The 115,343-nt window shown below is 45.7% G+C and carries 81 protein-coding genes and 3 rRNA genes (1 of these 84 running past the window's edge); 46 read left to right on the forward strand and 38 right to left on the reverse strand.

The genetic code is table 11. The features are described 5' to 3' along the window. The 4 genes from F3J22_RS30420 to rrf (F3J22_RS25335) all read left to right on the forward strand — a co-directional run. Positions 1-182, forward strand: a 182-nt coding sequence (locus F3J22_RS30420; RefSeq protein ID WP_205195667.1) for a hypothetical protein, incomplete at its 5' end; no start/stop codon positions are given. Positions 183-230: 48 nt separating this feature from the next. Continuing rightward, positions 231-342: ribosomal RNA gene (gene rrf / locus F3J22_RS25325) — 5S ribosomal RNA — on the forward strand. Positions 343-496: 154 nt separating this feature from the next. Beyond that, positions 497-608, forward strand: a 5S ribosomal RNA gene (gene rrf / locus F3J22_RS25330). Positions 609-763: 155 nt separating this feature from the next. Next, a 5S ribosomal RNA gene (gene rrf / locus F3J22_RS25335) occupies positions 764-875 on the forward strand. A gap of 524 nt (positions 876-1,399) precedes the next feature. Here rrf (F3J22_RS25335) and F3J22_RS25340 read toward each other — a convergent pair. From F3J22_RS25340 to F3J22_RS25355, 4 genes are all read right to left on the reverse strand, one after another. Then, on the reverse strand, positions 1,400-1,609 hold the full coding sequence (locus tag F3J22_RS25340; protein ID WP_167020803.1) for a hypothetical protein: 210 nt from the start codon (positions 1,607-1,609) through the stop codon (positions 1,400-1,402). A 187-nt stretch (positions 1,610-1,796) separates the two neighbouring features. Further along, complete coding sequence (locus tag F3J22_RS25345; protein WP_167020804.1) at positions 1,797-2,606, reverse strand: hypothetical protein; 810 nt, start codon at positions 2,604-2,606, stop codon at positions 1,797-1,799. Positions 2,607-2,658: 52 nt separating this feature from the next. After that, positions 2,659-3,681, reverse strand: coding sequence for a LacI family DNA-binding transcriptional regulator (locus tag F3J22_RS25350; protein WP_167020805.1), 1,023 nt, complete (start codon positions 3,679-3,681; stop codon positions 2,659-2,661). Positions 3,682-3,814: 133 nt separating this feature from the next. After that, on the reverse strand, positions 3,815-6,358 hold the full coding sequence (locus tag F3J22_RS25355) for a zinc-dependent metalloprotease (protein ID WP_167020806.1): 2,544 nt from the start codon (positions 6,356-6,358) through the stop codon (positions 3,815-3,817). A gap of 761 nt (positions 6,359-7,119) precedes the next feature. On the opposite strand from F3J22_RS25355, the gene F3J22_RS25360 reads away from it, so the two are divergent. The 7 genes from F3J22_RS25360 (at position 7,120) to F3J22_RS25390 (ending at position 14,652) form a co-directional block, all read left to right on the forward strand. After that, positions 7,120-7,974: a MotA/TolQ/ExbB proton channel family protein gene (locus tag F3J22_RS25360; RefSeq protein WP_167020807.1), complete on the forward strand. Its 855-nt coding sequence runs from the start codon at positions 7,120-7,122 to the stop codon at positions 7,972-7,974. Positions 7,975-8,043: 69 nt separating this feature from the next. Beyond that, entirely contained in the window at positions 8,044-8,700 is a 657-nt protein-coding gene (locus tag F3J22_RS25365) for a biopolymer transporter ExbD (protein ID WP_167020808.1), read from the forward strand. Between the two features lie 102 nt (positions 8,701-8,802). Next, positions 8,803-9,390 carry a biopolymer transporter ExbD gene (locus F3J22_RS25370; RefSeq protein ID WP_167020809.1) on the forward strand — a complete coding sequence of 196 codons (588 nt, stop codon included), beginning with the start codon at positions 8,803-8,805 and terminating at the stop codon, positions 9,388-9,390. Between the two features lie 46 nt (positions 9,391-9,436). Further along, positions 9,437-10,273 (forward strand): energy transducer TonB, encoded by an 837-nt coding sequence (locus tag F3J22_RS25375; protein ID WP_167020810.1) that lies wholly within the window; start codon positions 9,437-9,439, stop codon positions 10,271-10,273. Positions 10,274-10,379: 106 nt separating this feature from the next. Continuing rightward, positions 10,380-11,762, forward strand: a complete 1,383-nt coding sequence (mnmE, locus tag F3J22_RS25380; RefSeq protein WP_167020811.1) for a tRNA uridine-5-carboxymethylaminomethyl(34) synthesis GTPase MnmE — start codon at positions 10,380-10,382, stop codon at positions 11,760-11,762. Positions 11,763-12,610: 848 nt separating this feature from the next. Beyond that, positions 12,611-13,819, forward strand: coding sequence for a PD-(D/E)XK nuclease family protein (locus F3J22_RS25385; RefSeq protein WP_167020812.1), 1,209 nt, complete (start codon positions 12,611-12,613; stop codon positions 13,817-13,819). 542 nt (positions 13,820-14,361) lie between these two features. Next, complete coding sequence (locus F3J22_RS25390) at positions 14,362-14,652, forward strand: hypothetical protein (protein WP_167020813.1); 291 nt, start codon at positions 14,362-14,364, stop codon at positions 14,650-14,652. Positions 14,653-14,979: 327 nt separating this feature from the next. On the opposite strand, the gene F3J22_RS25395 is transcribed toward F3J22_RS25390, so the two are convergent. After that, entirely contained in the window at positions 14,980-17,562 is a 2,583-nt protein-coding gene (locus tag F3J22_RS25395; RefSeq protein ID WP_167020814.1) for an alkaline phosphatase family protein, read from the reverse strand. Between the two features lie 238 nt (positions 17,563-17,800). Then, positions 17,801-18,223 (reverse strand): hypothetical protein, encoded by a 423-nt coding sequence (locus F3J22_RS25400; RefSeq protein WP_167020815.1) that lies wholly within the window; start codon positions 18,221-18,223, stop codon positions 17,801-17,803. Between the two features lie 162 nt (positions 18,224-18,385). Between F3J22_RS25400 and F3J22_RS25405 the strand changes: the two genes are divergently transcribed. The 10 genes from F3J22_RS25405 to F3J22_RS25450 all read left to right on the forward strand — a co-directional run bounded on the left by F3J22_RS25405 (position 18,386) and on the right by F3J22_RS25450 (position 37,689). Further along, complete coding sequence (locus F3J22_RS25405) at positions 18,386-18,934, forward strand: type II toxin-antitoxin system death-on-curing family toxin (RefSeq protein ID WP_167020816.1); 549 nt, start codon at positions 18,386-18,388, stop codon at positions 18,932-18,934. A gap of 483 nt (positions 18,935-19,417) precedes the next feature. Continuing rightward, the gene (locus F3J22_RS25410; protein ID WP_167020817.1) at positions 19,418-22,588 is read left to right on the forward strand and encodes a TonB-dependent receptor; all 3,171 of its coding nucleotides are present in this window, start codon (positions 19,418-19,420) and stop codon (positions 22,586-22,588) included. 30 nt (positions 22,589-22,618) lie between these two features. Next, complete coding sequence (locus F3J22_RS25415; RefSeq protein ID WP_167020818.1) at positions 22,619-24,508, forward strand: RagB/SusD family nutrient uptake outer membrane protein; 1,890 nt, start codon at positions 22,619-22,621, stop codon at positions 24,506-24,508. After that, positions 24,477-26,465 carry an NPCBM/NEW2 domain-containing protein gene (locus tag F3J22_RS25420; protein ID WP_167020819.1) on the forward strand — a complete coding sequence of 663 codons (1,989 nt, stop codon included), beginning with the start codon at positions 24,477-24,479 and terminating at the stop codon, positions 26,463-26,465. Before F3J22_RS25415 ends, F3J22_RS25420 begins: the two co-directional genes overlap by 32 nt. Position 26,466: 1 nt before the next feature. Further along, positions 26,467-27,288 (forward strand): alpha/beta hydrolase, encoded by an 822-nt coding sequence (locus tag F3J22_RS25425; RefSeq protein ID WP_167020820.1) that lies wholly within the window; start codon positions 26,467-26,469, stop codon positions 27,286-27,288. A gap of 31 nt (positions 27,289-27,319) precedes the next feature. Continuing rightward, positions 27,320-29,131 (forward strand): glycoside hydrolase family 105 protein, encoded by a 1,812-nt coding sequence (locus F3J22_RS25430; protein WP_205195675.1) that lies wholly within the window; start codon positions 27,320-27,322, stop codon positions 29,129-29,131. Positions 29,132-29,135: 4 nt separating this feature from the next. After that, positions 29,136-30,953, forward strand: a complete 1,818-nt coding sequence (locus F3J22_RS25435) for a hypothetical protein (protein ID WP_167020821.1) — start codon at positions 29,136-29,138, stop codon at positions 30,951-30,953. A 21-nt stretch (positions 30,954-30,974) separates the two neighbouring features. Further along, positions 30,975-34,610, forward strand: coding sequence for a hypothetical protein (locus F3J22_RS25440; RefSeq protein WP_167020822.1), 3,636 nt, complete (start codon positions 30,975-30,977; stop codon positions 34,608-34,610). An 8-nt stretch (positions 34,611-34,618) separates the two neighbouring features. After that, entirely contained in the window at positions 34,619-36,895 is a 2,277-nt protein-coding gene (locus tag F3J22_RS25445; RefSeq protein WP_167020823.1) for a GH92 family glycosyl hydrolase, read from the forward strand. Next, complete coding sequence (locus F3J22_RS25450; protein ID WP_167020824.1) at positions 36,895-37,689, forward strand: GDSL-type esterase/lipase family protein; 795 nt, start codon at positions 36,895-36,897, stop codon at positions 37,687-37,689. Before F3J22_RS25445 ends, F3J22_RS25450 begins: the two co-directional genes overlap by 1 nt. Here F3J22_RS25450 and F3J22_RS25455 read toward each other — a convergent pair. Beyond that, positions 37,640-39,001 (reverse strand): hypothetical protein, encoded by a 1,362-nt coding sequence (locus F3J22_RS25455; protein ID WP_205195677.1) that lies wholly within the window; start codon positions 38,999-39,001, stop codon positions 37,640-37,642. The two genes, F3J22_RS25450 and F3J22_RS25455, sit on opposite strands and share 50 nt — an antisense overlap. A 332-nt stretch (positions 39,002-39,333) precedes the next feature. On the opposite strand from F3J22_RS25455, the gene rhuM reads away from it, so the two are divergent. Next, positions 39,334-40,311: a RhuM family protein gene (rhuM, locus tag F3J22_RS25460; RefSeq protein ID WP_167020825.1), complete on the forward strand. Its 978-nt coding sequence runs from the start codon at positions 39,334-39,336 to the stop codon at positions 40,309-40,311. A 129-nt stretch (positions 40,312-40,440) separates the two neighbouring features. Here the strand turns inward: rhuM and F3J22_RS25465 are convergent, their stop codons facing one another. Together F3J22_RS25465 and F3J22_RS25470 are read right to left on the reverse strand one after the other, a co-directional pair. Next, entirely contained in the window at positions 40,441-41,967 is a 1,527-nt protein-coding gene (locus F3J22_RS25465; protein WP_167020826.1) for a RagB/SusD family nutrient uptake outer membrane protein, read from the reverse strand. Between the two features lie 22 nt (positions 41,968-41,989). Beyond that, positions 41,990-45,223 carry a TonB-dependent receptor gene (locus F3J22_RS25470; protein WP_167020827.1) on the reverse strand — a complete coding sequence of 1,078 codons (3,234 nt, stop codon included), beginning with the start codon at positions 45,221-45,223 and terminating at the stop codon, positions 41,990-41,992. Positions 45,224-45,453: 230 nt separating this feature from the next. On the opposite strand from F3J22_RS25470, the gene bla reads away from it, so the two are divergent. Beyond that, entirely contained in the window at positions 45,454-46,338 is an 885-nt protein-coding gene (bla, locus tag F3J22_RS25475; RefSeq protein ID WP_167020828.1) for a subclass B3 metallo-beta-lactamase, read from the forward strand. A gap of 74 nt (positions 46,339-46,412) precedes the next feature. On the opposite strand, the gene F3J22_RS25480 is transcribed toward bla, so the two are convergent. The 7 genes from F3J22_RS25480 to F3J22_RS25510 all read right to left on the reverse strand — a co-directional run bounded on the left by F3J22_RS25480 (position 46,413) and on the right by F3J22_RS25510 (position 60,917). Next, positions 46,413-49,715 carry a glycoside hydrolase family 38 C-terminal domain-containing protein gene (locus F3J22_RS25480; protein ID WP_167020829.1) on the reverse strand — a complete coding sequence of 1,101 codons (3,303 nt, stop codon included), beginning with the start codon at positions 49,713-49,715 and terminating at the stop codon, positions 46,413-46,415. A gap of 39 nt (positions 49,716-49,754) precedes the next feature. Then, positions 49,755-50,495: a GntR family transcriptional regulator gene (locus F3J22_RS25485; protein WP_167020830.1), complete on the reverse strand. Its 741-nt coding sequence runs from the start codon at positions 50,493-50,495 to the stop codon at positions 49,755-49,757. A gap of 144 nt (positions 50,496-50,639) precedes the next feature. Next, positions 50,640-52,160, reverse strand: coding sequence for a DUF5689 domain-containing protein (locus tag F3J22_RS25490; RefSeq protein WP_205195681.1), 1,521 nt, complete (start codon positions 52,158-52,160; stop codon positions 50,640-50,642). 41 nt (positions 52,161-52,201) lie between these two features. Next, positions 52,202-53,725, reverse strand: a complete 1,524-nt coding sequence (locus F3J22_RS25495) for a SusD/RagB family nutrient-binding outer membrane lipoprotein (RefSeq protein WP_167020832.1) — start codon at positions 53,723-53,725, stop codon at positions 52,202-52,204. Between the two features lie 9 nt (positions 53,726-53,734). Then, entirely contained in the window at positions 53,735-56,902 is a 3,168-nt protein-coding gene (locus tag F3J22_RS25500) for a SusC/RagA family TonB-linked outer membrane protein (protein ID WP_167020833.1), read from the reverse strand. A gap of 344 nt (positions 56,903-57,246) precedes the next feature. Beyond that, the gene (locus tag F3J22_RS25505; RefSeq protein WP_167020834.1) at positions 57,247-58,056 is read right to left on the reverse strand and encodes a tyrosine-protein phosphatase; all 810 of its coding nucleotides are present in this window, start codon (positions 58,054-58,056) and stop codon (positions 57,247-57,249) included. Between the two features lie 20 nt (positions 58,057-58,076). Then, positions 58,077-60,917 carry a TonB-dependent receptor gene (locus tag F3J22_RS25510; RefSeq protein ID WP_167020835.1) on the reverse strand — a complete coding sequence of 947 codons (2,841 nt, stop codon included), beginning with the start codon at positions 60,915-60,917 and terminating at the stop codon, positions 58,077-58,079. Between the two features lie 231 nt (positions 60,918-61,148). Here F3J22_RS25510 and F3J22_RS25515 point away from each other — a divergent pair, with 231 nt between their 5' ends. From F3J22_RS25515 to F3J22_RS25525, 3 genes are all read left to right on the forward strand, one after another. Beyond that, a complete protein-coding gene (locus F3J22_RS25515; protein ID WP_167020836.1) occupies positions 61,149-62,297 on the forward strand; it encodes an AraC family transcriptional regulator in 1,149 nt (382 codons plus the stop codon). A 97-nt stretch (positions 62,298-62,394) separates the two neighbouring features. After that, complete coding sequence (locus tag F3J22_RS25520; protein ID WP_167020837.1) at positions 62,395-62,790, forward strand: response regulator; 396 nt, start codon at positions 62,395-62,397, stop codon at positions 62,788-62,790. Between the two features lie 102 nt (positions 62,791-62,892). Beyond that, complete coding sequence (locus F3J22_RS25525) at positions 62,893-63,918, forward strand: endonuclease/exonuclease/phosphatase family protein (protein ID WP_167020838.1); 1,026 nt, start codon at positions 62,893-62,895, stop codon at positions 63,916-63,918. Positions 63,919-63,921: 3 nt separating this feature from the next. Here F3J22_RS25525 and F3J22_RS25530 read toward each other — a convergent pair whose 3' ends face one another. The 3 genes from F3J22_RS25530 to F3J22_RS25540 form a co-directional block, all read right to left on the reverse strand. Then, on the reverse strand, positions 63,922-64,548 hold the full coding sequence (locus F3J22_RS25530) for a TraR/DksA family transcriptional regulator (RefSeq protein ID WP_167020839.1): 627 nt from the start codon (positions 64,546-64,548) through the stop codon (positions 63,922-63,924). A gap of 110 nt (positions 64,549-64,658) precedes the next feature. After that, a complete protein-coding gene (locus F3J22_RS25535) occupies positions 64,659-65,123 on the reverse strand; it encodes a VOC family protein (protein ID WP_167020840.1) in 465 nt (154 codons plus the stop codon). A gap of 45 nt (positions 65,124-65,168) precedes the next feature. Next, positions 65,169-66,254 carry a hypothetical protein gene (locus tag F3J22_RS25540; protein WP_167020841.1) on the reverse strand — a complete coding sequence of 362 codons (1,086 nt, stop codon included), beginning with the start codon at positions 66,252-66,254 and terminating at the stop codon, positions 65,169-65,171. Between the two features lie 224 nt (positions 66,255-66,478). Between F3J22_RS25540 and F3J22_RS25545 the strand changes: the two genes are divergently transcribed. Next, positions 66,479-68,095, forward strand: coding sequence for a YgcG family protein (locus tag F3J22_RS25545; protein ID WP_167020842.1), 1,617 nt, complete (start codon positions 66,479-66,481; stop codon positions 68,093-68,095). A gap of 53 nt (positions 68,096-68,148) precedes the next feature. Here F3J22_RS25545 and F3J22_RS25550 read toward each other — a convergent pair whose 3' ends face one another. Beyond that, positions 68,149-69,051 carry a DUF6515 family protein gene (locus tag F3J22_RS25550; protein ID WP_167020802.1) on the reverse strand — a complete coding sequence of 301 codons (903 nt, stop codon included), beginning with the start codon at positions 69,049-69,051 and terminating at the stop codon, positions 68,149-68,151. A gap of 60 nt (positions 69,052-69,111) precedes the next feature. After that, positions 69,112-70,062, reverse strand: coding sequence for an ADP-ribosylglycohydrolase family protein (locus F3J22_RS25555; protein ID WP_167020843.1), 951 nt, complete (start codon positions 70,060-70,062; stop codon positions 69,112-69,114). 1,613 nt (positions 70,063-71,675) lie between these two features. On the opposite strand from F3J22_RS25555, the gene F3J22_RS25560 reads away from it, so the two are divergent. The 4 genes from F3J22_RS25560 to F3J22_RS25575 all read left to right on the forward strand — a co-directional run bounded on the left by F3J22_RS25560 (position 71,676) and on the right by F3J22_RS25575 (position 75,028). Beyond that, positions 71,676-72,575, forward strand: coding sequence for an aldo/keto reductase (locus tag F3J22_RS25560; RefSeq protein WP_167020844.1), 900 nt, complete (start codon positions 71,676-71,678; stop codon positions 72,573-72,575). A gap of 52 nt (positions 72,576-72,627) precedes the next feature. Next, positions 72,628-73,323 carry a DJ-1/PfpI family protein gene (locus tag F3J22_RS25565; RefSeq protein ID WP_167020845.1) on the forward strand — a complete coding sequence of 232 codons (696 nt, stop codon included), beginning with the start codon at positions 72,628-72,630 and terminating at the stop codon, positions 73,321-73,323. A gap of 178 nt (positions 73,324-73,501) precedes the next feature. Then, on the forward strand, positions 73,502-74,341 hold the full coding sequence (locus F3J22_RS25570; RefSeq protein WP_240155210.1) for an N-acetylmuramoyl-L-alanine amidase: 840 nt from the start codon (positions 73,502-73,504) through the stop codon (positions 74,339-74,341). A gap of 297 nt (positions 74,342-74,638) precedes the next feature. Continuing rightward, a complete protein-coding gene (locus F3J22_RS25575; RefSeq protein ID WP_167020846.1) occupies positions 74,639-75,028 on the forward strand; it encodes a hypothetical protein in 390 nt (129 codons plus the stop codon). 129 nt (positions 75,029-75,157) lie between these two features. Here the strand turns inward: F3J22_RS25575 and F3J22_RS25580 are convergent, their stop codons facing one another. Continuing rightward, a complete protein-coding gene (locus tag F3J22_RS25580; protein WP_167020847.1) occupies positions 75,158-76,399 on the reverse strand; it encodes a glycoside hydrolase family 105 protein in 1,242 nt (413 codons plus the stop codon). Positions 76,400-76,605: 206 nt separating this feature from the next. Between F3J22_RS25580 and F3J22_RS25585 the strand changes: the two genes are divergently transcribed. Then, positions 76,606-77,223: a hypothetical protein gene (locus tag F3J22_RS25585; RefSeq protein ID WP_167020848.1), complete on the forward strand. Its 618-nt coding sequence runs from the start codon at positions 76,606-76,608 to the stop codon at positions 77,221-77,223. 21 nt (positions 77,224-77,244) lie between these two features. On the opposite strand, the gene F3J22_RS25590 is transcribed toward F3J22_RS25585, so the two are convergent. The 5 genes from F3J22_RS25590 to F3J22_RS25610 form a co-directional block, all read right to left on the reverse strand. Further along, positions 77,245-77,832: an LUD domain-containing protein gene (locus tag F3J22_RS25590; protein ID WP_167020849.1), complete on the reverse strand. Its 588-nt coding sequence runs from the start codon at positions 77,830-77,832 to the stop codon at positions 77,245-77,247. A gap of 31 nt (positions 77,833-77,863) precedes the next feature. Then, complete coding sequence (locus F3J22_RS25595) at positions 77,864-79,276, reverse strand: lactate utilization protein B (RefSeq protein WP_167020850.1); 1,413 nt, start codon at positions 79,274-79,276, stop codon at positions 77,864-77,866. 9 nt (positions 79,277-79,285) lie between these two features. Further along, a complete protein-coding gene (locus F3J22_RS25600; protein WP_167020851.1) occupies positions 79,286-80,029 on the reverse strand; it encodes a (Fe-S)-binding protein in 744 nt (247 codons plus the stop codon). Positions 80,030-80,165: 136 nt separating this feature from the next. Continuing rightward, complete coding sequence (locus tag F3J22_RS25605) at positions 80,166-80,951, reverse strand: SDR family oxidoreductase (RefSeq protein WP_167020852.1); 786 nt, start codon at positions 80,949-80,951, stop codon at positions 80,166-80,168. Positions 80,952-80,987: 36 nt separating this feature from the next. Continuing rightward, positions 80,988-82,109, reverse strand: coding sequence for an acyltransferase family protein (locus tag F3J22_RS25610; RefSeq protein ID WP_167020853.1), 1,122 nt, complete (start codon positions 82,107-82,109; stop codon positions 80,988-80,990). A gap of 182 nt (positions 82,110-82,291) precedes the next feature. On the opposite strand from F3J22_RS25610, the gene F3J22_RS25615 reads away from it, so the two are divergent. Then, the gene (locus F3J22_RS25615) at positions 82,292-83,362 is read left to right on the forward strand and encodes a glycoside hydrolase family 2 TIM barrel-domain containing protein (protein ID WP_167020854.1); all 1,071 of its coding nucleotides are present in this window, start codon (positions 82,292-82,294) and stop codon (positions 83,360-83,362) included. A 75-nt stretch (positions 83,363-83,437) separates the two neighbouring features. Here F3J22_RS25615 and F3J22_RS25620 read toward each other — a convergent pair whose 3' ends face one another. Further along, positions 83,438-84,268: a YitT family protein gene (locus F3J22_RS25620; protein ID WP_167020855.1), complete on the reverse strand. Its 831-nt coding sequence runs from the start codon at positions 84,266-84,268 to the stop codon at positions 83,438-83,440. Positions 84,269-85,551: 1,283 nt separating this feature from the next. Between F3J22_RS25620 and F3J22_RS25625 the strand changes: the two genes are divergently transcribed. From F3J22_RS25625 to F3J22_RS25660, 8 genes are all read left to right on the forward strand, one after another. Next, positions 85,552-86,391, forward strand: coding sequence for an energy transducer TonB (locus F3J22_RS25625; protein WP_167020856.1), 840 nt, complete (start codon positions 85,552-85,554; stop codon positions 86,389-86,391). Between the two features lie 404 nt (positions 86,392-86,795). Beyond that, entirely contained in the window at positions 86,796-89,375 is a 2,580-nt protein-coding gene (locus tag F3J22_RS25630; RefSeq protein ID WP_167020857.1) for a phosphoenolpyruvate carboxylase, read from the forward strand. A 419-nt stretch (positions 89,376-89,794) separates the two neighbouring features. Continuing rightward, positions 89,795-91,216, forward strand: coding sequence for an NADP-dependent phosphogluconate dehydrogenase (gndA, locus tag F3J22_RS25635; protein WP_167020858.1), 1,422 nt, complete (start codon positions 89,795-89,797; stop codon positions 91,214-91,216). Between the two features lie 25 nt (positions 91,217-91,241). After that, the gene (gene zwf / locus F3J22_RS25640; RefSeq protein WP_167020859.1) at positions 91,242-92,747 is read left to right on the forward strand and encodes a glucose-6-phosphate dehydrogenase; all 1,506 of its coding nucleotides are present in this window, start codon (positions 91,242-91,244) and stop codon (positions 92,745-92,747) included. A 59-nt stretch (positions 92,748-92,806) separates the two neighbouring features. After that, positions 92,807-93,529 (forward strand): 6-phosphogluconolactonase, encoded by a 723-nt coding sequence (pgl, locus tag F3J22_RS25645; RefSeq protein ID WP_167020860.1) that lies wholly within the window; start codon positions 92,807-92,809, stop codon positions 93,527-93,529. Positions 93,530-93,708: 179 nt separating this feature from the next. After that, complete coding sequence (locus F3J22_RS25650) at positions 93,709-94,488, forward strand: amidohydrolase family protein (protein ID WP_167020861.1); 780 nt, start codon at positions 93,709-93,711, stop codon at positions 94,486-94,488. 200 nt (positions 94,489-94,688) lie between these two features. After that, a complete protein-coding gene (locus F3J22_RS25655) occupies positions 94,689-95,111 on the forward strand; it encodes a VOC family protein (protein ID WP_167020862.1) in 423 nt (140 codons plus the stop codon). 2 nt (positions 95,112-95,113) lie between these two features. Continuing rightward, positions 95,114-95,485, forward strand: a complete 372-nt coding sequence (locus F3J22_RS25660; protein WP_167020863.1) for a YdeI family protein — start codon at positions 95,114-95,116, stop codon at positions 95,483-95,485. Positions 95,486-95,548: 63 nt separating this feature from the next. Here the strand turns inward: F3J22_RS25660 and F3J22_RS25665 are convergent, their stop codons facing one another. Then, the gene (locus tag F3J22_RS25665; RefSeq protein WP_167020864.1) at positions 95,549-97,132 is read right to left on the reverse strand and encodes an FMN-binding glutamate synthase family protein; all 1,584 of its coding nucleotides are present in this window, start codon (positions 97,130-97,132) and stop codon (positions 95,549-95,551) included. Between the two features lie 478 nt (positions 97,133-97,610). On the opposite strand from F3J22_RS25665, the gene F3J22_RS25670 reads away from it, so the two are divergent. The 4 genes from F3J22_RS25670 to F3J22_RS25685 all read left to right on the forward strand — a co-directional run bounded on the left by F3J22_RS25670 (position 97,611) and on the right by F3J22_RS25685 (position 104,747). Next, positions 97,611-100,217 (forward strand): family 20 glycosylhydrolase, encoded by a 2,607-nt coding sequence (locus tag F3J22_RS25670; RefSeq protein WP_167020865.1) that lies wholly within the window; start codon positions 97,611-97,613, stop codon positions 100,215-100,217. A 92-nt stretch (positions 100,218-100,309) separates the two neighbouring features. Then, the gene (locus F3J22_RS25675) at positions 100,310-102,508 is read left to right on the forward strand and encodes a carbohydrate binding family 9 domain-containing protein (protein WP_205195683.1); all 2,199 of its coding nucleotides are present in this window, start codon (positions 100,310-100,312) and stop codon (positions 102,506-102,508) included. A 452-nt stretch (positions 102,509-102,960) separates the two neighbouring features. Beyond that, positions 102,961-104,268: a redoxin domain-containing protein gene (locus tag F3J22_RS25680; RefSeq protein WP_167020866.1), complete on the forward strand. Its 1,308-nt coding sequence runs from the start codon at positions 102,961-102,963 to the stop codon at positions 104,266-104,268. Between the two features lie 233 nt (positions 104,269-104,501). Beyond that, complete coding sequence (locus tag F3J22_RS25685; RefSeq protein WP_167020867.1) at positions 104,502-104,747, forward strand: HTH domain-containing protein; 246 nt, start codon at positions 104,502-104,504, stop codon at positions 104,745-104,747. Positions 104,748-104,829: 82 nt separating this feature from the next. Here the strand turns inward: F3J22_RS25685 and F3J22_RS25690 are convergent, their stop codons facing one another. Continuing rightward, the gene (locus F3J22_RS25690) at positions 104,830-104,973 is read right to left on the reverse strand and encodes a hypothetical protein (RefSeq protein ID WP_167020868.1); all 144 of its coding nucleotides are present in this window, start codon (positions 104,971-104,973) and stop codon (positions 104,830-104,832) included. 266 nt (positions 104,974-105,239) lie between these two features. Here F3J22_RS25690 and F3J22_RS25695 point away from each other — a divergent pair, with 266 nt between their 5' ends. Beyond that, on the forward strand, positions 105,240-105,926 hold the full coding sequence (locus F3J22_RS25695; RefSeq protein WP_167020869.1) for a LytTR family DNA-binding domain-containing protein: 687 nt from the start codon (positions 105,240-105,242) through the stop codon (positions 105,924-105,926). A 3-nt stretch (positions 105,927-105,929) separates the two neighbouring features. On the opposite strand, the gene F3J22_RS25700 is transcribed toward F3J22_RS25695, so the two are convergent. The 8 genes from F3J22_RS25700 to F3J22_RS25735 form a co-directional block, all read right to left on the reverse strand. Then, complete coding sequence (locus F3J22_RS25700) at positions 105,930-106,913, reverse strand: DUF4421 family protein (RefSeq protein WP_167020870.1); 984 nt, start codon at positions 106,911-106,913, stop codon at positions 105,930-105,932. An 8-nt stretch (positions 106,914-106,921) separates the two neighbouring features. After that, the gene (locus F3J22_RS25705; RefSeq protein ID WP_167020871.1) at positions 106,922-107,629 is read right to left on the reverse strand and encodes an AcvB/VirJ family lysyl-phosphatidylglycerol hydrolase; all 708 of its coding nucleotides are present in this window, start codon (positions 107,627-107,629) and stop codon (positions 106,922-106,924) included. Between the two features lie 55 nt (positions 107,630-107,684). Further along, positions 107,685-110,210, reverse strand: a complete 2,526-nt coding sequence (locus F3J22_RS25710; RefSeq protein WP_240155211.1) for a phosphatidylglycerol lysyltransferase domain-containing protein — start codon at positions 110,208-110,210, stop codon at positions 107,685-107,687. 160 nt (positions 110,211-110,370) lie between these two features. Continuing rightward, positions 110,371-111,981, reverse strand: a complete 1,611-nt coding sequence (locus F3J22_RS25715) for a T9SS type A sorting domain-containing protein (protein ID WP_167020873.1) — start codon at positions 111,979-111,981, stop codon at positions 110,371-110,373. A gap of 40 nt (positions 111,982-112,021) precedes the next feature. Beyond that, positions 112,022-112,657 (reverse strand): hypothetical protein, encoded by a 636-nt coding sequence (locus F3J22_RS25720; protein WP_167020874.1) that lies wholly within the window; start codon positions 112,655-112,657, stop codon positions 112,022-112,024. A 41-nt stretch (positions 112,658-112,698) separates the two neighbouring features. Continuing rightward, the gene (locus F3J22_RS25725; protein WP_167020875.1) at positions 112,699-114,363 is read right to left on the reverse strand and encodes a hypothetical protein; all 1,665 of its coding nucleotides are present in this window, start codon (positions 114,361-114,363) and stop codon (positions 112,699-112,701) included. Between the two features lie 253 nt (positions 114,364-114,616). Further along, positions 114,617-115,042, reverse strand: a complete 426-nt coding sequence (locus tag F3J22_RS25730; RefSeq protein WP_167020876.1) for a universal stress protein — start codon at positions 115,040-115,042, stop codon at positions 114,617-114,619. A gap of 61 nt (positions 115,043-115,103) precedes the next feature. Next, a protein-coding gene (locus tag F3J22_RS25735; protein ID WP_167020877.1) for a TetR/AcrR family transcriptional regulator crosses the window boundary here: on the reverse strand, positions 115,104-115,343 show its end. It continues 333 nt past the right edge of the window; only the last 240 of its 573 coding nucleotides appear in the window; its start codon lies beyond the right edge, outside the window; it ends in the stop codon at positions 115,104-115,106.

Raw genomic sequence — 115,343 nt, forward strand, 5'->3', positions numbered from 1 at the left:
TTCCGAACAGAGAAGTTAAGCCCCTTATGGCCGATGGTACTGCACAACAATGCGGGAGAGTAGGTAGCTGCCATATTTATTTTAAGAAAGCCTTAGTGAAATTCACTGAGGCTTTTTTAATTTTAAGTGTCTTTAACGCTGTCTGCCATTTAACAGGCCGCATACCACGCAGTAACAACTAATACGATATAAACTTATTAACATAATCTGTTGCAAAGCAGAAAAGATCTTATGGTGGTTTTGCCAAGGGTGTTCACCTCTTCCCATTCCGAACAGAGAAGTTAAGCCCCTTATGGCCGATGGTACTGCACAACAATGCGGGAGAGTAGGTAGCTGCCATATTTATTTTAAGAAAGCCTTAGTGAAATTCACTGAGGCTTTTTTAATTTTAAGCGTCTTTAACGCTGTCTGCCATTTAACAGACCGCATACCACTCAGTAACAGCTAATACGATATAAACTTATTAACATAATCTGCTGCAAAGCAGAAAAGATCTTATGGTGGTTTTGCCAAGGGTGTTCACCTCTTCCCATTCCGAACAGAGAAGTTAAGCCCCTTATGGCCGATGGTACTGCACAACAATGTGGGAGAGTAGGTAGCTGCCATATTTATTTTAAAAAAAGCCTTAGTGAAACTCACTGAGGCTTTTTTAATTTTAAGTGTCTTTAAGGCTGTCTGCCATTTAACAGACCGCATACCACTCAGTAACAGCTAATACGATATAAACTTATTAACATAATCTGCTGCAAAGCAGAAAAGATCTTATGGTGGTTTTGCCAAGGGTGTTCACCTCTTCCCATTCCGAACAGAGAAGTTAAGCCCCTTATGGCTGATGGTACTGCACAACAATGCGGGAGAGTAGGTAGCTGCCATATTTATTTTAAAAAAGCCTTAGTGAAACTCACTAAGGCTTTTTTAATTTTCAACCTCCAGTTGAATTCCACCCAAAATCAGCCGATAAAATTTAATCACTTTAGTCTAATCATCTACCTATACAAATAGCAAAAGGAGATCTATCTACTATAATATCTACTACAAATTATCCCGGCTAATCATCTACCTACTAAGAAAATCCCAGGTGATCCATCTACTTAAATATCAACTATAGATTATCCCAGCTAATTATCTTACCAGATTATTTTTCTTAGAACCCGGCGCCACTACCTATACCCAGTCTCTTTTTTATATTCTTCGGATATCTTACCTGGTGCCACTTTGCTATATCTAAAGTTGCTCCCAGATAAAGCCCTGTTTGCTTGAAATACGGAAAGAAAGGTGAGGTATGAAAACGTTGGTTTATAGGGAGATTGAATCTGAATGAATGCTTTGATATATCTATATCCGACTCTTGCGATATAGGCAGGCTGAATAAAACTCACCAGGTCATGCTGTTGCAGAACTAAAAATGCGTCTCTGCATACGGGGATATCAGTAGCAGCCTTGCAGGGAGATCATTACTTTCTGTTTTATAGTTAGCTACAATCGTTCGGCCACTTCCATATCCGCCACTGGCATAGCTTTCATAGCGGAATTGCTTACGCCCGCCAAAAGCACCGAAATAACCCGCACCCAGTTCAAAAGAACCTTCCTGCACGTCATCATCAAACATATGGACAGAATCCCTCGTATTAATGTGATTGCATAGATACTGACCTGCTGCAAGCATGGCAAAATGGTGGGTGACAGCGTAAGCTAAATTAGCTGATGAGAATATAAATAGCAGTATATAGGGCTGTGGTTTGTATCTGGAGAAAGATCGTATATCCTATAACGTTATAGGATATACGATAATATTATTAATGGCGGGTTCTGCCTACTGATTTATACCATTTTGCAATATCAATGGCTACACCCATATCGATTGCTACCGGCTGGAAGAACACCCCATGAGATTGATCATTATAGCCGTTGACAGCAATAGAGTGCATAAACTGGAACTGGTATTTCACTGCACGGTACCCGACTCTTACTGTAAAGGCAGGCTCCACAAAGAATTTAGGGTGATACCCGATAGGGAAAAACTTAGTCCGTGTATCGTTATCATTCTGGATAGCGCCAGCTCCGGCCTGCAGGTTATAGAAATTAACCATTGAAACGCGGGTAGAGAAGGATGCCTCCACAATGTGGTGTGCGAAACCAATGCCTGGCTGGATAAAGGTTTTCGTGAAATTGCTACTCAGGCGATAGTCATCTTTGGTAGCATCTGAGGTGGTGTTGTAGCTGTCAGCCAATGTATTGAAGCCTCCGGTACCAAATCCGCCGAATACTTCGAATATCATTTTCTTTTTTGGATCGAGGGGCTGAAAATAGCCTACAGCACCTTCTACCACGCCGCCGCGTACGTAACTATCCCCAAAGGAGTTATCAGCTTTGTTGCCGTTCGTTAGTATTCCGCCACGGTAAACGTACTGACCGTTGGCCATAACAGCGAAATGGTCGGTAACGGCATAAGCTGTCTGAATGTTATTCAGGGAGAGGCTTGCTTTGAATTCGTGCTTTTCCTTCAGTAAGGGCGTATTGGCAGTATTAGGCACATAAACATTCCGGTTGCAGGACGTTGCAGCTATGAGCAGCAGCGAGACTACAGATAGTATAGGTAATTTCATACAAGTTGCAGGTGTTTTTATACACAGTTAAACGTACCAATAAATGATAATGTTACTGCGATGATTCTCTTTGAATCAGCTCTACCGGAAAAACATAGTTTTTAGTCACTTTAATGGACTCATCCTGGTTAATGAGCTGTATAATCGTGCTGGCTGCTTTCTGCCCCATATTGTACCCGGATTGCTCAATAGTGGACAATGAAGGCGTTATGATACGGGAAGAGAGGTCATTGGAATAGCCCACTACCTTAATTTGTTCTGGAATGGCGATATGTTGTTTGCGTGCTTCCTGGATAAATGCAACAGCAGATGCATCGTTGGCAGAGAAGAGTCCATCCGGGAGGTTTTCCTGGCTCAGGATCTGCTGAGCTGCAGCAGCAGCGGATTGTGTGGTCAGATCGTGTACATGTACCAGTGATTCATCATATGGTATATCATACTTGGCCAATGCGGCTTTATAGCCTGCAAGTCGCTGCTGGTAAAGGTTACAGGTAAGTATTCCGGAGAAATGAGCTATTTTTTTACAACCTTGTCTGATAAGATGTTCCGTCGCCAGCATACCGCCGGTGAAGTCGTCGCCGGTAATTGTATAACCGTTGAAGCCAGTGGGAACACGGTCATAAAAAACGATCGGAATATTATTTTTTATAAATGGGTTGAAGTGATCGGTATTGGTGGTAAACATGGACGATACCGCCAGGAGGCCATCTACACGGAGGGAGTAGAAAGTGTGTACCAGTTCTTTTTCCATGGCTACGGATTCATCTGACTGTCCGATCATGATGGAGAAGCCATATTTATGTGCTTCATGCTGAATACCGCTGATGGCAGTGCTCTGGAAGTACATGGAAGTACGGGGAACGATGAGGCCCAGGATGTTGGACCTTTTTTTCCGCAGACTGGAGGCGATCCAGTTAGGAACGTAGCCCATTTCGGCAGCGGCATCCTGTACTTTTTGCCTGGTTTCCTCATTGATCAGCGGATTATTCTGTAATGCGCGTGAAACCGTGGAAGCGGAGAGGTTCAGCTTCTGGGCGATATCATATATAGTTATTTTATTCGTGCGATCTTTCACTTTTGAGGCTTGGTGGTTTAAAATTCGCGCTATATTAAGCAAATTATCTGTAAATAAAGGAATTATGGTCTGTAACTAAAAACGCCCTTCTGTATTACAACAGAAGGGCGTTTCAGCTTCGAAAAGAAGATTATTATTTGTTATCCAGCGTTTTAGAGATCTGAGCGATCAGGTCCTGGTAATGACCACGGGTAGTAGCATCACCAGCAGCGGCTGCAGCACGCAGTTCAGTTCTGAGTGAAGTCAGCTGATTGCGGCAGATAGCAGTCGCATCAGACAGGGAGGCCGCAATGTCGGTACCTGCCTGGTTGGTAGCCACCAGTTGTTTCGTCAGTTTTTCCACGAAGGAACGCTGCAGGTTTCTGCGGTACACATCTACCGGTTGATGGGTAGTGAGTTCAGAGAAGATAGATTTCTTCAGATCACCCACCATATCAGCTGCTTTATAGGCATTTGCACCGAGGGCACCTTCCGCACCAACCATTTTCGCAATAGTATTGGAAGAGATCAGTCGGGTGAGGATACCATCCTGTACGCCATTGATTACAGCAGGACCGTAATCGCCGGTGAGGCTGTAGATCTGCTGATTGATCAGCCAGTTAGGTGTGGTAAAGAGTTGTTGATTGAGGAAGTTGATCGCATCTTTCTGCATATCCTTACCAACAAATTCTACAACAGCACCTTCCTGTTCAACGGTTTTAGGCGTTGTATAGATACCACCAACGTTTTTAGCCACGTGGCCCATGTAGCGGTTAAACTGACCTACGAGTTCCTTGTAGAGCTCTTTCAGGTCGCCATAGCCTTCGTTAGGTGTTTTGGTCCAGGCCTGGAGATTAGGCATGATGCGCTGCAGGTTTTTGATACCGTACATGCTTGCTTTCATGGCGTTATCACCGAGATCTTCGTTCTGGCAGCGAGGGTCGTTAGGGTCAGACTCAGTACCGAACCAGAATTTTTTATCTTTTAATTTATCAACAGTGAGCGCATTGAGTTTTGATTTCTCTGCATCTTCGTTGTTGTTCAGTTCAGGGAACAGTTTATAACCCCATTGGATCGCCCATTTATCGTAATAGTTAATACGTGGGTAGAGGTCAGCGCCGGAGATACCATCGCCAGGCTGTGCTACATAGTTGAAGCGGGCGTAATCCATGATAGAGGCAGCGTGTCCGTTTTTCTTCACCCATTCTTTATCGCGTAATTTTTCAACAGGATAAGCAGAGCTGGATCCGAAGTTGTGGCGCAGACCGAGGGTATGACCTACTTCGTGAGAAGAAACGAATCTGATGAGTTCACCCATGAGCTCATCGCTGAACTGCATTTTACGTGCGCGTTCGTCGTTAGGTGAAGCCTGGATGAAGTACCAGTTGCGGAGGAGGCGCATTACGTTATGGTACCAGTTGATATGGCTTTCCAGGATTTCGCCGGAGCGTGGATCGTGGATATGCGGGCCGCTGGCGTTAGGGATAGCCGATGGTTTATAAACGATAGCAGAGAATCTGGCGTCGTCGATAGACCAGGTAGAATCTTCTTCTTTGGTAGGCGCCATTTTAGCTATGATAGCGTTTTTGAAGCCAGCCTCTTCGAAAGCTTTCTGCCAGTCATTTACACCAGCGATCAGGTATGGTACCCATTTTTTAGGGGTAGCAGGATCGATGTAGAAGATGATTGGTTTTTGTGGTTCAACGAGTTCGCCGCGTTTATATTTTTCCAGATCTTCCGGTTTAGGTTCGAGTCTCCAGCGGGTGATCATGGAGAGACGTTTAACACCTTGAGGATCTGCATCAAAGTCGGTGATAGAGGTGGTGAAGTAACCAACGCGAGGGTCGAAGTAACGAGGTTGCATTGGTACTTTAGGCAGTAATACGATGGAGCTGTTGAGTTCAACAGTTACGTTTACAGGAGGAGCTGGAGGCATTCCCGGGAAGGAAGGGCCGCCGGCTTTGCTATAGGTTTTAACGGTTCTGATTTCCGTATTGAGTGGGAAAGACTGGATATCAGAAACGTATGATTTATCAGGTTGATAGCCGCTTAACTTCAGGTTTTGTTTCATACCCGGATCGAAGAAAAGGATATCATTATCACCATTGAGATACTCGGTGAGGTCAATGATGGTACCATGGCCTTCTTTGGAGAAAGCTTTGATATCGAAAGCCGCTACGATAGGTTGCAGGTTGGAGTTCATTACAGAGTTGAACATTGGCTGCGTAGAATCTTTGGAACGCTCTGAGTAGGAGATGTTCTTGAGGAAGATTCTGTTATTGGGACCTTTTTCGAATCGGATAACGTTTTCGTTGATGAGGTCACCGCCGAATCCGTCCATGCCGGAGCGGAGTCCTGCGGCGGATTTGGAGAGGCGGTTAACAACCAGGATATCTCTGTTGAGGAGGGAGTCTGCTAATTCGAAGAAGAATCTGTCATCTTGTTTATAGATATTGATTAATCCTGAATCGGCTTTAGCCTGGGCGTTGATAATTTCGGCAAAAGGTTTAGGACCAGGTTTAGGGCCTGGTTTGATCATTGGCTGGCCTGGTTTGCTGGTATCTTTAGCAGGGGCCGAAGCTGTGTGGGAATCAGGTGTGGATTTTTTCCTGTCCTGAGCGATGGCAGAGGTTACGGAGCTGATGGAAACGGCAGCTGCGATGGCCAACACAATGTTGTGTTGTTTTGGTTTGCTCATTTTAAACGGTTGGTTTAATAATTAGTTAGGCATACATTTTTTTGGATGCGCGTTGCAAGTAAGTATATAAAGTGTTAATTTGATAGGAAATTCCACGAGTGCCATAAAAGTAATTAGGAGTGGTGTAAAAATGGGGGTTAGAATTTGTTAAATATGTTAATGACAGTGAATAAGGTAGAGCGGAAATTATGTAATTATAAATCCATATAGTATAGAATTAGCTAATATGGCAATTCTCCGTTAGGAGTGTAAAATGACCGCGACAGTATTGCATTTGCGGGGTAGGTTTTGGGAGATATTAGATAAATAGATGAAGAAATGGGGAAATATATGGCTTGTAATGCGTGCTGGTGGGGGAAAAAATTAAAAATTTGAATTGTAAGAATTATGTTGGAACATTTGAAAATTTTCTTAAATTGTGCGTCCAACTTTGAAAAAAATCAATCTATTTCAAATTTAGGGACAGTGATGGTCGAAAGACTGACCGCGACATTAAAAAATATTGGTTTATTTGCTGGATGTAAGTGTTTGCTCAAAACAAAATGAAGGATGAAATGTGCGCTGGTCGTGCGTTTCGGTGCAGTTGTTAATTTTTGTGGGATTTTTTGGGCTGCACTTGTTTTTTTGAGCCAACCTTATAACTTTGCGAATCACTGAATAAAAGAGTAAATTGAGTGCTACAAAGCATTACAGACAAAGACAGTAATTCATAACTTCTAACAAACAATAGTTTAATTTTTAACACTAAAATTTCAATCAACATGGCTGAGACTAAAACAACTGTGACTGCAGCTACTGCTAAGGCGTCTTCCCATCAACCTAAGAAGTCATCCAACTTATTTGCAACGTTGGCTGTACCTATCTGCCTGGTAATTGGTTTTGTTATTTATTACGGTGTACTGGGTAACCCAGCTAACTTCGAAGGTAACAATACTAATGGTCATCCTATTCCTGATGGTGTTGGTCACTGGTTTGCAACAGTTTACAAAGGTGGTTTTATCGTACCAATTCTGATTTCTGTATTGCTGGTGTGTCTGACTTTCGTAATTGAGCGTTTCCTGTACCTGTCTAAGGCTAAAGGTAAATTCTCTGGTTCTGAGCTGGTTCGCAAAGTACAGTTTCATTTGGCTAACAAAAATGTAGATGCTGCTCTGCAAGAGTGCGACAAACAGAAAGGTTCTGTTGGTAACGTTCTGAAAGCGGGTCTGAAAAAATACAAAGAAATGATTTCCAACACTGAGTTGGATACTGATCAGAAGATCCTGACTATCAAAAATGAAATCGAAGAAACTACTGCACTGGAACTGCCAATGATGGAAAAGAACCTGGTGTTCCTGTCTACCATTGCATCAGTAGCAACCCTCCTGGGTCTGTTCGGTACAGTATTGGGTATGATCAAGGCGTTCTCCGCGATGTCAAACGCAGGTGCTCCTGATTCTTCTCAGCTGGCGTTAGGTATCTCTGAGGCGTTGATCAACACCGCACTGGGTATCGGTACTTCTGCGATTGCGATCATCATGTACAACTTCTTTACTACCAACATCGATAGCATCACTTACGCTATTGACGAATCAGGCTTTACTTTAACTCAGAGCTTTGCTGCTAACCACAAATAATCGTCAGATTATTTTATGGAATATCAGCGGTTTTGAATCTTATTAAAGTAAACCATAAAAAAAGTAAAGATGCCTAAAGTTAAAATGCCAAGGAAAAGCACGTCTGTAGATATGACAGCGATGTGTGATGTGGCTTTTCTGCTCTTAACTTTCTTTATGCTGGCAACTAAGTTCAAACCGGACGAGCCGGTAACCGTAGTTACACCGTCTTCAATTAACACGACCCTTTTACCTGATTCTGACGTATTGTTATTTACGGTAGATAAGGATGGCAGAGTGTTCTTCAGCATGGACGGCCAGCCTAAAAGAAGAAAACTGATCGAGGATCTGAACACTCAGTTCAAACTTGGTCTGGATGATAAAGAAATTCAGAGCTTCGTGGTTGGTGCCAGCGTTGGTACTCCAATCAAGAACCTGAAACAGTATTTATCAGAGACTCCTGATCAGCGTAAAAAATCAAACCTGGATACAGGTATTCCGACTGACTCTGCAAACAATGAGTTGTCTACCTGGATTGAGTATGGTAATGCAGCTCAAGGTAATAACTTCGCTAAGCTGAAGTATTGCATTAAAGCGGACAACCAGACTCCTTATCCAAAAATCAAGGAGATCCTGGATACCTTCAAGAAGAAGCATATCCAGAAACTGAACCTGGTTACTAATCTGGAAGCACCTCCTCCAGGCACTGCTGCCTACGAGGAAATGCAAGCTCCAGCCAAGAAATAATCGGGAGTAGTTTCCAATGTAAATGACAGCAGGCGACCGCTGGACGGCGCTACTCCCTGACCTGGGAGGCTGTTGATTTCAAAACCAAAAAAGCTTACTACTATGGCAGAAATGGATACTAGTGGTGGTGGAAAAGGTAAGAAACACGGTGGAACGAAATCCAAAAAACATTCTACCCGTGTGGATATGACGCCGATGGTGGATTTGGGATTTCTCCTGATTACCTTCTTCATGCTTACCACTACCATGGCCAAGCCCAAAACAATGGACTTGATCATGCCAAAAGATACTCAGGATGAGAAAGAGCAGAACAAAGTAAAAGAAAGTACTGCACTGACCATCTTACTGGGTAAAGATAACAGAGTATATTACTACGAAGGTTTAGCACAAGATCCTAATGCATCTGCTAATCCTGACTTCTTCAAAGCAACTTCGTTTGCTAACAAAGACGGAATCAGGGATGAGATCATTAAGAAAAGAGATGAAGTTGCTAAGTCGAGGAATGCAAAAGGTGAACCAGAAGACGTTGTAATCATTATCAAAGCTGATGATGATGCCACTTACAAAAACTTCGTGGACATCCTGGACGAAATGGCGATCAACCGTATTCAGCGTTATGCTACAGTTGATATCTCCGATCAGGATAAGACATGGATTAAGCAGACAGAAGCTGCTAATGGCGTGAAATAGTCTTATGGAATAATTAATTTTTTGCATCCATCATAAAACATTAACAATGGATTCTGCTAAAGTCTTAAAGTCCGATTTTCTCGACATCCTGTTTGACGGCAGGAATAAGGATTATGGGGCTTACGAACTGAGAAGACAATATAACAAGCGTCTGAGGAACTCCATCCTGGGTACCTCCTCACTCTTTGTATTGCTGCTCGGTGGCTACCTGGCCGCGAATTGGGTAAAGGCTTCTGAGGGAGATCTCGCTAAGAAGCCAGTAATACAAGAAATAAAGATGGAAGATGTGAAGATTCCGGATGATCCGAAAACTCCACCTCCTCCACCTCCTCCTCCGGCACCACCACCGCCGGTTAAACCGTCAGTACAGTTTACTCCTCCTGTTATCAAAAAAGATGCAGAGGTACCACCAGATGAGGAGCCTCCTAAACACGAGGATATCAAAGACAAATCTATCAGCACCAAAACTGTAGAAGGTGACCCGAACGGTATCGATGCGGGCCTGCTGGAAGACAGTAAAGGTACTGGTGTAGTTGAAGCGCCTCCTGCTCCTGCGAAAGAAGAAATCTTCACCTTCGTAGAACAGCCACCTTCCTTCCCAGGCGGTGAAGAAGCGCTGAATAAATACCTCAGCAAAAACATCCGTTACCCACGCGTTGCGCAGGAAAACGGTATCTCCGGTACTGTATTTGTACAGTTCGTAGTTGATTCTGAAGGTAATATCAAAGACGTTAAAACAGTCGGCGCTGCAAAAGGCGGTGGCTTGGAAGAAGAAGCAATTCGCGTGGTGAAAACCATGCCTAAATGGAAACCTGGTAAACAAAATGGTCGTCAGGTATCCGTACAGTTCAACCTGCCTATCCGCTTTACTTTGCAAGAGTAGTACTGCGAAATATTTGATATACAATCCCCGTCTCTACTCAGTAGAGACGGGGATTTTTGCATTATACACTTATTAGTACCTTTGCAGCTTCTAAAACATTCAGGTTATGCTGGGAAAACTTACAGGATTTGATGATACAATCGTTGCAGTAGCCACCGCACCGGGACTAGGGGCCATTGCCGTTATGCGACTGAGCGGAGACAAAGCATTCGATATTACTAACCAGCTGTTCCCGGCTAAAAACCTACTGCTGCAGGCAAGTCATACCCTCCATTTCGGTAGTATCGTGGCCGACAGCCACATCATCGACGAAGTAGTGGTTAGCCTCTATAAAGGCCCCAGGTCCTATACGGGAGAAGATGTTATCGAGATATCCTGCCACGGATCTCCCTATATCCAGCAACAAATCATTGATGCCACCACCAGACTTGGTGCCCGACTGGCAAAACCAGGGGAATTTACCCAACGTGCATTCCTCAATGGCAAGCTAGACCTTACGCAGGCAGAGTCTGTAGCAGACCTGATCGCCAGTAATTCAGCTGCCAGTCACCAGACAGCCATGCAGCAAATGCGCGGTGGATTCTCCAAAGAATTACATACCCTTCGCGACCAACTGATTACCTTTTCTGCATTGATAGAGCTGGAGCTTGACTTCAGCCAGGAAGATGTTGAATTCGCTGATAGAACAAGATTATATGAGCTGGTGTCTTCCTCAACGGCAACCATCAGGCACCTGATAGACTCCTTCCGGATGGGAAATGTTATCAAGAATGGTGTAAATACAGCCATTGTAGGAAAGCCTAACGCGGGTAAATCTACCTTACTTAATACCCTTCTGAATGAAAACAGGGCCATTGTGAGCGATATTGCCGGTACCACCAGGGATACCATCGAAGAAGTGCTCAATATTGATGGAATTCTGTTCAGGCTCATCGATACCGCCGGCATCCGGGAAAGTAATGACACCATTGAAAGTATTGGTGTGCAGAAAACCATGGAGAAAATTAAAGAGGCCGGCGTGGTTGTTTATCTCTTTGATGTAAATGAAATCTCACCGGCAGAGCTTCAACAACAGGTAGATTTATTTAAAGCAGATAAAATCAATTATCTCCTGGTTGGTAACAAAACAGATATCGCGGGAGAGACTGCTATTCGCTCCAAATTTGTCGATTTTCCTGAGATTTTGCTGATTTCTGCAAAAAATCACGGTCATATTGAAGAGCTGAAGCAGACGCTGGTAAATAAAGTTATATCGGGAGATATCAACACAGAAGATACTATAATCACAAATGCACGTCATCATAGTGCGCTGGAAGAAGTTTTGAAATCCCTTTACGACGTGAAAGGCGGAATGGATAATGGCTTGCCCGGTGATTTGCTGGCGCTCGATATCCGCCGTGCATTACATTTTCTCGGAGAAATCACTGGAGAAGTGACCAATGAAGATAGATTGGATTATATATTTAGTAAGTTTTGTATTGGAAAATAAAGTGGCATAAACAACGTAAAGCATTCATAGTGAAATATGATGAAAGCCCCGTCAATGGGGCTTTTTCTATGTCCGGTGTTTTTAATTGTTTTTGGTTGTTTCGCGATGTTTTGAGCATTTTTGGACCTTATTTGTACCTCAAAGCATAGAAATGTTTTCGTAAATTGAAAAGGCGAGATAATGCACCACTCAGCACCATACAGCCCTATGTTGTACCATTACTGAACTGTTTCTGTAAGACATTGATATATAATTAGTTAAATATCAGAGTAAACCAAGTATTGTCAATACTCTTGCCGTGATTTCGTGGTGAAGAAAACCACTTCCCGGACATGCAGTGACTCCTGCGCGAAAATGTTCTATAAGGCGAGACAGAAAGCCGCCAAGGTAGAGCAGAGCGACAATGAGACGCCGGCCATCAAAGCAAAACCCATTGAGGAAGTAAAGATCAAAGAGTTTCTAAACACACATTAACGAACAAAAAAACCAAAGAGAGTTCTTGTATCTGGAAGAGTTGCTGACACTCGCCGCAGCAGCACCACCACAAGAGAACAAGCATACACTTACTATTGATGCGATAGTACATGAACTAAATGCTATTGCAGTCATAACGGAATTGACGATTGTAAAATTACAACCTACGTGCTAGGAGATGCAAGATTTGTGATGTGTTATATAATACTGCCGACACATTGGTTGACTAGTCTAAAGGCCTTTTAACAATCTTATAAACTCGTATCGCGAAGAATTTTAGACTAGTTGGTTGTCTTTAATAATTACTTGGGATAATTCTATCCCAGAATAAATATTTAAATATAAATATATTAGTAAAAAGACTCAATAACATAATGAAGAAACTATTGCTACAAAGTATGCTCCGGCATATTCATCTCATAGATAGCAAATACCAAGAGATTGCAAGGATCACCGGGGAGAATTTCAATATTTTCAAGATACTGAGACTAGAAACAAAAGAAGTACGATTACATTCATCATTACTTGCCGAATTGTTGAATCCAAAGGGAAGTCATGGTAAAGGGGATGTATTTTTAAAATTACTTTTATCATCTTTAAATGTTCGCAATTTTGACACGGAGGGAGCCGAAGTATTTGTTGAGGACTTTGCGGGTCATATTAATAGTGACTATACGGAAGGAGGTAGAATAGATATTTTAATCAAACCCAAAAAAGGGCCGGAAATCATAATAGAGAACAAAATCCACGCAGAAGATGCCAAAAATCAATTAGTTCGATATAAGGCACATTATAGGAATGCAAGAATTTACTACCTGACTTTGAATGGTGACCATCCTTCAAAAGATAGTGTTGGAAATTTAGAATTAGAAAAAGACTTCTTTCTCCTATCATATAGATCAAATATCTTAGAATGGTTAGAATTATGTCAAAAGGAAGCAACTGCATTGCCCTCAATTCGCGAGGTTATATCACAATACGTTTTTTTACTTAAATTTTTAACAGGACAATCCCCTACAACAACCATGGAAAATGAAATCTTATCAATAATTGGTAGTAATGAAGAAAATATAATGTCATCCTTTGACATTGTTAATTCAATGTCAGGATTAAAGGCGCAATTAATGAAAAAGCTCAAGGAAGACATTATAGGTTCCATGGCCGATTTAATTAAGGAATATCCGGATTTGGAATTTTTCATTTCGGAGAATCTAGGGATGAAAGATTCAGAAATAGCTTTCTGGGAAAAAAAATGGGGTAACAATCATAGAGAAAAATATTCTATATCCTTTTACTTTGATGGAGTATATAAATCTTTTTTCATCGGCGTTTACTGGAATCCCGAACTAGGGTCATTAGAATTAAAAAATCAACTCTTTAATGCACTTAATACTTTCAAAACCGGGAAAGGTGCTCTATCAAACTGGGCATGGCTTCACTACTATTCTGGGGCTTATGGATCATGGGACAATCAGTCAGAACCATGGATTCATATTTTTAACGGGAAAATGCGACAGGTAATAATTGAAGAGTTAAAGCAAGTATTGGTATTAGTCAAGAATGTATTAGCAAAACATAGCTAAAATCGAAATTCAGTCTAATTTCAATTACGGAAATAGCACAAAAATACGGCAATAAGGAAGATTAAATCTTCACATTCCCTAATGATTTAGGTTTCTACAAAAATGTATCATGGCAAAATCAGGTAATTATCCAACAAGGTTTGAAGAAAGGAAGGCTATATCAACGTCTGATCTGCGAAAATGGAAGTATTTAGAGCCTGAAACATGGCGCAGCGGTACCGCTCAGCTGGAGCCGGAGCGGTATAGTACACAGCCAAATAAGCATCAGTGTCAATATGGTTGCATTTCAACCATACCTACAATTAGATTATCATTGGTAAGTACTGCTGAGCGCAACGGGATTATTCGAGATTAGCACATACCCCTACCCGTTATATCGGAGATGAAGGACCAGGAAAGGTAAAAGCATTCCTTTCAAGAATGGCCTTAGTTCAAATGGCCCGATTATTACAAAGAATATGAATCTGCTATAACGGCTTTATTACAATATCACAAAATTGGCAATTCTCCACCAGTAAACCTTTAAGATTAGAATATACCTGATGCTGATTTTTGTGCTTGGCTTTACTGCATTATACGGGCAAGCAAACCAGCAGAAGGAACGAAATATCACTGCATTCGCAAAGGTTTTTGGTTATGTGAGATATTTTTATCCTTCGGATGAAGCGGCGAACGCTGATTGGGAGCGCTTCTCAATCTATGATGTCCGCCGTATTGGCATTCAGCCGGATGATAAGGCGCTGGTAAAAGAATTGAATAACCTGTTATGGCCTTCTTTTCCTGCATTGGAAATTTATTCTGGGGATGAACGCCCAACAGCTGCCCGTGAATAGCTGCAGAATACTGCAGGCGTCCGATTGGTTTACTGGCAACATCTGGGCCTTGGTACGCCCTTCAGCAAAAATAATTATCCGTCTATCTATAAATCGGTACTGGTAAACGCAATTGCAGGCAAACAGGATTTATCTCTGGTGGATACTGCATCGAAAGCAATAGAAGGAAGGGAAGGACGTCAATGAGCTCGGAACGCCCTACGGTATAGCAGGATTTATATTTATAAATAGTGTTTATAAATAGATCGATTTACCTTAAAAGACGTTGGCCTCATAATCGCTTTCCCATGCCAGTAATACTTTAACATGGGAAAGCTGTATATTCCTTTAATCATCATCTTCCTCAGACTTCGGATCAACCTTCAATCCCAGTGCTTTCAATCCTTTCTGATGAGCACCGAAAAACGCTTTAGGGAAAGGTTTATCACCATGAATGGTAGACCATACATATTCACTGAATATCAAAGCATCTTTATCAATTAAGTCTGGCTTCGAAAAATCCATTTTCTGTGTCAGTGGCGCTAATTTGGCGGTGGTTTTACTTTTGATCTGATCCTTGCGGGGATTCAGTTCATTGATTGCGACTGTTGGCGTAAGGCTGGTATAGCCGGTGTAGTCAGGTTCCTGATTGAAGCATTCCGTCATTAGTGGCGCTACTGCGACCAGCTGGTTCATAGGTTGTACACCGAATATCTGGCAGATGGTATGGAGTACTGACGACTGATTGTAGAAATGGCTGATGACAGTATCACGCTTTATATGCGGGCCTGCTACCAGGCAGAAGGAACGGTGTCCATCTACGTGGTCGGTGCCACTTTGCGGATCATCTTCATTGATAAATATCGCCATATCTTTCCAGAAAGAACTTTTTGATAGTGCTTCCACGACCCGGCCGGTAGCCCAGTCGTTGTCGGTCACATAGGCGCGTGGCGTAGGTAATTCTTCACTATAACCGCTGGTATGGTCGTTAGGAAGATAGACGATCATAAATTCAGGCAGATTGCCTGCCGCTTCATATTCCTTCAGTGCCTGGATAAATACATCTGCTCTTACCTGATCGGTAATATTCATGTTCCAACCCGGATAGCGCAGGTCGCTGTATTTTTCCAGACTTTTCATTGCATAGGAGCATTGGTACTGAGCTGAATCATTTTTATTTTTCCAGGAGTTATATACATCGCTCCAGGTTTTGCCTTTAGTTATTTCGGCAAGATCTGTTTCTCCAAAGTTTCTGAAAGAAATGCCTTTACGCAATAAGTGATTCCAGATGAAACCGCAGCCGGCATACGACAAAGGATCTGTTCCGAAGTCATAGGCACAGTGTCCATTGGAGAAATCTTTTTCGTGGTAAGGAGTTGTTATCCCCTGAATAGCCCATTGGTGGCCATCGCTGGAATTTACACCGTTACAATAATAGTTGTCGAGTAGAACGAACTGTTTGGCAAGTGCATGCGTATTCGGCGTGATCTCTCTGCCAAATTCGACCAGTTTCGGATCACAGTTACCTTTACCGAAGTCGCCAAGTACCTGGTCAAATTTCTTATTCTCTTTAATAATATATACTACATGTTTAATGGAAGAAGGTTCTCCGACCTTATCGGGTACTGGTTTGGGCCTGGTGTTCGCATTGCTTACTGCCTGGGCTCTCAGTAATTCTATAAAGTGAAAACCTTTGCGGGCATTCGCAGTATAGATATCCAGTTCTGCCTGATTGGCGGGGAGCGGTACTTTCTGAATTTCTCCTTTTACGGCCGTTACGTTTCCGATGAACAGATTATTTCCTGCGATACCTATAGTTCCGGGAAAGCCACCTGCTGCGATGAAGCCATAGGGCTCTTTTTGCGGGTGTTTGGGATCTATAAGGGCAATGGAATTATTTCCGGCATTGGCTGCAAAGAGCGTTTTCCCATCGGCGCTGAATGCCAATGCGGTTGTCAGACTGCCATAGGGCAGAGCAGGATCCGGTTTGGTGCTGATGGTATGTACTACTTTAAAGGTCTTTGTATCTATCACACTGATACCATCGCCGCTATCATCAGTGACATAGAGTAATTTACCATCAGGGGCCAGTGTCATTGATTCCGGGTGGATACGGGTGGTGATGTCCCTGATTTTCTTTCCGGCTTCGAGGTCTATAACGGTAACGGATCCACGTAGTGCGACAGAACGATCATCAACCGCTACGTCTGTGCCGGCAGATTTTTCTGTTCTGTCATTTTTCCCGGGATGTGGCCCACCGAAGTTACTCACGAAGGCAAGTTGTTTGTCTTTACTGATGGTGATCGCATAAGGGCAAACACCTACGGGAATTCTTTTTAATACCTTGCCTTTAGCGATGTCTACTACAGCAATTTCATTCGTGATGGCAAGGGCAACATAGGCGATATTATTTTTGCCGATCGCGATTCCCAGCGGGTTTACTTTTTTATTATTTGGAGAGAGGTCGATTTTCTTTGTCAGCGTAAATGCGCCTGACTGGCTGATATTGCCTATGTACAGGTTTTTCTCCAGTCCGGTGAAATATATGGTAGAATCGTTGGCATCAACGGTAAGGCCGTTCATGGAGCTGGATTCCTTATCCGGACTTATAAAGTTGTCAAGTGTCTTAAAATCTTTTGCATCAATAAAAGTCAGTTGCCTGTTGGTTTTGGCGATAAGGATTTGTTGATGCTGTGCAAATTCCAGGTTTAATACGCGGGTCCCTTTTGCCAGGTTGAGGCTTTGTCCGGCAGGATTGAGTAGCTGGGCATTTGCCAGGAGTTTATCACCGGCCAGCGAATGGCTCCAGGCGGTATCCACAGGTTTACGGATATCCTGATGTGGTTCCGGGACCTGTGCCTGAAGGTGCTGTGTAGTCAGCAGCAAGCCGGCAAAGAGGATTTTTGAAAAAGAAGATAGTTCTGTTTTCATAATTTTTAATTGTTGAAATCGGGTGTTGTCAAGGCATGCCGCATGAAACGAGGCAAGCCTGAATCCCTGATGATTGTTCACTGATGTATAATAATACTAAACTAAGGAAAGATGCCGGCAGAAAGATACAGGAGCGGTTAATTTGAGGTTATGGTTTTGCAGGAGAATGGTTTCATAATATACTAGTGCCACATTCCGCTTTTGCTACGGAATGTGGCGGTTATTAGTATCCATATGATCAGAATGCTGAATAATCTGCATTGAAATCAGACCAGCCTTTATAGAGACTATCTGCCGATGGTTGATGTGGATAGTCTGCTTCTGCTCCAAATTGTGGGTTGAAAATGAACAGATCTAAGTCATTCATCAACTTAATCACAATTGGAAAAGCTTCTTTGCCATGGGTATCTGGCAATTTATAATTAAGATGGAATTGAAAATGAGTGTTCTCAAACTCTTCAAATTCAAATTCATCTTCATCTCCTGCCAATGGTTCGTCATACTCAAAGTAAAAACAGGTTCCTGTCTCATTATTCTCATACCACCAGCTATTTGAGTTATGCTCATTGGGTATGGACAAATTAACTGTCAGATATTTATTTATATCTTCTTTAGATATTAATGTATTTCTCCTTTTGAAGAGGAAAAGATCGTAACTCATGGTATAAGGATTATATTAATACTAATTAGAATTGATTAAGGTAATAGAATTTTTCTACATCTTCCATTTACCTATTCCTATGCTCGCCCGGAATTTTCCGGGTGGCCTTTTTAAAAAATTTATTAAAATTAGAAGAATACTCAAATTGAAAATCTAATCCAGATGAACAAACAGCATTTAAACACAGACGAAGCGATCACCTTACTGAAAGTTATTAATGACTATACTTACGCATTGGATGTACTGGATCAATATGACCACCAGACGCTGCAGGTAGATGACGTTACCACAGATAACCTTTTTATTATTACTTATCAATCGGCGATGGATGCTATATATGGCCTTCGAGATAAATTCGGAGGAAGTAGTTTGTTTGGAAATGAGAAAGATGAGTCATTTAAGGGATCACTCGGCGCTATTTATCAGACTTTTGACGGGAAATACCTCTATCCAAGTGTAGAAGAGAAAGCGGCTAACCTGCTCTATTTTGTCATCAAGAACCATTCTTTCTCAGATGGGAATAAGCGTATAGCTGCATTTTTGTTTGTCTGGTTCCTGGAAAAAAACCGGATCCTTTATCATGCCGACGGGAGCAAAAAAATTGCCGATAATGCCCTGGTGGCGATGGCCTTGATGATCGCTGAATCTAAACCTGAAGAAAAGGAAATCATGATTAAGGTGGTGGTAAATCTTATCAATTTAAGGAATTAGCCCTGTATAGATTTATAAATGTCCTCACGTATCCTATAATTTGATTGTTATTTTATTGTTTATTATTAATGTGTTAATTGTTGATTTTTAGTTATTTATAACTTTGTTCGCACTTTGTTCTTCTTTTGTTTTCCCTTTTTGCCCGCTTTAATTTGCATGGAGCCTATTCCCGGTGATAACTTGGAGGCATGATTGAGTAACCTATCAACTCAAGTTCTACGTGTATGAAAAAGCTAAATATTTTGTGTGCCGGCATGCGGGTACACTCACCAACTATTCTTGCGCATAAGCAACCATTCCTTTCACCTGCAGTATACAGGTCCGACACTGCTGAAGGGAAAATCATCCAACTTTCATAACCGGACGAATGAATTAAAGCAACCAAAACCCGGCATATCCGGATAATCAATGGCCATCCATGATGGGCCACATCTATTCCTATACATGGTTTTTTAAACAAAATTTATTGCAAAGCATATGAAAATGCACCAATTCTTAAGCATTGTACTGCTCCTGCTGACATTTCAGGCAATGGCACAGGAACCTGCTACGCAAGGCACCGTGGTAAAGGGCACTGTTGTTACTGAGCAACATGAAGCGGTACCGGGTGTTACCATCCTGGAGGAAGGAACCTCCAATGGCGCTGCTACCGATGCCAGCGGACATTTCTCTCTAAGAGTACAGAAGCTGCCTACCACACTCGCTGTTCGCAGTGTGGGTTTCGACAGTCGTATTGTTACTGTCAGCAGCCCTACAGGTAACCTAGAAATTGTACTGACATCATCATCAAAACAACTGAAAGACATCGTAGTAATAGGTTACAGCGAACAGAAGAAAGCTAATCTGATCGGTGCTGTTTCTTCGATTGATACTAAAGATCTTTCCAAAATGGCGGTTACCGGTGTGGCTACCATGCTGCAAGGCCGTGCTGCCGGCGTATCTGTTACCAATGCCAGTGGTGATCCGCGTTCTACCGGAACGGTGGTAATCAGAGGGGTGGGGAACATCAGGGGCATGGCGCCATTATATGTAGTGGATGGGGTGCCAGCCATCGGAAACACCGGATTTAACATGAACTCAAAGGATATCGAGAATATCCAGGTACTCAGAGATGCATCTTCTGCCGCCATCTATGGTGCGCGCGCTGCCGGTGGTGTAATCCTGATTACTACCAAAAAGGGTTCCCGCAAGGAAAGGACCAATGTGGATATCTCTGTTAACCAGGGTTATAGTCAGGGTACTTTCATGCCTAAATTATTAAATACACAGGATTATAAGAAAGCCTGGTCTGCGATCATTCCAACGGCGAACAACTGGGATGAGTCTGTAAATACGGATTGGGTAAATTATTTATACCGCACCGGTAAAGAGCAGGACTACAACGCTTCTGTAAGTGGAGGTAGCGAAAAGAACAACTATTATGTATCTGCCGGCTACAAACGTATGGACGGTATCGTTATCAACTCCTGGTCTGAAAGATACAGTCTGCGTGTAAACAGCGATTTTGACCTGGGCAAAAGGGTGAAGGTGGGCGAGCGCCTGAACTTATATTCCTATTCAGATAATCCGCCGGTGATTACTGGTAATGCGGTGAATGCCTATGCATTGCCATACCGTTCTTCACCTATGATGCGCACTAAAAATGCTGACGGTACCTGGGGTGGATTGCCATCTTCAGGAAACTACAACGGTGGAAACTGGGCTGCATATGTAAATACTGTTGACAGAAGGTACCAGGCCCTGGAAACAGAAGGTAACCTCTATTTAGATGTAGAACCGGTAAATGGTCTGCACGTACGTGCCACTGGTGGTGCAGACGTAACCAGTAGCATGGCCCGTCAGTTTGAGGCTAAATGGTATGTTTCCGGTCAGTCTAATCAGCCGCAGGATAACCTGCGTAAGCAAAGCAATATGTCGATGGCTTATGTAGGTAATATCGTGGCTTCTTACGGAAAGAAAATCGGTGACCATGATTTTAAAGTACTGGCAGGTATGGAAGGAAGGAAATCTTCTTCCGATGACCTGAGCGGGTCTATCTATGCGGTTAACTCCGCCTATTCTGTTCCGGTGATTTCAGATGCCTTCCCGGTAGGTTTTTCTGAATCTTCTGCACTCAGCAATGTTCCTGCAAATACCAGCGGACGTTCTTCCGATATGAACTACGGCGTTACGCGTATGATGAGTTATTTCGGTAAACTGAACTATGCCTATAAAGATAAATATCTGCTGGAAGCCAACCTCCGTCAGGATATCAGCGATCGTTTCGCGCCTGCTTACAGGAAAGGTAACTTCCCTTCCGCAGCTGCTGGCTGGAGAATTTCTGAAGAGAGTTTCCTGAAAGATAAGCTCAATGCCTTATCTGATCTGAAACTGAGAGTTTCTTACGGAAGCCTGGGTAATGATGGCGTGGGCAGCTATGTATATATTCCTTCTCTTGCCAACTACGATAAAACACAATTCAATGAACTGCCTGGAACCGGTGCTGTCAGCGGTTGGGGAATAGGTCGTGTGGCTAACCAGAACATTCACTGGGAAACGGTGACCACTTCCAACGTGGGTGTAGATGTAGGCTTATTCAGAAATAAACTGAACGTAACACTGGATTATTATATCCGTGATACAAAAGATATGCTGTATCAACGTAGTCTGCCGCCAAGTGCCGGTATGACCAATGGGCATAACGCTTCCGACAGCTATGTACTGGATATGAACCTCGGACAGATGCGGAATAAGGGGCTGGAAGTAACTGTCAGCTACCACGATAACTTCGGTAAAGTGGGTGTAAACGTAGGATTCAATGCTGCATTCAACCGCAACAGAATTCTGTCGTTCGGTGGGGAGTCGCTGCCAATCGATGCTGGTTCTGCGGGTGAATACTGGTCTGGCATCGTAGCCCGTACAAAGTTGAATTCTCCGATATCTCAGTTCTATGGATTTAAAACCAAAGGCCTGATCCCTGATCAGAAAACTATTGACGACCTGAATGCCAAAGCACAGGCTAAAGGCAATGCCTACTGGTATGCACCAGGTTCCGGCCCGGGCGATATCTGGTACGAGGACCTGAACGGCGATGGCGTTATCAACGACCAGGACAGAACCTTTATCGGTAACCCATTACCTAAAATGACCTATGGTTTCAACATTGGTTTGTCTTACGAGGGCTTCGACCTGAATGCTTTCTTCAACGGTGTGTATGGCAATGATGTGTATAACGGTCTGGATGGCTACTATCAGAGTATTTACAACGATTTCAATACTACATCACAGGTATTCAACAGTTCCTTCATGTACGGTAATGGCCTGACAAATCAGCCAAGATTTGGTTACTACAGTGGTAACTCCTTCCAGTATGATCCAAATGGTAACTACAAAAGGATTTCTGATTACCATGTACAGAAAGGCTCCTTCCTGCGTCTGCAGAACCTGCAGATCGGTTACAACCTGCCTCAGAAGGTGCTGAACCGCATGAAAGTAAGATCAGTAAGAGTGTACTACAGCGGACAGAATTTATTCGTGATATCAAAAGTTAAGAATGCGGATCCTGAAGTGGGTTTCTCCGGTGCCAACTCAAGTGCACTGGCACAGGGTATTCTCTCTCCGGAAGTATATCCTAAAACAAGGCTTCACTCATTTGGAATTGAATTCGGGTTTTAATCCTATCTCTTAACAGAAAAAATATTATTAATGAAACGTAATATCATAAGGCTTTCCTTCCTCATCTGCTTAAGCGTAGGGTTTTTCGGATGTAAGAAGTTTGTGGATGAATCCAAGCCATACAACGTACTGAATCCTGATATCTTCCCGGAAAATATGGCGCAGGTAGATTACTTCCTGAATTCGCCCTATGCCAATATTCATAGTGTTGAATTGTTTGGTTTTCAGGGTTTAGGTAGATTCTTTTATAATATAGACCATACCGGAGATGTGGCATGGCTGGGCACCAGCGAGTGGAATGAGCTGCAACTGCTGTATGTACACGCTGCCAACAGCTATGCAGGCGCACAGTGGAGAGGATTGTACAGAGGTGTACAGCAATCCAGAACGTTCATCGATCAGATCGTTCCCAACTACAAACAAAAAGTAGGTAACAAAATAACGCCGGCGGATACACTGGCGCTGAGATACAAGCTGGGAGAGGCTTATTACCTCCGTGCATGGCATTATTATTTCCTGATGAACCTCTACGGACAGGAAGTAGTGGTACCTAATAATGGCGATAATACCAAGCCTGGTGTAATCCTCTTTACCTCCGATGTTAAAATTGGCGACCGCGCAGATGAAATGCGTCCGCGTAGTACGGTAAAACAGTGCTGGGATTATATTATCGCGGACCTGAAAAATGCCATGGACCATCTGACAGATCCTTCCGGTGGTGCAAAGAAAACCTGGGCCGGTGCTGACAAAGGTCGCATCGATTACTATGCTGCTGAAGCATTGTATGCCCGTGCGCTGATGTATGAAGAACGCTGGAGCGAAGCCCGTGACGCGTTTCTGGATATCGTACAGAATTCCGGTAAGTCGTTGATGAGCTTCCAGGATTATTATAACATGTGGAACGGTAATCCACAGTATGCCGCCACAGAAAACAATAACACAGAAGCGCTGCACCAGATCACCATTGTAAGATCCGGCGACAACGCGATGGCTGGCCCATCTACGGCTTCTGCTGTGAGCCTGTTATACACACCATTCTTTGATAACGGCGCTCCCGGTGGTGCTACGCCTGGTTATGGCAACATGTATATGCACGACAGAAACCTGGGTCGTTTCGGATTTCCGCAGCAATACTATCCTGTCATGAAAGGACTGGGCACCAATGGCCGCACGGTGGAAACCTCCTATGTAGATTCCTGCTACCATATGAAAACGCTGAAACGTTACGCTACAGACCCTGACCCACGTTTATGGGTATGTGCCTATCAGCCATGGGTGGATACCGTGATGAATGCTTCAGCCAAAGCAGCCATACTGCCTTATGGCGCCGGTACCGAAACCGAATACCAGATGAATGCAGCACAACCTGCCAGCATCATCAAACATGGCTGGAGTCTGCGCAAATTCAACCTGTACGATGTACAGGCAAGCCAGAACCCGCGCATGCATGGGGCTGACTTCTACTTCACCCGTTTACCGGAAATATACCTGGAGCTGGCAGAATGCTACTGGAAACTCAGTGGTAACGCCAATGATCCTAATGCGCTGAACTATATCAACCGTGTACATCGCAGGGCATGGAACCTGCCGGAAAGCGCTGGTCAGTCGCTGGATTACACTGCGATTGAGTCAGGCAGTAAAATTACCAAGGCAAACCTTCATCCTAACAGTGGTGATGCCGGATTCACAGACCAGCTGGCACTGAACTCCCTGTATTACGAAACCTGGGCAGAAACCTTCGGAGAAGCCAAATGGTGGTTTAATGTAAGAAGATGGAGCCTCGGAAAGAACGAAGCTAAAGTATATGAGAAAAGCAGGGCTGGCGATATCAGCTGGAATTCAGATGACCAGTATGCGCTGCCTATTTATCAAACAGAAATAGACAGGAATGTCAATTGCGTGCAGAATAAAGGCTATTAGCGGGCATACACAGATTGCCATCATACTGCTGACAATGATCTTATCGGGCTATACACCTGCTTTGCGGGTTGTATGGCTCGATGAGCTGGATCTAAGTAATGTAGATCAGTCGGCAGGGAAGGCAATGGCTAATCAGTCTATGTGGAGAACACCCTTGTCCATAGCAAGTGAGCAATATGACAGGGGTGTTGGTACACATGCTGAAAGTGTGTTCAGGATTCAACTGGATGGAAAAACGATTTCGTTTAAAGCAAAAGCAGGGCTGGATGATTCAGCACCGGAGCATGAGCTGAAACAAGCCAGTGCAGAGTTTATGGTGATCGGCGACGGTAAGGTCCTCTGGCGCAGCGGTATCATGCATGCCCGTGAAAAGGCAAAGCAGGTAAACGTTGCAACAAAGGGTATCCGTTCGCTGATTTTATATGTAGATCATACCGGAGATGGTATTGTAGGAGACCGTGCCGACTGGGTAGATGCCAGTTTTGAAGTTGCAGGTACAACACCTGTATCTGTAAAAAGAACAGCAGAGAAAGTGTATATCACTACACCACTGCCATTAAAGCAACCGGTGATCAATCCGCCTTATGTATATGGCGCACATGCAGGAAATCCTTTCCTGTTCAGCGTTCCGGTATCGGGAGAACGCCCGGTTACTATTACAGCTGCCGGTTTACCGGAAGGGTTACAGATAGATCAACGAACAGGTATTATCAGTGGGAAGGCGGTAAAGAAGGGTGTTTATACTGTGGGAATATCTGCCCAAAACCAATATGGTATTGATACAGCGAAACTTCAGCTGGTCATCGGCGACAGGCTGGCACTCACGCCACCCATGGGCTGGAATAGCTGGAATGTATTCGGTGCAGACGTAGATGACAGGAAAATCCGTGATATGGCAGATGCCATGGTTGATCTGGGACTTGTTAACTACGGTTACGCCTATATTAATATTGATGATGGCTGGCAGGGGCTGCGTGGTGGTAAATATTATGCGATCATGCCTAACGAAAAATTCCCTGATATGAAAGCGCTGGTAGATTATGTGCACAGCAAGGGAATTAAGATCGGCATCTATTCTTCGCCATGGGTACAGACCTACGCCGGTTTTATCGGTGGCGGCGCCGACACCCGGGAAGGGAAAGTAGTCAACTCTTCCCGCAGGTATGGCGAATTTTCTTTTGTGAAGAATGATGTGCAACAATGGACTGAGTGGGGCTTTGACTACCTGAAATACGATTGGGTTACCAATGATATTGCACATACCGCTGAAATGACCTATCTGTTAGATCAGTCGGGCAGAGATGTGGTATTTAGTATCTCCAATGCGGCGCCTTTTGAACTGGCGGCTGATTGGGGCAATTTAACCAATGCATGGCGTACCACCGGCGATATTCACGACTCCTGGTGCAGTATGACGACCATTGGATTCATGCAAAACAAATGGCAGCCTTACGCCCGGCCTGGCAGCTGGAACGATCCTGATATGCTCGTAGTAGGAAAAGTAGGCTGGGGAAAAGATATCCATCTGACTAAATTATCTGCAGATGAGCAGTATACGCATGTTGCCTTATGGAGTATACTGGCGGCGCCTTTGCTGATTGGCTGTGACTTAAATCAGATTGATTCTTTCACTTTACGACTGATCACCAACAAGGAAGTAATTGCTGTAGATCAGGATCCTGCGGGTATTCAGGGCAAAAGAATTTTTTCAGACAGAGATAAAAAGATAGAAGTATGGGCCAGACCCTTACAGGATGGATCGCTGGCAGTAGGGCTTTTCAATCTCGCTGACAACAAACAGGAAATTACTGTTTCCTGGGAACAACTTGCAATAAAAGGACCGCAACAGGTCCGTGATTTGTGGCGTCAGCAGGACAAGGGCGTAGTGGAAAGCCACTATTCGTCTGTCGTGCCGTCGCATGGTGTAATGTTTTTGAAAATTAAACCTGCCAACTAAGATGAAAAGATTAAAGACGGTTTTACTCACATTCCTGGTGGGTGTCTCCCTGAAACCTGCGCTGGCACAGCAACAGCTGGAACTTCCACTGTGGCCGGAGCATAGGGGAGTGGAGGATTACGATAGTGCTTCTGTGAAAGTATTTCTGCCGGAGAAAGGCAATGGCATGGCGGTAATAGCATGTCCGGGAGGTGGATATGCTTACCTGGCGCTGGAAAAGGAAGGGACTAAGTTTGCCGGCTTTTTTAATGAGCAGGGAATTGCATTGATCGTACTGAAGTACCGTTTGCCGAATGGCCGTTCCGGCGTGCCTTTGAGCGATGCGAAGAAAGCGATGCAGCTGGTAAAGGAACATGCGGCCGAATGGCATATAGATACGCATAAACTGGGGATTATGGGCTCTTCTGCCGGGGGACACCTGGCTTCAACACTGAGTACACATACCTCCGGAGAGGAGCGCCCGGCGTTTCAGATATTGTTATATCCGGTCATCTCTATGAAAGGAGATTTTACACATGCCGGCTCCAGGAAATTATTACTGGGTGAAAAGCCCGGCCGGCGCCTGGTAGACGAGTATTCCAATGAATTGCAGGTTACTGCACAAACGCCTCCTGCCTTTATTGTAGTGAGCGATGATGATAAGACCGTGCCTTCCGTTAACAGTGTATACTATTACGAGGCATTACATAAAAATAAGGTTTCTGCCGAACTGCATATCTATCCTAAAGGAGGCCATGGGTGGGCATTGAATGATAATTTTTTCTATAAACAGGACTGGACGGCAGCATTGAAAAAATGGCTGCTGGTTTTCTCAGGAAATTAACCCGGGCATACAGCACAAAAGATCGATCATAATGAAGAAATGTATTAGCACGTTACTATTGGGTTTGTTGTTGGTAAACGTTGGAATGGCACAGTCGGTGAAAGAAGATCTTCATCCTGTTGATAAGATTAAGCAGATAGGAGATAAACTGATCAGAGAAACACCATTTGCCTACCGGCTGGTATTAACCGCCCGCAATCAGCGTTTCAACGGATTGACCTTTGTTGATTTCGGGAAAACATTTGGCACGGGAAAGGCTGCTGTAGCTTATGCATATACACAGCTAACCGTAGCAAATGATACAGTCATTACCATAGAAATTGCCCATAACGACGCCTGCAAAGTATGGTGTAATCAGTCACTTGTATACGAGAAAAACGGGCAGCCCGAAATCGCTATCACCCGCGATGAGCGCAGCATGGCGATGTCGGATTCCTTCAGGGTACAGCTGAAAAAAGGGAACAATGACTTGCTGATTAAATCTGCTACCAGCGGTAAAGAATGGTGTGTGTTTATACAGCCGCCCAGCGAACATGATGCCGTATTGCGCACGCAGCAAACTTATGCAGCCATGGGACTGAAAGGTGTACGTAATGTAGATAGCAGCGTTGCTACGTTGAGTAACTGGCTGGTGATCGGTCCGTTTGCAGCTGGCATTGATACAAGGCAGGCACCGGAAACGGCTATACGATTTGGTGAAATGTACCCAGGCTTATCTGCCGACGTTACCTGGACAATCCCTAAACAGGAGATTCTGGGTGATATGATCGATGCAAAGCCATGGGGGACTACCTATCAGTGGAATTATCATAACGGCGGCGTAGCATGGGCGATGCAGCAACTGAGTGAGCTGACCGGCGAAAAGCAGTACAACCTATGGGCTACCAACTTCTGCGATTACCAGATGAACGGGATGCCATTTGTGGATTACCAGGTAAATACGCTACGTGCCTATAACTCAGCCAATGCACTGGTAATAGGTTCGAAGTTGCTGGACTTCACGCTGGCGCCTTCTTTACCACTGATATACCGCCTGAGAAAAGAGAAAGATTTCAGAAACGAGGCTACCTACAAGGCATACATCAGCAAAATGATGGATTATGCAAAATCAGGCCAGATAAGAACACAGGGTCTTACCAACTACACCCGTACTACCCCGGAAGAATATACGGTTTGGGTAGATGATATGTTTATGGGAATCCCTTTCCTGATGCAGGCCGCGCAATATTCAACTGATCCGCAGCAGCGTAAACTGTTCTTTGATGATGCCGCCAGCCAGCTGGTGGACTTCACCAAACATGTATACGACAAGGATGCCCGATTATTTATGCACGCGAATTATTCCCATCGGCCGGAAGTGAAACTGCCGTACTGGTCGAGAGCGAATGGCTGGGCTATCTGGGCCATGACAGAGGTTTTGATGGCGCTGCCGAAAGACCATCCAAAATATAAAGCCATCTTAAACCTATATAGAGATTTTGCCAATTCATTGATACGCTATCAGAGCCCGGAAGGCTTCTGGCATAATGTAATTACCCGTAACGATTCACCAGTAGAGGTTTCCGGCACTGCCATATTCACGATGGCCTTCGCCAGAGGAGTAAGAGAAGGATGGTTAGATAAAAAGAAATTTACGCCAATTGTAGTGAAAGGCTGGCGTGCTACAGCTTCTGAGATTGAAGACAATGGTACGGTACATAAGATTTGCGTAGGTACCATGTGTTCAGAAGATGAGAACTATTATATGACCCGGCCTTTTTATGATGATGATACGCATGGATCTTTTGCCGTCATTTTTGCAGGAATTGAAGTACAGAAAATGTTAGATCAACAGAAAAAGTAATCAGATGAGCAAGCAGAGAATCCTGGTGGTTGCAGCCATAGTAATGATTTTAGGGGTGGGATGTACACAGCAGCACAGCAATATCCAGACTTCCCCCATACGTTTAAATCCGGCGGAGATTGTGCTGCTAAATAAAGAATTGAGAACCCAGGAAGACCACTACGATGCGGATAAGAGGATGATCTGGACGATCACGAAGGAGAAGCATTACCATAGTGACCTGGATAGTGGTGTGAAGGTACATGATACCCGCAGCTCCATACAATATGCAGCCGCTTTGATGCGTACTGCCGATACAATAAATGTTCAACGTGGAATTGACATCATAAGGGCGATCCTGCCGCTTCAGGAAAAGGATACTAGTACGTCTTACAGTGGCGTCTGGCCTTATTATCCGGAGGATCCGCTCAAAGACCGTAAGGCGCCGGTTGATCACAACTGGGCCGATTTTATTTCAGTTTCACTGATAGATATCGTTTTAAATTCCGGTGGTCATCTGGATGAAATATTGAAAAAGCAAATACAGGAATCGCTGATACTGGCAGCCAGAGCTATTATGAAGCGTGATGTGAAGGCAGATTATACCAATATCTGTATCATGGGTACCTATGTATGCTACGTGGTGGGTAACTTATATGATCAGCCGGATATCGCTAGTTATGGCAAAAACAAACTCGCCTATTTCTACACCTATACTAAAAACAGTAAAGGATTTACAGAGTATAACAGTCCCACCTATACGATAGTAGCCATGAATGAGCTGCTACGTATGAAACTGGCTATTACCAATCCGGCAGATAAAAAAATGGTAGATGAGCTGTATGATATGTGCTGGAGCATGATTGCCAGGCATTTTCATCAACCTTCAGGGCAATGGTGTGGCCCTAACCTCCGCGCCTATACGGATTTGCTGACGCCTGAACTGAAGCAGTTATTTTACTATGCTTCCAAAGGACAGGTCCAGCTGCCGGGGGATTACCCCAAAGAGCCGCGGGTACTGGAACCACATGTTATTCCGGCATCCTTGATACCTATGTTTAAGCAACAGGTACTGCCACGAACAGAGATAGATACTTTTACCATTGGTAAATACCAGGTGCAGAACCACGCTACCTATGCTGATGGCGAATTACAGGCGAAAGATATCATCGGGAAATTATATGCGCACCCACAATATGCGCTGGCATCCGTGAACCAGGGCTACCTCTGGAACCAGTGCCGGCCGCTGAGTGCACACTGGGGAACCCCTGAAAAACCATCCTATCTGCGTTTGCGCTTTCTGCATGATGGGTATGACTTCTCTGCGGTACACATCAAGAGTGTGCAGGATTCCAATACCGTATTGTCTGTATTGAACGTGGCATATAATGGTGGAGATAAACATCCATCTATAGACCGTATTAAAGATTCTACTATAACGGCGACGGATCTACGCCTTCGCTTTGAAACCGGTGGAGATATTGCTACTACATCTATCTCTATCTCTACAAAAAATAAAAATGAAATACTGTTAAGCGCTGGCCCTGTACAGCTGAAAGCGCAGGTCCCCTACTGTAATTGGGACGGGCTCCCTGGCCATTGGGAAACCGGAGGAGAAGGTGATAAGAAGTGGGCCGACTTTGTGATCTACGCCGGCAATAAAAAGCCTTTTAACCTCTCTGCTATGAAAGAAGCCGTTATCGGACTGGTTTTAACAACAGACAGTATGGGCACTATCAAAACAGACCTGGATAGCAACTACCTGCGGGTTTCGGCCAAAGGCATTACTGTAAAGGCTTTAAAGAAACCAGCCGACGCATTCCGCATTAAAAATGATTTCTAAACAGCATAAAAAATTTTAGAAGTGAGACTTATTATACTGGGAACCATATGTTGTTTTCTGGGGATTCATCTGGCCAATGGACAGATGAAAGATCCGCAGGACTGGGTTGGCTATGAAGATATGTTAGGCGTTAAAAACGGCCTAAGAAGTTACGAGTATGATGTTAACCTGATCGGGTCATCGGCGCCAGCGAATGTGTTCTGGCCCGGTGATGCGATCCATCTGCAATTTCAGCTGGTCAACAATACCAATCATGCCATCGATGTGAATGCCAAAGCCTATGTGATCCGTTATGGTACCAAAGGTATTCCCAATGATATATGGCTGCCGCAAATGGTGAAGATGGATTACGAAAAGGTGATCCCGGTAAAAATAAATATCTCCGCTAACGGCTATACGAATACAGATATTAACATTGATGATATTAAGTCCTATGGTGGTTATGCGGTGGTTTTTGATTTAGGGAGCAGCGGCCGCAGACTGGGTACCAGCTTTGTGCTGAGTATGAAGCCTTCGCCGGTGAAAATGCAATATCCTAAACAGTCGCTGGACTACCTGGGTGTTGATTTCCTGCAACGCATGGGGATGCAGTCTATACGTTACGGGATTCCGTATATCGCTACTACCAATCCGGGTTATCAGATGCATATGCAGGAGCTGAAACGGCTGATGAAGAATTTCCAGGACAACAATATCACGGTAATGTTGATGTTTGGAGAAGGGCAGTCGGCGCAATCCATGCCGCTGGGCATTAGCAGGCCGCACCTGGATAGTGCAGGAAAGATGTTGCGCACCAAGCAGGACCTGGCCTGGATGCCTGATATGGACGAAGATTTTAAAAAGTATGTGAAACAGTTATGCATGGAGTATGGCTGGCCGAAAGGTCCTGTTACCTCGGTATGTCTCTGGAATGAGCCATGGGAGAGTGCTTCCATTTCAGGCTGGCAGGCGGATATGCTCCGCTATCGCGAGATATACACGAAGATGGCCGAAGCGGTGCTGGAAGCCAGGAAAGAAAACAGGGATGTATTGGTAGGCGGTGGCGATTCGAATTCCAATGCTTTAGATAAGTTTTTTTCAGATGGCAGCTGGAAGATGCTACCCATCTTCGATTTTCTGTCTATCCACTACCAGGGCATGGAATCGCCGGTATTGTACCCGGAATTCAATAACCGCAAGGATTATAAGGGAAGAGTGAAGATCTGGGATACAGAAAGCTGGGTCGGTAATACAGATGATCGTTTAGGCCTGGTCGTTGCTGCTAACCGCTCTGCGGGCTACGATCGCTCTATGGGCGTGTATGGTGGCTATATGTATTCCGGTGATCCGCACCGCTCCGTTCAGACGCAGACACTTCGTACAAAATTCGGACAGGAAACCATTCCCAAATTGCATAATACCTGGTCTACCGCCGCTGCCATGGGCGCTGTACAAAGTTTTATCGGGGAGCGCGATTTCAACCGCCTGCTGTTTAAGAACGGTCTGCCATGGGTGATGGTTTTTGATGGCTATAACAACACCAAAGATGATGGCAGTATTGTTATTGCCGGTGACCTGGGAGAGGCTTTCGGCGCCACCCATATGCTTTTCAGGAATGTGAGAAGTCTGACAGAGGCAAAGCGTAGGCAACAATTGTATCATCTGCTTAAAACAACAACAGATAATGATCTCCGTAAAAAAACAGCAGACTCGCTAGGCGAATTTTATCCTATGACCGATGGGAAGATGATTGTAAAGGCAGAACCAGGATTTTTACTGTATGATTTTTATGGAAATAATATTGCTCCGCAGAATGGTGTATTCACTGTTCCGTTAAATTATCAGGGCTATTACATGCGTGTAAATGGCTCCCGTAGTAGTTTTGACAAGCTGATAGCTGCTATTAACCAGGCGAAGGTAGAAGGGTATGAGCCGTTGGAGATTATCGCAAAAGATTTTACTGCTCCTGTGGAATCAAGGCCTGCCATGGATTTACAGCTGACGAACATATTAAATCGTCCGGTGAAAGGTAAGCTGACCGTTACTGTCGGAGATTTACAGCTCAGTTACCCCGAAACGCTTTCTTTCAAGCCATTTGAAACAAAGACGGTGAAGGTAAATGTAAAAAGCGGTGCTGCCAGCAAGGAAAACAACTATCCCCTGTTTGCTCATTTCGATGCGGGCAATGATGGTTTCGCGGAACACTATGAGGATATGCATGTCAATTATATTGTGAAAAAGACAATTAATGTTGACGGAGACCTGAACGATTGGGCAGGCGTTATTCCTCAAACGATCAAAGGATCATCGAAGGCCAGCATTTCCTTAACAGAGGCGGCATGGCACCCTTATGAAAAATTTGATACCGCTTCAGATGGCCTTGCAAATACCTACCTGGCCTATGATGATAAATACTTTTATTTCGGCGCCAGGGTGGCGGATAAAACGCCTAACAAAGGGGCGCCACGTTTCGAAACCCGCGACGATGAACAATATTTCTATCCAGATACAGCCTATATGCAGTCGCTGTACGCCATGGAATCTGTACTGGTGACGCAGCCTGCACTGGCTTCTAATAAAGGGGCGTTGCAGCTCCCTGCCGGAGGCCGTGTAATGAACTACTTCGAGAATTCAGCTACCACCAGGTCTGTGGGTATCGATATAGATTTACCAACGGAGAAGTATACACGTACTTCACTCTATTTCCCGGGTGTGAGTCAGCGTAATGTGAGTGTAACCGTGTATGATAAAGAAAGCGGTAAAGAATTAATGACTACCAACATTGAAAATTGCTGGAATGGTACTTACCTGCAACTGGACCTTTCCGGTAAGGTACGCATCCGCTGTTCCGCCATCAGCTGGGATAGCTGGAGAAATACCAGCAAACTGGCCGGCGTATTCTTTGATGCGTCCGACAGGCCCATTGCCACTAATAATAAAGCCGGCGCCGCGGTGCTGGCAGGCAAAGATATAGACACACAAGGCGACTGGATGGGCGTTTACGGCAAATCTGGTTATTATCTCCCTGGGGCTGCAACTTCACTGGCTGCAAACATGCACTGCGCGCCTGTTACACAGGACGACCTGGTGCCGCTGGTATGGCCAAAAGGCGTGCGACATTTCTCTTACCGCAAAACGGCTACACTACCTGATGGCATGACAGGTGAGAAGTTCGATAATATCCTGATCGCATTTAATGTGATTCCTATCGGTGAAGATGGCATGGAAGCGGCGCCGAAGGGCACTATGCCGCGTTATACCGGCTATAAATGTACCGATTACGAATATGCCCTGAATACCGTGGCAGATCAATACGGTGGCGGTTTTGAAATATGGCGTTTACTCGTTCCCGGTATGCCGCGGAAGCACTTCTTTGCACGGCAGCCAAAGTCGCCATACGACGGGCCGGTAAAAGAAGGTAAGCTCGTGACTATACGAAAAGGCAATACGCTGTTCACGGAATGTGCTATTCCGTGGAGTGAAATCCCGGATGTGAAAAAGCTCATCGACAAAGGAGAAAAAATTAAATTTTCTGTGAGAGTGAATGATGACGGGGCTGGTGGCGCATGTATGGAACTTGCCAGGGATCGCAGTGTATCTAAAATAAATGCCCGTGCATTCCATCCTGACTGGAAGGAACATTGGGCCAATGAAGTTGAATTTGGTGTAGAAAAATAAAGTTTGCCATGAGAAGATATCTCTCGTTTTTGTTCATGCTCCCTTTTATAGCCGGTTGTAGTTTTACAGATAATAACCAGGGTGATAAGATGGACGTACTCAGTTATGTAAATCCATTTATTGGTACCGGCGGCCATGGTCACACATTTCCCGGCGCTGCATATCCATCCGGAATGGTGCAGTTAAGCCCTGATACCGGCCTCGATGGCTGGGATTGGTGCTCCGGTTATCACTATTCCGATAGTTCCATCATCGGTTTTTCGCATACACATTTATCCGGCACCGGACGTTCGGACCTGCTGGATGTTATGCTGATGCCTACAGTAGGCAAGCTGAAACTGGAGCCCGGAAGTAAAACCAGGCCGGGAGAGGGTTACCGCTCCCGCTTTTCACATGATGAAGAAGTTGCCTCTCCGGGATATTACAAAGTAAGACTCCGGGATTATGATATCATGGCAGAACTGACAGTGTCGCCGCGTTGCGGCTTCCACCGATATACGTTCCCGGAAAATAAAGATGCGCATATTATCCTTGATCTGTCGCATCATTATGCGTCAGACTCTGTGTTGTCTACGTCTGTAAATATAGTAGACAGCTGCACGTTAACGGGTATACGAAAAACGAAAGGCTGGGGAGAACCCGGCGAAAAATACTGGGTGAACCAGGAACTTTTCTATGCCATAAAAGTTTCCAAACCTTTTCATGCAGACATCACCACCGATAATAGGCGCAGTGAAGATAAAACCGCCACAGGAAAGGAAGTGAAGGTGGCGATGAACTTCGAGACTTCGAAGAATGAAATGGTATTGGTGAAGGTAGGCATCTCTTCCGTAAGCATACAAAATGCAATGGATAACCTCTCTGCAGAAATTCCTGGGTGGGATTTCAATGATATCCTCACACAGGCACAACTGAAATGGGAGCATGAGCTGGCTAAAATTAAAGTGAAAGCGCCGGAAAAAACCAGGACGATTTTTTATACAGCCTTGTACCACAGCCTGATCACGCCACATTTGTTTAATGACGTAAACAAAGAGTACATAGGCTTTGATGGTAAAACACATGAGGCGGCAGACTTTAAAAATTACACGGCTTTGTCTTTATGGGATACCTTCCGTTCCCTGAATCCTTTGCTGACACTGCTGGACAGCAATAAGGTGAATGATATCGTAAAATCGATGCTGGCGCAGTACGACCAGTATGGCTTGCTGCCGGTATGGCCGCTGTGGAGCAGCGAAACGAATTGTATGATCGGTTACCATTCGGTGCCGGTTATTGTAGATGCTTATTTCAAGGGTATCCGTAACTATGATGTGGAAAAGGCCTATGCGGCGATGAAGCATTCAGCGATGCAGGATGGATTTGGTATTAAGGAGCTGAAGCAGTTCGGTTATATTCCTTATGATCAGTATAATAAATCCGTATCCACGGCGCTGGAATATTGCTACGACGATTGGTGTATCGCGCGTATGGCCAAGGACCTTGGCAAGGAAGATGATTATAATTATTTCATGAAGCGTGCGATGACTTACCCTACTTATTTCGATAAGGAGTATAAACTTATGAATGGAATTTCCAGCAGTGGCAGTTTCCGCAGGCCTTTTGATCCGTTCTTTTCGTCGTATGGGCCCAGTGATTGGGTAGAAGGTAATTCGTGGCAGTATTCGTTTTTTGTGCCCCATGATGTACAGGGACTGATAAACCTGCATGGTGGCGCCGCTGCCTTCGGGCAGGCGCTGGATAGCCTGTTTACCGTGAAGGATAAGGTTTCAGGTGAAAACGTACCTGTTGATATCAGTGGTTTGATCGGGCAGTATGCACACGGCAATGAGCCGAGTCATCACGTAGCGTACCTGTACGATTACATCGGGAAGCCGTTTAAGACGCAGGAGAAGCTGCAGCAGATAATGACTACCCTTTACACAGATCAGCCGGATGGTTTGTCTGGTAACGATGATTGCGGGCAGATGTCTGCCTGGTATGTATTCAGTGCGATGGGCATTTATCCGGTGAATCCGGCGGAAGGCGTATATGTATTTGGTAAGCCGATGGTATCATCTGCCAGTATCAACATTAACAATAAAGTCTTTACGGTAAAAGCGATAGGATTAAGCGATAAAAATATCTATATTCAATCGGTAAAACTCAATGGGAAAAATTATAATAAATTATTTATAACCCATAAGGATATGGCAGAAGGGGGCGAGCTGGAATTCACGATGGGGGCTACTCCTGCAGATTTCGACGGCGCTGTTTTACCGCCTTCTGTATCAAAATCATTATAATGAAATTATATCAGACCGCTGCATTGTCGTGCCTGTTAATGGCGGGAGGGATAGCAGCTAAATCGCAGGTAGCGTCAACGAAGTGTAACATTGTTTTTGTAGGCAATAGCATCACTTATGGCGCTACCTTGCCGTTTCCGGCTACGCAATGTCCGCCGTTTCATGTAATTGAAACACTGCGTGCAAGAGGTTATACGTTACGATATGCCAACTGTGGCCATAGTGGCAGTACTACGGTAGATTTTTTGCCGGCGTCCCGGAATTTGTTTCCGAAGGTAGTAGCAGCGGCGGATTCGCTGTATAACGACAGTACACCACTGATCTTTTCTGTAACGCTGGGTACCAATGATTCAGCGATAGAAGGGCCTACAGGCGCGCCTGTATCTCCGGAGGACTATCAGAAAAATCTGAAAACGATTATTGATAGTCTGCATAGCAGGTATCCCCGCAGCATTTTTGTGTTGCAGCGCCCTATCTGGTACAGTACCAATACCTACAATGGTTCTAAGTACCTGGCGGAGGGGCTGGCACGTTTGCAGACCTATACGCCGGAATTGGACAGGCTGGCAAAGGAAAATCCTGCCTACATCCTGCAGGGCGACAGAAAAGCCTTTGACTATTTTAAAAAGAATGCTGATCAGTATTTCACGCGTGAGAATGGCAAAGCAGGTGTTTTTTTATTGCATCCGAATGTTGCAGGTGCTGAAAAGTTAGCTACGTTCTGGGCGAAAAATTTGCAGCAGGTTATTGAATCACGTTATCGAAATTCTGTTCGTAAACAGTCTGGCCGTTAAGTTTATTGACTTTTACATAATCCACAGCACCGCAGCCTTTAAAGCGCAGAATCAGCTCATTGGCTAGTCCTACCGGTGTGGTATAATCGATATTATAGATTTTTTGTCCGTCGAGGTAGAAGGCAGATTTTTTGTTTTCTACCCTGATGGCCATCACATGCCACTGCGACGCATCGAAGTTGAAGGTATTCAGGTTGTTTTCGTCTCCTTTGATGGTCTTCTCTCCACTAATAAATTTTATATACGCATAGCCCGCTTCATTTAAGGAAAAACCATGCATACCTGTGCTCGACATGATGTACATCATCACGTCAGAACGTGGTATGGCATTGTCTTTCGGCGAGTTACGCACCCTGGCTTCGAACATAAAGTTATCCCCGTCTACCAGTTTCTCTTTATAGAAAACATAGCTCGTGAACAGGTGTCCCGGGCGTGCTTCCGGTGTAACGCTGTCCAGCGGCAGACTAACATACCCTTCTTTGTTATAGGCCTCGCTGATAGGCAGCGTCCTGAAAATCCCTTTTCTTTCGTTGCGGGTAAATATAGACCAGCCCTGCTTGCGGTTTTCGATGGTAATGGTTTTGATGGTATGCCCGTTATATTGGAGGAGGCAGTAGCCGTCGCCCTCGTAGATGTAGGTGGCGTTCACCTTCCCAATGTTCCTGGTGAGGTGTTTTTCGGAAGTATCTCCATTGGCCTCTTCGTATACCAGCTTGATATCCTTTAGCAGGGAAGAAGGGATGCTATAGGAGAAGGTGACTGTGAGCGGATTAGCGCCTTTAGGATTGGATACAGAGAACTCTATTTTGGATAACAGGTAATCGGTGTATACGTCCTTTATTTTAAGGATATATAGCAGGAATGAGCTTACAATCACCAGCAAGGCGGTTAGCAGGTAGATGTACAGACGATTGGATTTCTGCGGTTTGGTAGCGGGAGGAGCTGCCATCACCCGAATTTCGGGAGTGGTAAAATTTTGTTTGCTTTCCGACCTTTCTTCCGCAACGTCTGTAATGTTATTGGCGGCCTCTTCAACACGGGTTTTTTTGATGACAAAGTCGGTATAGCCGGCGTAGCCTAAGAAGCTGCACAGGGCATCCCTTGTTGCCAGCTGGGGATTACCGGTACGTTGCTGGAAGAATCTTTTCAGGGTGTTGGCATTAACTGTCACGTCTGTAGCCTCTAAGATCATGTTTTCCAGCGTTTTAAACTGGTCCAGGTCCCAGGACTCCGGCGGCCCCCAGGAAACGAAGCGAGTGGCATATTCGCTTATTATTTCCTTTATATATCGTCTGTCCCTTACTTCGTCCATGATGACTGCAATATGAATTTTGGTTAATAGATGCGTTGGCTGGAATTTTTTGCGAAATATTACAACATTTTCCTTCCTCACGGAAATTTTATTGGTGATTTCTTTAGGGAAGATGCTGATAGGAGCGAAAGAATGCAATTGTTAGGAATAGCAAGTGATTCAAAAAAGAGGTGTGATAATTATTTTATTAAGATGATAAGGGGAGAATAAATTCGAAAATTTCGAATTATCTATTTGATTAGAAATCGTTTGTTAATCCCTATTAACAAGGGTTTCAATATCGTAATTGATTTTTTGTTTCCATGAGATTCGCGACTTAAAATTTTAATCATATGGAACAAAATCAAATTATCATTTACGAAAATTCAGATGGCGATGTAAAAATCGATGTTCAAATGGAAGGGGAAACTATTTGGTTGACGCAAGACCAAATGTGCTTATTGTTTGATAAGGCCCAATCAACAATAAGTGAACATATTAAAAATATACATAAAGAAAAAGAACTTGATTTAAAGTCTTGTGTGAAGAATATCGGAAATCCCGATATTTCGAAAAAATCTACTATGTTCTATAATCTGGATGTAGTTATTTCCGTTGGATATCGGGTGAAATCTCCTCGCGGTACTCAATTCAGAATTTGGGCAAATAGTGTGCTGAAGGATTATCTGATAAAAGGTTATTCTATTGATAAAAAGCGTTTGCAGCAACAAACACTTCAATTAGATGAGTTGAAGCAAACCGTTAAGTTACTGGGCAATGTAATGGAGAATCAGGCGCTGGGTACAGATGAAGCAACTGGCTTGCTAAAGGTCATTACTGATTATACCTACGCATTAGATGTACTGGATCAATATGATCATCAGGTACTCAAAATAGAATCTACCACTACTGAGAATCTATTTGAGATTACCTATAATACAGCCATGGAGGCCATTAATGGGCTTCGTGATAAATTTGGAGGCAGTCAATTATTCGGTAATGAAAAAGATGGGTCCTTTCAGGGATCGCTGGCAGCTATTTATCAAACATTCGACGGGCAGGATGTTTATCCGAGTGTAGAAGAGAAGGCGGCTAATCTCTTGTATTTTGTTATTAAGAACCATTCTTTTTCCGACGGTAACAAGCGAATAGCAGCCTTTTTGTTTGTCTGGTTTATGGAGAAAAACAATATCCTTTATCATGCAGATGGTTCAAAAAGGATTGCTGATAATGCCCTGGTAGCATTGGCGTTAATGATTGCGGCATCCAAACCTGATGATAAAGATATGATGGTAAAAGTGGTGGTGAACCTGGTAAATATGAGGAATTGATAGTGATTTTTAATTTTTATATGATTGACTATGAGTTGTTAAGGGAGATAATTCGGAAATTCCGATATTGCTAAAAAGCCTGGCTCCTACCATTGGAACCAGGCTTTTATTTTTAACTACTACAAGCTATCACTCGTAACCTGGATTCTGATACATTTTATCCGGATTGAGTTTATATTCATCGAAAGGAATAGGAAAATATCTGTCTTTTTTGCTGAAGTTGGATAACTGCGCGTTCCCGAAATTGGCCTGCGACTTACCTTTGAAGAAAGTCACCAGCTCATCGGTAGTAAAGAAACGCAGCAGATCGAACCAGCGCTGATGCTCAAAAGCCAGTTCCACTCTGCGTTCGTGCAGGATGGCCAGTTTCAGCGAAGGATATTTTGCAGTGTAGTTAGGATCCTGCACGGCGGTGGCGTATAAAGGCATTTTAGCTCTTTCCCGCACCTGGTCGAGGAATTGAATGGCCGCTGCATTATTTCCCTGTAACATATTTACTTCTGCCAGCATCAGGATAATATCTGCATATCTCATCAATGGCTCATCATTGCCACCATAACCGTTAACACCGGCTGCATCACTTGCATCACGGTACTTGGTGACAAACCAGTCCTGCACCTGCGTATTGGCTGCATATTTCACGGAGAATGTTTTTCTCAGATCGTTGGGCTCATAATCGAGGATGAGATCAGCAGTAACGTTGCCGCCTACACCGAGTGCTTTCTTCTGAGAGTTGATGGTTTCTCCCAGTGCCTGGTTATTGGCTGCAATGCTGGATCCGTAGGTGATATCTCCCTGTTTATACACAATCTGGAAGATCATCTCCTTATTACCAACTTTTTTGGATACGTCAAATACATCTTCATACGGTATCTCACTTAACTTACCGAAAGGACGCATGTTATAGGCTGCTGTCAGGTAGGTATTGGCGTTGTTAAGATTATCCGCTTTGTTATCATCGAAGTTGGAAGCCATGGTAAGATATACCTGTCCGAGCAGCCCGTTGATGGCAGCTTTAGAGGCGCGGCCTACGCCTGCGCCGGATTGAAGGTTCGGTAAATTACTTTGCAACGCATCTTTCAGATCAGCAATAATCTGTGCATAAACCTTTGCCTGTGGCTGACGATAGGTGTTGGCTGCAATCTCGTCGGTGGATTTCAGCACCGTTGTTACCAGTGGAACATCTCCCCATTTTCTTACCAGGTGAAAATAGATCAAAGCGCGTATGAACTTAGCTTCAGCGAGGTATTGCAATTTGGTATCATTGCTGGCGAAAGTAACTTTATCAATATTCGAGGTAACAGCATTACACTGTGTAATGGTGGCATATAAGCTGCCCCAGTGCGCCTTCAGATAGGTATTGCTGGGCAATATCTTGAAGTTACCAAACTGAAATGGTTCGCCGGCATTAGACTGATTATCGTTGGTGCCGGTATCGTCAGAACGTTCATCTGTATACAGGCCGCTATTTTCCCCGATGTTATTACTTCCCCGTAAGCTGCTGTAGGCGCCATTTACGGCCAGCAAAACACTGTTTTCGGAGGTGAAGAAATTATCTGTAGTGGTAGCGTTTGGATTATTGCGGTCAATGAAATCTTTACTGCAAGAAGCCATCAGCGTAGCTGACAGTAGCAGTATTCCAGTTAATTTATTCATTGCAATTTTTTTAATAAGATGGTTAGAAAGTTACTTTAGCGCCAAGATTGAAAGTTCTTGCCAGTGGATAGTTACCATAATCTACGCCTGGCGCGAGGTTGGTGCCGATGTTGTAATCCACATCAGGATTGTATCCTTTGTATTTCGTCCAGGTGTGAACGTTGTCGGCGCTGGCATACACGCGGATGTTGCTGATGCTTTTACCGAATACTTTAGGAAGATTATATCCGATGGTCAGATTGGTCAGGCGGAGGTAGGAACCATCCTGCAGGTAGAAAGAAGATAACCTGGTGCTGTTACTTTGCGTACCGGCACGGGAAGCGCGGTAATTGAGGCCGCTACCGGGTTGTGCGGCAGAAACATATCTGTCTGCCACCTGAACGTACTGGTTGCCGGAACCTTCGAAGTTATAGAGGTAATAGTCTTGCCCATCGAGGATTTGATTGCCATAAGATCCATTGAATGACGCGCGGAAATCGAAAGATTTATAGTTCACGCTGAGGGCAAAGCCATAGGTGAATTTCGCATATGGTGTTCCGATGACCTGTTTGTCCTGGTCGTTGATAACACCGTCGTGGTTGACATCTTCAAAATACAGGTCTCCTGGTTTCAGCGGATTGGAGGACGCCGATGATGGCGCTACCTTACCGATATTATCTTCTGTAACTCTTCCGGCTACCTTGTAACCGTAGAACATACCGATAGGCTGACCGGCAGTGGTGATGTGGGTGTTATAGGAACGTTCTGCACCGGAAGTGATGATGGTGCTGGCGCCGCCCAGGTTCAGGACTTTATTTCTGTTTAAAGAGATATTACCTGCGAGCCCTACAGATAAGTCTTTCTGACGGATAACCTGTCCATCTAACTGGAGGTCCAGGCCATTGTTCTGTACTTTACTGTCGCGCAGGTTGGTAAGAATGGTAGAACTGCCGGAAACAGCGCTGATAGGCTGGTTATAAAGCAGGTTGAAGGAGCGGGAGAGGTAATAGTTGACGATGATAGACAACCTGCTATCCAGCACGGTAACATCCGCACCAACGTTGTATTGTGACGTAGACTCCCATCCCAGTCGCTGGTCTTTCACACCGCCCACCAATACTGCTGATGCGATGGTATTTGCACCAAATACGGCGCCGGTAGGAGAGTTTACGGTTTGTACCGCGTTGTAGTTACCGATGTTGTTGTTTCCACTCAGACCCCAGCTGGCCCTGAGTTTCACGGTAGAATGTACCCCAAGGAAGTCGTTGTACCAGTTTTCCTGGGAGATATTCCATCCTGCGGCTACAGAAGGGAAGGTGCCCCATTTATTCAGTGGCCCGAACCTGGAAGAGCCATCACGGCGGATGGAACCTGTCAGGAAGTATTTGCCGGCGTAGTTATAGCTTACGCGTCCGAAGTAGGAAAGCAGGGTGGTAGATGATTTGCCGGTTTTTGAGTTATCGAGTGTAAACAGACTTGGATCAGCGCCTTTATCAGTGATTTCCCCGATCTGGTCGCTGGTGAAGCCTTTTGCTACGAGACGGATCTGATCTGAAGTGGTTTCCTGTGCAGAATAACCGCCCAGGAGATTCAGGTCGTGTTTACCGAATTTCTTACCGTAATTAAGGGTGAATTCAGCCAGTTTATCCACCTGAGTAAGCGTTTGTGCCACCGCATTGGCTGCGGCCAGAGAAGCGGCTGAATATGGCGGATTTCCACCACCTGCGCTTAAGCTGGTAGGAAGATAGTAATCGTATTTCTCGTTATATAGCTGCGTACCCACATTGGCTTTAAAGGAAAGTCCGCTGATGATATCGTATATAGCGCTGGCGTTGATGGTAGCTCTGTATCCTAACCTGTTGCTTTTGGTTTCCTTTACAGACGCCAGCGGATTCTCGATTCCCTGGTATCCGAACTGGTTGGCCAGTGCGTTCATGCCGTACTTGATATACTGGCCGTTGTCGTCAAAAGCCGGAAGGTAAGGGATGTACAGTAATGCTGCCATCATCGGGCTGAAGCGCCCTTCACCTACTTCTTTACTGGTGGTTTGTGTATAGGAGGCGTTGCCCACAATTTTCAGTTTACTGCTGACATTAGCGTCGATGTTAGACCTGAAATTGATGGTTTGCATACCGGTGTTGGTAACGATCCCGTTCTGGTCCTGGTAGCCGCCACTAACGTAGTAGCGTACGTCTTTGGCGCCGCCGGAGAAGGAAAGGTTATGCCGCTGGAAGGGGGCATTGCGGTATAAAACATTCTGCCAGTCGGTATTGTATTTGGCGTCGATACGTTTCTGATTGGTGAAATCATAGATATCCGTAGGAATGCTAACAGAAGATCCGTTACCTACTTTTCCTGTCCTGGTGGCGTTATCATCGGAATACATGGCATCATTCCATGTTTTGCCGCTGTTAACGACCAGGTCTTTATAGGAGTTGTTTCTGGCATTGATCACCAGGTCGATGAACTGGTTGGCGTCCAGGAGTTTTACTTTCTTTTCCAGCTGACTGTAGCCCGTCTGCACATCATATTCAAATTTTCCTTTGCCATCCTGTCCTCTTTTGGTGGTAATCATGACCACACCGCCGGAGGCTCTGGAACCGTAGATGGCTGCGGATGCAGCATCTTTAAGGATGTCGATGGATTCGATATCTTCCGGATTGATAAATACGTTATTACCGGCAGGATATCCGTCGATAACATATAAAGGATCGGAGCTGGCGGTGAGAGATCCGATGCCCCTAACTCTTATTTTAGTACCTGCATAAGGCGCGCCACTTGTCTGCGAAACCTGTACGCCGGCTACTTTTCCTACCAGTGCCTGGCTGACAGTTGGCGCGGTGAGGTTGAGCTCAGATTTTTTCACACTGCTGATAGCACCTGTTACATCGGATTTTCTGATCCGCTGGTAACCGATGGCTACTACTTCATTGAGGGTGCTGCTGCTTTCCCTTAAACTGATACTGATGGCTGTTCTCTGCTGTACCGGTATTTCCTGGATATCGTATCCGATATAGGAAAATACCAGGGTTGCTTCCGCTGATGTTACGATGCTGAATTGTCCGTTGGCATTGGTTTGTGTCCCTTTCCTGGTTTGTTTGTCGTAAACAGTTACGCCTGGTAATGGCTGGTGGTGCGCATCCGTTACGACTCCAGTAACGGTGATGCTGTTGCTGCTTATACTTTTTGAAGATTCCATTGCTGCAACGGCTAATGGCACATTGACAGCCATTGCCATACTAATAGGCAATAGGAATTTCCAGCAAACATTCTTCATGTTTGCTCCCCTGTTTGAAGCGTTCATTGTTAATTGGTATTAAAGGTTTTCTATTTAGAAAATCGATTTAGCTAGTCGAGGGTTACAAAACTAATCTTCCGCTTTTAAGGAAGTGCATCTTCGGTATTAAGAAGATATTAACTTATCATGAACAGAAAAATAAGAAAGATTTTCCGGCTTGATAAAGAACCATTAATTTTGAAAAATCATTTCTATAACCCAATCCATTTATGCACCATAAGATTGTTAAAAGCCTGTTTTTAGCGGCAGGACTGTGCTTTGCAACAGCAGTCCATGCCCAGAAAGTAGTGGAGCCTACAAAGGTAGATCCTGAGTGGAACAAGCCACAAAAGCCATTTCGTATTGCCGGAAACCTGTATTATGTAGGCACCTACGACCTCACAAGTTATTTAATCACCACTTCAGCCGGTAATATCCTGATCAATACCGGCCTGGCCGCTTCGGAGAAAATCATTCGTGAAAACATCGAAGCATTGGGTTTTAAATATAAAGACACTAAAATATTACTCACCATGCAGGCGCACTACGATCATATGGGTGCTATGGCTGCCATCAAAAAGGCCACAGGCGCCCAATTTATGGTAGATGCAGGCGATGTGGGTGTGGTAGAAACCGGCGGCAGATCAGATTACGAAATGGGTGGAAAAGTGAGTAATTACCAGCCAGTGAAAATTGACAGGGTACTGCATGATAAAGACACCATCCGACTGGGAGATATGAAAGTAGTGATGCTACACCATCCCGGCCATACGATGGGTTCCTGCAGTTATATTTTCGATGTGAAAGATGATCAACGCTCTTATAAGGTACTGCTCGCCAATATGCCGTCTATTATCATTGGCCAGCGGAAGTTTTCTGAGGTAAAAGCCTATCCGGGCATCGCTAAGGACTACGCCTATACGCTGGACACCATGCCGAAAATTCACTTCGATATATGGCTGGCAGGGCATGCAAGTCAATGTGGATTGCATGAAAAGCATAAAGATGGCGATGCTTACAATCCTAAAGCATTCGAGGACAGGGCTGGTTATGAAAAGCAGCTGGCAGAGCTGAAAGCTGTCTACGAAAAGAAATTAGCTGAAGACAAAAAATAATATTGCTAAAAAAAGGTAAGGGCCTGTTCTTTGACTAGAACAGGCCCTTTTATTATAGGATATGGTTTGTGCTATTATGGTTGCAGCAGGTATTCCTGTACGGCCATACCTGGCATGGACAAGGAAGTAACGATGCTGTTGTCGGCCGCTTTAATGCTTTTGGCAGTAAAGCTTCCCCATACAAATTTTCCTTCCTGGTGGCTGCTTTCGGGGTTGAATACCCTTACAATGAAGCCGCCGTTTGGAGCCGGCGTTACACTGGTGATAATAATACTGGTATTGGAAATAGTGAACAGCGGGCCGGCAGGTTTCAGGTCTGCTTTGGCAGGGAATGCCAGCAGTGGCTGTGTAAATTCAGCAGCGGCCTTTTCCTGCGCTACCGGCGTAACGCTGGTATGCGGCCTTAATGCATAGTGGTAGTTACTCACACCGCCCTGGTCTGCTTTATAATTTGTATGCCAGTAGTTGTTCATGATATAGTTAAACCAGGTGGCTGTAGGCTCGCCTTTGGTGCGCCATTCTTTATGGCTCTGCATCACCGTCTTTCTCTCATCGATCATACTGGAAGGCTCTACCATCGGGGTTTCCAGCAACATCCACTGGAGGCCTCTGTCGGCATTGGCAATATCTACCCAGCGTCTTCCGAAAAGAAAATCCATATTAGATCCAGGCAGCTGGTCTTTCAGGTATTGCATGGTGCCATAGCCTGCGTCCAGTGTGGTTATGGGAGCAGATATATTAACCGGGAAGCCAAAATGCACTGCCTCTTTTTCCCTGATCGCTTTTTTGTCCAGCGTATTTTCTATGGTAGCGGCATCGCCGCTAACGGTGAGGGTTATACGTTTTTCTATACTATTGGCGCCTGGCGCCTCTCCTGATAATGTAATGGTGGCAACTACAGGGCCATTTTCCGTTACTTCCATTTTTAATGCATTGTTGGAAGTGGCGGCGGCCGGATCTAATCCAGGTACGTACCAGTAGCTGTTCAGCCCCTGGTTTTTAAATTGTCCTGCGTAGTTATAGGCATCCTTTGCGGCCAGGGTGGTAATACTTCCCTGTGCATCCCAGGAAACGGTAACAATGCCGTTAGACAGGCTATGGTCCGTCAGGGTAAAGGAGTTGGTAGATTTGATTTCTTTATCGGATACTTCGAACACAGCTATACCCAATGCCGGAATATGTTGTGCATAGAATACATATTCGCCGGATTTCAGCTGTTGCAACGGAATGGTATTGCCTTTGGCATCACGCACCGATTTGCCCGGGATACTGATTTTCACCAGCCCGTTTCTTTCCCACGACAAAGTATTCACTACTGCAATGCGTTTAGCCCCCGCACCGATGAAGCCGCTGAGTAATTGGCTGCTAAGGCTGTTGGTGATACTGTCTGCATCCAGCATAAACTGCTTTTTGATACGCCATTGTTCCGTGACGAAAGGTACATCAGGTTCAGAGGTGCTGTTGTGTGCGCCCCAGGTATGCTCGTGGAACATGATTACATCGCGCCATGCTTCAAAGAAGGATTGCGGCTGGTAAGTACCTGGAGAGAGGATAGACCAGGCATTGGTGAGCTGTAACAGGCGCAGACTGGTGATCCTGTTCTGGCCGGATTCCTTAGCAGAAGAGGCTGCGCCATCTTCCCAGTAAGGTGTGATATCGCCTTTTACCACTGGCAGTTGATTCCCATATTTTTCTTCAAATGCTTTAAAGAGATGATCAACTGTATTTAATACCAGTTTAGGAGATTGATATTTTTCGTTCCATTCCTTCACGAAGCGGGAGATGCTGGTATCGATGGGGCCATTGTCTGCCACGATATTATAGCGCCACTGTACTATGTCGTAAGGATATTTTTTTTCATCAAGTTCGTGCAGGTACTCCGCGATTTTCTGCGGGCCACGAGCGAAGACGCCGCCAGGAGCGGTTCCATGCCAGGAAGAGTAGCCTTTGCCACCTGCCCAGAAAAGAATTTTTTCCTGTCCGGATGGGCTGGCCCACCACACTGGTTTATCGCCCCAGGCACGAACGAAATGACCCACACGGTCACCCAGGTAAGGATGTGTTTCACCGAGGTAGTTCGGGCCACTGGAGAAATATTTCACGCCGCCATGTGCCAGCGCGGTAACGGTATTCCAGGTATATCCCGGTACGTCAGAGATCATGGCACTGGGGATTTCCAGGCCATATTCCTTTTTCAGTGTCTGGGCATAATCCGTATAGTGAAACAGTTCTTCCGGTAAGCTAAGGCCGGTAAGGATATTAGCATATAAGGCTGAAAGGCAGATACTGCCTTCTTTTACGGCCTGAATGAAAGCTGCTTTCTTTGCAGGGCTGGCCTGTTTCATATAGTTTTCTACTGCCCAGAGGGATTCGATGTTCCATTTGAAGCGGGCTTCTTCCGGATAATTGCGGGTGGCAGCGATCATCTGTAAGGCATCATCAATATTCTTCAGGTGTATTCTCAGCACTTCCGGCTGCAGGTGTGAATAACCGATATCGGTGTGGGAGTGATGGATAAGATCTATCTCCCTGTATGTTACCGGTGAGAGGGGGACGTATTTATCCAGGACTGTTTTACCATTACCGGCAACGACTATACGAATGCTGTCGGCTTTCTTTACGGCGTCAACGGGGATGTCGAGGCGGTTGATACCATCTGTGATGTTGAAGTTGAAGCTGTTGTTGCCGGCTTTCACCTGTAATACGGCAGGGTTGCCGAAATGCAGGGCGGTAAGTGCTACGGGTTGTTTACCGTTTTTCAGCAGGAAAGGCTGTGGCGTAACATCTACTTTTTCTTCGAAAGAGAATTTGAATGTCATGAACCAGTCGTTGCTATTTTGGGCCTGGCCTACCATTTTGAGTTGTACCGGTTTTCCGGGTTTCACCAATGCTACCGGGAGCCGGAGGAAGATGAGGCCATGTGCATCGCCGGCGCCGTCTTTGGTAGTTTGTTCAAACACAATGCGGGAGCTGTCGGTCGCGGCATAGGACCATACCGGCGATTGGTTTCCTGGCAGTGTGGTAATGGTGAGCAGTTTTTTATCATCTGCATATAAATCAAAATTCCGCGGACCGCCGCTGGTGGCGGTTGAATGTCCGGCTACCCAGCTGAAATAGACATAAGGGCCTTTAATTTTTGCAGGCACTGCTGCTGTTTGCCAGGCGATTACTTTCTGACCATCGGTGGTTCTTGTGAGCAGTGCGGTGGTAGCATAATCCGGGAAGGCGGAATAATAGCGTATATTCTCTCCCGTTATCTCTTTCTCATAACCATTGACCCAGTCGATTTTCCCGAAATAGGGAACTGTTTTCTGGGCCCGGGCCTGTATGCCGATAAATAGCAATAAGGCCGCCACATGAAGTTTTACGAATCTCATCAGCAGTATTTTGTATAATAATAGGAGTGGGGTAGATGATTATATCGGTCGTTTGATTTCGATGCTGTAGGTAAACCAATCGCTTCTGTAGTAGCAGATATTGAATTCTATTGGTTTTTTGGCAGCATCTAATACCAGTCGTTTCCTTTCGAGGACAGGTGCGCCGGCAGCGACTTTCAGCCAGGCGGCAATTTTTTCAGTGGCGGCGATGGCCCTGATTTCTTCCTGTGAATAAACCGGAACAGTATGGTATTCTTCATCCAGCAGCTCGTATAGCGGCCTTTTGAAATTGGCTTCAACGGTAAGGCCTATACGCGGATGGAAAAAAGACTGAAAGTATACCATCGGATTTTTGCCGGTACTTCTGATACGCTCCAGTGCTATGACTGCTGTGCCGGCAGGAACGCCGAGTCTTTCCGCAGTTTCTTTTATCGCCTTCACCTTTTCCACACTGTGTTTGAGGTCTTTAAACGGCGTGCCTTTATCTTCCATTTCCTGGCTGAAGCTCAGCCAGTTGGCGAGGTCGGTGGTGATTTTCTTTTTTCGTACAGTCGTTCCTGTACGTTTCTTTCTCTCCAGCAAACCATCTTTTACCAGGTTGGCAATTGCCTGACGCAGTGTATTCCTGGATATTCCCCAGCGTTTGGCGAGGTCTGTTTCTTTAGGAAAAGTATCGCCTACGCGGAAATGATTATCGCGTATCAGCTTACGAAGCTGCTCTTCTGCCTGCTGGTGCAGCGGTGTTTTGCTGTCATGGTCCAGTAAAGGAATGTTGTTCATATGTTCAAACATATTAAGAAATGTGGAGGAAGGCAAATTTTTTTGATGGGTAGTATTTATCTATCTGATAAATAGATGATTACAGATTAAAAACAAAAAGGGCCTCTACAGCGTAGAGACCCTTTCATAAGTCGATAAAATGTATTATTTCAGCTTGGTAGCTACGGAGTCTTCCAGTGATGCAGGCAATGTCTGCTTGGTCATCAGGAAGTTATTCTGTGCACGGGCTTTAACCCATCTGCCCAGGTCGGGACTATATTGCCCGCCGAGCTTGTAGAAGTAACCCAGATCGGCTGTATTGTAAGCAAGGCACATAGTGTTGGAGCCGGCTTTGTAATAAGGCTGATCTTTAAGTGTATACGGATCTTTGATGTCATAGAAGTCGTTGTTCGGAATCAGGTAGCCCACTGGCGGCGGACCTGCAGAATACAAACTACCACCACCACTTACGAAGACGGCATCTACCGGAATACTGTTTACCGTTACGGTAGTACCGGTGAAAATAGCCATACCAAAGGCGTTACCACTGTTAGCCATCAGACCGCCGGTTTTGGTACCGAAGTCATTACCATCGTTATTTACATAATCCCAGTTGGCCACCCAGTTGGAAGTGCTCATATTGGTGGAGCCACTACCATTGATGAGTTTGTAGGCACCTCCTACGTAGCAGTAGTTACCTTTTGTTACTTTTCCGGAAGTGATGTTGATCTTATAGGAACGCATACCACCGGTAGCCCAGCCTTTGGTAGGGAAACCTGTAGGCGTAGAGGCGTTGGCGTTATTAAGCACAACATAGGAGAATGGCGTTACAGAGAAGTCAATATCTCTGGTAGCCAGCAACTGTACATATTCGTAGTTACCGTCAGCACCGGCAACGTCGCTGGCGAAGCCGGAGATCACCAGCGGCGCCACACTGATCGTGCTGCTCAGCAGTTTGGTGTCATCGCCGGTACGCATACGCACTGTAGGCGCTAAGGTGTCGCCGGAAGGCGCGCAGAACACTATACCTGCATAGTTTGCCAGTACTGGCAGCAGCGTGCCGGAGAAGTTAGCGGCAGCTTCTGTATGCAGGGTGATGTTACCAAAACCATCGGTAAGTATGTGTTCTCCTGAAAGGGTAGCGTCTTTCGCCGGAAGCGGGTCGAAGCCGCCTTTGAGGATTACTGCCAGCGTGCTTTCGTAGGCATCCGGATTGGCAGCAATATTGGCTGTAGATACACGAACAACAGGAATATCGTTGCCCCTGGATACCCTGGTGATCCTGCTGGTATCAAGACCAGTGATCTGCAAAATACCATTCACTCTTTTCAATACACCACCGTTGATGTCTATCAGCACAGAATCTCCTGGCAAATATTTGGTCGCATCATTGCCCAGTGCAATGGAAATACCTCTTAATTTGGAAAGACGGCGTGCTTCCTGTACCACCAGCAGACCGGTAGGAAGGTTGCCCCCGGAATGATCAGATACTACCATGGCGGCCAGTTTGGAGGAACCTCCCAGGTTGCCGGTATTCAGTGCGACATCATTTCCTTTATACAAAGCTCTTACGTCAAAAATCCCGATATATGGACTCACAACCGCACCCGGATAACTGTCTTTCTCACATCCCCATAAAAATACAAGGGACAAAAGGAGAGAGAAATATATGTTGTGCTTCTTCATTATTAATCTTTTAAAATTCAATAAATGCATTTATTCAATGATTATGGTCTTTGCCACCATACCTGTGTGGAAATCACATCCGGGCCCTGTGAGGCTACTACTTTTTTGTAGTTATCAGGGTTGGTAGACTGTGTAAATACCGGATAGGTCATCCTGGCTGGCATTACGCCACCGTTCATCAGGCCATGGCCTTTTGGTAACACCGGATGGCCGGTACGACGGTATTCAAACCATTGCTCCAGGTCAGTCATGAATAATGCATAATATTTCTGCACATGGATTTTCTCCATTTTCTCGTCAGTTGTTTCACTGTCTAACCACTGGATATCAGCGGCAGCAAGGAATGAGTCGATCGGTGCTTTATAGTTAGGTAACCATTGCTGAATTGATGCCTGCGCACCGGAGTTGTAGAAAGCGCCCGGTGTAGCTTTAATCCAGCCTTTCAGCGCAGCTTCTGCTTTGATGAAGCATAACTCAGCATAGTTCATGATGATGCCTGTCTGCGCATCGCTCATCAGACTTGGCGCTGTTGACGTAGATACGTAAGAGTTAAAGTAGCATTTCTTAGGATAGTTATCACCAGGGGAATAGCCACTCGGAACACCCGCATACATACCGCTGTAAGGAACAATAGCCCATCTGTTATATCCACCGCTACCATAGGTCGGGATGTCGATACGCGGGTCATTCCATTTCGCAAGGTTATCGATGAAGAAGCTACAGATAGCCGGAGATCTGAAGTCCTGCTCCCTTACGTTGAGTAATGGAGACGTGTATGGACCCTGACCTGTCCAGCGGAGAATAGCAGATTCATCTACAGTAGTCATGATAGGATATTTGGATGTGCTTACCTCCAGGATATCCTTGATTTTCGCGATACACTGGTCAGCAACATCTGATTTACCGGAAACGCGCAACAGCAGGCGGAGATAGAGGGAGTTACCGAATTTTCTCCATTTGGTAACATCGCCATTGTAAACAGGGTCACTGCCGGCTACGATACCTGCATTTTTACTTAACAGGGTATTGGCAGAATCCAGTTGTTTAAAGATATCGAGGTAGATGTCTTTCTGCGCATCAAAAGGAGGATGCATAATACCGCTATCCTTTGCCAGACCAGCTTTGAAGTATGGCATATCTCCATAGGTATCTGTTAACATGGAAAAAAGCCATGACTGGCAGATCATCGAAATACCCTGATAGGAAGTATTTCTGGTCAGTGAATCGGTAGAGGTAGAATATAATGCCTTGAAATCTGTAATGGCATTATACCAGGAAGTATACAGATAATCAGACCAGCTGGCACGGTAATCATAACGGAATACCTGTCCTTCTGCATCACTCATGTTCACGGTTACCTGCATCAACTCGTTGTTGAAGCTACGGTTACGGGAAAGGTTAGCAGAAAGGGAGTTTACCAATGCAGGCGCCAGCAGCTGCTGAGGCAATGCATTAGCAGTACTGTTTGGATCTGTATTTAATTTATCAAAACCTTTTGTACAGGAAGAGAGCATGGTAGAAACCACCAGTGCAATACATCCTGCTATATATAGTAATTGCTTCATGTTCGCTGATTAAAGACCAATAATTACGTTAAATCCGAATGTGCGGGTAGATGGGAACTGACCGATTTCAAATCCTCTTACGATATCGGTGCCGCTGAGGGTACCGAATTCAGGATCGAAAATTGGCCATGGAGACCAGATAAACAGGTCGCGGCCATAGATACCTACTGTCAGGCGCTGAAGGCCCAGCTTCTTAAGTGCAGCGGGTTTCAGGTTATAGTCGAGGCGCGCTTCCCTGAACTTGATGAAGTCAGTGCTGAACACGCTTCCTTCTGCGTTATCCTGTCCGTACATAGAGCGGTAGTAGTTATCAACATCAGTAGCGATAACATCGTTTTTACGGTAAGTACCATCTTCATTTTGCACCACACCATTACCGATAATGCCGCTGTAACGCCCCGGTAAGGTATTGGTGGTTTTACCCTGTTCTGCCAGTTTGTAGTGGGTGAGTGAGTGTGCCACACCACCATGCTGTGCATCAAACAGCAGGTTCAGGTTAAATTGTTTGTACATGAAATGGTTGATGAAACCGATTTTATATTTAGGGATGGTATTACCCAGGTATTTAATATCGGTTGTCAGCAATGCAGCACCGGTAGATTTATCATACACGATCTGGCCATCAGGGGAACGTTGGAAACCGCGTCCATAGAGGTCACCCATGCTTCCACCCGGAGTCGCAACGATTTGTCCGCCGCCCACAGGTCCTGTTTGTAACACCAGGAAGCTGTCTGGCAGATACTTGATGATATTTTTATTGCTGGAGAAGGTAACGTTGGAGGTCCATTTGAAATTTTTTGCCTGCACTGGTGTAGCATTGACAGCGATTTCAATACCACGGTTCTGTACTACACCGGCATTGATGATGGCATAGTTGTAACCGCTGGCAGGATCTGTAACGACCTTCAGGATCTGATCTTTGGTGTTGCCGGTATACAGGGCTAAATCCAAACCAAGTCTGTTATGCAGGGTCTGTATATTACCGCCTACTTCATATGTATAGGTACGCAATGGTCTCAGGTTAGGATTGTTCAATACATCAGGTACTGTTAATCCTCCACTGTAAAGACTTCCGGCGCTGGCATACAGGTGTTCTGTTTGGTAAGGAATAGTCATACCACTACCCACGCTGGCTATAGAAGCCCTGATTTTAGCGTAGTCAATAAAGGCTGGCAGTTTGGCTACTTCAGAAAGCAGGAAGCTCATGTTAAGGGCCGGATAAGAGAAACCGGTACTGGAAGTACGTTTTCTTGTAGCGAGTACGCTATTCCAGTCCTGTCTTGCAGAGAAGTCGGCAAAGAGGAAGTCTTTATAGGAGCCGGTGATCAATGTGTAGAAACTGTTCAGGCCAAATTCCTCTCTCCTTGGAATTGTTACCAGTGGCCCTGCGGTGTTAGCCAGCGTGTATACGCCCGGGTAAGTAAGGGAGTCAGCACGGTTTTCATCTTTGTTGTACACATTTTTGAGTGTGCTTCCACCAAGTGTTGCGGAGAAATTAAAGTCTTTGTTGATTTTCTTCGCATATTTCAGGAGGAAGTCGCTGCTGGCTTCCATGCTGAAGATATTCTGTGTGCGGTACTGGCCTTTGGCATATTTCGCACCTGCACCCCAGGGACGTTGCTGTGAACGCATCTCATAGGAGAGATCTACAGAAGATCTTACCTGCAGACTCAACTCTTTTGTAAATGTATAATTGGCAGTGAAGTTACCGGTAACGTTATGTCTGTTGGATTTATTCAGATATTCATATGCTACGGCATATGGGTTGGAAGGATAAGAGCTGAAAGGATATTTAATCACTTTACCTTCATTTCCTTTGCCCCAGTAGTTTTTCAACCAGTTGATATCTGCACTTGGCTGCCAGAAGATATACCAGTACATGATAGATTGGTTACCATAGCCGGCGCCAGGGAGGTTATCACTCCATTTGTTGGTATAGTTGACTTTCGAAGATATCTGTAATCTGTCGTTGATTTTAGAATTTACAGACATGGACAGTGTGTTACGTTTGTAACCGGTATTAGGAACGATCCAGTTGTTATTCACGTTGGTGAATGAGAATCTAGCTGTTGTTTTATCAGTACCACCATCCAGTGTAACTGTATTGGTGAAGGTTTCGCCGGTGTTCCAGAAACTGTTGATATTGTTATAGGCTTTCCATGGCGTAGGATTTTTACTTTGTGCCTGTGTTACAGGATCGTATTGGTAAAAGCTCTGTCCATCGAATTTAGGACCATAGGCAGAACTGGTGCCGCTGGTGCTGGCCAATCCGGTAGGAGAGGTGCCATAAGAATAGTAATCGGCGCCTGCAAGACCTTGACCATATTGATATTGGAGGTCAGGGAACCTGTTTACTTTTTCCATGGAGCCATTGGAATTGATGGTAAGTCCAAAGCCTTTTTTCTTTTTACCACCGGATTTAGTGGTGATGATGATCGCTCCGTTTGCACCTCTTTGTCCATAGAGCGCTGCTGCGGCAGGACCTTTCAGTACAGTCAGGGATTCGATATCTTCCGGGTTGATGTCATTAAAGCTGCTACCATAATCGGCGGGCATGTTGTCGTTGTTGGTTCCGTATGCTGTTTCCCCCGAAATCGCAGTACGGCGGCCGCTACCATTGTTGGTAACCACCCCATCAATAACAATAAGTGCTTCATTACTACCGGTAAGGTTGCTTTCTCCGCGCAGGATGATTTTGGTAGAACCCGCAGGGCCGCTATTGGAGCGGATAAGGTTAAGACCTGCTACTTTACCGGATAAGGCATCTGTCCAGTTGGAAGACAGCGCACCGGTGAGTTCTTCGCCTTGCAGAACAGAGGCTGCATAACCCAGTGTTTTTTCTTCTCTTTTAATACCCAGTGCAGTTACAACTTCCAGCTGTTTTACGTCGCTGGAGAGTTCTACGACGATTGTCTTTTCGTTGCCTGGTTTAATTTCTTTCGGCAGCATACCGATAGACGTAAAAATCAGTGTTTCGTTGTCATTGACAGCAATGGTAAAGATACCATACACATTGGTTTGTGTTCCCCGGTTACTGCCTTTGATCCTAACGTTAACACCTGGAAGAGGACTATTGTCTGTGCGATCTTTTACCGTCCCCGTAATTATTTTTTGCTGGGCAAAGAGCACATTATCCGCCATCAGAAAGATGACGAAGAATAGTAGATAATTCTTCATACTGGTTGATTAGCGAGAGCTATTATCGGCCGATAACTTCTATCTTGATTTTGTGTGTTGAAAATTAATTTGTGTGTGCAATGCGGGCGCCAAGGTAGTGCGAATTGAAAAATCTTTTCATGCTTTGGATATTAACAATTTGTAAACTTTATATTTTGTATAGAGGTAAACTCGCTGTTCAGCATATGTAAACACCTGTAAATACAGGCAGTTAGAGAGAAATTGACTACGCCGCTAACTATAATGAATCACATAATCAGTGTAGGATAATTATATGGTTAAAAAAAACGGCGACACATCGTATATGTGTCGCCGTTAGTATTTTATGATTATTCTTTTTGCTGCTATTGCAGGTATTTCGCTCTTAAAATCTTTAACTCCGCTTTTCCAATACCCAGCTCTTTATCGAAGAAATTTTCTACAGAGCCATATTGTTTTTTAATGCCGGCAAACATGATCTGCAGGTGCTCAGGTTTCAATGCCATAGCGTTTCTGGCGGTAGATTCATCTATCCCGGCCATCTGTGCCATTCCTTTAAACATCTGCTTATTCATAGGCTCCAGGTAAACATTGCTGGCAGTAAAATCCGCTGCAATTGTTTCTTCAGGAACATTTAATGCATACAGGAATAATGCAGTAGCCATACCGGTTCTGTCTCTTCCACCAGTGCAATGATACATCACTGCTTCGTTGGCAGGTAAGCGTAATAACTCCTGGAATAACGGTTTATATCTTGCACCAAACGGAGTCGGATCACCGTAAAACTTCTCCAGGAAACCGCCATTCTTCAGATAGGCAATCATCTGCGCTGGTGTTGGCAGACTGTCGCTACCGGCCGGACACAGCAGGTATTTGGTGTCAGGAAGTAAATGATCCGGTGCTGCTGCTGATTCTTTCTGACCTCTGAAATCATACACGGTGTGGATATGACGTTGCTGCAGTGTATCCAGGTCCTGTGCTGTCAGCTTACTCACATCTGCAGAGCGATATACTTTTCCCCAGACAACCGTTTTTCCATCTTTAGTTTTATAACCACCCACATCTCTAAAGTTGCAAGCGCCCTGCATATGTACCAGTCTTACTGTGCTGTCTGCCAGCTGCGCAAATGCTGCTACCGGAAATAACATGGCAAGTGCAATACCCCATTTTTTCATATTACTTATTTTTAAAAAGATTATTTGATGATGTCCCATTTGATACCTGCCTGTCCTTTGCTGCCATACCATTCCTGGCTGGTGATGCGTCGGTGATCGCCCATGTATACACGCAGCGGCTCATTGGTGAGGTTGTTCAGCTCCACAAACACGCGTATGGAAGGTGTAATGCTCACCGTGGCAGATGCATCTACGGTGAAGTTCTTGTCTGTCCAGGTGAAGAAATCCGGGCCCAGTGCGGTGTTGATGGTTTCTACTGAAGCACCGCGGTAGTTGCCGGCAACACGTACCATCACTCCTTTGCGCTCGTAGAATAAAATGCTGTTGAAGAGATTCTTAGATTGATTAGGCAACATAGAAGTATAGGTGCCTGTTGGTTTTACTTCAGAATTAATGAAAGTGTAGTTGAACTCAACACCCAGACCTGAGAAGAAACCAGGGAGGAAGTCCAAACGCTTGTTGATGCCTGCTTCCATTCCCACCAGCCATGCATCACTGATGTTCTGTGCCTGTGTCAGCATATAGTTGGTACCTTCCTGCTGATAGGTATAACTGTTGGTGAAAATCACGTTTTTGATCTTCTTATAAAAAACACCACCGGATATTAATCCTACGTTTTTAAAATAATATTCTCCCATCAGGTCGAAATTATTGGCGAAAGTTGGCTTCAGGTCTACGTTTCCTTTGGTAATAGCGATAGGATTTTTTGTGTTGTCCATAGACTCTCCAGGTGTAAGATCGGAGAAGTTAGGACGTACAAAAGATTTCGTGTAGGCGGCACGGATATTCGCATGATCGTTGAGCGAATACTTCAGGTGTACCATCGGCAGCAAGGCATTGTAGTTGTTGCTAACGGTCACCGGCGACAGCGTTGTTACCGCAGGACTCCCGGCTGTAGTGGCTTTGGTGCCATGCAGAGTAAACGTAGTATACTCATTTCTTACACCGGCAATCACTTTTAACTTGTCTGTAGCATCAATTTCTGCCATAGCATAACCTGCGGCTACATTTTCTGTTCCTTCGTAAATATTGGTAGGATTTGTTTTTGAAGTGAAGTCCATGAAACCATTCTTACGCAGTGTGGCGGTATCAAACAGGTTGAACAGCTGCCCCTTCGTAATCGGATCGATGGCAAACGCATCATAATTTCCTTTCATGCCGTTGAAGAAGCCGCCGCGCATCGGGAAGTCGGTGCGGTCCATATTGGAAAGCGGCACCAGGGCGGGCGACTGCGGAATGCCCAGCGCTGCACCAGCGAGGTACACGGCATTGGAACCATACATGCCGCTACGGTCTTTGTGCCTGTATTTAAATCCTGCTTTCAGATTGACTCTGCTGCTGGCGTTGAATTTGAAATTTATCTGGCCGGTCTTATCTTCTTCTTTGGTATCTAATTGTGCAATGACCAGCTGTTGTAAAGTAAGCTTAGTGGCATCCATGGTTTCGGCACTGTTTTTCAGTCCCGGATCAAAAGAAAGTGGATTGCCACCTACGCCGTTCGGAGAATCAAAGCCCCAGTAACGTTTCCCGTCAGACGACAGGTTGCTAAAACCTCCGGTGATCTTCTGCTTGAAAGTGGCAATAGGCAAGCCTTTTACACCATTGGTAGGCGGTGTCTCCAGGAAATATTTCGTATAGTAATCACTGACAGCCCAATCCATTTTCAGTCTGGACGACAGCTGATGTTCACCGCCCAGCTCTGCTCCATTCAATACGGTCTGGTAATAGGAATAACGATAATTGTACTGGTACTGGCTATTGTTGTAATCTACATATGACTCATATACCGGACGTATATCATTAAATTTATCCATCAAACCACGCAGGTAAATTTTATTGGATTTGTTGAAGGTATAGTCCAGCCCGAGGTTACCGCCATAGGTCTGGCGTTGGCCCATATATCTTTTTAATAGGGTAGTAGCGATAGATTTTTTCTGCTGAGGGTCTGCAAGACCTGTATTATACGCTACCTCGAAGGCATCGGTGCCCCACTGGCGGTTCCAGACAGCTCCGGCAAGCATCACGCCTAATTTGCCCTTGAAGAAACGATCGCCATAAACGATAGAACCATTATAGGTGCCGTCTTTGGAGAAAGTATTGTAACCGCCGGCAGCGCTGACATTCAGCACACGTTTAGCCGGTGAGGTACGGGTGATAAAATTGATAGAACCACCTACGGCATCGCCTTCCATATCCGGTGTGATAGCTTTGGCTACCTGAACGTACTGGATCATTTCGCTGGGAACGGCGTCCAGTACGGCGTTGCGACTACCTAATACGTTGGCGCTAGGCAGGCGGGAGCCATTAAAGAGGATGGAGGTCCAGGCGAAAGGCGTACCACGCACGGTGGCCGCGTCAGCCTCTCCATGATAACGTGCCACGGCAACGCCCTGTACACGCTGTACCGCCTCGGCAGCATTACGGTCTGGCAGCTTGCCTATTGCATCTGCCGCAATGACGTCCATGATGGCGAGTGAATTCTTTTTAATACTCAGCGCTTTCATCTGGGAAGGAACCATGGTACCTTTCACCAATACTTCGTTCAGCTGCTTGCTGGCTTCCAGTTTAATCGTTCCCAGGTCATTTACGCCTTTCTTAATATCCAGCTCCAGTTCTTTTGTATCATGACCTATATAGGATACCAGGATTTTTACTTTCCCGGTCACCTGTGTATTTAAGGTGAAGCCTCCATTCAGATCTGTAGAGGATCCCTGCTTACTCACCGGCGCCATCACAGTGGCTCCGGGTAACTGCCCGTCCTTATCCGTCACTACTCCTTTTATTGTCTGGCTCTTTGCCGAGACTGCCCCTAATAATGTTGCGCATAAAATCAGAGAAAGCTTCTTATTATCCGCTGTCATAGTTGATAAAATTTTCCACAAAAAAAGCGGATCGTCACCGCCCTGGCGACCGAACCGCCTGAGTTGTACGGCTGTCGCCAGAATCCGATAGATCTGTACCTGTAACTATTGATTGCTAATTAGTTGTATAATGTTATCAAATTATTACCGGGGCATTATCTACGCCTTAATTATCCCGATTTAACATTGTCGTAATATTCAAAGTATATTTTTGAGGCAGGAAAAAAGGCTATGATTTACGTAATTTCCATAGGGGCATTTCAGGCGTTAATAGCATCTTTATTACTGTGGACAAAACGTTCCAGTGATAAGGCCGACAGCCTGCTGATCATGCTGATGATCTGTATTGCCACGCACCTGGGAATTAAATTTTATATCTATGCCGCCCTTTCTGATGTGCATGTGCGTACACAGATGAACACCTTTATAGGCATGTGTTACGGGCCATTGGTCTATCTCTATTATCTGAAAAGAAAAAATCCCGCGTTTATTCCTGCAACACAGTGGTATCACTTCATACCCGTGGTGGTAGCGGCTATTGGTTACCTGAGCGTGGCATGTTTGCTGGTGGCACATCCACCTACAGGGTACAAGGCACTCAATTTTTATAATAACATATCTACCTGGATTTTCGTCGCCTCCGGATTGACCTATCCCTTACTGGTACTGAAAGGCCGCCTTTCCTTACCTAAAGGGGCTGAAAGAAGATTGATTACACATATCGGTTTTCTGATGATGGTCAGCGGTTTGATATCCCTGGGTTTTCTACTCTACACTACTTTTACCATCCATGGTTTTGTAAATAATATCCCCTGCAGATATATGGTATATACGCTGCTGTCGATTATCTGCATAGATATATTAAGATATAAATACACGGGCATTTCGGCTGCCATACCTGTTGCGTCGCAAGTTGTTGCTGCGCCCGTTACTGAATTGGTCATCACCGATTTACCTGAACCTACAATCGTCTCTAACAAAAAAATGCAGCTGCCGGCAGATGAACACGAACGTCTCTGGCAAAAGCTGGAACTGCACCTGCAACAATCTGCGATCTACCAGGATGCAGAACTGACGCTGGAAAAACTCGCGGATGCCATTCATGAAAGCAAGTACCATGTTTCTGAAACGCTGAATGCATACGCACATAAAACCTTCTATCAGTACATCAATGAATACCGCATCCACAAAGCAGTGGAGCTCATGGACCATATCAAGCAAAAGGGCCTGCCAGTGAATATTCTGACTGTTGCCTACGAAAGCGGTTTTAAAGCTAAATCTTCCTTCAACGCCTATTTCAAGAAAATCCTGGGAGAAACGCCTTCCGCCTATCTTCTCCGCACAAAATCATCTTCCCATCAACAGCTGATGAATGCGTAATAAAAACAATATGCATGTGTTCGCTTAGTGCTGTGGCTTGTTTCAGCTGATTTGAATGAACAGTATTAATTGCTGAAAATGACATATTTTTATTTTTATGACAGAGAAATTCCGATTCCTTCTTGTTGATGACGATGATGATGATGCTTTTCTATTTGGAGAGGTACTGCAACAAATCGCTCCTGATACCAGTTTCGAGAGCATTTCAAATGGACAGGAGGCACTGGACCGTCTGAAAAATGGGACCATCGATATCCCGGATATTATTTTCCTGGACCTGAACATGCCTCGGATGGACGGGCGGGAATGCCTGATCGAATTAAAAAAAGATGAACAACTGAAAAAAATTCCGGTGATCATTTACACCACTTCTTCTTTACATAGCGATATCCAGCAAACCCTTGAAAACGGGGCGTTGTCTTTTGTTACAAAACCAACGAATATCAAAGCACTGGAAGAAATTTTGCACAACGTATTCCGTAATATTCAGTAATGTTTGCCCGTATTATTATTTTTCAGGTAGATATATAATTTTTGTTTTACAGAGATGATTGTCGGGAGATGATGATCATCTGCCCAAATACTTAACTGAACAATGAAAAAAATTATACCTGCATTGGCTTTGGCCATGCTGTCTGTTCTGACGGCATCTGCACAAACATACCACTGGAAAGTATTACAGCTAAACATCTGGCAGGAAGGCACGATGGTGCCCGGCGGTTATGATGCTATTGTGAATGAAATCGACCGATTGGAGCCTGATTTCGTAATGCTCAGTGAAGTACGTAATTACAAGAACACCCGTTTCTGTGATAGGATTACCGCTTCGCTGGCAGCCAAAGGCAAAACTTATTATAGCTTTTTCTCCAATGGTGCTGGTGTGATGAGCCGTTATCCCATTACAGATAGTGCTACTGTGTTTGAAGGACAGGGAGAAATCTATAAACTCACTACTGTGGTGGATAAGCAAACGGTGGTCCTGTACTCCGGCCACCTGGATTACCTCAATTATGCGGTGTACCTGCCCAGAGGCTACGATGGGGTTACCTGGAAAAAATTGCCGGCGCCATGTACCAACCTGGATACTATCATGGCTTCTAACAGGGCATCGTCCCGTGATGAAGCTATCACGGCATTTCTGCAAGCCGCCAAAGCCGACATCAATCAAAAACACATCATCCTCCTGGGTGGTGATTTCAATGAGGCCAGCCACCTCGACTGGACTGCCGCTACCAAAGATTCATTTGATCACCATGGTATGATTGTTCCCTGGACCTGCTCCGAAATGCTATATAGTAAAGGGTTTAAAGATAGTTACAGAGAATTACACCCGAACCCCGTTAAGTTTCCGGGATTTACTTTTCCCGCGAATAATATATCCGTTCCCGTGAAGCAGCTGGCCTGGGCACCGGATGCGGATGAAAGGGAAAGGATCGATTTTATCTATTATTATCCACAACCAGGGTTAAAGGTCGTGAAAAGCAGTGTGGTAGGGCCTACGGGCTCCATCGTCCGTAACCAGCGGGAAGAGGAAAATACGAAGGATCCTTTTATCCAACCTGCAGGCACCTGGCCTACAGACCATAAAGGTGTGCTGACAGAATTTATTTTCAGGAAATAGCGTTTAAATCCGTTTTGCAAATTCAGCGATGAGTCGTTGATGGTAATTCCGTTCATAGCCGGCGTCCATCAGCGGGGCGAATTTCATGGGGTATGCGTGCAGTGTTATGGCGGTTGCTTCTTCCTCATTTCGCGGGTGAAAGGGGCAGCCGGGGCTTTGCATCAAACGGTGATCATCGATGGCCTGGTGGCATTGTTCACAATGGTTGTACCAGTAGGCGGGTGTATTGTCTGTGGGTTGGGTGAGATGATAACGGGAGAAATTATCCGTTAAAAACTCCTTCAAATTGTCTGAAATCGTGGTTATTCTGTGGAAAATCGAAAAAAAATCTTGTTCCAGCCAAACTTCTTCATCTCTTTCATTCATATCTTTTTCATAGAAAGAATCGCTTGCCAGTGAGATAACCTTATTGGTATGACCACAATGCGGACATACACAGGAACCTTGCGCGATCAATAAAATATCTGAAAGGATGAGGTAAGCGGAGGGAGGAAGTATCCATTGCTGCACTTCTTTTAACCTGCCATATGCTGCATTGGGTAAATACCAGTGCTGACTGTTGTCAACCAATGCGCCTGCTGCCTGCGCAATAGCTTTATCTGTCTCCGGAACATTCAGTAGTAATGACATAATTCACATGATTCAGTAAAAGATATCCTGAATTTAAGCATTTTATGTCAAAGAGATTCCTGCCGGAAGATGATCCCCCGGTTAATTTTTTACAGATAGATACTCAGCTATTAGAATTTATCGTCATTGATTTCCAGCCAGTAGCCGTCAGGATCTTTGAGATAGATCTGCTGAACGCCGTCTACACGTTTGGTAATGGCGCCTGCTTTGCCGGGCCAGTCTTCGAAGCTGACATGGTTTTTATTAAGTCTGTCAACAAATTCCTGCATGGAGGCTACGGAAAAACAGAGGTGCATGTTTTTGTCGTGGAAGGTGGCTTCCTTAGCGCCGGATATAACGTGTACCTGTGAGTGAGGTCCCACTTTAAACCAGCTATGACGGCCATCTTTGAAGGGCTCGTCCATGGTTTCCAGGCCAATGATGTCTCTGTAGAAAGCAGTGCTTTTGTTCAGGTCGACAACGTAAATGGCTATATGATTCAATGAAGGGTGCATGCTGCTTTGTGCCTGTGCAAACGTGGAATTGCCGGTGACTGCCAGTAAAAACATCAATCCGGACAGTAGTAACTTTTTCATAGTTACAAGATAACCGTCCGGATTGAGCAATGCAAGTATTTTATATTAGTTGCTTTTGAAAGCGATGGACTGAATAACTACGTCCAGTTTTTTCAGTGCAGGGTTGTCGGAGTTTACTTTTTTGTCGCCGGTAACCTGGTCGTATTGTTTGGGATCGCCGGTGTTATTGGCCCTGAGCAGGATGGTAACGCCTTTGCCTTCTAACTGTCCGCCGCCCCAGCTGGTAACGAGGCCGCCATCTGTCCATTCAAAGCCGTTGATCTTAAAAGCTCTGCCGTTTATTTTAATCAGCTTTGCCAGCGGATCACCAGGCTTGATGCCATAAGGTGTTTTCCATTTGGTGTGGTCATGAGCAAAGAGTAGTGTATTGCCATTATCTCCATCCATTTCAATCTCCAGTTCATCATCAGTTTCTGGATAGAGTACCAGCGCGGTTTTACCGGTAGAGTTGCCGGCAATGTCGCTGCCATCACGTTTGGTAATATTTTCTTTTCCATAGAGATCAGAGAGTTGGTCTGCTGTTCTGATCTGGAATACCGGCTTTACTTCCCAGGTACGGGTATCTACGGGTGCAGGTGCTGCGGCTGCGGTTTCTGTGCCGGCGCTGCCGGTTGCGCCAGGATTGCTGCTGCTTTCGGTAGCTGTGATACCTCCGGAGCTGGTGCCACCGGAATTCACTGCCACTGCCACCGGATTTTTGCCGGTATTAGGGCCGGTATATGTTCTCAGGAAGTCGGCTTTGTCTTCCAGTAGTTCCTTGGTCTGGTCTTTATATTTATTGGCGGTATAGGTGGCGATCGGGAATACGGCATTGTCTTTCACACCCATACTGCGAAGGTTCGCGATAAAGCGCTGACGGTTACAGTCGCTGTACTGGAACAGGTATTTCAGCGAGGCATCCAGTGCGGACTGGTCGCTTTTAAGATTGGTAACGGTGGAGTCTATATCGAGTCCGCCGGCGCCGCTGCGGGTAAGCTGTTCGGCGATAAAGCCCATAATAGAGTCGTTCTTCAGCTGATAGTGGTAAGCTGCCCTGGCCGAGAAGTCGTCTACGATAGACTGTGCCAGCTTGTTTTGCGCCTGCATAACAAGCGGAAATAGGAGGGTAACCAATGCGAGTAACCGTTTCATATACGCTGTTTGTTGAGAATACTATGTTTACTAAAAATAACTATAATTCCTGAGAGCCCCATGAATAACGGCTCAAAAGCTATAAGGTTACTCTAATAACGTAACTCTCTGCTATAAAATTTCTTATCTCCCCAAAACTATCCCTGATTTTCCCCTTACGGCAGATGCTTATAAAATTAAAACCTCATCCTTTATCTTCGCATTTCAAATTATCATCCGTCTGTATGAAGGTAAAGTCGTTACTGCTGTTTTTAATGGTACTGCTTTTTGCCTGCCAGTCCGATAAATCGAAGTTCGGACCGGAAAATATCCCTGATCCCAAAAAAACGGGTAACGGTTATGTGAGCGACCCCTATCACATGCTGTCTGAATCAGCAGTGAGCGAAGCCAACTCATTGATCAGCTCCCTGGACCAGGAAGGTAAAGCCCAGATTGCCGTAGTCTTGCAGGAAAGTATTGGAAATAATGATGCAAAGGATTTTGCACATAAATTATTTAATACCTGGAAAATCGGCGATGCCGCCACCAATAACGGGCTGCTGATCTTTCTCGTCCGTGATGCGCATAAACTGGTTTTCGAAACAGGAAAAGGACTGGAGGGAGATCTTCCCGATATCACCTGTTTTCATATCGAGCAGGATTATATGATCCCTAAGATCAAGGAAGATAATTACGATGCCGCTTTTATAGATGGTTTAAAATCTGTTGCCTCCTTGCTACATACCGGCAACTATGCCTTTGACCAGGTAACGGATACCCTTGCCACGGTCGACTCCTCCCTGCTGGCAGCCGATGGCGTAGCAGAGAGTGCGGTTGCAGGTGATGATTCATTGGTATATGCCCCCGCACAGAATTTCGCGGAAGCTACGCCCGCAGGAGACGACTACACGGATACCTATGCAAGCCGTGAGCCCGGTACCGGCTTCTTCATAGGACTGATATTCTGTTTTATCATCTCCTATATACTGATGTACCAGTGTTTTGGCAGAAGAAAAAAGATAAAGAAAAAAGTTAACAGTGATATCCCGGAAGATATGCCGGTGAATATCGGTGATATCCCGAACGACTTCCTCAGCCCCGGATGGAAAGGGCTTTTGCTCATCCACGTATGTGCATGGGGGTTATTATGGTTCCTGGAAACCAGGTTTGATATCCGACTGGGGTTCTTTATCTGCCTGCTGGCTTATTATATTACCTGGACCGTTTTCCTGCATTTCGCCATACTGATAATAAATCTTCGTGCCGCCGCCGCATTGCGCGGGGCCGACAGGCATACACGCTGGCAGCGACTCGAAGCCGCGCACCTGCACCTGGTATTCGCAGGGTTTGTGTTCCCGCTGCCTTTCCTGTTCCTGTATATGCGCTATTTCAAACGCAGACAGCTGTCTCTTCGTAATACACCTTATGAATGCCCTACCTGCCATCAGCTGATGCATAAGCTGGATGAAAAAACAGAAGACCATTATCTGGATAAGGCGCAGGTAATAGAAGAACAGCTGCAGTCTGTAGATTATGATGTATGGGTATGTGATAAAGATAATTACCAGATGGTTCTCGATTATACGGATCTGCATATAGCCATTGCCGTATGTCCTTCCTGCGATCATAAAACGTACCAGTGCAAGAAAACCAAGACATTGAAACGCGCTACAGAATCTTCAACAGGCCGCGGTGTTAAAACCTATTTATGTGCTGCCTGTGGTTATTCACACGATTATCAGTTTATCATTCCTAAAATATCATCCTCTTCCTCTTCTTCTTCAGGATCTTCCTCTTCATCCTCTTCCGGAAGCTGGGGTGGGGGTTCTTCCGGTGGCGGCGGTGCCAGCAGCAGCTGGTAAAAAAAAAGGGTTCCGCAGCTGCGGAACCCTGAAAGTTTTTTTCTGTAATCCGGTTATTGGCCGGCATTCATTTTACCTACTATCGTAAATCCTGCAACCCCATTGTTGGTAGTTGCCTGGTAGTACATACCATCAGGAGTGAGGTAATATTCCTGTCCGTTGATGGTTACGCTTCTGGCACCCGCAGGGAGTTCTGTGACAAAATTGGGGTTAGCAGCAGGCGTGTTGCCGGTGTTGTTGGTAGCCGGGTTCGTTGCCGGAGCGGCAGCCTGATTGTTACCGTCAATGTTTTTACCGACCACTTTATATCTGCGGCCGTTGTCTGTCATCACTTCCTGGTAATAAGTACCATTCACGTCGTAGTAAGATTGACCATTTACCTGTACTTCGCTGGCTCCATCCGGAAGATCCGGTACGAGCGCGCCAACAGGGGCATCCACTACTTTGTACCCTTCGTCCTGGTTGCTGTCGTCAACCGGAGCATAGTAGGAACCGCCATAATAATACATTGGACCAAATGCTGCACCTAAAGAGAAGTATCCGAATGGCAGAGCGGATACAAAGAAGCCAAGTGGAGGATAATAATAGCCGTAGTAAGGGCGCCATCCGTGATAATAACGATAGTAGCCGGGATATCCGCCATGGACCCATCCGCTACCGTGCACTATTACAGTTCTGCTGCCTCCGGAAATATGTCCGGAACCTACTACTGCCGGACCACTACCGCGGACAATACGTCCGGATGATCCCGGGTTAATTCTTGGTGAAGAATAGTGGGCTGATGGAGCAGACATTACGCGTGAACCGCCAAATCCGCCACCACCGAAGTGACCACCACCACCGCCGAAATGGCCTCCGCCACCTCCATGACCTCCTCTTTGTGCATAGGCTGAGAAAACTGTACAGGTGCTTAAAAGTCCAGTCAGCACCAACAGTCCTAATATTCTGTTTTTCATGATCTAAGCATTTCCTGCGAAGTGATGGTATCTCTACTTTTCACCTCAACTTTTAGACTGCTAAGCAGGCTGAAAGTTTAATGCTGCTGCGAATCTTTGGGCTAACTGGCTGATATCGGAAGACCGCGCCACACCATCGATCCATTTTGTCGGAATAGCGTCATGACCATAATAAATACCGGCCAGGGCACCGGCTACCGCACCGGTGGTGTCTGTATCTTCTCCAAGGTTAACGGCTTTCAGCACGCATTCCTCATATGATTTAGTGGTCAGGAAACACCAGATCGCACTTTCCAGCGTATGGATGACATACCCGGAAGCATTGATTTCCTGCTCTTTAAGAGAAGCCAGGTTATCCTGCAATACCCGTTTGAAAAGCTTTATTTCATTGGGATTGAATTGCCGTACCGCCAGGAAACTATGAATGGTATGCTGTAAACGCTGGTAGGCGTTGAATATGTCTTTTTCAACCAACAGAATACGTAAAAATTCTACATATATAAAGCAGGCAAATACAGAGCGAAAGTGTTGATGGGTAATGGTAGATACCTCTTTCACCATCTGGTATCTTTTTTCGATGTCCATTTCATTAGCCAGCTGAAAAACGAGCGGAGAAATACGCATGAGTGAGCCGTTACCATTTTCGAAGTCTTCAAACCCGCCGCTGACGAGGGGAGAGGTGCCTGTAGCCACGCGATGTAAAGCCCTGCGGGTAGTGTGACCGATATCAAAAACATTGTTATGGGCAGTCCAGTAGGCCTCACCATACCATTTTACGAATAGCTGGGCCATATTATTAATATCGTAGCCACCGATCAGGCTTTCTGCGGTGCAAAGGGTCAGGGAAGTATCATCGGAGAAGGTGCCCGGAGGCTGGTTCCAGCTGCCATAGCCGATCATGTCTGTTACCGGAGTATTCTGAAGATAGGCCAGGGTTTTGAATTCTACAGGTACGCCTAATGCATCGCCGATGGCCACGCCAAAGAGAGTACCGCTAACTTGTTGCAGCATATGAAATAAGTTTTACATGTTACGAAATAGGTGGCGACGCATGGATGATGGCGGCCGTTGGTTTTCACAGAAATGGTTATACGTTGATTGCTGTTGGAAGAACATGGCAGAAATCTTTTTGTTCAGGGGAATATCTGCTGTTCATTTTCATTCAGAGTTTCTAAAACCTGAAATCCGCGCTTTCGAGCCTTATCACGTTCTATCTTTGTTTCACAAGATTATCAAAATGATAATCACATTATCAAATAGCCATTTGAAATATGAATTAAACCGTCAAATAAGATACAAAAATTTTTAAGACCATGAAAGATCCAACCATTATATTTTATTGATAACCTGTCATGCACCATATCATGACACCGGAAACCAGTAATACCGCAGCCTGATAACCGTAGGCCGGTAAAGACTTTCACAGGTACAGACCGTACTTTCCATTTTCAACATAGACCTGATGCAGCCACTTTACAGGCGCGCCAGTTCGTCCAATGTTTGTTAACCCGTTGTGGAAAGCCGGCATGAGCAGATGCTGGATGTCACATGTCAGATGTCAGATGTTGAACAGTTTCCATGTTAACCAGGGATTGTCTTTCCAGACAATCCATTAAGAACGCATTTTTTAGACACAGGGATTTACTAAGTTCAGCAGGGACTTACTTTCCAGTTCGTCCCGATTTTATCCTTTGAAATGCTGTATAGTAGCAGTGTTTGGGATATCGCATGCCAAAGCCGGACTTTAAATGCCTGTAGTTTAATATAGTTGATATTGTAATGTATGATGTATGTATTTGAGCATTAGCAGGTATACAAAAGGTATATCACGCTGAAAGAGATTTTTGTTTGTAGTCGGTTATTACGCGTAGTTTTTGAGGTTTTGATAAAAATGGTTAACCCGTTCCGGTAATAGTGGGCAAACATGCATGCCCGTTATTATCATGGTTTAATCAAATGTTTCACTCATTTCCAGATTAATAACTGTGAAGAAAGTTGAAATGCCATAATTATCGAAGGAAATGGGTAAGGAACCGGGCTGCCTTTTCAGGCAGTCCGCCATCGAAAAATCCGTACCTGTAAAGCATTACAGGTACGTCAATATATTTCATTGCGATTCGTTTGGTTCACTATTGATTTAGTTTCAGGCAACATCGGGATTTTCTATCGAGATGATCCCCTTATTTAAACCCATACTCCGGGTTTATCATAGCCGAACTAACACACTAGCTAAATAGTGCAACCAACATCACGCAATTTAAAAGAAGCTCCATGTCTGATGAATGGTGAATAATGACTGATAACTGATACTTGAGATTACAGCAGGTCTATTCATACTATAAGGACATAACGGAAGAGTGGCCTGTCCAGGCCACCCACTTTAAAAATAATCCGTGGTGTAAGATTCCGCTTAGAGATAAAAATGTACTGCACGCATATACGCTGTGGACTTGTAGCTGCATAAAGACGCTCTCTGCAATTGAAACACCAGGTCAGCATACTTCATTTAGGGTGGTACTTTTAATAATCTAGACAGAGGCCGTTTTTCTAAATGGCCTCCCAGTTTCTTCCTGACGCTAATGTGCAGCCGATTTAGTACTTTTCCGGCAGGAAAATCAGGTGTTATGAAATATAATCAACTGGGGAAATCTGCATTACAGGTAAGCGAAATTGCCTTCGGATGTATGTCGCTGACAAAAGGTGCCGCGGATAATATAAGGCTGATCCATGCCGCAATGGCAGCAGGTATCAACCTGTTTGATACGGCGGACCTATACGATCACGGCGATAATGAACGTATGCTGGGAGAAGCCCTGAAAGATACACGCAGAGAGGAGGTGATCATTGCCACGAAAGTAGGTAACCAATGGAGAGCAGATAAAAGCGGTTGGGATTGGAACCCACGTAAAGACTATATCATCGCTGCAGTGGAAGAGAGTCTGCGCCGCCTCCATACAGATTATATCGATCTGTATCAGCTGCATGGCGGAACAATCGAAGATCCTGTCAGTGAAACGATAGAAGCCTTTGAAACGCTGGTACAGCAAGGAAAGATCCGCTACTACGGTATTTCGTCCATACGCCCGGAGGTTATCCGCGCCTATGTACAACAGTCAAACATCGTCAGCGTAATGATGCAATACAGTCTGCTGGACAGGCGCCCGGAAGAAGCGGCATTACCGCTGCTGCTGGAGCATAACATTGGCGTACTCGCCAGGGGGACGGTAGCAAAAGGACTGCTGGCAGGCAAGGAACCGGCCAGTTACCTCAATTTTTCTGCTGACCAGGTAGCTGCAGCTGCCGCGGCAGTGGCCCGTGAATCGGTACCGGGAAGAGGTCCGGCGGAAACAGCCATCCGCTATGTATTACAGCAACCCGCTGTTAGCAGCGCTGTACTAGGTATTCGCACAGACAAACATCTACAGGATGCCCTGGCTGCAGATAAGGCCCCGGCGCTGGACGAAAAAACCATCGCTGCCTTGTCGGCAAGTATTCCTGCCAACGTCTATGAACAATACAGGTAACTAACCTGCAGGCATAAACGTTATATTGTTGTCCAAAACAAATACCGCTGTTATGCAAAAGCTAAAAGTTGGGATGCTATTGTTTCCGGACATGACCATCCTGGATTTCACCGGTCCATATGAGGTTTTTAGCAAAGCCTGGTGCTTTGAAGTGATTCCGGTAGCCGTTAATACCGACCCGGTTAAGGTAGAAGGTGGCCTCATCATCCAGGCTGCCGTGAGCTATCACGACTGCCCACAGCTGGATGTCATCTTCGTACCTGGCGGAAAAGGAATCAACCCCTTACTGACCGATAAACAAACGATCAGCTTTTTGCAGCAACAGGCAGAAAAAGCCCGGTATATCACCTCCGTTTGTACCGGCGCCCTGGTATTGGCCGCAGCAGGATTGCTGGATGGCTATAAAGCCACCACACACTGGCGCTCGCTCGAACTGCTACGCATGTTTGGCGTGGAAACAGTAGAAGCGCGGGTGGTGAAAGACCGCAACCGCATTACCGGCGGTGGCGTCACTGCCGGCATCGACTTCGGACTATCCTTTGCGGCCACCATCGCAGGTGAAGAGCTGGCCAAAGTAATCCAGCTCCAGCTGGAATATAACCCGCAACCGCCATTTCATGCAGGATCTCCTAAAACTGCTGAAATGCCTGTACTGCAAAAAACAAGAGAACTGACACAACTGATGCTCGAAACCAGGAAGAAAATTATTAAAGAACTCCTGTCAACTTCTTTACAGACTAACAGCTGATAACGTTTTTTATCGTTTCAGCCCGGCCTTTCCGGCACTGATAACTGCGCTATTTTTGCACAAAAAATCAGCTAAATCCATTTTTTTTATTTTTTCTGTAGATAAAAACCTTATTGATAGCAGCTTCCAGAAACCGATGACCAAAATCATTGATCGTAAAATCAATTAAAAGTAACTTATGATGAATAGTACGATGAAAAACATCGCCGGACTCGCAACAGCAATGCTGATGCTATTGTGTTGCACCCGATGTGCACATAACCCTTATGCGGCCACGAACAAAAAATACCGCCACCAGGCGAAGGCGCTCAGCAAAACGGTAAAGCAACAGCCCTCCGGTTTAAAAGGCGCCGACGGTATTCAGGCCCCATATTGGGTAGGTACTACCAATTTCAATTTGCGTAAACCAAATTTTGTTATCATCCACCATACTGCCCAGAACTCCTGTGAGCAGACCCTGAAAACCTTCACCCTTGAACGGACACAGGTAAGCGCCCACTACGTAGTATGCAGAAATGGTATGGTACATCATATGCTGAACGACTACCTCAGGGCATGGCATGGTGGCCTCGCCAAATGGGGAAATCTGACAGATATTAACTCATCGTCCATAGGGATTGAACTCGATAATAACGGTGCTGAGCCCTTCCCGGATGTCCAGATCCAAAGCCTGATCATACTCCTGGACTCCCTGAAACACCGCTACAGCATCCCGGTCGCTAATTTTATCGGACACGGAGATATCGCACCAGTAAGGAAAAATGACCCCAGCAGACTATTCCCATGGCAACAACTTGCCGAAAAAGGCTTCGGACTCTGGTACGATGATACCACCAATATCTCCGTACCACAGTACTTCAACGACCTTCAGGCACTTCGTATAATCGGTTACGATATAAGAGATACCTCCGCCGCAGTGATGGCCTTTAAAAGGCATTTTATCCCACAGGATACACTGCCCGGATTTTCAGAGAATGACAGGAAAATACTCTGGAGCCTGCAACAGAAAAATCAATAAGCAGGATTACAGCGGTTTTTCAGTCTGATGTGGATCGCTTTCATCTCTTGAGAATATACAAATAGACGAACCCCTTCTTGTGGTATCCTTTTAATGATTTTTGGGGTTTACAATTGAAACATTATAATCATAGAATCCCGGCTTCCGCCGGGATTATTTTTTGTAAAGTCAGATAAATATAGTATTTTAATAATAGGTACAAAGAACCAAAACCAAAGTCTGTAATTCCACACGATCGTAAACTGATAAGCATCTGAATGAATACTTAACTCCCATTCATCATTAATTCCACATGCCATGAAAATTCATCTCAAATCCCTTTTATTACTGGTAATACCAGTGACGATACTGCTATGCACCAGGAAATCTGCAGCTGCGTATACCCCTACAGGTTACACCAACAAAGATACCTGTCTCGTTAAAAAAGATTTCAGCTACGACTTCCCCGACAGTCTGCGTAAAAAAATTAATCTCCTCATCGAAGATAAACTCAGCGGAGGCATTAATGAAAAAGGCGTAGTCACCTGGGAAAACTCTCCCGATGCGCCTGAATACTACCAGGTTATCCTCCGGAAAAATAAAATAACCATGAAATACAAAGGGACCGTATGCCTGGACCAGGACAAAATGGTCTGGGACAATTTCAAATCCTGCGACGAAGAGCTAAAGAAATTACTGAATAAGTAACTAGTCCGATCTTAAAGAATGGTATTGGCCGAAATCTGGCTACCTGTACCACCAATCAACAATCAGCCATATAAAAAAAGGGTGCCTGTAAAAAGGCACCCTTGTGATTTATTCATATTTGATTCACGATTATTTTTTCTTTGGCGGATTAGCCGCATGGTATCTTGCTACTTCAATACCTGCCTCAATTACAGGGCCAACGCCATGGAAGTCGTTCAGCTCTGTCGGGCGGTTATAGTAGAAAGAAATATCCGCAGAGGTATTGGTGCCGATGCAAACGTCTTTCAGCTGCCCGTCTTCTGTAATCTTCTCTTTTACCAGTCCTTCCCAGCCTTTTTCCGCAATGGTGATATAACGTTTGTCTAACCAGCCATCGTTAACACCTTTCGCGATGCAATACACAAACATGGCGGTGCAGGAAGTTTCTGTATAGGAATCATTACGATCGAGTACCTGGTGCCAGATACCGCTGGCCGACTGATAAGGCGCCACGCCGAGTATCTGCCTGGTTACGTCAGCAATGACTTCTGCACGACCCGGATGATTTTCCGGCAGGTAGTTCAGCAGCTGCACTTTTGCCAGCATGATCCAGCCATTGGCACGGCCCCAGTGTGCAACGCCCTGTCTTTTCAGGTCTTCGTAATAGTAATGCACATATAAGCCTGCTTTCTCGTCCCAGAGGTAGTGGGAAAAATGTTTTATCTGCGCTACTGCGTCATCGAAATATTTTTTATCACCACTCAGTTTTCCCATCCTGGCAAGGAAAGGAACGCTCATATACAGGTCATCGCCCCACAGCGTCCATTTGTAAGGGTTAGGACGACATAACGTTCCGTCAGGCAGGCGCTCCTGCTTATTGCTGATATGATTTGCTGCATTGTCGATATATGCTTTATAATCCGGGCGTTTCACGGAGTTATACACATCGATAACACTGGCCCCCATAGCCCCGCAATCGTCCAGTACCCTGGTATTGATGAGCTGGTTAAATGGATAGCCGGAATATTTCTCCCCGGCTTTCTGACGGGCTTCAAAATATTTATAGTTGTCAAAAGCAAAAGCCACATGCTGTTTGGCGAAATTGCTGTACTTGTCATCTTTCAGGTAAGCACCCAGGTCCACCATGGCAATATTCAATACCCCGTTAGGATAATGCCATTCACTTAAATGATCGGAGATTTTCGCTTTAACGCTGGCGGGAATGTCTTTACTTACTGTATAAGTCTGGTTATTATCTCCAATAAACTTAAAGGCAGCATGGGCAACCGCGTAATCAGCTACTTTACGGACAACCGCGGCATCGTCTATGTCCTGCGCGGAACATATACCGGAAATGCCGAGTCCAAGGCATAGTAAGGCTAGTTTAGTCATAACGGGTGTGGATATTTAGATCCAATATAGAACTGATTTTTGTTTTATGCAAACGATTGCATAAAATTATCATTTTTCGATAGTATTATGCTTAGGGATCAAAAATTTGCAAGGATAGCTTACAATAACGGAAAGTTTATAACTTAGTGAATCTCAGAATAGCCCGAATGGCTAAACGAAAAAGCCGGTAGTCCGGGGAAACGCCTATGTATAAATTGATGTGTATACTGCTGATGACAACGGCAGTTGCGTGTAACAACCAACCGGCCACAGACGAAACAGAACAGGTGGCAGTGGCAGCACCGGCAGAAGATGCGGAAATAACAGGGTCAGAGTGGAATGGCGTACAGGAAGCCCATGCAGATATAGACTGGGAAAAGATAGAAGTATTTGATTTTTCCAGGTCTGTTGTAGATAAACACCTGCCTTTATATGGCCCCCGCCAGCAATTTGAAGCGCTTTGGGGAAAAGCTGATAGTCTGGTTACACCCGACTACGAAGAGGTATGCGGTGCGCAGTTTGATGATGAGTTCTCCTATTATTACCGCCATGGTTCCAGGTTTGAACTATGCCGCGATTCTATAGTGTGCGACAAATACGTGTTTTCACCCACGGCGGTGATCTCCAGCGGCAAAATTTCCCTTTCGGCCGCCACCACCTGGGAACAGGCACGCAAACTGTTTCCAATGGCCGCCAGACAGGCGGATAATGAAGGCAGTACAGAAATGCTCATGCTGCGCGAGTCGCCCGATGGTGATGCCGGCCTTCAGCTGCAATTCAGGAATGGCAAATTATATAGTATCAGTTATAATCTGCCATGCTAGCCTGATTGCGGGAAGATATATTTAAACAAGATAAACACTTAAGCTACGCGCACCCTGGGCGCCATGGACTAATACTGCCCCGATATCTGCCGTTGCAGACGGCCCCATCATAAAACAGCCATAGGCAGTATCGTCGAGGAATACACGCATATAGGCATCGTACATATCTGCTACCAGTTCTGTTGGTTGTAGTAAGATGACCAGGTGTTGAGATAAAAATCCAAGTGAATTGACCACCAGGTCTTCCTGCGTAAGCCATACCATTCCATTTTCAGCAACGCCAAAACGCGCACGGATAATACCAACATCTACATCGGCCAGGTCATGCGGGTTCTTAATGCTGTGAATGTCGAGGTTACCTTTCAGGTCAGGGGTGGCTGAACAGATCACGCTGGCATCTCCATACTGCTCTTCCAGCAAAGCCTGTGCTGCTGCCAGACTAGCCGGTTTATACAGGGTGGCGCCCGCCTCTCTGATACGTTCTTCAAATGCCGGTAACATAACTGTAATGGTTTTAGCGAATGCCGGTGTTTCCGGATAGGCTACCTTTTCTGAGGGGAGGTTGCTACGAACGGCCTCCATTACCTGGTCACGTGGGTTGAGATTCATCTTGCTGGGTTTTAGATGTAAAAGTTGCGGTTTAAAGTTCTTTTGGTGATGGTTCCTTGTCTGGTTGTTTATATTGTAGGTACCATTCTCTGAAGGTTTGCTTTGCGAAATGCGGTAACTCACGGTGACGCCCCCACGGGTTCAGACTACGATTGTACAGTAAAAAATGAGGCGTGATTTTCATAGCTGCGCTGGCAGCCGTTTCCGCACCATGAAACAACCCGGGGTGCTCAAATACCTTTCCGGCCGCGCCAAAGGCCAGTCGCCTGCTGATAGGCAGGTATTTCTTCTCTGCCATTACCTTCCTCCATTTTAATATCTGGTCGCTGATATCAATCTTCACCGGACATACTTCCGTACAGGAGCCACATAAGGTAGAGTGGTAAGGTAATTCGCTGTATTTGGATTCATCAAATGTAGGATCAAGTATAATACCGATAGGCCCCGAATAGGTAGCGCCATAAGCCAATCCGCCGCTACGGCGGTACACCGGGCAGGTATTCATGCAGGCGCCGCAACGAATGCACTTCAGCGAATGCCAGAAGTCGGGAAGCCCCAGCCGCTTGCTTCGGCCATTATCGGTAAGTATGATATGAAGTTCTCCACCATTCCGGGGGCCGGTAAAATGAGAGGTGTACTGCGTAGCCAGCGTCCCCAGGGCACTGCGCGACAACAACCGGATAAATATTCCCAGGTCCTGCACCTTCGGCAACAGTTTTTCTATACCTATGGAAGCGATATGCACCGGCGGCACGCTGGCGCCTATATCGGCATTGCCTTCGTTGGTACATACCACGAAGCTGCCGGTTTCTGCTATGGCGAAATTAGCCCCTGTCATACCGGCGCCGGCTTTCAGAAAGCGCTGCCGCGCATCCTGCCGCATGGCTTCAGTAAGGTACTGCGGGTCTGCATTATTGGGGTCTGTACCGATAGCTTTGGCAAATATCTCCGCAATATCTCCTGCCGTTTTATGAATGGCAGGCATGACTATATGACTGGGCGGCTGATTATCCAGCTGCTGTATACGCTCTCCCAGGTCGGATTCCGTAACGGTGATGCCACGGGTTTCGAGGAAGGCGGTCATATTACATTCTTCCTGCAGCATGGACTTACTCTTAATAACCGAATTTATATTTCTGGAAGAAAGAATATCCAGTACATGCTGGTTATGTTCTGCGGCATCGCGGGCCCAGTATACTTTTGCACCATGCCGTGTTGCATTCGCTTCAAACAGCTCCAGGTAATGATCAAGATGGGTGAGCGTATGGGCCTTTATCTGCGAAGCCAGATCACGCAATGCTTCCCATTCAGGAACAGCCCTGGCAGCAGCATCTCTTTTCATCCTTGCCGCCCACAGGTGCTCATCATGAAAGGGTTCATGAATATCGTCCTTGTCAATAAAAGCAGCAGCATTGGCTGCTACATCCACACGTTTTGATGACATATGATCCGGTTAAAAAGGTCCTCCGTTCAATACCTGTGCAATGTGTATAAACTTCAGGTGCATGCCGGCTTTCCTGGCAATGCCCTGCTGGTGCATCAGGCACGACATATCCGGAGAAATGATAAACTCCGCTTCATGCCTGAGATAATCATGGATTCGGTCCAGCCCCATACGGGCGCTTACTGCTTCATCTGTCACGCAAAAGGTGCCACCAAAACCACAACATTCGTCGGGGCGGTCCAGCTGCACCAGCTCCAGCCCTTCCACCATTTGCAGCAGCTTCTCACTTTTGTTGAAATACGGGCCCATATGTTCGCTGGGCTGCGCTATGTGAAGGCCGCGAATAGAACTGCAACTGTTATGCAGACTAGCTTTATACCGGAAATAAGCCCATGGAAAGGCGCTGACACCCAGCACATCGTGCAGAAACTCTACCAGCTCCCAGGTATTGTTGCGTACCTGTGTAACTGCTTCCGTTTGGGGGATGGCATCAAAATGCTGACGCACATGCTTTACACAACTGCCTGCCGGCCCTACGATATAATCGAACCCTTTAAAATTTTCCACAAATAGCTGTTCGGCGGCTGCGGAGTTGGCGTTGTCGCCTTCATTGGCCATAGGCTGGCCGCAACAGGTCTGATTCAGGGGGTATACCACTTCTACACCAAAACGCTCCAATAGCTCATGGGTGGCTATTCCTGCCTCAGGATAAATAGCATCAATGTAACAAGGTATGAACAGCGCTACCTTCATATGATTTCAGATTGTGATGGTACGATTTGAATTAACACATTTGCGCATATTTTGTTGTGTGTAATTAAATGGAAAAAGGTCGTCTCTACCCGGTAGAGACGACCTTTTATAAAGATTTTAAAATAATATGCAGCCTTTACATCACGGGAGTTTTCCCGCCATCAACGGCGATACTGGTGCCAGTGATATAGCTGGCAGCAGGAGAGCAGAGGAAAGCAGCCAGTGCCGCTACTTCTTCCGGTGTGCCAAAGCGCTTCATAGGAATTTCCTTCTTCGCTTCTTCGGCTACCTTTTCTGCGGTAGTATTATTCTTTTTGGCGCCTGCTTCAAAGAGGGATGCCAGTCGGCCTGTACTGGTGCTGCCTGGCAGTACGTTATTCACGGTAATGCCATGTTCAGCGACCTCGTTGGCGAGTGTCTTTGCCCAGGAGGCTACTGCCCAGCGTACGGTATTGGATACGCCCAGGTTTTTCAGCGGCGCTTTTACTGAAGTAGAAATGATATTGATGATGCGGCCATAGCCTGCGGTGATCATGCCTGGCACCAATGCCTGCGCCAGCACCTGATTGCAAAGTACATGCTGTTCAAAGGTATTGGCAAAAGCCTGTGTTTCAGCTTCCAGGATAGGCCCGGATGCCGGCCCGCCGGTATTGTTGATCACAATATGAATGGGTTTACCAGCCGCCAGCTCATTTGCTACGCTGATCACCTCATTGATATCGGAAAAATCAGCGATCTCATAACTGTGATGCTGACCGTGACCAGTATGCAGTGTGGATAAGGCCGCTTTTAATCGTTCCTCATTTCTTGCCAGCAGGATACAATTGGCACCAAGCAGCGATAGCTCTACCGCTGTAGCCAGTCCAATGCCCTGCGAGCTGCCGCAAATCAAGGCTGTCTTACCTTTTAATGAGAGATCCATCGACAGATATTTTACTGCTAATGTAACAATAACTGCTTATACCCGAACGTAAATTTTCTTCTTGTCCAGGATGAAACCCACCAGCCAGCAGAGCAGCATATAGCCGAGAGAAAATAGTAATGAACCGAATTTCCCGGGAGAGATAGCCTGGAAAATATGTTCATTAATCCACGTATAGGCATTCACGTTACCAATCATAAAGAAGTATAGCAATATCGCCAGTACTTCCGACAATAAGTAGAGAAATAGCGGGTTCTTCCCGAATACGGTAAAGAAACCTGTTCCGAAGGTAACGTGTAAAATATCGATGATGTAGATTAAGAGCGATAATATCAGCAGATCTATGCCTACAGTAAGAAATACATAGGAGCTGGTCCAGAGTTTTTTATTGATAGGGAATACGGTATTCCAGAGTAAGGCCAGTGCGATCAGCGCTACACCTGCCATTACGAGGCGGCCAATGCCAGGAAGTGTTTTGCCTGCTTTCTGCACAAACAAACCTGTATAGTAACCACCCACTACGTTGACAATTGCAGGGAAAGTACTCAGCAAGCCTTCCGGATCAAAAGGAAAACCCTCGCCATGGTACAGGTGATTGTCGCCCAGCAGGAATTTGTCGAGTGCCAGGCCGGCATTTCCATGAATGCCATACTGGTCGCCAGGAGTGCCGAAGAACCATAGCACGGCCCAATAGCCCAGCAATAATACGGCACTAACGGTAATAACTACACGTTTACTGCAATAGTAGATCAGCAGTGATGCAAAGCAGTAGCACAGGGCAATACGCTGTAAAACGCCAAATACACGGGTATATTCAAATTTGGTGAATACAATCCCTTCTTCACTATGATGTACAAACGGAAACCAGTACATCAGAAATCCCAGCAGAAAAATAATAGCGGTTCGTTTAAAGATTTTGCCCAGTACTTCCGACTGTGGCATATTGGCAAACTTGCGCATGGTAAAGCTCATCGCATTACCTACAGCAAAAAGGAAGGACGGAAATACAAGGTCTGTTGGCGTAAAACCATGCCAGGCGGCATGTTCCAATGGGTCATATACCCCGCCGGTGCCTCCTGTGTTAACGATAATCATAAAACATACCGTCAGGCCACGGAAAACATCCAGGGGCAGGAATCTTTGGGAGGGCTGTGTCATATCCCGAAATTTGGTTGATAAGATGGTAAGGAATGAATTGGCGCGTTTGAGCCGTTTACAATATAAAAATCTATCTCCCAAAAAACAAGTTGCAGGAAAAAAACAATATACAGGCAGTTGCTATTTTTATATTTTTAGAGAGATTTCCACCATGCTTTCAACAATGAAAATTTCAACCCGTTATGTATAAAGCATTCCTTTTCCACGTTTTAATGGTTACTGTCCTGTGCATTGGATGCACCAGGCCCGAAAGAAAAGTATGGACAACAAAAGAAGCGACCGACTGGTACGCAAAACAGCCCTGGCTCCGGGGTACGGATTTTATTCCCAGCACAGCCATCAATCAGCTGGAAATGTGGCAGGCCGCTACATTTGATACCGCTACTATCGACAGGGAACTGGGATATGCGGAAGGCATCGGACTTAATTCCGTAAGGGTATACCTGCACCACATCGCCTGGCAGCAGGACCCGCAGGGATTTAAGCAAAGGATGGACAAATACCTCAGCATCGCTGATAAACACCACATTTCCACCTTGTTCGTGTTTTTTGATGACTGCTGGAACGACCACCCGCAGGCAGGCACGCAACCAGCGCCTAAGCCAGGCATCCACAACTCCGGCTGGGTGCGTGATCCCGGATCTGATATCCTTGGTGAAAAAGGCAAACTGCTGATGGATACCCTGCATCAGTACGTCACTGATGTACTCAATACCTTTAAGGATGATAAGCGTGTTGTGATGTGGGACGTTTACAACGAGCCCGGTAACTCCGGCTACGGCGACTCCAGCATGAACCTGCTGCAACATGTTTTCAGCTGGGGGAGGGAAGTGGCTTTAACGCAACCACTGACTGCCGGTGTCTGGGACCCTCACCTGGTAAACCTGAACGCATTTCAGCTGGAAACTTCCGATGTAATTACCTATCATAACTATAACGATGAAAAAGCGCACCAGGAGGCGATTGATAGTCTGCGCAAGTACAATAAGCCATTGATTTGTACAGAATATATGGCACGTACCCGGGGCAGCCATTTTGCCAATATCCTGCCTTTGCTGCATGATCAGCATATCGGCGCCTACAGCTGGGGGCTGGTTTCCGGTAAAACCAATACCAAATACGCCTGGAGCGATCCTAAGCCTGATGGCAGCGAGCCGGCAGTCTGGTTCCATGATATTTTTCATCCGGATGGCAGTCCTTACGACAGCAGTGAAGTACAGCTGATCCGTAAAATCACAGGTGTAAGTAAGTAATCATCTACCTGTATACAAACAAAAAACGCGTCTTTACCCGGTAAAGACGCGTTTTTTTATCTGCTTTATAATTACTTACATCGAGAAACCTCTTCCCAGTACTTCGTGTACCTCATGTATCACGAGGAATGCTTCCGCGTCGCTTTCCTGTACCAGTGCTTTCAACCGCATCAGTTCCTGCTTGCCAATTACTACGTACAGTACTTCTTTGGGTTCTTTGGTATAGGCGCCGTGGCCATGTAATACGGTACATCCTCTTTCCAGTTCCCTGGTGATCCTGTCAGCTATTAGCTCCGGTTTCTGGGAGATAATGGTAACGGCTCTCTTTGTGTTGAGGCCATCCACGATAAAATCGACTGTTCTGGCGCCAATGTACACGGCTATAAAGGTGTACATGGTTTTTTCTATACCGATGATAAAGGAAGATATGAGGATAACGATGATATCGAAGATGAGCATGGCGTTGCCGAGGGAGAGCCCTGTGAACTTGTTTACCAGGCGGGCAAGAATGGCGGAACCGCCGGTGGTACCACCGGAGAGAAATACCAGCCCGATGCCGATACCTACCAGTAACCCGGCAAAAACAGAGGCCAGCAGGGTGTTCTGAGTTACCGGTGTGGCGTGGTTTTCTGTGATATAGAGGAAGAGGGAGCAGAAGATAATCCCCAGTATGGTGTAATACATGGTTCGTTTGTCCAGCACCCGGTAGCCCACCACGATCAATACGGCATTAATCAGGAAGTTCATTATGCCTGGCGACCATCCGAAATAGTAGTAGGTTACGATGGTTAAGCCGATCACGCCGCCTTCAGAGAGTTTATTGGGTATGGCGAGATAATTTATACCCACCGCAAAGATGAATGCGCCTAATACGATGAGCAAAATATTCTTTATATGTTCTTTCATACTGCAAAATTATAGCATTTTGGAGCAACCCGTAAAATCCCTGTTAAGAGGCTGCTGTGGAGAAAAAAATATTTTTGAATTTTTTTGTATGTCTGTTTGGAAATATTAAAACTCGATGTATATTTGTCTACCATTTCAGTAGACTAATAAGTTTACTATTGCAAAGGGAGAGCGGCAATTGCTCCCGGCATCCTTAGAGCCACCAGCGAGGTGCTGTGCCAGATTAATAATTTACGTGTAAACGAGTACACTATGAAACAGCACAACCTGCGTGGCACGCGTTCTGACGCGCGACTATCAATAATTTCCGATACCTGTTCCCGTTATCATCCGGCAAGCTGCTATTGTAGCAGTTGTTGCTGAGCTGAAAGATCTTGCGTTCTGTAAGCTGTAAATAGAATGCCTGGAGAGGCTGCGGGGACGGTATGCTGCAAATTTATTGGTGGTAAATTTTTCAGTATCATGCCTACCCGCACCGCCCGGCATTATCAGCCGGAATTCTGCTTAAAGTATTGAAGGCTCCAGTAGATACCAGCTGTAAGGTATTTATATGAAGCACAAGTTAAACTCAGTTCCATGGGGCATTGTTGCAAACAATACTGGTGGGGTTTGTTGGCGATGGTCCCATGAACTGTCAGTTTAAAAGAAATTGTCTGTTTACTATATATTACGCTGCTTGTTCATCATTGTTCACTTTTGTTTATGAGTAATAGAAATAGATTTAGAAGGTTACAATCATCTTTACAACAATTATTTCATATAACTGACTAACTGCTTCGGTTATACGTTTTTCGGAAAGCCTAACAAAATATAGGAACCACCTGTTTTCAGGAAGGGTGCCCAGTGCCAGCAAGTCCCGATGTAAACATCGGGACTTCTTTATTTTCAGCCTTAAAATTTGCGCGCTACCTGCGACAGTGGCGCTCCCCCGTGAGAATTGCCATAAGGATAGAAGCCTTCACCATTTGCATCTTATCCCTGGAAAGGGCCGGTATCCCGTGAGCGTTGTCATAAGGATGTATGCTATCACCATTTGCATCTTATCCTTGGAAAGTGGCGCTCCCCCGTGAGAATTGCCATAAGGATATATGCTTTCACCATTTGTATCTTATCCCAGGGAAAGGGGGCGCCCGCCAGCGGCGGGCGCCCCCTTTCCCTTTTTCCCGTGCCGAAGGCACGGGAAAAAGGGAAAAAATATTCGCCATAATCATCTACATAAAAAAATTATAAATGCTTTTATGGAAAAACATTTTCCCCAACATCTACTATAAAAGCAATTTACCATGGACTCAACTAAAATCCGGAATGAAGAATTCCTCGATATTCTGTTTGCAGGCAGAAACAAAGAGTATGGCGCTTACGAATTACGCAGCCGTTACAACGCACGTGTACGCAATGCCGTTATGGGAACCGCAAGTATAGTATTGGTAATGGTTGGCGGTTATATATGGAATAACGCCGACGCAAACCATACAGAGCGGATACACAAACCGCTGATTCCTGTTACGATCATGCCAACACCTATCGATCCTATTACAGAAAAGCCTCCGGTATTACCTCCACCACCTGCTACGCAGGCTACACCTCCGCCATTGGCAACAATGAATAAGTATGTTGCGCCGGTAGTAACCTCCGAAAATGTGGAAGAGGAAGTGCCAACACATGATGAATTGAGAGATCATGCCATCGGTTATAAAAATGAAGTGGGCGTAGAGGGAGGAGCTGATAATGTAGCTGATTTATTAAAAGGTAATGGAGGTGATGGAGTTGTGAAACCTCCGGTGGCAGAGGCCCGCGAAGAAATTGTCAGCTTTGTGGAAATCATGCCGGAATTCCCGGGTGGTGAAAAAGCCCTGATGAAATACCTCAATAACAATGTGCATTATCCAAGGGTGGCAGAGGAAAATGGTATTGAAGGCACCGTCTATATTCAGTTTGTTGTCTGGAAAGATGGCAGTATCTCAGAAGTAAAGCTCACCGGTGCCCATAAAGGCGGCGGACTCGAGGAAGAAGCCGCCAGGGTAGTGAGAAGCATGCCTAAGTGGAAACCCGGCAGGCAAAACGGACAGTATGTTGCAGTATACTATACGTTGCCTATCAGCTTCCGCTTAACGAATAACTAAGTCCTGGTAAAGAATTGCTATCAACGGATCAAATGGACAGTATCAAAAACCTCTCCTTCCGCCATTGGAGAGTTCCAACAAACAGTTAACACAAAATCATCACTTTTCAGTCATTGCAATTTTCCTAAAGGGTCGGTCATCCATAAAGACCGGCCCTTTTTTCTTTTTTTTCTTTGTTGTTAAACAATAGCCTCCTTAACCTTATTATAATAGTATATTAACCTATAGCCGTCACAGTGAACGTTTTCGTTATATTATATTTGATAAAATTCAAGCATTTTGACTGTTTGTAAAAAAATAATTAAAAAATAACTCGTTTCGATTATAAACAACTAAACGGAATTATTATTAATTTAACGGCCGCTTAGTTCGCATCTTCGACCAATTTAAAGGAATATATAGTTATGGAAGCGCCGGTTAATAATTCTTTGCAACAGTTTAAGAATCTGGTTGGGACAAAGTTTCAGCTTTATAACAGCCTCTTCACTTCGCTGCCATTCCATCGCGTGGAAAAGACGGGAATATTCCTGTCGCTTTTCTTGCTCCACTGCGAAGAAGGGTACGCCAAAGGCGGGAGCCCCCAGGAAATCCTGGACTCCTTCTTCGATCAATACACCAATTACAAGGACGAACAAAAGAAAATTGACTTACTGTTCCGGTTTGTTCAATACGCAGAAAGACAAGTAGTATTATTCGATGCCCTGGAAGATGCTGCATTCCGCCATATCCGCGACATGCAAGGCGCCGGTACCCTCCGCCACCTCCAGTCGGAAGTGGTGCAGGAACAGGCACAAGATGAGTTGAAGGAAAAATTAAAGGATTTTTCCGTTCGCCTCGTCCTGACCGCTCATCCTACACAATTCTATCCAAGCGAAGTGCTGGGTATCATCAACGACCTGGCAAAAGCCCTGATCGAAGATAATACCGCACAGGTAAACTCCTACCTGCAGCAACTGGGTAAAACGCCTTTCTTCAAAAAAGAAAAGCCTACCCCCTACGACGAGGCTATCAGCCTGGTCTGGTTCCTGGAAAATATCTTCTACCAGGCAGGCGGCCGCATCATGTCCTTCATGAAAGGTCAGTTCCCCGGCGCCATCACCAACGAAACTTCCGTACTCCGTATGGGCTTCTGGCCCGGTGGCGACAGGGACGGAAATCCATTCGTGACAGCGCCTACCACCGTGGAAGTAGCCGCAGCACTGCGCGCTTCCATCATGAAATGCTACTTCAGGGAAGTAAGATCGCTCAAACGCCGCCTTACCTTCAAGAATGTAGAAAACGTAGTAGCTGCCCTGGAACAGAAACTCTCCAGAAACCTTTTCCAGCCTGGTCATATCTCTGATATTACCCAGCAGGAAATACTGGGTACGCTGTCGGATATACGTAAAACTATTATTGAAGAGCATAACGGCCTCTTTGTACACCTGGTAGATAACCTGATCGGTAAGGTACAGATCTTCGGACTGTTCTTTGCCACACTGGATATACGCCAGGATAGCTCTGTACACGAAGCACTGCTGGACACTATCGCCACTGTCTCCGATTCGCTGCCGGCCAACTATTCTTCGCTGAATGAGCAGGATAAGATCGCGGCATTATTAAAGGTTACACAACCTGTTGATATTGCGAAACTGGAATTACCGTTGCATAAAGATGCCATCCAGACAATCGGCAGCATCCGTAAAATCCAGCAGGAAAACGGAGAAGAAGGCTGTAACAGGTACATCATCAGCCATAGCACCAGCGCCCTCAGCGTAATGGAAGTGTATGGCCTTTTCCTGCTTAGCGGCTGGAAAAAAGAAGAGATGTCTGTGGATATCGTGCCGCTGTTCGAAACGATCGATGACCTGCGTCATGCGGGTGGCGTCATGAAAAACCTTTATGAGAACCCCGACTACAGGGAGCATCTGCGTCGCCGTGGCTGCAAACAAACCATCATGCTCGGTTTCTCTGACGGTACCAAAGATGGAGGCTATCTGATGGCCAACTGGAGTATCTACAAAGCAAAAGAAGAACTAAGCAAGATCTCCAAAGAATATGGTATCAGTGTAGTCTTTTTTGATGGCCGCGGAGGTCCTCCTGCACGTGGTGGCGGTAAAACGCACCAGTTCTACGCCAGTATGGGCCGCAATATTGCCAATAAGGAAATTCAGCAAACCATACAGGGGCAAACGATCAGTTCTAACTTCGGAACCATTGATGCTGCACAGTTTAATATGGAACAACTGGTGCATGCCGGTATCTCCAATGAGCTGTTCTCTTCCCGCGAGGTAACCCTCACCAGCGAAGAGGAACACCTGTTGCAATCGCTTGCTGATGCTGGTTATAGCGCCTATAATAAATTAAAAACTCATCCGCACTTCCTGGGCTACCTGGATCATGCGAGTCCGCTCCGCTACTACGCAGAAGCGAATATCGGGAGTCGCCCGAGCAAGCGTAATTCCAACGCCAAACTGAACCTCAACGACCTGCGTGCCGTACCTTATGTAGGCGCCTGGAGTCAGCTGAAACAGAACGTTCCTGGCTATTATGGCGTGGGTAGCGCGCTGGAGCAGCTGGATAAGCACGGGCGGTGGTCTGCAGTACAGCACCTGTACCAGCATTCCCTGTTCTTCCGTACGCTCCTTGATAACTGTGAGATGGCCATGAAGAAAAGCTATTTCCCGCTGACCGCTTACCTGGCAAAGCATCCACAGTACGGAGAAGTATGGAATATGATCTATAACGAATACGAGCTCACGAAAAAGTATTTGTTGATGCTGACCGGTGGTACCGACCTGATGGCCAACAGTCCGATTGATCAGCTATCCATACAGATGCGTGAACGTATTGTGCTGCCGTTGCTGACAGCCCAGCAATATGCGTTGCTGAAAATCCGTGAACTGGATGCACATCCGGAAAACGGTGAAGGCAAAGAGACGTATGAAAAATTGGTGATGCGTTGCAGCTTTGGCATTATCAATGCCGGCCGTAACTCAGCATAATAATGCAATTTGAAGGGAATCGGCGTGTTTCATACAACAGCCGGTTCCTTTATTTTTTTCTTTTTAGTTGTGTTGAGATAATGTTTGTTTAGAAGCAGTAGGAGTTTGTTGATAATAGCAGGTTTTATTACAGTGAATACGACATAAGGAAGTGTTTCTTGTTCTGAAATTGTAAAAATTTTATTACACAGAAATTACATATAATTATTTTATGTAGTAATTACAGGTAGAAAACAAGGAGGCTGTTATCAACAAACTCCTTTGCTATTCGGGGATTTTGGCAGATATGGCTGATTTTATGCAAACGTTTGCATGATTTGATTATATAACAATGGTGCGGGAAAGTGGAGAAAAAAAACTACGCCCTGCATGAAAAACTACTACTTTTACACCTCCATTTATAGTAACTATTCTTCATTATGGCAAACAGCTTATATGATTTTGGAATGATTGGCCTCGGGGTAATGGGTCGCAACCTGTTGCTCAACATGGCTGACCATGGTTTTTCCGTTATCGGCTTTGATAAGGACGCCACTAAGACAGGCGCACTGGAATCCGCTGCTACGGCAGGCACCACCGTGAAAGGTGTAGCCGATCTCGCTACCATGGTACAACTGCTGGAAAGCCCGCGCAAATTAATGATGCTGGTACCTGCAGGACAACCCGTAGATGATGTGATCGAGTCATTGATTCCATTGCTGGAAAAGGGTGATGTAGTGATAGATGGTGGTAACTCCCACTATACCGACACCTTACGTCGTGTAAAATACCTCCGCGAAAAAGGTATCCATTTTATGGGTATCGGTGTTTCCGGTGGCGAACAAGGTGCACGTACCGGTCCTAGCATTATGCCAGGCGGCGACCAGGATGCTTATGCCAAGGTGAAACCTATGCTGGAAGCTATCGCAGCAAAAGTAAACGACACCCCTTGTGTAGCTTATCTCGGTAAAGAAGGCGCAGGCCATTACGTGAAAATGGTGCATAACGGTATCGAATATGCGATCATGCAGCTTATCAGTGAAGCATATACGCTGTTACAGAAAGGCGCAGGTCTCAGCAACGATCAGCTCCACCAGGTGTTTGACAGCTGGAACAAAGGCGCTCTACAGTCTTTCCTCGTAGAAATCACCGCTGATATCTTCCTTCAGAAAGATGATAAAACTGCTGCCAGACTGGTAGACGTTATCTCCGATAAAGCTGGTTCAAAAGGTACTGGTAAATGGACCTCTCAGGATGCCATGGAATTACCGGTAGCCGTACCAACCATCGATACCGCCGTTGCCATGCGTACGATCTCTGGTTATAAAGACCAGCGACTGGCGGCCGAACAGCTGTATAAAGCGCCTGCTGATACCACCATTCATGCAACTACTGAAATGTGGATCAAACAGGTACACGATGCCTTATACTTCGCTACCATCCTCAGCTACGCACAGGGCTTAGCCATGCTGCATGAAGCCTCCCGCGACCTGCAGATGGACATTCCTTTACCAGAAGTAGTGAAAGTATGGAGAGGTGGTTGCATCATCCGCTCGGTACTCCTGGAAGTATTCAGCAAAGCCTATACAGAAAATGCTGATCTGGCCAACATTCTTCTCGATAAAGGCGTTGCTTACCTGGTACAGTCGGTAGAAGCTAACACCCGCAGTGTGGTAGCACAGGCTGCGCAGGCAGGCATGCCGGTAGGTGGCTTAATGTCGGCCCTTTCTTATTTCGATGCTTTCCGTTCCGGTAGAATGGCTACCAACCTGATCCAGGCACAGCGCGATTACTTCGGCGCCCACACCTATCAGCGTATTGATATGCCAGGAACATTCCATACCGAATGGCAACGTCCCTAAATTATCTTCATCTTCAATATAACATATGCAGATCCATAAACGCCCTCCTGCTTCCATCCTCTTTATTTTCGGAGGCAGTGGCGATTTAAACTACAGGAAATTAACGCCGGCGTTATACAATCTGTTTCTGGATGAATGGATGCCCGAACAGTTTGCTATCGCAGGCCTTGGCCGTACTCCCTACAGCGACGAAGACTATCGCAAGCACCTCCTGGAAGGTATCAGCAAATTCTCCCGTCGTAAAGGTGAACAGAATGGACACTGGCAGGACTTCTCCCAACATGTAAATTATATCTCACTGGATGCTGAAAATCCGGCTGACTATAAAAAAATTACTGAGCTCGTTGCCGAAAAAGAAAAAGAGTGGGGCGTTCACCCTTCCGTAATTTTCTACCTCGCCGTAGCACCGCAGCTGGTACCTAATATCGCTACCCGCCTCGGTGAACTCGAACTCTGTAACGATAAACATTGCACCCGCATCGTGGTTGAAAAACCTTTCGGCCATGATCTCAAAAGTGCACATGAACTGAATGAACTGCTCTCTACCAAATTTACGGAAGAACAGATCTATCGTATAGACCACTACCTCGGTAAAGAAACCGTTCAGAACATCCTGGCCTTCCGCTTTGCAAATGCACTGTTTGAGCCGGTTTGGAACCGTAACTTCATCGACTTTATCCAGATCACCGCTGCTGAAAGCGTTGGCCTGGAAGGCCGTGGCGGCTACTACGAAAATGCAGGCGCCCTCCGCGACATGGTACAGAACCATATGTTGCAGGTACTCTGCATGGTGGCAATGGAAGCGCCTGTTTCCTTCGATCCTAACGAAATCCGTAATAAAAAAGTGGATGTCCTCAACGCCATCCGCCGTATTACCGCAGATAAAGTACACGAATTCGCTGTTCGTGGCCAATACTCCAAAGGATGGATGAAAGGACAGCAGGTAGTAGGCTATCGTGAAGAAAAAGGCGTAGACCCTAATTCCAATATCGATACCTATGCCGCCGTTAAATTCTATATCGATAACTGGCGCTGGCAGGGTGTTCCTTTCTACGTGCGTACAGGTAAATACCTGCACCAGAAAGCCACCAACATCGTTATTCAGTTTAAAGAAGCTCCTCACTACGCATTCCCTGCAGAAGCTGCCCAGACATGGCGTCCTAACCGCCTGACTATCAGCATTCAGCCGGAAATGGATATCCGTATCAGGTTCCAGGCTAAACGCCCGGGTCAGACCATGACCCTGGACCCGGTAGATATGACCTTTAACTACGACACCGCAAACGGAGAACATGCACCTGAAGCATATGAGACCCTGCTGCTCGACGTAATGGAAGGCGACGCTACCCTGTTTATGCGTGGCGATCAGGTAGATGCCGCATGGCGCGTAATCATGCCAATCCTGGAAACATGGGAAAACCGCACACCGCAGGACTTCCCGAATTATGCCCCCGATTCATGGGGCCCGGATGAGGCAGATGTGCTCGTTGCCCGCGACGGTCACAGCTGGATCAACTTACCAACAAAATAAATTTTCAACGGGCTAAGCACAATACACTTAGCCCGTTTTCTTTTATAAAACCTTATCTCATGGAATTACATATAGCAAAAGATCCTGCCCAGCTCAGTGAAAACGTGGCCGCCTGGATCAGCAACTATATTCTTGAAGTATTACAGAGCCAGGAACGCTTCACCTTCGTACTTTCCGGTGGCAGTACGCCTAAGCAACTGTATAAACTGCTTGCAAAAGCACCTTACAATACCATGATCCCATGGGAAAAACTGCATTTTTTCTGGGGCGATGAAAGGGCCGTTCCTTTCGAAGATGATCGTAATAACGCCCGTATGGCGTATGATGAGCTGCTTAACCTGGTACCGGTAAATCCGGATAATATCCATGTGATGCGCACAGACATCGAGCCGGAAGCTGCTGCTGCGGAATATGAAAAAGTTATCCGCTCTTATTATGATGAAGATGATATCACCTTCGACCTGGTATTATTAGGTATGGGAGATGATGGACATACGTTGTCCCTCTTCCCCGGATTACCCATTGTACACGAACAGGATGCCTGGGTGAAAGCTTTCTGGCTCGAAGCACAGAACATGTACCGCATTACGCTGACAGCCCCAGTTGTCAACAGCGCAGCCTGCGTACTGTTTATGGCTACCGGCGCCGCCAAAGCCATTACGCTGAAAAATGTGATCGAAGGTACTTTCGATGCAGACAAATATCCTTCCCAGCTGATTCGCCCTGAAGATGGTGAACTGCACTGGTTTGTTGATGAAGCTGCCGCTTCTGCAATGGAGTAAGCTGCATTACCCGCATACACAAAAAAATAGGGGGTCACCTGCGGTGACCCCCTATTTTTTAACATGAATTTCTTTAGCCGGAGGCAGAAAAAATTCATGTTAAAAAACGATAAAAAGAACTAGACCCGCGCCCCGCTTTCACTTAAATTTAGTAGCTTACGTTACATAAGCGATGAGATATGTTTGAAAAGCCCATATTCGATGCACATTTGCACATAATAGACCATCAGCATCCCTTACAGCCTAATCAGGGCTATCTGCCTCCAGCCTTTACCGTAGCAGATTACAAAGAACGTACATCTGATCTCGAAATTGCCGGCGGCGCTGTGGTTTCAGGTTCCTTCCAGGGATTCGATCAGTCATACCTGATTGATGCCCTCAAAGAACTGGGACCCTCTTTTGTAGGGGTGACGCAGATCCCGGCCACCACACCGGATGAAGACATTATTGCACTCAACGATGCCGGTGTACGTGCCGTCAGGTTTAATATCCAGCGCGGAGGCTCCGAGAGTATCCTCTACCTGGAAAAACTGGCACTTCGTGTATACGACCTCGTAAAGTGGCATGTGGAATTATATGTAGATTCCCGCCAGCTGCCCAGTATTTCCACCACCCTGCGCAAACTGCCTAAAGTGGTGATAGACCACCTGGGCCTGTCTAAAGCAGGATTCAAATACCTGCTGCCATTGGTAGAAAAAGGAGCCATCGTTAAAGCTACCGGCTTCAGCCGTTGCGATTTCGATGTAGTACCAGCCATGAAACAAATCACGGCCATTAATCCGGCAGCACTGATATTCGGCACCGACTTCCCTGCCACCAGGGCTCTCCGGCCATTTAATCTAAGCGACCTGCAACTGATAGTAAAAAACTTTTCTGCTGATATGGTGAACCGGATCTGTTGGGATAATGCCATCCGCTTATACCACCCGAGCAATACCGGCGCCGTAGCTGCCAGATAGAATAAAGAAATCAGGTAAACCGGCCCAATCTCTATAACATAGAGATTGGGCCGGTTTCTTTTTGCCCCCTGTAACCTTCTGGTAAGAAACCCCGATATATAATTGTGAATATTTTCAAATTTCTTTCCACCCTGCTGACATAGGGTTGTCAAAACCCGGTGCTAAGTTTGTTTTATCATTAACCTATATAAACTATCCAAATGGCACAATCTTCTGTATTACGCGGCATGGCAACACTTACTTTTTATGCGGCAGATCACGCTGCAGCAAAGAAATGGTATACGGAGTTTTTTGGTGAAGCACCCTATTTCGATATGCCGGGATACTTCGAATTCCGCCTGGGCGACTATCAGCACGAACTGGGTATCATAGACGCCAAATACGCGCCTGCGGCCAGAGCTGCTGCCACTGGCGGCGCCATTACCTACTGGCATGTAAATGATATCAAAGCTACTTTCGATCAGCTGACAGCCCTGGGTGCTACTGAATTTGAACCCATCACTGAACGGGGCCAGGAAGGCAGCGGGTTCGCAACCGCAGCCCTGACTGATCCCTTCGGCAATATCATCGGTATCATGACCAACCCGCATTACGTGAAAATGCTGCAACAGAAAAACGCTTAGTTATGGAAATCTTTGACGGTCGACAAGCTGTATATGCCACTACCAGAGCTGAATGGCGGAAGTGGCTGGAGGAAAATACGCCTGGTGAAGCCGGGGTATGGCTCATTCAATACCATAAAAAAAGTAAAGTGCCCTGCATCTCTCTTATTGATGCAACGGAAGAAGCACTCTGCTTCGGGTGGATAGACAGTAAAGCGAAAAAACGTGATGACGAAAGTTTCTACCTGACATTTACCCCAAGAAAGGCAAAGAGTAAATGGAGCAAACCCAATATAGAAAGGGCGGAACGAATGATCGCAACAGGATTAATGACTAAACACGGACAGGAAAAAATTGATCTCGCAAAGCGTACAGGCATGTGGGTAGAAGCGTAGGATAAAAGAAAAAGCGGCTGTCTCTACAAGAATAGAAACAGCCGCTTTTTTATATAAATAGTCTTAATACCATCTGTCTGTGGAGATACCAGCCAATTGCTCCTGTAATGCGGCGTCGGCGCTGCCATCAACGAATGATCCTGTTTTTACACTTGGATATATATCCTCGAAAGTTTTCACGGTATTCATAAATACCCTGCGGTACATATGATTTCTGCTCACTTCATGCGGCTCCGGCAAACCTGCTGCGGCAGCCAGTTCAATCGCACTTTCAACGGTATCTCTGTGGTAGTTGGCTACCCGTTGTTTTTTATCAGCTACCACCAGGCCTTCCATTAACCATTTATCCTGTGTAGCCACACCGGTAGGACAGGTATTGGTATTACAGAGCAGCGCCTGGATACAGCCAATGGCCATCATCATGGCGCGGGCGCTGTTGCAGGTGTCTGCTCCCAGCGACATAGCACGCAGGATATGGAAGCCGGTCATAATTTTTCCGGAAGCTATCAGGCGGATATCTTTACGGATATTAAAACCTTTCAGCGTATCGTGTACAAATGCAAGTCCATCTAACATAGGCATACCAACTGAATTGGAGAATTCAGGCGGAGCGGCGCCGGTACCACCTTCACCGCCATCTATCGTAATAAAATCCGGGTAGATATTGGTAGCAATCATTGCTTTACAAATCGCGTAAAACTCTGTAGGCTGGCCAATACACAATTTAAATCCTACAGGTTTTCCTTTACACAGTTCACGCATTCTGCCAATAAACAGCATCATTTCTTTGGGGCTGCCAAAAGCAGTGTGGTAAGGAGGGGAGAATACGGTAGTGCCTGGGGTTACATGTCTGATGGCGGCAATTTCCGGTGTGTTTTTAGATGCCGGCAGAATACCCCCATGGCCAGGCTTGGCACCCTGTGATATTTTCAGCTCCACCATTTTGATATTCGGGAGTGCACATTTTTCTGCAAATAATTCATCCGAGAAGTTACCATGTTCATCTCTGCAGCCAAAATAACCGGTCCCTATCTGCCAGATAATATCACCGCCATGTTTGAGATGAAAATCACTGATACCACCTTCTCCGGTGTTATGGGCGAAGTTGCCGATTTTGGCGCCGGCATTCAGGGCCTCTACGGCGTTCGAACTCAGTGAACCATAACTCATGGCGCTCACGTTGAAAATACTGGCGCTATAGGGCTGTAAACAGTCTTTACCGCCAAAGGTCACACGTGGGTCCTTGTCCATTTTATCGAATGACTTAGGCTGGATAGAGTGTGCCATCCATTCATACCCTTCCGCATATACGTTGAACTGGGTGCCGAAAGGCTGGGAGTCCAGCTCTCTTTTGGCACGCTGGTAAACCGTAGAACGATCGATGCGGTTAATAGGACGCCCGTCGATATCACTTTCTACAAAATACTGATGCACTTTAGGGCGCATTGCCTCCATCCAGTAACGCATACGGCCAACTACAGGGTAATTCCTGATAATCGCATGTTTGGTTTGCAGCATATCCATCATGCCCATTATAATAACTGGAATCAGCAGTACCAGCAGCCACCAGATCCATGGAAATAAAAAGCCCAGCACTATTACAGCCAGTAAGCTAACGACAGAGAAAGTAATAAATCCTTTTGCCATATCTAAACAGGTATTTTACATAGAAGTGTATCTAAATATAAAGATTATAATCCGTTTTGGTGCAAAGCGGATGCAGTGGAAACTTTCAGTTTTACAATCGCTTTGGGTAATAGTGTACCGCCAGTATGCAGATGATGTTCTGCAGCGCTTTGCACAAACAATCCCCGGTCGCCTTCGGCGACCGGGGATTGTTTGTAATTATCCGCCCGCCGGAGGCGGGCGGATAATTACAAACAAAAGAATAAATGTTGGACATCTAACTAGAAAAGAAAACCTGCAAATACTGCAAAAAACATATTTCATTTTTTCGCAACGTTTGCAAATATGCCCCGAAGTGATTATATTACAACGCGCCGGCAATTCAGCCGGAAGGCCATCAACCAGAAGATAATATGCCATTATTACTTATACCAGGAGCGCCCCGTCTTTGTAGCTGTGGAAAAAACCATTTTAAGATCTTACATAATTCATCCAACAAATGAGGTTTAATCATTTAAGTAAACTGGTAGTAGCTCCAATGTTGATGGCAGCTGCATCCATGAACGTTCATGCCCAGGAAAACTCCGCCTACGACGTTGCAAAACTGAAATCCAGCTGGGAAGTAGTTGAAAATAACTACCAGGGAAAAGCCCAGTTCCTCTCTTCATTTACCTTTATTAACACCGGAAATAAACCCTTTCCTACCAAGGACTGGCAGCTTTATTTCAACTTCGTAAGAATGGTGAAAGGAGGAGAGCTGCCCGGCAATATCAAAGTGGAACACGTCAACGGAGACCTTTACAGAATCACGCCCACGGCAGATTTTAAAGGCATCGCTCCCGGCGACTCCCTCAAAGTGAACATGACCGGCGACGCCTGGGCTGTAAACTTTACAGACGCACCCTCAGGGCTATACGTAGTCTGGAACCAGCAACCTGCAAAAGGCCTCGCTATCAAAGATTACAGCATCCGCCCTTCTGTTACTGCAAAACAACTGATGCGTTACCCCGGCGATAAAAGTGCCGTGATAACCGCCGGACATATATTTAAACAGAATGCAGGCACAAAAGATATCCCGGTATCCCAGCTGCCTTTGGTTTTCCCTACCCCGGTATCTTACAACGCTACCGGCGGTAACCTTGTTCTGGATGCATTCCCGGAAATCAAGGCCGATCCTGAATTGGCCGAAAGTGCTAAATTCCTCAACAATGAGTTGATAACGTTGATGGGCAAACGTGCGACAGGTAAAGTGGTGATCAATTTCAAACGGGACGAATCCCTGGTATCTTCCGGATACAAACTGGAAGTAACACCACAAGGTGTTACCATCAGCGCCGCTGACGAAGCTGGCGCGTTTTACGGTATTCAGTCCCTGAAAGCCCTGATATCACCTGCCGCATGGGCCGGAGTGCAGAAATCTATCAGCATCCCGGCCGTGCAGGTGAACGATTTCCCACGATTCGGGTATCGTGCATTCATGCTCGACATCGCACGTAATTTCCACAATAAAAAAGATGTACTCCGCCTCCTCGATGTAATGGCGCAGTATAAACTCAACGTCCTCCACTTCCACTTTAGTGATGATGAAGGATGGAGACTGGAAATCCCAGGCCTGCCTGAACTCACCGAAGTAGGCGCCAGAAGAGGACATACTCCTGATTTCAAATCCATGCTGCCACCAAGCTACGGCTCAGGCCCTGATAGCACCAATGCTGCCGGTACCGGGCATTTCAGCAGGGCAGATTTTATTGAAGTCCTGAAGTATGCCACTGCACGTCATATCAGCGTATTACCGGAAATAGAAAGCCCGGGCCACGCACGCGCTGCTGTACAGTCTATGAGAGTACGCTACGACCGCCTTATGGCACAAGGCAAACAGAAAGAAGCAGAAGAATACCTGCTCTCCGATGTAAATGATAAATCTCAATACCACTCTGTTCAATACTGGAACGACAACGTCATGAACGTTGCGCTGCCTTCTGTTTACCACTTCCTCGATAAAGTAGTGGCTGAACTGCAATCCATGTACAAAGAAGCGGGTGCACCACTTACTGCTGTTCACATGGGCGGCGATGAAGTACCTAATGGTGTATTCCAGCAGTCACCTGCATGTATCGCATTGATGGAAAGTAATAAGGAGATCAAAAATGTAGATGATCTCTGGTATTACTACTACCGCAAAGTGAATAACCTCCTCAAAGCACGCAGTCTGCAAACAGCAGGATGGGAAGAGGCAGGTATGCGAAAAACCACTATGGACGGACATCCTGCAAGTATTCCTAATCCTGATTTTGCCAGGGATAACTTCCAGCTGAATGTATGGAACAATGTTATCGGCGGCGGACAGGAAGACCTGGCATACCGACTGGCCAATGCAGGTTATAAAGTGGCGCTGTCTGGTGTGAGTAACTTCTACTTCGATATGGCATATATGAAATCCTTCGATGAGCCTGGCTTCTACTGGGGTGGTTTTGTAGATATCGACAAACCTTTCTACTTCATCCCTTACGATTATTATAAAAATTCTAAGGTAGATGGTAAAGGAGATCCTGTTACACCGCAGACATTTGCCGGTAAAGACAGACTCACCGGTTTTGGTAAAGATAATATCGTAGGTATCCAGGGATTGCTCTGGAGCGAAACCGTTACCAATTCAGATCGTATGGAATATATGATCCTGCCTAAATTACTGGGCCTCGCAGAAAGAGCATGGGCGCAGGATCCGGCATGGGCAACAGAGCCAGATCCAATGAAGGCAGATGAACTGTACAACAAGGCATGGAACGTATTCGCCAATGTGGTGGGCAAACGTGAACTGCCACGCCTCGATCATTTCAACGGTGGTTATAACTATCGTATCCCTACGCCTGGTGCACAGGTAGAAGGTAGCGCGGTTAGCGCCAACGTTCAGTTCCCGGGTATGGTGATACGTTATACTACTAACGGTGAAGAGCCTACGCAGAAGAGTCCTGTTTATAACGGCCCTATCAATGCTGCCGGTAAAACAGTAAAACTGCGTGTATTCGATACCAGAGGCCGCAGCAGCAGAACCACTGCTGTGAAGGTTCCTGTGCCACAGGAGCAACTGAGAAATAACAAGAACTAATGTAAAAATACCACTCATCAAAAAAAGCCTTCTCTACGCAGTAGAGAAGGCTTTTTTGCTTTTATCTGCAAAGGTTGTTTTGTATTTTGTTGATGAACCCAAACGTTACTACCGTGTTCCGTATTCCACGTATGATTTGCCTGTTGTTGCTGCTGCCGGTATTGCTTGCTGCACAGAAGAAAAACGAAGCCTATAAACTCTTTATTACCCGGGCAACATCGCCGATAAAGATCGATGGTATCATCGATGAAGCTGCCTGGAAACAGGCTGCTGTGGCAAAGGATTTTCATATGGTGCTGCCGATGGATACCAGCGCTGCAAAGCTTCGCACGGAAGTACGCATGTTGTACGATCAGCAACGTATTTACATCCTCGTGGAAAACTATACTACCGGTAACGGCCCTTATATGGTGGAATCGCTACGCCGCGATTTTGCTTTTCTGAAGAATGATAACTTTATCTTTTTCATGGACCCCTTCGAAGACCAGACCAACGGCTTCTCTTTCGGCGCAAACGCCGCAGGAGCCCAGTGGGATGGCACCATGTATGAAGGCGGTAAAGTGGACCTGAGCTGGGACAATAAGTGGGTATCTGCCGTAAAAAACTACCCGGATAAATGGGTATTTGAAGCTGCTATTCCTTTTAAAACCATCCGATATAAAAAAGGCATCACCCAATGGGGAATAAATTTCAGCCGCAACGACCTGAAGACAACGGAGAAGTCGGCATGGGCGCCTGTTCCGCGACAATTCCCTACCGCATCACTGGCGTATACCGGTACCTTGCAATGGGATAGCGCACCACCTCCGGCAGGCCCGAATATTTCTATCATTCCTTACCTCCTTGGAGGGGTGAATAAAAATTATGAAACCGGCGGAAAAGCAGGCTGGCGGCATGATGCAGGGCTGGATGCAAAAATCGGTATCACCTCCAGTCTAAACCTCGACCTGACGGTAAATCCTGATTTCTCGCAGGTAGATGTGGATAAGCAGGTGACCAACCTCGACCGGTTCGAACTTTTCTTCCCTGAAAAGAGGCAGTTTTTCCTCGAAAATGGCGACCAGTTTACCAACTTTGGCTATAGCACTATCCGGCCGTTTTTTAGTCGTCGTATAGGCCTTGGCGTGCCCATTCTGTTTGGTGCCCGGTTAAGCGGGAAGCTCAATAAAGACTGGCGGCTTGGACTGATGAACATGCAGACGGACAGCAAGGCAGATATTGGTTTGCCGGCGCAGAATTTTACAGTGGCAGCCCTGCAACGCAGAATATTTTCCAGGTCTAATTTCGGGTTCATTTTTATCAATAAGGAATCGATGAATTACCATCCGGACCTGGAGGCAAATAAGCCACTGTATTCGCAGTACAATAGGAATATGGGACTGGAATACAATCTGGCGTCTTCCAATAATTTCTGGACAGGAAAAGCGTTGTTGTTAAAATCGTATAGTCCTGACCGTAGGGGAGATGATATGGTACATGCGGCGAACCTGCAATATACCAGCCGCGTTTGGAGTATCGGCTGGCAGCATGAATATGTAGGAAAGAACTATAACGCGGAAGTGGGCTATGTACCGCGACAGGGATATATAAAGATAGCGCCGCAGGCTACCAGGCTGTTTTTCCCGGTGTCGGGGCCGGTGTTGAGCCATGGGCCGCAGGTGACGAGTACCTGGTATATGGATGAACACTTCACCCGTACCGATAACGAAACCGTGCTGAATTATGGTTTCGTATTCCGCAAACGTAATACCCTCAATATCTGGGGTACTAATACCTACGTGCGTTTACTGCAGCCTTTTGACCCGACCAATACCGGGAAAGACAGTCTGCCGATCGGTAGTACCAACAGCTGGAATACAGTAGGAGTGGATTATGTAAGTAAGCCGCAACAATTATTTACCTACGCGTTTTCTGCCCGCTATGGTGGGTATTATGCAGATGGTAACCGGTTTATGTTTAATACAGAATTAGGTTACAGATTCCAGCCATATGTGAGTATTGCGCTGAGTGCCAATTACAATGATATCAAGCTGGGTAAGCCCTGGGGCGATAATTCCTTCTGGCTGGTAGGGCCACGCCTGGATGTAACGATGACGAATACCCTGTTTTTTACCGGCTTCATGCAATATAACCAGCAACAGAAGAATATTAACCTGAATACACGTTTTCAGTGGCGTTACAGACCTGCTTCCGACCTCTTTATCGTATATACAGACAACTATCTGCCGGAGCCGTTATATGTGCGGAACCGCGCACTGGTGCTGAAGCTGGTGTATTGGTTTAATATTTAATACCCGGTTTATATCTCTATATAAAATGTCAGCTGTGCAAAATTATGCACTGAAAAGGGGCAATTTTCCTGGTTCTCCTATACTGCTTTCTATGCAGGTACAGTGAATAAATTGACATATGTCAGTTATCCTAACTAAAATTTAATTTGTTAATCAGGTAGGCGTTAAGATCTAATTAACATTTCCACCATTCCGGCACGTTAATATTGTGTTATGAATCGCGGTTAAGATTCCCCTGTGCCATATTAGCATTGGGCTACGTAAAGTTTTCATTTACTATCGTTGTGAATACAAGCCCCCTGTGGTGTCTACCATGGGGATTTTTTATTGCGATTAACAGCTGAATAACATATGCTTAACTCCCTCCGTTCACCATTGATTTTATTATTGTAATAATGATATTACCATATCCCCCGATACCCCGCTGGCCTGTTATTACAGGCATTATCCTTATGGTTTTATGGAGCAGTGGCCAGGCATGGTCACAGGAAGCGCATATCATTACCCGTGTAGCAGGTGCCCGCACCGGTCATAAGATTACAGTGGCTTATTGGAGTAATCCAGGCATATCAGCTGTAACCAGCGTGGATACTGTTTTAGCAAAAGATTCTGTCCCTTTGTTTTTACCTGTTACTGCACGCGAATTATTTTTTTATATAGATGCCGGTAGCGGGAATATTTTTTATGGTATGACATCGGCGGGGGAAAAGTTGGAGATTAATTTTAAGGAAGATACCATTCTGTTTAGCGGACCTAATGCTGCTACCTGTCGCCTGATCTATTTGCTGAAACAACAGGAACGTCGTACCAGGATGGGTTTGCAGGCTACTGCAACCTGGCTGCCCCAACAGATCAAAGCCTGGCAGCAACTGTTGAAAAACGACGATCAACTATTGTTACAATACAAAGACAGCCTCTCTCCGAATACTTATTCCATTGTAAAAGCGGATGCGCAGGGTGGTATTGCGTCAAAAATACTGAGCATCTACCAGGATGCCGATCCGGACCAGCAGGAAGCGATCTATGTTCATACAGTTAGTCCGGCTTTACCTGCATTGGAAATTAACGAGTTAACCACTAAGTCGGTACGCCTGCTGGATTACCTGGTAGATAAAGCCCAGTCGGACTATCACCGGGCTATGCATATGCCCTGTACGGACGAGGCGGTGTATAACTGGTTGAAAATGCATTATAACGGTATTGTACAGGAGAAGTTGCTGGCGCACCAGCTGTTAATGGCTTTTGCCAATGGCGGACAGCAGGAGGAAATGGAGAAATGTGCCCGTGATTATTTGTCTTTTGTGCAGTCGGATGTCTGTAAACTGGCCGTACAGGTGCCTTACAACCGATTGAAACGTGGTATCAGACGTGGCTTGCCGGCACCGGATTTCAGCCTGCCCGACTTCAGCGGGCATACTGTTTCGCTAAACCAGTTCGAGGGAAAGGTGGTGCTGCTGCACTTCTGTTCTGATGACGATGAGCTGATGCCAACGCTGGATGAAATCAGTAAATGTTTTGACAAAGCGCAGGTGGCCTTCCTGCATATTGGCATGAAACCCTATACCATAAAGGGAAATGGTACCCAGCTATATCCCGGAGACCAGTTTAGCCTGATGGAGCAGCGGTACAACGTCAGCAGCTGCCCCACATTAATTGTCATTAACCGCCACGGCTATATTTTCGCAGTAAAACCCCCGGACCCCGCAATGGACTACGGTAACGCCCTAACGAATATAATTTACGAAGCATTGCAGCAATAAAAAAATTCTCCCCTGTGACCAGATTGCAGTGAAATGCGTTTATATTGCAGAACTCAGGATAACCGAAAGGACGCGACAGAAGCGCATACGCGCTGTTTATTTGCAGTTAGATTAGCAGAAGTCTATTTAAATCATTACGATAATATTTACATTAAAATATATATATCGGAATCTTGGTTTAATACGCGCAATTTTAGTAAATTAATATTCACTCATCGTTAAGCCCCCCATCTATGCCAAAGCGTTATTTTGATCGTCTACAGACCATTGATTACCTAATCAGGATCAAGGGTACCGGAAAGCCCGCTCAGTTAGCCAAGCGGCTTCGTATTTCAGAAAGAACACTCTATGAATTCCTCAAAATGATGAAGGAGTTAGGTGCTCCCATTGAATATGACCGGTATAAGGAAAGTTATTATTACTCGGAAAAAGGTGGTTTTAATATCAGGTTTACCAAAAACCTGGTCACCGCGAGCTAATATCTTTTCCCTCTTCTGATTACAATCTGGTATTAATGGCCTGATTACTCCCCAGGAGTGACCCGACCCAGCATTTGCACCGTTAACACGGTGTTTCAGATGCCATCGTATCGTCCGGACTCAGCCCCGGATATACCGCATCTTTTGTGACATCCATCTTTCCGGTGGACAGGGATACGCTTGTGTCCTTGTCCACCTTTTTTTGTTGTTCTGTTTCTGTTAACATTGAATAAACATTTGACACTTTTTTTAGACGGACATTTATAGTAGATAAAAAGTACACCATGTGCCATAACAGTTTTTATTGCGGTTTACTGGCGGCCAACAGTGACAATGTTCAAATTCTTTTTTTCATAACGCGGTTTAGATTAGATTTTTGAATCTTCGCAGGTTTCTCTTTAGTCACCTGCTGTTTTTTTTAAATTATTAAAATTACTAACCGATAACGCTTTTAAACTGCATCGCTATCTTAATAACTAATTCATCACCCATATGATGCTAAATTGCCTCATCCTTGGGATTCTGCCCATCGGATTCAATCATCTGGACCAATACATCAACGACACCTCCTTTACCTTCCTGGCAAAGCATTGCCAACATTACGATACCGCCCTGCCCATCCTGGAATCAGAAGCCATTCACCTCCTGTTTCAGGGCGCCTCCCCACTGGAGGAGGATTTCCTCTTTAAAGAAGATATCCGCATGCTGGTACTCTCATACCCCGACAACAACCCTCATCCCTTCTATGTGTGTCATGAAGAAATTATATTCCCGGAGCTGACCTACGAAGGATTTTACAACATGGTTAATAGAATCTATAATATCATCAATATGGAAGGACAACAAACCCTGCCCCCAAGAACCACCGACCATTTTGTGCTCCGCTGTGAGACCAGATTTGAGAAAATAAAATATGATGACCTCAAATACCTGGAAGTAATGGACGATAATATCCTGGTACATACCACAGACCAAACCTTTGCCACCGTCGAAAAGCTCGACTGGATCATGGCACAGCTGCCATTAAATGCCTTCATGCAGGTACACAGATGGTTTGTGGTAGGATTCCGGCATATAGATGAACTGGCAAAAGATCATCTGTATATCGGCCCTTCCAGGATACCTTTGGCCAAACATATCAGTGAAGAAGTGGAAAGACGCTATAAAAAACGTTGGTAAATGTTATAAAACGCCCAGCAGCTTACGTTTTACACTATGAAAGCGATAACCGAACGTTAACGCATAATCGCCGTTGATGGCATGTAATGTAGACACCGGCAAATGACTGTTGGCGTAATCGTACCGTGCATTCACCGCTGCAAAGAAATCACTGCAGGTATAGCCCGCATTCAGCCTGCATTGGATACTCTGCACAAAACTGGTAATATGTTCCAGCTGCCTGAAGTTGCTGTTAAGGGTATATTGTGCCCCGGCTCCGGCCAGCAACATCGGGTTGATACTCCAATGCTTATCCCTGGATATCACATTGACGGTATAACCGGCATATGCTATGCAGGTCAGCCACTGTGGCTGCTCCTGGAAATTCTTGTGCAGCATGCTGTCTTTGCCGGGTAAGGTGTTGTCCTGGTGGAAATGAAACTGCTGATAGGAAGGCGTTAGCATAACCACGCCGGTGCCGGCGGTTTTCTGCTGCCATTTGCTGAAATAATTGGCGGCATTGTAGCTATAATGCGCAGGATTGGTGAATAATAGCAGGTTGGCGCCGGCTTTCGTATAGGTAACGTTCGGAACAGGATCGAACTTATGCTTACGGCGCTGTATTTGCATCAGGAGGCCGTCAATACGCTGATAAAAGGCCTCAATGCCCAGTCGCCGGCCTACTTGTGCCAGCTGGTAATTAACGACTTTAATGCCCTTGTTTTTGCCGGAAAGACGGGTGTTGGGAAGCGTCCAGTCGTAGGAGAGGGAAAGGTACTTGTAGTTAAGACATACGCCCGCATACGCCGCACTGTTGGCATACAGCTTCATTCCCGGGATGTGCTGCTTCGCCGCCTGTGTAAGCGTAAACTGGGTATTATTGTAACCCGTATAGACCTGGATATTGTTGTCTTTGTCAAAAGCCCTGATCCAGGTGCTGTCTGCCTGGCTGGCGCCATATGCGCTGCCGGCAAATGTCATCAACAGTAATAACAGTATAGGTTTCATGCTCAGTATTATTGGCCGAGCGCTGCCATGATTTTTCCGGCAACACCACCGGCATCTTCGTCGTAGGTATGTCCTCCGGGCAGTACCAGCCGCTTATAATTGCGTATAGTCAGCTCCCCGAGATTGAAATCTTTCTCTTCTTCCCCAAAAACCAATACCAGCGGCTTGTCAGTGATCTTATTGATCTCCGCAGTAACACTCATGCCCTTGTTGTTACTCTTGCCGAGCATGTCGGAAAGGTGAACTTCAAGGTCCGTGGTTTTGGAAGGCGATAATAACACTACCTGCTGCACCTCACTTTCCAGTGTGGCTGGCAGATGTGTATAAATAAACGGTAATACATCTGCCCCTAATGAATATCCTACCAGAATAATCCCGTGGTGCGAATTCCACTGCGATTGATAATAGCGGATCAGGTTAGCTACATCTGTAGCCGCCTGATTAGGGCTCTTCTTATTCCAGAAATATTTCAGCGCATTCAATGCTACTACGGGATAATTCTTTTTGTGAAATTCATCGATCACATTGGCGGAGAACTTCTTCATACCGCCATCCCCCGTAATATAAAATATCAATGGCTGCGTGCTGCCTGCATCCGGGGCCTTCGCCTGTATTGGCAGGTTGCCCGGTGCATTTTGCGCCTGCGCCCTGTTTTTAAAGTTAAACAGCATCGTAACTGTAAACAATAACACGAAAATTCTTCTTCCTGATTCCATAAGTTAAATTCCCTACCACAAAAGAACAAAAACCTTTTTGTATTGTTCGTGCAGCCTATGGCTGCATTACTTTACCCAGCGCTACCGGTAATTGCAGCAGGTCAAAGTCGTGTTCATACACCAGGTATTTGTTGGTCCATTCTGTGGCATATTTATCTTTAAACTCTCTTAATCCTTGGTAGTGGCGGAAGAAACGCAGTTTCTCATACGCGTATTTCACCATTCTTTCTGCGGTATTCTGTGGCTGACTGATACCAGACATCGGTACCATGCCCAGGTTGAGAAACTCCAGTCCTTTTGCCTGTGCATCCTGGATCAGTGCGATAATCAGCGCGTCCATTACGCCACCCGGCGCATCAGAACGCTTACGGATAAGGTCGTAGGTGCATTCGCCAGGCGCATAGTCAGGAATGATGTTCAGAAATGCCACCACTTCGCCTTCTGCATTTGAAACGGTGAAAACATCCTGCTGTCTGATCACTTCTTCATCAAATAAGCCCTGAGAGAAAGTCAGTTCCTTCACTTCGTATTGCTTCAGCCATTCGTCGCTGACAGCACGGAGGTCGGCCAGCATCTTGTCAGACTGTGGCGCTTCATGCATCTGCGTAACATATCCTTTGTTGGCCAGACTATTCAACCCGTTACGTAAAGATTTTTTGTCTTTACCACTCAGGGTGAAGTTGCGTAAGTCCATAATTGCTTCCTGGCCTATCAGCATTTTTTTCTTTTTCAGATGATTGAAGTAGTAGGTACTTTCTTCATCTACCCTGTAGAACGCAGGACGCAGGCCCATCTTCTTACACTGTTCTTCAAACTCCTGTAGCAGGGACAGTTTATTTTCTTCGCTGCATACTGGTTCTTCCAGTACAATGGCGAAGCTGCTGGCCACGCGGTAAGCAATGAAGCCCTCAAATTTTTCAGACACAAATAACAGCTTGTCGTTGCCTACCTTGAAATAGTCCATCGGTGAATTACCGTACTGGCTCAGGTAGAACCGTGCTTTTTCCAGTGCTGTATTACTATGTTTGGTTATATGAAGATAAGGGCGGATGATGGTGTAGAATAAAAACGCCCATGCACCTACACCCAGTACCCGGATGGCCGACATAAACTCACGCCCGAAGCGTGTTACAGGCACCAGGCCGTCGTCGTCGAGGAGCATGAAGCCGTGAAACGCATGGCGGAGCGACTGCAGCCAGGTGAAGTCGATACCAAAGTGCCGGACGTTCAGGAAGTAAAAGCCTATGGAGCCAAACAGCAGCACGATGCCAAAAGTGGCTATGGCCGTCACCACACCGATATTGATCAGCTGCGGATTGCTTTTTACGCGGTACTGTTTTGCGGTGATAATCAAAATTATACTGGTAATCAATGCCAGGGATGCCTCTTCATAATCCAGCGCCTTACTGATATGGCCAACAACCGACAGGAGCGATACGGACAATGCCACCACCCAGGCGCTGCGTAAACCGCGGAAAAGGAAGGTGGCCGTTACCAGCAGCACCAGTCCGAGGAAAACCACCAGCAGGTTAGATGCATGGATGGAAGTGCCTGGAATGTAAGCCCTTAGCATATGCATACGATAAGCTAACGGTGGTGTAAGTACGGAGAAGATGTTTACCATTCCCAGTAAAAAGATGAGAATGGGTGGCAGCAGGCGTAACACCAGGTCGCGGCCTTTCAGCGCAAAGGCAAACATGCCCGCAATCAATGGCAGCCAGAATTCGAACAGGCGGAATAACAAAGTGATTTCCAATGCCTGGAGAGAGGTATATCCATAGTTTTTGAGCAGATAGGCCAGTGATAATTCAATGGCACCCAATCCGCGCAGAAAAGGAGAAATGATCAGGAAGATGGTAGCTACAATGTAGCCCACACAAGCCGCCTCCAGTGAAGGATGTACGCCCACTGCCAGCATGCTGATATAAAGATGTGCAATACCGGCCACTTCTATGAGTGCAGAGGCCAGCACTGTTTTCATAAAGTCTGGAACACGGAGCTGAAAAGTGAAAATATCATCTACAGACTGTGCTGCATTCGGGAAGTATTTCACCAGCAACTGGTAGGCTTTTCCTTTGTGCTGCATGGAGCGCACCAGCAATACCACAGCGGCCAGTAATCCGCAGATGGTAATCAGGCCCCATACGGCATCTTTCATGGAGGCAGTATGCATCATCGCATACATTACCACCGGAATACCTACCAGGAAAACAGAAAGGATACCTACAAATCCATATATACCGGATGCCTGATGAATCTGTTGTTTATGAAGATGTTCTCTGCGAAGGCTCTGCGGCAGATAGGCCAGGGAGCTGATACCTCCGGCAGGGAGGAAAACAGATAACAGGTTTCTTTTCAGGAATAATTCAGTGCTCTTTACCAGGTTCAGGCTGGAGCCGATAGAACGGAAACTGTATACATACATCAGTGCCTGTAAAAGTATATACGCTGCCGTTAATACCACGCCAATAACTACCCAGCCTCTGTCTGCCCGCTCGATGGCAGGTATCAGTGACTTCAGTTCATGACGTTCTGAACGGAAAAAATATATGGCTAACAGTATGAATAATACGGCTAACAATTCTTTCCAATGTAATTTTCGTAGAAATACAGGTGTAAATATTTTTTTTCCCCAAGACATATTCTGTAACGCTTCTGTATATATTAAAACAACCAGCGAAGATACGCTTTGTTATAATGCTACCGTAATTATAATGCCACTTTAATTATATTTTAATGTCCTATAATTTGTTGATAATGAGCACTTTTTCGGTCGTAATAATCTGGTCATCCTGCCCGATGAATTGCAGGAAGTAAGTGCCGGCAGAAAGGTTGGTCGGAATCACCAGTTCATAATAATTCTGAGTATTTACCGGTGCAGGGAATTCGCGGTAACCCAGTCGGTGGCCGGGCACATCTATCAAAGCCAACGCCTTGATATGCAATGGTGCGCCATAGTAAACATGCAGTGTAGTACCTGCCCTGACCGGATTTGGATAGAGGTTGATCTCACCGTCGTTGTACCTGCCTTTCACGATACGGATGGGACTATAGAAATAACTGCCATCCGTCATGGTAACCTTGAGGCGGTACATCAGCGAAAGGTCTGTGGCCTGTATGTCCAGCGAATCATAGCCCACTGCCACATAGCTGATACCGTAAGGACTCTTGCTATGCACAAAGCCGATAGAATCAAAATTGGAGCCATCCAGCAATTTTCTTTCAATGGAGAAACCGGCGCAGTAATATTCCCTGCTGGTAGCCCAGCGTAGCATGATGCTGTCATTATCTCTGCTGCTGCGATAGGCATCAAAAAACTGCAGCATGGTTTTATTAGGACTATTGACAATCTGAGCGACCATACTGGTAAAGTAATGGCTCGCTGCAGGTAGCTGAAAGCTGCGACTATTATAGGCTGCGTCTTTGTCGGGAGGGCCTGAAGTAAAAATACTGGGACTAACAGGCGCCGCCCATGTGCTGGCGGTATCCCAGTTGCTGCCATTAAAAAAGGCAACATAGCTGGTATTACGATTGGCTTCATAATCCGGCCCTTCTTCCCTGAGGAGGTGCACCAGCGTAATGTTTGCATCGGTAGCCGCGTTCAGGGCATCTATCTGCCAGGTTTTGTTGACGCTGGTAGAGAAGAGGTTGCGCCCCTGCGTCAGTTGGGCGAGCACGCTATCAGAAACGCCTGCACGAAAAGTACCTCCGTTATTTTGTACCGCCACTACGGCTGGTGTAAAGGATTCCGGCCTGGTACCTATTGGGAATACGACGGGTCCGTCAGCGGCGATGAGTTCACTTCTATATAAAAAACCACCGCCAAAATGATTGCCTGTAACGATAAAGTTGCTATCTGAATAATTGCGGATAAAACCAGGATTGTGATGGCCTATCACCAGGTTCCAGCCGTTCAGGAAAACCATTCCCTTGAAAAGGTCCAGTTCATGCGTGATTTTCAGATCGTTGAGGTCATCGAGTACCAGGCCGGGGGAGTTGATCAGGCGGAGATTGGTGAAGGCTGGCCCGGCATTTTGCGATACATTGTACCCACCGCTGACAAACTGGTATACCACATTGGGATTGCGGCGGCCTGGCTGAATAAACTGAAACCAGCCGCCGGTACCGCTCATACCATCACTGCTTTCATCGAGGATGCTGGCGCTGCTGCTGTTGTTCCACCGCAGCCCGTAAAAGTTTACGGTGGAACCCGGGTTGGAAAGTATACTTCCTTCGTGGGTCATATTGCCGAAAATAGCAATCGTATCGCCGGCAAAAATACCGATCCTTCCGCCAGGATGTAACCAGGTGGCGGATTGTGCTTGAATGAACTGCCAGCAGCAGACCAGCATCAGTGTGAATATGTAGTTGCGTTTTCTGATCTTTCTGATTTTAATACCCGGTTATTGTATAATAGATTTTATGGGTGTTATCGGTATCGGCAGCAACAGAAGTAAGTACACCCACTAATAATCCCACGCCCACCGTCACCACGAAATTTACAGAGGTAGTTGTATATCCTGATACTGCTACCATTGGCGCGGTGGTTACCGTATTACTACCTCTGGCAGTAGCCTGTATATTCAGGATTTTCGTGTAAAAGCCGGATGGTATGACAAGTGTTGTTATGCCGGTGGTATTCCCCGAAACAGCTACCGAATCAGTAATAATTTTTATCTGATTGGTGAGCGGTGTATTAGCGACAGCGCCGGCGGCGCTATAATAGGCCGGCGATAAATTAGGTGCTGTCAGCTTCTGCCAGGAAACACCAACTCTTACGTATAAACTACTATCTGTAGTATTGAAAACGATCATGCCGGCGGGCGCTGTATTCAGTGGTGCTGCGCTCATGGCGGTACCGGCCACTCTTGTGAGCAGGAGTCCCTGGTTACTGGAATATAGTTCCAGCAGGGCTGCCTTGGTGGTGGTACCGGCATCGCCTAAACGTAGTTGTTGTGCTACAGCAACATGCACCACAAATGCCAACAGTCCTGTCAGCAGCCATTTAAATGGATGGACTAAATGCATGAGCAGCAGATTTCGTTAATATGTGGAATCAGATCGTTGTGTTATTTGCGTATCACATACCAGTTGGTACCGTCGGTTTGTACAGTAACATAAGTGTAGTTATTGTAGATAATGTAGTTGCTGCCACCTTCAATTGTACCGCCGGTAGGCGTAATGGTAACGCTGTTATCGATGGTGCCGCCGATTTTTTTGATGGTATAAATACGGCCGGTGATACCGGATGCTGCCGGTAATGTAATTGTCAGACTCGCGCTGGTAGCATCTACCAGCACGGTATTGTCTGTAGCGGATAAGGTAGCACTGCTGGTAGTAGTTCGTATGTTGAGTGCCATGGAACCGGTTACCTGCAGGGTGGAATTAGGTTTGGTGGTGGCGCCTACCATCGCTTGTCCGCCAACATACACGGAGTCGCGGAAGGTTTTGCTACCGGCAAAGCTTTGCAGGGAGTCGTTTACAACACCGCGTGCGGTCAGGCTCGCATCTGGAATATTGATCACCAGTTTATTGGCAGTGGTAGTACTGTCGATGCCTGCATCTGTACCGTTTTTACCGGTAACGATGGAGATAGCGGGGCCTGTTTGTGCATTGATAGACCGGATGCCGGCGGAGAAGGCGGAGCTGTCTACCAGCCTTTTTTCCACAGCGCCGGTGGTTGGGTTACGGAAAAGCACATACGTAGTAGGTGTGCTGACATTTGCAGGTGGTGTGGCGATGGTAATATTACCGGTAATATTGGCGCCGCCGCCGGTAACATTGAGCCCGTTGGTGATGGTGGTACCACCGTTGACATGCAGGCCGGAACCTGCGCTCAGACTATCCTGGAAGGTTTTTTGTCCGGCGAAGGTTTGGGCAGTGGTAGTTACGACACCGGGGTTGGTATTATCTGCCGGCCCCAGTTGCAATACACCTGCGGGGCTGATGGCGATACCATTGGGAGTGGAGGCGGCGAGCAATGCTCCTACCGTGATGGCCTGTTGCTTGCTGCTGAAAGATAGCCAGTCGGCATACGTGAGCAAACCTGTTTTCTGCGTAGTGCCGTTGACGATAGGAATGTTCATGGTGATACTGCTATCCGTCGCATTGGGGGTGATGCCGTAGTTGGCATTTGCCGTATCCGCTTTGATCGTAATGCCTTTATTGGTAAGTCCGTTTATGCTGTGGATAGCATCCTGAAATGCTGCGGACGACAGGCTACGCTGGCTGATGGCGCCGGTAGTGGGGTCGATCACGAGGATGGAGATCAGGGTGGTATTGGCGGGAACATTCTTTAAGAGCAGCGACTGATCTGTATTTACGTGGATAGCCTCGGTACCGTTTGTACGGATAGAGAGCGGTTGATTATCCGAAGTTCCGATGTAGTTGGTGGCAGGGTTGGTATTGGCGTTACCTGCCAGTTGCCAGTTGTTGGCCGACACCGAGAGGCTGTCTGCCAGTTTAGACCAGTAGCCATTTCTTCTGACGAGCAGGCTGGCTGTTTTTGTAAAGTAGATGATCATACCATCGGGAGCGCCATTGAGTGGTGTAACGGTGGTATCCGGAATACGCGGCAGGAGCAGACCTTGTCGGAGACTTTCCAGTTCGAGTAAGGAAGATTGGTTGATTGTAGCAGGGTTGTCGCCTATTTTAAGCTGGGCAAATGCCGCCGGCGCCATGGTGATGAACAGAACAATCAGTAGTAAGTAACGTGAGAGGTAGCGTTTCGTCATAAGAGGTTGAGGTTTATCAAAAGAAACAATAAAGGTTAAGCACCAGTGAGAGGGCTGGATGTGGCTGCTATTGGGGGAGATTCTGGGTACTGGTTATTCAGAATAAATATAGTTTATTTTTTAATTGCGCAGAATAAGTGATACGTCTTTTTCTTTAGTCAGATGATCGGGAGATGATTGGCGTAGGAATAAAAAAACCGCAGCAGGAGGCTGCGGTCTTGTTGTTTTAGTGATTGTTGAGTGTTAGTAAGGTTTAATGATCTTCTTTGTTATAGGGAACAACGAGTACCGGGATGCGTGCATGGCGGATAATATATTCCGCGGTGCTGCCGATTAGCATGTGATCGAGGCCGGTCCGGCCGTGCGTACCAACTACCAGCATGGAGGCGTTGTTTTCGTGGGCAACTTCGAGGGTAACCATTTTAGGGTTACCTGTAGCTACTACGATTTTAATGTCAGCTCCGGGGTATTGATTCTTAAATTCGGCCAGTTGTTCTTCTGTGTCGCGGATTCTTGCCGGCAGTTCGGCTACTGTTTCCGGTAATGCGATACCGAGGCCTACTTCTACAACGGAAAGGAGTGTAACACTTGTTTGCATTTTTTGAGCGAGTGTTACGCCTTTGTTGATTACCTCTTCGGAAAAAGCGCTGAGATCTACCGCAATCATAATGTCTGACATACGAGATACAATTTATTAGTGAGTAAAGGTTCCGTTTATTTCGAACATTTAATCATCCACATCAGGCTTTGAGGGCGTCCCAGCATAGGTCGAAGGTGAGATCTATCTTCTTTTTGCTGAGATTATCATTGCTGTAATGTGTTTGTTTGACCAGCTCATTCTGGGCGCCCATCATAAAGCTGAGTAACAGCGATGGGTCTGCCGGTTTAATGAGCAGTTCAGTTTGTCCTCTTTCGATTAGTTCGTAAAACGGAGCTGCCAGATCGCGGGCTTTTAGCCTTGTTTCCTCCGTGATGTACGG

It is taken from the genome of Chitinophaga sp. Cy-1792 (assembly GCF_011752935.1).
Classification (GTDB): domain Bacteria; phylum Bacteroidota; class Bacteroidia; order Chitinophagales; family Chitinophagaceae; genus Chitinophaga.

What these genes read in the sequence shown, in the direction of transcription:
- F3J22_RS25340 (WP_167020803.1), bottom strand. Translation starts at nt 1,609, where the DNA reads ATGTTTGATGATGACGTGCAGGAAGGTTCTTTTGAACTGGGTGCGGGT.
- F3J22_RS25345 (WP_167020804.1), bottom strand. Translation starts at nt 2,606, where the DNA reads ATGAAATTACCTATACTATCTGTAGTCTCGCTGCTGCTCATAGCTGCA.
- F3J22_RS25355 (WP_167020806.1), bottom strand. Translation starts at nt 6,358, where the DNA reads ATGAGCAAACCAAAACAACACAACATTGTGTTGGCCATCGCAGCTGCC.
- F3J22_RS25360 (WP_167020807.1), top strand. Translation starts at nt 7,120, where the DNA reads ATGGCTGAGACTAAAACAACTGTGACTGCAGCTACTGCTAAGGCGTCT.
- F3J22_RS25365 (WP_167020808.1), top strand. Translation starts at nt 8,044, where the DNA reads ATGCCTAAAGTTAAAATGCCAAGGAAAAGCACGTCTGTAGATATGACA.
- F3J22_RS25370 (WP_167020809.1), top strand. Translation starts at nt 8,803, where the DNA reads ATGGCAGAAATGGATACTAGTGGTGGTGGAAAAGGTAAGAAACACGGT.
- F3J22_RS25375 (WP_167020810.1), top strand. Translation starts at nt 9,437, where the DNA reads ATGGATTCTGCTAAAGTCTTAAAGTCCGATTTTCTCGACATCCTGTTT.
- mnmE (WP_167020811.1), top strand. Translation starts at nt 10,380, where the DNA reads ATGCTGGGAAAACTTACAGGATTTGATGATACAATCGTTGCAGTAGCC.
- F3J22_RS25385 (WP_167020812.1), top strand. Translation starts at nt 12,611, where the DNA reads ATGAAGAAACTATTGCTACAAAGTATGCTCCGGCATATTCATCTCATA.
- F3J22_RS25390 (WP_167020813.1), top strand. Translation starts at nt 14,362, where the DNA reads ATGCTGATTTTTGTGCTTGGCTTTACTGCATTATACGGGCAAGCAAAC.
- F3J22_RS25395 (WP_167020814.1), bottom strand. Translation starts at nt 17,562, where the DNA reads ATGAAAACAGAACTATCTTCTTTTTCAAAAATCCTCTTTGCCGGCTTG.
- F3J22_RS25400 (WP_167020815.1), bottom strand. Translation starts at nt 18,223, where the DNA reads ATGAGTTACGATCTTTTCCTCTTCAAAAGGAGAAATACATTAATATCT.
- F3J22_RS25405 (WP_167020816.1), top strand. Translation starts at nt 18,386, where the DNA reads ATGAACAAACAGCATTTAAACACAGACGAAGCGATCACCTTACTGAAA.
- F3J22_RS25410 (WP_167020817.1), top strand. Translation starts at nt 19,418, where the DNA reads ATGCACCAATTCTTAAGCATTGTACTGCTCCTGCTGACATTTCAGGCA.
- F3J22_RS25415 (WP_167020818.1), top strand. Translation starts at nt 22,619, where the DNA reads ATGAAACGTAATATCATAAGGCTTTCCTTCCTCATCTGCTTAAGCGTA.
- F3J22_RS25420 (WP_167020819.1), top strand. Translation starts at nt 24,477, where the DNA reads ATGTCAATTGCGTGCAGAATAAAGGCTATTAGCGGGCATACACAGATT.
- F3J22_RS25425 (WP_167020820.1), top strand. Translation starts at nt 26,467, where the DNA reads ATGAAAAGATTAAAGACGGTTTTACTCACATTCCTGGTGGGTGTCTCC.
- F3J22_RS25430 (WP_205195675.1), top strand. Translation starts at nt 27,320, where the DNA reads ATGAAGAAATGTATTAGCACGTTACTATTGGGTTTGTTGTTGGTAAAC.
- F3J22_RS25435 (WP_167020821.1), top strand. Translation starts at nt 29,136, where the DNA reads ATGAGCAAGCAGAGAATCCTGGTGGTTGCAGCCATAGTAATGATTTTA.
- F3J22_RS25445 (WP_167020823.1), top strand. Translation starts at nt 34,619, where the DNA reads ATGAGAAGATATCTCTCGTTTTTGTTCATGCTCCCTTTTATAGCCGGT.
- F3J22_RS25450 (WP_167020824.1), top strand. Translation starts at nt 36,895, where the DNA reads ATGAAATTATATCAGACCGCTGCATTGTCGTGCCTGTTAATGGCGGGA.
- F3J22_RS25455 (WP_205195677.1), bottom strand. Translation starts at nt 39,001, where the DNA reads ATGGACGAAGTAAGGGACAGACGATATATAAAGGAAATAATAAGCGAA.
- rhuM (WP_167020825.1), top strand. Translation starts at nt 39,334, where the DNA reads ATGGAACAAAATCAAATTATCATTTACGAAAATTCAGATGGCGATGTA.
- F3J22_RS25465 (WP_167020826.1), bottom strand. Translation starts at nt 41,967, where the DNA reads ATGAATAAATTAACTGGAATACTGCTACTGTCAGCTACGCTGATGGCT.
- F3J22_RS25470 (WP_167020827.1), bottom strand. Translation starts at nt 45,223, where the DNA reads ATGAAGAATGTTTGCTGGAAATTCCTATTGCCTATTAGTATGGCAATG.
- bla (WP_167020828.1), top strand. Translation starts at nt 45,454, where the DNA reads ATGCACCATAAGATTGTTAAAAGCCTGTTTTTAGCGGCAGGACTGTGC.
- F3J22_RS25480 (WP_167020829.1), bottom strand. Translation starts at nt 49,715, where the DNA reads ATGAGATTCGTAAAACTTCATGTGGCGGCCTTATTGCTATTTATCGGC.
- F3J22_RS25485 (WP_167020830.1), bottom strand. Translation starts at nt 50,495, where the DNA reads ATGAACAACATTCCTTTACTGGACCATGACAGCAAAACACCGCTGCAC.
- F3J22_RS25490 (WP_205195681.1), bottom strand. Translation starts at nt 52,160, where the DNA reads ATGAAGAAGCACAACATATATTTCTCTCTCCTTTTGTCCCTTGTATTT.
- F3J22_RS25495 (WP_167020832.1), bottom strand. Translation starts at nt 53,725, where the DNA reads ATGAAGCAATTACTATATATAGCAGGATGTATTGCACTGGTGGTTTCT.
- F3J22_RS25500 (WP_167020833.1), bottom strand. Translation starts at nt 56,902, where the DNA reads ATGAAGAATTATCTACTATTCTTCGTCATCTTTCTGATGGCGGATAAT.
- F3J22_RS25505 (WP_167020834.1), bottom strand. Translation starts at nt 58,056, where the DNA reads ATGAAAAAATGGGGTATTGCACTTGCCATGTTATTTCCGGTAGCAGCA.
- F3J22_RS25510 (WP_167020835.1), bottom strand. Translation starts at nt 60,917, where the DNA reads ATGACAGCGGATAATAAGAAGCTTTCTCTGATTTTATGCGCAACATTA.
- F3J22_RS25515 (WP_167020836.1), top strand. Translation starts at nt 61,149, where the DNA reads ATGATTTACGTAATTTCCATAGGGGCATTTCAGGCGTTAATAGCATCT.
- F3J22_RS25520 (WP_167020837.1), top strand. Translation starts at nt 62,395, where the DNA reads ATGACAGAGAAATTCCGATTCCTTCTTGTTGATGACGATGATGATGAT.
- F3J22_RS25525 (WP_167020838.1), top strand. Translation starts at nt 62,893, where the DNA reads ATGAAAAAAATTATACCTGCATTGGCTTTGGCCATGCTGTCTGTTCTG.
- F3J22_RS25530 (WP_167020839.1), bottom strand. Translation starts at nt 64,548, where the DNA reads ATGTCATTACTACTGAATGTTCCGGAGACAGATAAAGCTATTGCGCAG.
- F3J22_RS25535 (WP_167020840.1), bottom strand. Translation starts at nt 65,123, where the DNA reads ATGAAAAAGTTACTACTGTCCGGATTGATGTTTTTACTGGCAGTCACC.
- F3J22_RS25540 (WP_167020841.1), bottom strand. Translation starts at nt 66,254, where the DNA reads ATGAAACGGTTACTCGCATTGGTTACCCTCCTATTTCCGCTTGTTATG.
- F3J22_RS25545 (WP_167020842.1), top strand. Translation starts at nt 66,479, where the DNA reads ATGAAGGTAAAGTCGTTACTGCTGTTTTTAATGGTACTGCTTTTTGCC.
- F3J22_RS25550 (WP_167020802.1), bottom strand. Translation starts at nt 69,051, where the DNA reads ATGAAAAACAGAATATTAGGACTGTTGGTGCTGACTGGACTTTTAAGC.
- F3J22_RS25555 (WP_167020843.1), bottom strand. Translation starts at nt 70,062, where the DNA reads ATGCTGCAACAAGTTAGCGGTACTCTCTTTGGCGTGGCCATCGGCGAT.
- F3J22_RS25560 (WP_167020844.1), top strand. Translation starts at nt 71,676, where the DNA reads ATGAAATATAATCAACTGGGGAAATCTGCATTACAGGTAAGCGAAATT.
- F3J22_RS25565 (WP_167020845.1), top strand. Translation starts at nt 72,628, where the DNA reads ATGCAAAAGCTAAAAGTTGGGATGCTATTGTTTCCGGACATGACCATC.
- F3J22_RS25570 (WP_240155210.1), top strand. Translation starts at nt 73,502, where the DNA reads ATGATGAATAGTACGATGAAAAACATCGCCGGACTCGCAACAGCAATG.
- F3J22_RS25575 (WP_167020846.1), top strand. Translation starts at nt 74,639, where the DNA reads ATGAAAATTCATCTCAAATCCCTTTTATTACTGGTAATACCAGTGACG.
- F3J22_RS25580 (WP_167020847.1), bottom strand. Translation starts at nt 76,399, where the DNA reads ATGACTAAACTAGCCTTACTATGCCTTGGACTCGGCATTTCCGGTATA.
- F3J22_RS25585 (WP_167020848.1), top strand. Translation starts at nt 76,606, where the DNA reads ATGTATAAATTGATGTGTATACTGCTGATGACAACGGCAGTTGCGTGT.
- F3J22_RS25590 (WP_167020849.1), bottom strand. Translation starts at nt 77,832, where the DNA reads ATGAATCTCAACCCACGTGACCAGGTAATGGAGGCCGTTCGTAGCAAC.
- F3J22_RS25595 (WP_167020850.1), bottom strand. Translation starts at nt 79,276, where the DNA reads ATGTCATCAAAACGTGTGGATGTAGCAGCCAATGCTGCTGCTTTTATT.
- F3J22_RS25600 (WP_167020851.1), bottom strand. Translation starts at nt 80,029, where the DNA reads ATGAAGGTAGCGCTGTTCATACCTTGTTACATTGATGCTATTTATCCT.
- F3J22_RS25605 (WP_167020852.1), bottom strand. Translation starts at nt 80,951, where the DNA reads ATGGATCTCTCATTAAAAGGTAAGACAGCCTTGATTTGCGGCAGCTCG.
- F3J22_RS25610 (WP_167020853.1), bottom strand. Translation starts at nt 82,109, where the DNA reads ATGACACAGCCCTCCCAAAGATTCCTGCCCCTGGATGTTTTCCGTGGC.
- F3J22_RS25615 (WP_167020854.1), top strand. Translation starts at nt 82,292, where the DNA reads ATGTATAAAGCATTCCTTTTCCACGTTTTAATGGTTACTGTCCTGTGC.
- F3J22_RS25620 (WP_167020855.1), bottom strand. Translation starts at nt 84,268, where the DNA reads ATGAAAGAACATATAAAGAATATTTTGCTCATCGTATTAGGCGCATTC.
- F3J22_RS25625 (WP_167020856.1), top strand. Translation starts at nt 85,552, where the DNA reads ATGGACTCAACTAAAATCCGGAATGAAGAATTCCTCGATATTCTGTTT.
- F3J22_RS25630 (WP_167020857.1), top strand. Translation starts at nt 86,796, where the DNA reads ATGGAAGCGCCGGTTAATAATTCTTTGCAACAGTTTAAGAATCTGGTT.
- gndA (WP_167020858.1), top strand. Translation starts at nt 89,795, where the DNA reads ATGGCAAACAGCTTATATGATTTTGGAATGATTGGCCTCGGGGTAATG.
- zwf (WP_167020859.1), top strand. Translation starts at nt 91,242, where the DNA reads ATGCAGATCCATAAACGCCCTCCTGCTTCCATCCTCTTTATTTTCGGA.
- pgl (WP_167020860.1), top strand. Translation starts at nt 92,807, where the DNA reads ATGGAATTACATATAGCAAAAGATCCTGCCCAGCTCAGTGAAAACGTG.
- F3J22_RS25650 (WP_167020861.1), top strand. Translation starts at nt 93,709, where the DNA reads ATGTTTGAAAAGCCCATATTCGATGCACATTTGCACATAATAGACCAT.
- F3J22_RS25655 (WP_167020862.1), top strand. Translation starts at nt 94,689, where the DNA reads ATGGCACAATCTTCTGTATTACGCGGCATGGCAACACTTACTTTTTAT.
- F3J22_RS25660 (WP_167020863.1), top strand. Translation starts at nt 95,114, where the DNA reads ATGGAAATCTTTGACGGTCGACAAGCTGTATATGCCACTACCAGAGCT.
- F3J22_RS25665 (WP_167020864.1), bottom strand. Translation starts at nt 97,132, where the DNA reads ATGGCAAAAGGATTTATTACTTTCTCTGTCGTTAGCTTACTGGCTGTA.
- F3J22_RS25670 (WP_167020865.1), top strand. Translation starts at nt 97,611, where the DNA reads ATGAGGTTTAATCATTTAAGTAAACTGGTAGTAGCTCCAATGTTGATG.
- F3J22_RS25675 (WP_205195683.1), top strand. Translation starts at nt 100,310, where the DNA reads ATGAACCCAAACGTTACTACCGTGTTCCGTATTCCACGTATGATTTGC.
- F3J22_RS25680 (WP_167020866.1), top strand. Translation starts at nt 102,961, where the DNA reads ATGGTTTTATGGAGCAGTGGCCAGGCATGGTCACAGGAAGCGCATATC.
- F3J22_RS25685 (WP_167020867.1), top strand. Translation starts at nt 104,502, where the DNA reads ATGCCAAAGCGTTATTTTGATCGTCTACAGACCATTGATTACCTAATC.
- F3J22_RS25690 (WP_167020868.1), bottom strand. Translation starts at nt 104,973, where the DNA reads ATGTTAACAGAAACAGAACAACAAAAAAAGGTGGACAAGGACACAAGC.
- F3J22_RS25695 (WP_167020869.1), top strand. Translation starts at nt 105,240, where the DNA reads ATGATGCTAAATTGCCTCATCCTTGGGATTCTGCCCATCGGATTCAAT.
- F3J22_RS25700 (WP_167020870.1), bottom strand. Translation starts at nt 106,913, where the DNA reads ATGAAACCTATACTGTTATTACTGTTGATGACATTTGCCGGCAGCGCA.
- F3J22_RS25705 (WP_167020871.1), bottom strand. Translation starts at nt 107,629, where the DNA reads ATGGAATCAGGAAGAAGAATTTTCGTGTTATTGTTTACAGTTACGATG.
- F3J22_RS25715 (WP_167020873.1), bottom strand. Translation starts at nt 111,981, where the DNA reads ATGCTGGTCTGCTGCTGGCAGTTCATTCAAGCACAATCCGCCACCTGG.
- F3J22_RS25720 (WP_167020874.1), bottom strand. Translation starts at nt 112,657, where the DNA reads ATGCATTTAGTCCATCCATTTAAATGGCTGCTGACAGGACTGTTGGCA.
- F3J22_RS25725 (WP_167020875.1), bottom strand. Translation starts at nt 114,363, where the DNA reads ATGACGAAACGCTACCTCTCACGTTACTTACTACTGATTGTTCTGTTC.
- F3J22_RS25730 (WP_167020876.1), bottom strand. Translation starts at nt 115,042, where the DNA reads ATGTCAGACATTATGATTGCGGTAGATCTCAGCGCTTTTTCCGAAGAG.